Annotated in this window: 103 protein-coding genes (2 of these 103 cut by a window edge); 58 read left to right on the plus strand and 45 right to left on the minus strand. The window is 72.8% G+C overall.

All coding sequences use genetic code 11. The features are described from left to right. The 3 genes in view from ACZ6EG_RS13045 to ACZ6EG_RS13055 are tightly spaced (at most 55 nt apart) and all read left to right on the plus strand, a layout consistent with a single transcriptional unit that may run on beyond the window. Positions 1–130, plus strand: partial view of a heavy metal translocating P-type ATPase gene (locus tag ACZ6EG_RS13045; RefSeq protein WP_391968381.1) — the final stretch only. 1,796 nt of this gene lie to the left of the window's left edge; 130 of the gene's 1,926 nt are visible here — the last part of the coding sequence; its start codon lies beyond the left edge, outside the window; the stop codon is at positions 128–130. Between the two features lie 55 nt (positions 131–185). Next, positions 186–1,721: an AlkA N-terminal domain-containing protein gene (locus ACZ6EG_RS13050; protein ID WP_391968380.1), complete on the plus strand. Its 1,536-nt coding sequence runs from the start codon at positions 186–188 to the stop codon at positions 1,719–1,721. A gap of 27 nt (positions 1,722–1,748) precedes the next feature. Next, the gene (locus tag ACZ6EG_RS13055; protein WP_391968379.1) at positions 1,749–2,231 is read left to right on the plus strand and encodes a methylated-DNA--[protein]-cysteine S-methyltransferase; all 483 of its coding nucleotides are present in this window, start codon (positions 1,749–1,751) and stop codon (positions 2,229–2,231) included. A 31-nt stretch (positions 2,232–2,262) separates the two neighbouring features. Here the strand turns inward: ACZ6EG_RS13055 and ACZ6EG_RS13060 are convergent, their stop codons facing one another. Together ACZ6EG_RS13060 and ACZ6EG_RS13065 are read right to left on the minus strand one after the other, a co-directional pair. Beyond that, positions 2,263–3,012, minus strand: a complete 750-nt coding sequence (locus ACZ6EG_RS13060) for an SIR2 family NAD-dependent protein deacylase (RefSeq protein WP_469604163.1) — start codon at positions 3,010–3,012, stop codon at positions 2,263–2,265. A gap of 40 nt (positions 3,013–3,052) precedes the next feature. Continuing rightward, positions 3,053–3,547 (minus strand): NUDIX domain-containing protein, encoded by a 495-nt coding sequence (locus ACZ6EG_RS13065; RefSeq protein ID WP_469604166.1) that lies wholly within the window; start codon positions 3,545–3,547, stop codon positions 3,053–3,055. Positions 3,548–3,725: 178 nt separating this feature from the next. Here ACZ6EG_RS13065 and ACZ6EG_RS13070 point away from each other — a divergent pair, with 178 nt between their 5' ends. Next, complete coding sequence (locus ACZ6EG_RS13070) at positions 3,726–4,850, plus strand: glycerate kinase (RefSeq protein WP_469604341.1); 1,125 nt, start codon at positions 3,726–3,728, stop codon at positions 4,848–4,850. Positions 4,851–4,965: 115 nt separating this feature from the next. On the opposite strand, the gene pssA is transcribed toward ACZ6EG_RS13070, so the two are convergent. The 9 genes from pssA to ACZ6EG_RS13115 form a co-directional block, all read right to left on the minus strand. Further along, entirely contained in the window at positions 4,966–5,781 is an 816-nt protein-coding gene (gene pssA / locus ACZ6EG_RS13075; protein WP_356607565.1) for a CDP-diacylglycerol--serine O-phosphatidyltransferase, read from the minus strand. Positions 5,782–5,803: 22 nt separating this feature from the next. Next, positions 5,804–6,460, minus strand: coding sequence for a phosphatidylserine decarboxylase (locus tag ACZ6EG_RS13080; protein ID WP_053139373.1), 657 nt, complete (start codon positions 6,458–6,460; stop codon positions 5,804–5,806). A 170-nt stretch (positions 6,461–6,630) separates the two neighbouring features. Beyond that, a complete protein-coding gene (locus ACZ6EG_RS13085; RefSeq protein ID WP_356607026.1) occupies positions 6,631–7,836 on the minus strand; it encodes an acyl-CoA dehydrogenase family protein in 1,206 nt (401 codons plus the stop codon). Continuing rightward, on the minus strand, positions 7,837–8,349 hold the full coding sequence (locus ACZ6EG_RS13090; RefSeq protein ID WP_356607024.1) for a MaoC family dehydratase: 513 nt from the start codon (positions 8,347–8,349) through the stop codon (positions 7,837–7,839). A 5-nt stretch (positions 8,350–8,354) separates the two neighbouring features. Next, positions 8,355–9,317 (minus strand): HpcH/HpaI aldolase/citrate lyase family protein, encoded by a 963-nt coding sequence (locus ACZ6EG_RS13095; protein WP_469604170.1) that lies wholly within the window; start codon positions 9,315–9,317, stop codon positions 8,355–8,357. Next, complete coding sequence (locus ACZ6EG_RS13100) at positions 9,314–11,341, minus strand: protein meaA (protein WP_366766334.1); 2,028 nt, start codon at positions 11,339–11,341, stop codon at positions 9,314–9,316. The genes ACZ6EG_RS13095 and ACZ6EG_RS13100 overlap by 4 nt, the downstream gene beginning before the upstream one ends. Positions 11,342–11,351: 10 nt before the next feature. Beyond that, positions 11,352–12,689 (minus strand): crotonyl-CoA carboxylase/reductase, encoded by a 1,338-nt coding sequence (gene ccrA, locus ACZ6EG_RS13105; RefSeq protein WP_383639624.1) that lies wholly within the window; start codon positions 12,687–12,689, stop codon positions 11,352–11,354. A 336-nt stretch (positions 12,690–13,025) separates the two neighbouring features. Beyond that, positions 13,026–13,838: a TetR family transcriptional regulator gene (locus ACZ6EG_RS13110; protein ID WP_391968376.1), complete on the minus strand. Its 813-nt coding sequence runs from the start codon at positions 13,836–13,838 to the stop codon at positions 13,026–13,028. A gap of 136 nt (positions 13,839–13,974) precedes the next feature. Continuing rightward, a complete protein-coding gene (locus tag ACZ6EG_RS13115) occupies positions 13,975–15,780 on the minus strand; it encodes a 3-hydroxyacyl-CoA dehydrogenase family protein (protein WP_391968375.1) in 1,806 nt (601 codons plus the stop codon). A 381-nt stretch (positions 15,781–16,161) separates the two neighbouring features. Here ACZ6EG_RS13115 and ACZ6EG_RS13120 point away from each other — a divergent pair, with 381 nt between their 5' ends. Continuing rightward, positions 16,162–16,755: an adenylosuccinate lyase gene (locus ACZ6EG_RS13120; RefSeq protein ID WP_391968374.1), complete on the plus strand. Its 594-nt coding sequence runs from the start codon at positions 16,162–16,164 to the stop codon at positions 16,753–16,755. Positions 16,756–16,801: 46 nt separating this feature from the next. Here the strand turns inward: ACZ6EG_RS13120 and ACZ6EG_RS13125 are convergent, their stop codons facing one another. The 4 genes from ACZ6EG_RS13125 to ACZ6EG_RS13140 form a co-directional block, all read right to left on the minus strand. After that, complete coding sequence (locus ACZ6EG_RS13125) at positions 16,802–17,305, minus strand: GNAT family N-acetyltransferase (protein WP_469604344.1); 504 nt, start codon at positions 17,303–17,305, stop codon at positions 16,802–16,804. Positions 17,306–17,325: 20 nt separating this feature from the next. Beyond that, positions 17,326–17,724, minus strand: coding sequence for a RidA family protein (locus ACZ6EG_RS13130; RefSeq protein ID WP_469604176.1), 399 nt, complete (start codon positions 17,722–17,724; stop codon positions 17,326–17,328). Positions 17,725–17,771: 47 nt separating this feature from the next. Continuing rightward, positions 17,772–19,349, minus strand: coding sequence for an alpha/beta hydrolase (locus ACZ6EG_RS13135; RefSeq protein WP_391968372.1), 1,578 nt, complete (start codon positions 19,347–19,349; stop codon positions 17,772–17,774). A gap of 174 nt (positions 19,350–19,523) precedes the next feature. Next, positions 19,524–20,594 (minus strand): Rv2578c family radical SAM protein, encoded by a 1,071-nt coding sequence (locus tag ACZ6EG_RS13140; protein ID WP_391968371.1) that lies wholly within the window; start codon positions 20,592–20,594, stop codon positions 19,524–19,526. 159 nt (positions 20,595–20,753) lie between these two features. Here ACZ6EG_RS13140 and ACZ6EG_RS13145 point away from each other — a divergent pair, with 159 nt between their 5' ends. The 9 genes from ACZ6EG_RS13145 (at position 20,754) to ACZ6EG_RS13185 (ending at position 30,865) form a co-directional block, all read left to right on the plus strand. Next, positions 20,754–21,197, plus strand: a complete 444-nt coding sequence (locus tag ACZ6EG_RS13145; protein ID WP_391968370.1) for an SRPBCC family protein — start codon at positions 20,754–20,756, stop codon at positions 21,195–21,197. A gap of 150 nt (positions 21,198–21,347) precedes the next feature. Further along, a complete protein-coding gene (locus ACZ6EG_RS13150; RefSeq protein WP_391968369.1) occupies positions 21,348–23,747 on the plus strand; it encodes an MFS transporter in 2,400 nt (799 codons plus the stop codon). A gap of 211 nt (positions 23,748–23,958) precedes the next feature. Beyond that, positions 23,959–24,687 carry a class I SAM-dependent methyltransferase gene (locus ACZ6EG_RS13155; RefSeq protein WP_469604182.1) on the plus strand — a complete coding sequence of 243 codons (729 nt, stop codon included), beginning with the start codon at positions 23,959–23,961 and terminating at the stop codon, positions 24,685–24,687. A 177-nt stretch (positions 24,688–24,864) separates the two neighbouring features. Beyond that, entirely contained in the window at positions 24,865–25,137 is a 273-nt protein-coding gene (locus ACZ6EG_RS13160; protein ID WP_391968367.1) for a hypothetical protein, read from the plus strand. 34 nt (positions 25,138–25,171) lie between these two features. Beyond that, positions 25,172–26,005, plus strand: a complete 834-nt coding sequence (locus ACZ6EG_RS13165) for a M55 family metallopeptidase (protein ID WP_469604185.1) — start codon at positions 25,172–25,174, stop codon at positions 26,003–26,005. Beyond that, the gene (locus tag ACZ6EG_RS13170) at positions 25,998–27,320 is read left to right on the plus strand and encodes a M20/M25/M40 family metallo-hydrolase (protein WP_391968366.1); all 1,323 of its coding nucleotides are present in this window, start codon (positions 25,998–26,000) and stop codon (positions 27,318–27,320) included. Before ACZ6EG_RS13165 ends, ACZ6EG_RS13170 begins: the two co-directional genes overlap by 8 nt. A gap of 61 nt (positions 27,321–27,381) precedes the next feature. Beyond that, complete coding sequence (locus ACZ6EG_RS13175; RefSeq protein WP_469604188.1) at positions 27,382–29,337, plus strand: S9 family peptidase; 1,956 nt, start codon at positions 27,382–27,384, stop codon at positions 29,335–29,337. Next, positions 29,334–30,257 carry a S66 peptidase family protein gene (locus tag ACZ6EG_RS13180; protein WP_391968364.1) on the plus strand — a complete coding sequence of 308 codons (924 nt, stop codon included), beginning with the start codon at positions 29,334–29,336 and terminating at the stop codon, positions 30,255–30,257. The genes ACZ6EG_RS13175 and ACZ6EG_RS13180 overlap by 4 nt, the downstream gene beginning before the upstream one ends. A gap of 41 nt (positions 30,258–30,298) precedes the next feature. After that, positions 30,299–30,865: a GNAT family N-acetyltransferase gene (locus ACZ6EG_RS13185; RefSeq protein ID WP_391968363.1), complete on the plus strand. Its 567-nt coding sequence runs from the start codon at positions 30,299–30,301 to the stop codon at positions 30,863–30,865. On the opposite strand, the gene ACZ6EG_RS13190 is transcribed toward ACZ6EG_RS13185, so the two are convergent. After that, positions 30,837–31,184, minus strand: a complete 348-nt coding sequence (locus ACZ6EG_RS13190) for a DUF6204 family protein (protein WP_391968362.1) — start codon at positions 31,182–31,184, stop codon at positions 30,837–30,839. The two genes, ACZ6EG_RS13185 and ACZ6EG_RS13190, sit on opposite strands and share 29 nt — an antisense overlap. Before the next feature lie 162 nt (positions 31,185–31,346). Between ACZ6EG_RS13190 and ACZ6EG_RS13195 the strand changes: the two genes are divergently transcribed. After that, entirely contained in the window at positions 31,347–33,326 is a 1,980-nt protein-coding gene (locus ACZ6EG_RS13195) for a DUF5107 domain-containing protein (protein ID WP_469604193.1), read from the plus strand. A 17-nt stretch (positions 33,327–33,343) separates the two neighbouring features. Here ACZ6EG_RS13195 and ACZ6EG_RS13200 read toward each other — a convergent pair whose 3' ends face one another. After that, positions 33,344–33,691, minus strand: a complete 348-nt coding sequence (locus ACZ6EG_RS13200; RefSeq protein WP_053139583.1) for a VOC family protein — start codon at positions 33,689–33,691, stop codon at positions 33,344–33,346. 81 nt (positions 33,692–33,772) lie between these two features. On the opposite strand from ACZ6EG_RS13200, the gene ACZ6EG_RS13205 reads away from it, so the two are divergent. After that, on the plus strand, positions 33,773–34,201 hold the full coding sequence (locus ACZ6EG_RS13205) for a phage holin family protein (RefSeq protein ID WP_469604196.1): 429 nt from the start codon (positions 33,773–33,775) through the stop codon (positions 34,199–34,201). 69 nt (positions 34,202–34,270) lie between these two features. Here the strand turns inward: ACZ6EG_RS13205 and ACZ6EG_RS13210 are convergent, their stop codons facing one another. Then, positions 34,271–35,233 carry an LLM class F420-dependent oxidoreductase gene (locus tag ACZ6EG_RS13210; RefSeq protein WP_391968359.1) on the minus strand — a complete coding sequence of 321 codons (963 nt, stop codon included), beginning with the start codon at positions 35,231–35,233 and terminating at the stop codon, positions 34,271–34,273. Positions 35,234–35,393: 160 nt separating this feature from the next. Here ACZ6EG_RS13210 and ACZ6EG_RS13215 point away from each other — a divergent pair, with 160 nt between their 5' ends. From ACZ6EG_RS13215 to ACZ6EG_RS13275, 13 genes are all read left to right on the plus strand, one after another. Next, positions 35,394–37,019 (plus strand): NAD(P)/FAD-dependent oxidoreductase, encoded by a 1,626-nt coding sequence (locus ACZ6EG_RS13215; protein ID WP_391968358.1) that lies wholly within the window; start codon positions 35,394–35,396, stop codon positions 37,017–37,019. Beyond that, on the plus strand, positions 37,016–38,863 hold the full coding sequence (locus tag ACZ6EG_RS13220) for a transketolase (protein ID WP_469604201.1): 1,848 nt from the start codon (positions 37,016–37,018) through the stop codon (positions 38,861–38,863). The genes ACZ6EG_RS13215 and ACZ6EG_RS13220 overlap by 4 nt, the downstream gene beginning before the upstream one ends. Continuing rightward, a complete protein-coding gene (ligD, locus tag ACZ6EG_RS13225; RefSeq protein WP_469604204.1) occupies positions 38,860–39,801 on the plus strand; it encodes a non-homologous end-joining DNA ligase in 942 nt (313 codons plus the stop codon). The genes ACZ6EG_RS13220 and ligD overlap by 4 nt, the downstream gene beginning before the upstream one ends. 106 nt (positions 39,802–39,907) lie before the next feature. Then, positions 39,908–40,309 carry a gas vesicle protein GvpO gene (locus ACZ6EG_RS13230; protein WP_391968355.1) on the plus strand — a complete coding sequence of 134 codons (402 nt, stop codon included), beginning with the start codon at positions 39,908–39,910 and terminating at the stop codon, positions 40,307–40,309. 49 nt (positions 40,310–40,358) lie between these two features. Continuing rightward, positions 40,359–40,796, plus strand: a complete 438-nt coding sequence (locus tag ACZ6EG_RS13235; protein ID WP_356606971.1) for a gas vesicle structural protein GvpA — start codon at positions 40,359–40,361, stop codon at positions 40,794–40,796. Then, positions 40,793–41,566: a GvpL/GvpF family gas vesicle protein gene (locus tag ACZ6EG_RS13240; protein WP_391968354.1), complete on the plus strand. Its 774-nt coding sequence runs from the start codon at positions 40,793–40,795 to the stop codon at positions 41,564–41,566. Before ACZ6EG_RS13235 ends, ACZ6EG_RS13240 begins: the two co-directional genes overlap by 4 nt. A gap of 4 nt (positions 41,567–41,570) precedes the next feature. After that, complete coding sequence (locus tag ACZ6EG_RS13245; protein WP_391968353.1) at positions 41,571–41,834, plus strand: gas vesicle protein GvpG; 264 nt, start codon at positions 41,571–41,573, stop codon at positions 41,832–41,834. Further along, on the plus strand, positions 41,831–42,541 hold the full coding sequence (locus tag ACZ6EG_RS13250; RefSeq protein WP_391968352.1) for a DNA primase: 711 nt from the start codon (positions 41,831–41,833) through the stop codon (positions 42,539–42,541). The genes ACZ6EG_RS13245 and ACZ6EG_RS13250 overlap by 4 nt, the downstream gene beginning before the upstream one ends. Beyond that, complete coding sequence (locus tag ACZ6EG_RS13255; protein WP_469604209.1) at positions 42,538–43,728, plus strand: SRPBCC family protein; 1,191 nt, start codon at positions 42,538–42,540, stop codon at positions 43,726–43,728. The genes ACZ6EG_RS13250 and ACZ6EG_RS13255 overlap by 4 nt, the downstream gene beginning before the upstream one ends. Further along, positions 43,725–44,051 carry a gas vesicle protein gene (locus tag ACZ6EG_RS13260; RefSeq protein WP_053139604.1) on the plus strand — a complete coding sequence of 109 codons (327 nt, stop codon included), beginning with the start codon at positions 43,725–43,727 and terminating at the stop codon, positions 44,049–44,051. Before ACZ6EG_RS13255 ends, ACZ6EG_RS13260 begins: the two co-directional genes overlap by 4 nt. Continuing rightward, positions 44,048–44,827 carry a GvpL/GvpF family gas vesicle protein gene (locus ACZ6EG_RS13265; protein ID WP_391968350.1) on the plus strand — a complete coding sequence of 260 codons (780 nt, stop codon included), beginning with the start codon at positions 44,048–44,050 and terminating at the stop codon, positions 44,825–44,827. Before ACZ6EG_RS13260 ends, ACZ6EG_RS13265 begins: the two co-directional genes overlap by 4 nt. Next, positions 44,824–45,006 (plus strand): gas vesicle protein, encoded by a 183-nt coding sequence (locus ACZ6EG_RS13270; RefSeq protein ID WP_003972471.1) that lies wholly within the window; start codon positions 44,824–44,826, stop codon positions 45,004–45,006. The genes ACZ6EG_RS13265 and ACZ6EG_RS13270 overlap by 4 nt, the downstream gene beginning before the upstream one ends. 1 nt (position 45,007) lies before the next feature. Beyond that, entirely contained in the window at positions 45,008–45,301 is a 294-nt protein-coding gene (locus tag ACZ6EG_RS13275; RefSeq protein ID WP_356606958.1) for a gas vesicle protein K, read from the plus strand. A 123-nt stretch (positions 45,302–45,424) separates the two neighbouring features. Here ACZ6EG_RS13275 and ACZ6EG_RS13280 read toward each other — a convergent pair whose 3' ends face one another. Together ACZ6EG_RS13280 and ACZ6EG_RS13285 are read right to left on the minus strand one after the other, a co-directional pair. Then, the gene (locus tag ACZ6EG_RS13280; RefSeq protein WP_391968349.1) at positions 45,425–46,240 is read right to left on the minus strand and encodes a methyltransferase domain-containing protein; all 816 of its coding nucleotides are present in this window, start codon (positions 46,238–46,240) and stop codon (positions 45,425–45,427) included. Positions 46,241–46,351: 111 nt separating this feature from the next. Then, positions 46,352–47,857: a phosphatase PAP2 family protein gene (locus tag ACZ6EG_RS13285; RefSeq protein WP_469604214.1), complete on the minus strand. Its 1,506-nt coding sequence runs from the start codon at positions 47,855–47,857 to the stop codon at positions 46,352–46,354. 124 nt (positions 47,858–47,981) lie between these two features. Between ACZ6EG_RS13285 and ACZ6EG_RS13290 the strand changes: the two genes are divergently transcribed. Then, on the plus strand, positions 47,982–49,601 hold the full coding sequence (locus ACZ6EG_RS13290) for an ABC-F family ATP-binding cassette domain-containing protein (protein WP_356612418.1): 1,620 nt from the start codon (positions 47,982–47,984) through the stop codon (positions 49,599–49,601). Between the two features lie 15 nt (positions 49,602–49,616). On the opposite strand, the gene ACZ6EG_RS13295 is transcribed toward ACZ6EG_RS13290, so the two are convergent. After that, positions 49,617–50,738 carry a baeRF2 domain-containing protein gene (locus tag ACZ6EG_RS13295; protein ID WP_391968347.1) on the minus strand — a complete coding sequence of 374 codons (1,122 nt, stop codon included), beginning with the start codon at positions 50,736–50,738 and terminating at the stop codon, positions 49,617–49,619. Between the two features lie 62 nt (positions 50,739–50,800). Here ACZ6EG_RS13295 and ACZ6EG_RS13300 point away from each other — a divergent pair, with 62 nt between their 5' ends. Next, positions 50,801–51,079, plus strand: coding sequence for a DUF6158 family protein (locus ACZ6EG_RS13300; RefSeq protein WP_391968346.1), 279 nt, complete (start codon positions 50,801–50,803; stop codon positions 51,077–51,079). Positions 51,080–51,128: 49 nt separating this feature from the next. On the opposite strand, the gene ACZ6EG_RS13305 is transcribed toward ACZ6EG_RS13300, so the two are convergent. The 3 genes from ACZ6EG_RS13305 to ACZ6EG_RS13315 all read right to left on the minus strand — a co-directional run bounded on the left by ACZ6EG_RS13305 (position 51,129) and on the right by ACZ6EG_RS13315 (position 52,664). Continuing rightward, a complete protein-coding gene (locus ACZ6EG_RS13305) occupies positions 51,129–51,671 on the minus strand; it encodes a type 1 glutamine amidotransferase domain-containing protein (RefSeq protein ID WP_469604219.1) in 543 nt (180 codons plus the stop codon). 131 nt (positions 51,672–51,802) lie between these two features. After that, positions 51,803–52,234, minus strand: a complete 432-nt coding sequence (locus ACZ6EG_RS13310) for a CBS domain-containing protein (RefSeq protein ID WP_469604222.1) — start codon at positions 52,232–52,234, stop codon at positions 51,803–51,805. Positions 52,235–52,256: 22 nt separating this feature from the next. Next, on the minus strand, positions 52,257–52,664 hold the full coding sequence (locus ACZ6EG_RS13315; protein WP_384692426.1) for a DUF2795 domain-containing protein: 408 nt from the start codon (positions 52,662–52,664) through the stop codon (positions 52,257–52,259). A 210-nt stretch (positions 52,665–52,874) separates the two neighbouring features. Between ACZ6EG_RS13315 and ACZ6EG_RS13320 the strand changes: the two genes are divergently transcribed. From ACZ6EG_RS13320 to ACZ6EG_RS13335, 4 genes are all read left to right on the plus strand, one after another. Next, positions 52,875–53,021: a hypothetical protein gene (locus ACZ6EG_RS13320; protein ID WP_391968344.1), complete on the plus strand. Its 147-nt coding sequence runs from the start codon at positions 52,875–52,877 to the stop codon at positions 53,019–53,021. 67 nt (positions 53,022–53,088) lie between these two features. Then, entirely contained in the window at positions 53,089–55,479 is a 2,391-nt protein-coding gene (locus tag ACZ6EG_RS13325; protein ID WP_469604227.1) for an ATP-binding cassette domain-containing protein, read from the plus strand. A 62-nt stretch (positions 55,480–55,541) separates the two neighbouring features. Continuing rightward, positions 55,542–55,970, plus strand: a complete 429-nt coding sequence (locus ACZ6EG_RS13330) for a helix-turn-helix transcriptional regulator (RefSeq protein WP_356612404.1) — start codon at positions 55,542–55,544, stop codon at positions 55,968–55,970. 5 nt (positions 55,971–55,975) lie between these two features. Then, positions 55,976–56,392: a VOC family protein gene (locus ACZ6EG_RS13335; RefSeq protein WP_391968342.1), complete on the plus strand. Its 417-nt coding sequence runs from the start codon at positions 55,976–55,978 to the stop codon at positions 56,390–56,392. Between the two features lie 15 nt (positions 56,393–56,407). On the opposite strand, the gene ACZ6EG_RS13340 is transcribed toward ACZ6EG_RS13335, so the two are convergent. Continuing rightward, on the minus strand, positions 56,408–58,201 hold the full coding sequence (locus ACZ6EG_RS13340; protein WP_469604232.1) for a thiamine pyrophosphate-requiring protein: 1,794 nt from the start codon (positions 58,199–58,201) through the stop codon (positions 56,408–56,410). A 357-nt stretch (positions 58,202–58,558) separates the two neighbouring features. Between ACZ6EG_RS13340 and ACZ6EG_RS13345 the strand changes: the two genes are divergently transcribed. From ACZ6EG_RS13345 to ACZ6EG_RS13360, 4 genes are all read left to right on the plus strand, one after another. Beyond that, entirely contained in the window at positions 58,559–59,353 is a 795-nt protein-coding gene (locus ACZ6EG_RS13345; protein ID WP_469604235.1) for an RNA polymerase sigma factor SigF, read from the plus strand. A gap of 241 nt (positions 59,354–59,594) precedes the next feature. Next, entirely contained in the window at positions 59,595–60,599 is a 1,005-nt protein-coding gene (locus ACZ6EG_RS13350) for a hypothetical protein (protein ID WP_469604237.1), read from the plus strand. 188 nt (positions 60,600–60,787) lie between these two features. After that, positions 60,788–62,113 carry an aminotransferase class I/II-fold pyridoxal phosphate-dependent enzyme gene (locus ACZ6EG_RS13355; RefSeq protein WP_391968338.1) on the plus strand — a complete coding sequence of 442 codons (1,326 nt, stop codon included), beginning with the start codon at positions 60,788–60,790 and terminating at the stop codon, positions 62,111–62,113. After that, positions 62,110–63,171 (plus strand): MBL fold metallo-hydrolase, encoded by a 1,062-nt coding sequence (locus tag ACZ6EG_RS13360; protein WP_391968337.1) that lies wholly within the window; start codon positions 62,110–62,112, stop codon positions 63,169–63,171. Before ACZ6EG_RS13355 ends, ACZ6EG_RS13360 begins: the two co-directional genes overlap by 4 nt. 34 nt (positions 63,172–63,205) lie before the next feature. On the opposite strand, the gene ACZ6EG_RS13365 is transcribed toward ACZ6EG_RS13360, so the two are convergent. Continuing rightward, positions 63,206–63,829, minus strand: coding sequence for a DedA family protein (locus ACZ6EG_RS13365; protein WP_356612394.1), 624 nt, complete (start codon positions 63,827–63,829; stop codon positions 63,206–63,208). Continuing rightward, positions 63,826–64,599, minus strand: coding sequence for an MBL fold metallo-hydrolase (locus tag ACZ6EG_RS13370; RefSeq protein WP_391968336.1), 774 nt, complete (start codon positions 64,597–64,599; stop codon positions 63,826–63,828). The genes ACZ6EG_RS13365 and ACZ6EG_RS13370 overlap by 4 nt, the downstream gene beginning before the upstream one ends. Positions 64,600–64,682: 83 nt before the next feature. Here ACZ6EG_RS13370 and ACZ6EG_RS13375 point away from each other — a divergent pair, with 83 nt between their 5' ends. The 4 genes from ACZ6EG_RS13375 (at position 64,683) to ACZ6EG_RS13390 (ending at position 69,354) form a co-directional block, all read left to right on the plus strand. Then, positions 64,683–65,084 (plus strand): hypothetical protein, encoded by a 402-nt coding sequence (locus ACZ6EG_RS13375; RefSeq protein WP_391968335.1) that lies wholly within the window; start codon positions 64,683–64,685, stop codon positions 65,082–65,084. 114 nt (positions 65,085–65,198) lie between these two features. After that, positions 65,199–67,334: a phage holin family protein gene (locus tag ACZ6EG_RS13380; RefSeq protein ID WP_469604244.1), complete on the plus strand. Its 2,136-nt coding sequence runs from the start codon at positions 65,199–65,201 to the stop codon at positions 67,332–67,334. 84 nt (positions 67,335–67,418) lie between these two features. After that, positions 67,419–68,837 (plus strand): amino acid permease, encoded by a 1,419-nt coding sequence (locus tag ACZ6EG_RS13385; RefSeq protein WP_391968333.1) that lies wholly within the window; start codon positions 67,419–67,421, stop codon positions 68,835–68,837. Positions 68,838–68,928: 91 nt separating this feature from the next. After that, complete coding sequence (locus ACZ6EG_RS13390; protein WP_356612386.1) at positions 68,929–69,354, plus strand: OsmC family protein; 426 nt, start codon at positions 68,929–68,931, stop codon at positions 69,352–69,354. Between the two features lie 3 nt (positions 69,355–69,357). Here ACZ6EG_RS13390 and narI read toward each other — a convergent pair whose 3' ends face one another. The 6 genes from narI to ACZ6EG_RS13420 all read right to left on the minus strand — a co-directional run bounded on the left by narI (position 69,358) and on the right by ACZ6EG_RS13420 (position 77,713). Beyond that, positions 69,358–70,080, minus strand: coding sequence for a respiratory nitrate reductase subunit gamma (narI, locus tag ACZ6EG_RS13395; protein ID WP_391968332.1), 723 nt, complete (start codon positions 70,078–70,080; stop codon positions 69,358–69,360). Further along, on the minus strand, positions 70,077–70,571 hold the full coding sequence (gene narJ / locus ACZ6EG_RS13400) for a nitrate reductase molybdenum cofactor assembly chaperone (protein WP_391968331.1): 495 nt from the start codon (positions 70,569–70,571) through the stop codon (positions 70,077–70,079). The genes narI and narJ overlap by 4 nt, the downstream gene beginning before the upstream one ends. A 4-nt stretch (positions 70,572–70,575) precedes the next feature. Continuing rightward, positions 70,576–72,171 (minus strand): nitrate reductase subunit beta, encoded by a 1,596-nt coding sequence (narH, locus tag ACZ6EG_RS13405; RefSeq protein WP_469604250.1) that lies wholly within the window; start codon positions 72,169–72,171, stop codon positions 70,576–70,578. After that, positions 72,171–75,866, minus strand: coding sequence for a nitrate reductase subunit alpha (locus ACZ6EG_RS13410; protein WP_391968329.1), 3,696 nt, complete (start codon positions 75,864–75,866; stop codon positions 72,171–72,173). Before ACZ6EG_RS13410 ends, narH begins: the two co-directional genes overlap by 1 nt. A 114-nt stretch (positions 75,867–75,980) precedes the next feature. After that, positions 75,981–76,796: an SAM-dependent methyltransferase gene (locus ACZ6EG_RS13415; protein ID WP_391968328.1), complete on the minus strand. Its 816-nt coding sequence runs from the start codon at positions 76,794–76,796 to the stop codon at positions 75,981–75,983. A gap of 53 nt (positions 76,797–76,849) precedes the next feature. After that, positions 76,850–77,713 carry a helix-turn-helix domain-containing protein gene (locus ACZ6EG_RS13420; protein ID WP_356612378.1) on the minus strand — a complete coding sequence of 288 codons (864 nt, stop codon included), beginning with the start codon at positions 77,711–77,713 and terminating at the stop codon, positions 76,850–76,852. A gap of 218 nt (positions 77,714–77,931) precedes the next feature. On the opposite strand from ACZ6EG_RS13420, the gene ACZ6EG_RS13425 reads away from it, so the two are divergent. After that, entirely contained in the window at positions 77,932–78,357 is a 426-nt protein-coding gene (locus ACZ6EG_RS13425) for a hypothetical protein (RefSeq protein ID WP_469604256.1), read from the plus strand. Here the strand turns inward: ACZ6EG_RS13425 and ACZ6EG_RS13430 are convergent. Further along, entirely contained in the window at positions 78,339–79,154 is an 816-nt protein-coding gene (locus tag ACZ6EG_RS13430) for a helix-turn-helix domain-containing protein (protein ID WP_361009901.1), read from the minus strand. The two genes, ACZ6EG_RS13425 and ACZ6EG_RS13430, sit on opposite strands and share 19 nt — an antisense overlap. 123 nt (positions 79,155–79,277) lie before the next feature. On the opposite strand from ACZ6EG_RS13430, the gene ACZ6EG_RS13435 reads away from it, so the two are divergent. The 3 genes from ACZ6EG_RS13435 to ACZ6EG_RS13445 are packed head-to-tail and all read left to right on the plus strand — an operon-like array spanning position 79,278 to position 82,280. Continuing rightward, entirely contained in the window at positions 79,278–79,583 is a 306-nt protein-coding gene (locus tag ACZ6EG_RS13435; protein ID WP_469604260.1) for a 4a-hydroxytetrahydrobiopterin dehydratase, read from the plus strand. Positions 79,584–79,588: 5 nt separating this feature from the next. Then, complete coding sequence (locus ACZ6EG_RS13440) at positions 79,589–80,368, plus strand: class I SAM-dependent methyltransferase (protein WP_391968325.1); 780 nt, start codon at positions 79,589–79,591, stop codon at positions 80,366–80,368. 37 nt (positions 80,369–80,405) lie between these two features. Continuing rightward, a complete protein-coding gene (locus tag ACZ6EG_RS13445) occupies positions 80,406–82,280 on the plus strand; it encodes a rhamnogalacturonan lyase (protein WP_391968324.1) in 1,875 nt (624 codons plus the stop codon). 197 nt (positions 82,281–82,477) lie between these two features. On the opposite strand, the gene ACZ6EG_RS13450 is transcribed toward ACZ6EG_RS13445, so the two are convergent. Beyond that, on the minus strand, positions 82,478–85,123 hold the full coding sequence (locus ACZ6EG_RS13450) for a cellulose binding domain-containing protein (RefSeq protein ID WP_469604264.1): 2,646 nt from the start codon (positions 85,121–85,123) through the stop codon (positions 82,478–82,480). Between the two features lie 219 nt (positions 85,124–85,342). After that, on the minus strand, positions 85,343–88,264 hold the full coding sequence (locus tag ACZ6EG_RS13455; RefSeq protein ID WP_469604267.1) for a glycoside hydrolase family 48 protein: 2,922 nt from the start codon (positions 88,262–88,264) through the stop codon (positions 85,343–85,345). 512 nt (positions 88,265–88,776) lie between these two features. Between ACZ6EG_RS13455 and ACZ6EG_RS13460 the strand changes: the two genes are divergently transcribed. Continuing rightward, positions 88,777–90,504, plus strand: a complete 1,728-nt coding sequence (locus ACZ6EG_RS13460; RefSeq protein ID WP_391968321.1) for a glycoside hydrolase family 6 protein — start codon at positions 88,777–88,779, stop codon at positions 90,502–90,504. 148 nt (positions 90,505–90,652) lie between these two features. Next, complete coding sequence (locus tag ACZ6EG_RS13465) at positions 90,653–91,576, plus strand: class I SAM-dependent methyltransferase (RefSeq protein ID WP_469604271.1); 924 nt, start codon at positions 90,653–90,655, stop codon at positions 91,574–91,576. 46 nt (positions 91,577–91,622) lie between these two features. Here the strand turns inward: ACZ6EG_RS13465 and ACZ6EG_RS13470 are convergent, their stop codons facing one another. The 3 genes from ACZ6EG_RS13470 to ACZ6EG_RS13480 form a co-directional block, all read right to left on the minus strand. Further along, positions 91,623–92,459 carry an aldo/keto reductase gene (locus ACZ6EG_RS13470; RefSeq protein ID WP_469604274.1) on the minus strand — a complete coding sequence of 279 codons (837 nt, stop codon included), beginning with the start codon at positions 92,457–92,459 and terminating at the stop codon, positions 91,623–91,625. Positions 92,460–92,543: 84 nt separating this feature from the next. Next, complete coding sequence (locus ACZ6EG_RS13475) at positions 92,544–94,370, minus strand: AMP-dependent synthetase/ligase (RefSeq protein ID WP_391968318.1); 1,827 nt, start codon at positions 94,368–94,370, stop codon at positions 92,544–92,546. 285 nt (positions 94,371–94,655) lie between these two features. Beyond that, positions 94,656–95,537 (minus strand): LysR substrate-binding domain-containing protein, encoded by an 882-nt coding sequence (locus ACZ6EG_RS13480; protein WP_391968317.1) that lies wholly within the window; start codon positions 95,535–95,537, stop codon positions 94,656–94,658. A 142-nt stretch (positions 95,538–95,679) separates the two neighbouring features. Here ACZ6EG_RS13480 and ACZ6EG_RS13485 point away from each other — a divergent pair, with 142 nt between their 5' ends. Further along, positions 95,680–96,705, plus strand: coding sequence for a bile acid:sodium symporter family protein (locus tag ACZ6EG_RS13485; protein WP_391968316.1), 1,026 nt, complete (start codon positions 95,680–95,682; stop codon positions 96,703–96,705). A gap of 15 nt (positions 96,706–96,720) precedes the next feature. Here ACZ6EG_RS13485 and ACZ6EG_RS13490 read toward each other — a convergent pair whose 3' ends face one another. From ACZ6EG_RS13490 to ACZ6EG_RS13515, 6 genes are all read right to left on the minus strand, one after another. After that, on the minus strand, positions 96,721–98,598 hold the full coding sequence (locus tag ACZ6EG_RS13490; RefSeq protein ID WP_469604279.1) for an exo-alpha-sialidase: 1,878 nt from the start codon (positions 98,596–98,598) through the stop codon (positions 96,721–96,723). Positions 98,599–98,813: 215 nt separating this feature from the next. Then, positions 98,814–99,662 carry a formate dehydrogenase accessory sulfurtransferase FdhD gene (gene fdhD, locus ACZ6EG_RS13495; RefSeq protein WP_391968314.1) on the minus strand — a complete coding sequence of 283 codons (849 nt, stop codon included), beginning with the start codon at positions 99,660–99,662 and terminating at the stop codon, positions 98,814–98,816. 18 nt (positions 99,663–99,680) lie between these two features. Then, positions 99,681–100,541, minus strand: a complete 861-nt coding sequence (locus tag ACZ6EG_RS13500; RefSeq protein ID WP_469604283.1) for a 2Fe-2S iron-sulfur cluster-binding protein — start codon at positions 100,539–100,541, stop codon at positions 99,681–99,683. Beyond that, positions 100,538–102,469: an NAD(P)H-dependent oxidoreductase subunit E gene (locus tag ACZ6EG_RS13505; RefSeq protein WP_469604286.1), complete on the minus strand. Its 1,932-nt coding sequence runs from the start codon at positions 102,467–102,469 to the stop codon at positions 100,538–100,540. Before ACZ6EG_RS13505 ends, ACZ6EG_RS13500 begins: the two co-directional genes overlap by 4 nt. Then, complete coding sequence (locus ACZ6EG_RS13510) at positions 102,450–104,408, minus strand: molybdopterin oxidoreductase family protein (protein ID WP_469604289.1); 1,959 nt, start codon at positions 104,406–104,408, stop codon at positions 102,450–102,452. Before ACZ6EG_RS13510 ends, ACZ6EG_RS13505 begins: the two co-directional genes overlap by 20 nt. Beyond that, positions 104,405–105,376 carry a 2-dehydropantoate 2-reductase gene (locus ACZ6EG_RS13515; RefSeq protein ID WP_391968310.1) on the minus strand — a complete coding sequence of 324 codons (972 nt, stop codon included), beginning with the start codon at positions 105,374–105,376 and terminating at the stop codon, positions 104,405–104,407. The genes ACZ6EG_RS13510 and ACZ6EG_RS13515 overlap by 4 nt, the downstream gene beginning before the upstream one ends. Positions 105,377–105,542: 166 nt before the next feature. Between ACZ6EG_RS13515 and ACZ6EG_RS13520 the strand changes: the two genes are divergently transcribed. From ACZ6EG_RS13520 to ACZ6EG_RS13555, 8 genes are all read left to right on the plus strand, one after another. Then, positions 105,543–106,880, plus strand: coding sequence for an OFA family MFS transporter (locus ACZ6EG_RS13520; protein WP_469604293.1), 1,338 nt, complete (start codon positions 105,543–105,545; stop codon positions 106,878–106,880). Next, a complete protein-coding gene (locus ACZ6EG_RS13525) occupies positions 106,849–106,992 on the plus strand; it encodes an MFS transporter small subunit (RefSeq protein ID WP_391968308.1) in 144 nt (47 codons plus the stop codon). The genes ACZ6EG_RS13520 and ACZ6EG_RS13525 overlap by 32 nt, the downstream gene beginning before the upstream one ends. 139 nt (positions 106,993–107,131) lie before the next feature. Then, entirely contained in the window at positions 107,132–108,079 is a 948-nt protein-coding gene (locus ACZ6EG_RS13530; protein ID WP_391968307.1) for a beta-ketoacyl-ACP synthase III, read from the plus strand. 125 nt (positions 108,080–108,204) lie between these two features. Continuing rightward, positions 108,205–108,882: a GntR family transcriptional regulator gene (locus ACZ6EG_RS13535; protein ID WP_391968306.1), complete on the plus strand. Its 678-nt coding sequence runs from the start codon at positions 108,205–108,207 to the stop codon at positions 108,880–108,882. Positions 108,883–109,135: 253 nt separating this feature from the next. Continuing rightward, entirely contained in the window at positions 109,136–110,317 is a 1,182-nt protein-coding gene (locus ACZ6EG_RS13540) for an ROK family transcriptional regulator (protein WP_356612333.1), read from the plus strand. Between the two features lie 250 nt (positions 110,318–110,567). Beyond that, the gene (locus ACZ6EG_RS13545) at positions 110,568–112,085 is read left to right on the plus strand and encodes a sugar ABC transporter ATP-binding protein (RefSeq protein ID WP_469604299.1); all 1,518 of its coding nucleotides are present in this window, start codon (positions 110,568–110,570) and stop codon (positions 112,083–112,085) included. Beyond that, the gene (locus ACZ6EG_RS13550; protein ID WP_361009955.1) at positions 112,082–113,101 is read left to right on the plus strand and encodes an ABC transporter permease; all 1,020 of its coding nucleotides are present in this window, start codon (positions 112,082–112,084) and stop codon (positions 113,099–113,101) included. Before ACZ6EG_RS13545 ends, ACZ6EG_RS13550 begins: the two co-directional genes overlap by 4 nt. A 17-nt stretch (positions 113,102–113,118) precedes the next feature. Then, positions 113,119–113,122: the 5' portion of a substrate-binding domain-containing protein gene (locus tag ACZ6EG_RS13555; protein WP_391968304.1), read on the plus strand. 1,040 nt of this gene lie beyond the right edge of the window; only the first 4 of its 1,044 coding nucleotides appear in the window; its start codon is at positions 113,119–113,121; its stop codon lies beyond the right edge, outside the window.

The raw sequence follows: 113,122 nt of genomic DNA on the forward strand, positions 1-113,122 counted from the left end.
CCTGATCGGGCATCTCCCGCTGCCCCTGGGCGTCGCCGGACACGAGGGCTCGACCGTGCTGGTCGGTCTCAACGGGCTGCGGCTGCTGCGCGAGTCGGCGTGGCGATCCGGACCGGCCCAGGAAGCGTGACGTCCGTGTCGGATTCCCGCCAGCCCGCACGGGGCCGGCGGGCCATCCTGGACGCATGCAGACGGGAATGCACACCGACACCGAGCGCTGCGTGCGCGCCGTACGGTCGAAGGACGCACGGTTCGACGGCTGGTTCTTCACGGCCGTCCTGACGACCCGCATCTACTGCCGGCCCAGCTGCCCGGTGGTGCCGCCCAAGCCCGAGAACATGGTCTTCCACCCGAGCGCGGCGGCCTGCCAGCAGGCCGGGTTCCGGGCGTGCAAGCGCTGCCGCCCGGACACCAGCCCCGGCTCCCCGGAGTGGAACCTGCGCGCCGACCTCACCGCCCGCGCGATGCGGCTGATCGCCGACGGCGTCGTGGACCGCGAGGGCGTTCCCGGTCTCGCCGCGCGGCTCGGCTACAGCACCCGGCAGGTCGAACGCCAGCTCCTGGCCGAGCTGGGCGCCGGACCGCTCGCGCTGGCCCGCGCCCAGCGCGCCCAGACCGCCCGGCTGCTCATCGAGACGACCCCGCTGCCGATGGCGGACGTCGCCTTCGCGGCCGGCTTCTCCTCCGTCCGCACCTTCAACGACACGGTCCGCGAGGTCTTCGCGCTCTCCCCGAGCGAGCTGCGCAGCCGCGTCCCGAAGAACCGCCCGGCCCCCGCCGCCCAGGCCACCGCCACCGCCCCCGGCACCCTCTCCCTGCGCCTCCCGTTCCGCACCCCGTTCCACCCCGACAACCTCTTCGGGCACCTCGCCGCCACCGCCGTACCCGGCGTGGAGGAGTGGCTCCCCCACAGCCTTGAGGGCGTGGGAGGTACCCCCATCGGCGCCTACCGCCGCACCCTGCGCCTCCCGTACGGTCACGGCATCGTCGCGCTCGCCCCCCGCCCCGACCACATCGCCTGCCGCCTCACCCTCGGCGACCTGCGCGACCTGACCGTCGCGATCAGCCGCTGCCGCCGCCTGCTCGACCTGGACGCCGACCCCGTGGCCGTCGACGACCAGCTGCGCGCGGACCCGCTGCTCGCACCGCTCGTCGACAAGGCGCCCGGCCGGCGCGTGCCGCGCACGGTCGACGAGGCGGAGTTCGCCGTGCGGGCCGTGCTCGGCCAGCAGGTCTCCACCGCCGCCGCCCGCACCCACGCCGCCCGCCTGGTCACGGCACACGGCGACCCGGTCGACGATCCCGAGGGCGGCCTGACCCACCTCTTCCCGTCACCGGAGGCACTGGCGGAGGTGGACCCGCAGACCCTGGCGATGCCCAGCACCCGCCGCACGACGCTGACCACCCTCGTCTCCCGACTGGCCGACGGCTCACTCCGCCTCGGCGTCGAGACCGACTGGGCCGAGACCCGGGCCCGGCTCCTCGCCCTGCCCGGCTTCGGCCCCTGGACGGCCGACGTCATCGCCATGCGCGCCCTCGGCGACCCCGACGCCTTCCTCCCCACCGACCTCGGCGTCCGCCGCGCCGCGGGGGAGCTGGGCCTGCCCTCCACACCGGCGGCGCTCACCGCCCGCGCGGCGGCCTGGCGACCCTGGCGGGCGTACGCCGTCCAGTACCTGTGGGCGACCGACAGCCACCCGATCAACTTCCTGCCCGTGTGACCGTGTGAACCCCCTGCGAGGAGTCCCGTGAAACAGCACACCGTGATCGACAGCCCTTACGGCGCGCTCACCCTCGTCGCCGAGGACGGCACCCTGTGCGGCCTCTACATGACCGACCAGCGCCACCGCCCGCCCGAGGAGAGCTTCGGTGCGCCCGGCGACGGACCGTTCGCCGAGGCGGAGGAGCAGTTGACGGCGTACTTCGCCGGCGAGCTGACGGACTTCACCCTCGACCTGAGGCTGAACGGCACCCCGTTCCAGCGCACGGTCTGGGACCAGCTCCGCCGCATCCCCTACGGCGAGACCCGCACCTACGGCGAACTCGCCGCCGCCCTCGGCAACGCGGCCGCCTCCCGCGCCGTGGGCCTCGCCAACGGCCGCAACCCCATCGGCATCATCGTCCCCTGCCACCGCGTCATCGGCGCGAGCGGCGGTCTCACCGGCTACGGCGGCGGCCTGGAGCGCAAGCAGCGCCTGCTCGACTTCGAACGGGGCGCCGCGCTGTTCTAGCGGCCCCAAAACGGCTGCCGCGTCCCCGCCCTCACCCACCCGCTCCGTCGCTCCCGGACACCAGCCCGCGCAGCAGCTCGGGCAGGGCGGTCCCGATCGGTTCCCGGACGACCTCGTCGGCGAGGTCGTCGTACGGGGTCGGTTCGGCGTTGACGATGACCAGGCGGGCGCCGTGGTCGGCGGCCACGCCGGCCAGTCCGGCGGCGGGCTGCACCTGGAGGCTGCTGCCGACCGCGATGAACACCTGGCACGCCTTGCTGATGGCGGCCGCCTCGCCGAGCACCACCGGGTCGAGCCGCTCGCCGAACATCACGGTCGCCGGTTTCAGGATGCCGCCGCACTCCCGGCACGGCGGGTCGTCCTCACCGGCGTCGACCCGGGCGAGCGCGTCGTCCATCGGCCCTCGGGCGTGGCAGGCGGTGCACACGCAGCTGCGTGCGCTGCCGTGCAGTTCGAGGACCTTGCGGGCGGGGACCCCGGCCAGCTGGTGCAGGCCGTCCACGTTCTGCGTGATCACCCGGACCGGCACCCCGGAGCGCTCCAGCTCCGCCACCGCGCGGTGCGCGGCGTTCGGCTCGGCCCCCAGCGCCCCGGTCTCCCGGCGCATCCGCCAGGAGCGCCGCCTGATCTCCGGGTCGCCCATGTAGTACTCGTACGTGACGAGCTTCTCGGCCTCCGGATCGCGCCGCCACAGCCCGTTCGGCCCGCGGTAGTCGGGGATGCCGGAGTCCGTCGAGACACCGGCACCGCTCAGCAGGGCGACGAGGGGCTTGCTGGTCATGCGGTCGAGGGTAGGACGCGGGGGTGCGGGCGGCGAACGGTTATCGGTCGACGCGGACGCCGTTCTCCAGCTCGGCCGTCCCGGAGCCGTCCGCGAGGACGTCCAGCGCGGCCAGGACCCGGCCGTGCAGGGGCCCGAGCAGGTACTCGCCCAGTTCCTCGCGGGCTACCAGCCGCCAGGACAGCAGTTCCTCCTCCTGCAACCGGATCGCCTTGAGGTCGTCCTCGGTCAGGACCCCGCCGTCGTAGAGGTAGGCGACGATCGGCGGGCGGCCCGTCCCGCGCACCCAGTCCACCGCGAGCAGCCGGCCGAGCCGGACGTCCAGCCCGATCTCCTCGACGGTCTCCCGCCACGCGCCCTGCCGCGGCGCCTCCCCGTCCTCCGACTCGATCGTGCCGCCGGGCAGCACCCATCCCTCACGGTAGTTGGGCTCGACGAGCAGCACCTGGCCCTCGGCGTCGCGGAAGAGGGCGGCGGCGCCGGCCAGGACGCGGGGCAGCCCGGCGATGTAGGCGGCGTAGTCAGCAGTGGTCATCCCGAAAGCGTAGCGAGCCGCCGGCCCCCTCCCGGCCGGTCCAGGGTGCGGGCAGGGCATGACGGCGTGGCCATCCTCCGGTTATGGTCGCAGCGGCGCGACTGCCTTGACGTGCGCAAGGCTCGGAGAGCAAGGGGAGAGCAAGGTGGCTGACGCTGCAGGAGACGGGGCCCGCCGGGTGCTCGTCGCCGCGGACAAGTTCAAGGGCTCGCTGACGGCCGTGGAGGTCGCCGAGCGGGTGACGGCCGGACTGCGCCGTGTCGTGCCGGACCTCGAGGTCGAGGCGCTGCCCGTGGCCGACGGCGGCGACGGCACCGTGGCCGCCGCGGTCGCGGCCGGGTTCGAGCGCCGGGAGGTACGGGTCGCCGGGCCCCTCGGTGACGAGGTGACGGCCGCGTTCGCGCTGCGCGGTGACACCGCGGTCGTGGAGATGGCCGAGGCCAGTGGCCTCCAGCGGCTTCCGGAGGATGTCCTCGCGCCCCTTACGGCGTCCACGTTCGGCTCCGGCGAGCTGCTGCGGGTCGCGCTGGACGCGGGGGCGCGGACGATCGTGTTCGGCGTCGGCGGCAGCGCGACCACCGACGGCGGCGCCGGCATGCTGGCGGCGCTGGGCGCGCGGTTCACGGACCGGGACGGGGCGCCGGTCGCGCCGGGCGGGGGCGGCCTCGCCGACCTTGCCTCGGCCGACCTGTCGGACCTGGACCCGCGGCTGGCCGACGTCGAGCTGGTGCTCGCGAGCGACGTCGACAACCCGCTGACCGGGTCGAAGGGCGCCCCCGCGGTCTACGGCCCGCAGAAGGGCGCCTCACCCGAGGACGTCGAGGCCCTGGACGCGGCCCTCGCGCACTTCGCGAAGGTGCTGGAGCAGACGGAGACCGTGGGCGCGCGGGCCGCCGAGTACGCCGCCTCACCGGGTGCCGGCGCGGCCGGCGGGATCGGCTTCGGCGCGATGCTGCTCGGGGCGCGGTTCCGGCCCGGCATCGAGGTGATGCTGGACGTGCTCGGCTTCGCGCCGGCGCTGGAGCGGGCCGACCTGGTGATCACGGGCGAGGGCTCGCTGGACGAGCAGACCCTGCACGGCAAGGCCCCGGCCGGCGTCGCCGCGGCGGCGCGGGCCGCGAACAAGGAGGTCGTCGCGGTGTGCGGGCGCCTCGCGCTGGCACCCGAGGTACTGGGGCGGGCCGGCATCCGGCGGGCCTACCCGCTGACGGACGTCGAGCCGGACGTGCGGAAGTGCATCGCCGAGGCGGGGCCGATCCTGGAACGGGTGGCCGAGGGCATCGCCCGGGACTTCCTGAGCTGAGTCCGCCTCCGCCGTCTCCGCCGTCCCGGCCCCGGCCCACACCGCGCCGGGTACACACAGACGGAAGGGCCCCTGACCCACCCGGGTCAGGGGCCCTTCCGCGTCAGCGCTGCCGCTACGGCTGTGCCGCGCGCGCCTCCCGCCGGTTGTCACGGAAGTTGTTCACCCTGCGGGCCGTGGCGAAGAGCGGGATCACCGCGCCCATCACCAGCTGCAGCGCACACCCCGTCTGGAGGAGCAGCTGCCCGCTCGGCGCGTCGAAGGCCCATGCGGCCAGCAGCCCCATCGACAGCACGATCCACGACAGCATCGCCACCGCCAGCCGTCCCCGCGGCTTCGGGTACTCGACCCGGCTCACCATCAGCCAGGCGGTACCGATGATCGCGAGCAGCGTTGCCACGAAGGGCAGCTCCAGCAGCACGATCGACACCACCGTCAGCGCCCCGAACGGCGACGGCATGCCCTGGAAGGTGCCGTCCTTCACGGTGACGCAGGAGAACCGGGCGAGTCTCAGCACCACGGCCAGCAGCACCACGATCGCCCCCACCGCCGCCACGCGCTGGTAGGCGTCGTCCGCGACCATGCCGTAGACGAGGACGAAGTACGCCGGGGCCAGCCCGAAGCTGATCAGGTCGGAGAGGTTGTCCAGCTCGGCGCCCATCGGGGAGCTGCGCAGCTTGCGCGCCACCAGGCCGTCGAACAGGTCGAAGATCGCCGCGCACAGCATCAGGATGACCGCCGTGGCCGCGCTGTGCCGGGCCATGCCCGACTCGTCGCTGCCCATGAGGTGCGGGATCAGGATGCCGGTGGTGGTGAAGTACACCGCCATGAAGCCGCACGTGGCGTTGCCGAGGGTGAGGGTGTCCGCTATCGACAGGCGGAGCGAGAGGGGCATCTCCTCCTCGTCGTCCGCCTCGTCGGCCTCGGGCACCCAGCCGGCCTGGGTCTGCGGATCAACCACGGTCAATGCGAGTCACCCCAGCCACCGTCTTCTGCCCCACCTCGACCGCGACCTCCACGCCCTCCGGCAGGTACAGGTCGACGCGGGAGCCGAAGCGGATCAGGCCGACCCGGTCACCCTGCTCGACCTTGGTGCCCTGCGGCACGTACGGGACGATGCGACGGGCCACCGCGCCGGCGATCTGGATCATCTCGATGTCGCCGAGCTCGGTGTCGAAGTGCCACACGACGCGCTCGTTGTTCTCGCTCTCCTTGTTGAAAGCGGGAACGAAGCCGCCCGGCACGTGCTCGACGGACGTCACCGTGCCCGACAGGGGCGCGCGGTTGACGTGGACGTTGAGCGGGCTCATGAAGATCGCGACGCGGGTGCGGCCGTCCTTCCACGGCATGATGCTCTGCACCACACCGTCGGCGGGCGAGATGACCCGGCCCTGGGTGATCTCGCGCTCGGGGTCGCGGAAGAACCACAGCATCCCCGCCGCGAGCGCGGTGGCGGGGACGGCGACGGCCTTGGCGGCGCCGGAACGGCGGGCGCGCAGGAGGCTGACGGCTGCGGTGGCGACGGTCGGCAGAAGCCACGGCGATGCTCCGCGCGCGAGGCGTACGCCGGCCAGGCTGTCGCGAGATGCAGAGGTTTGGCTGTGGGGCATGGATGACCTTCGTAGCGGATGATGCCGCACACTGACGGGGGACGGCGGCTTTCCGGCGATCGTAGCGGCTTCCCGCCGCAACTGGGTAAGCCAGGAAGCCGAGTCGGCGGCCGAACGGTGCCTACGGGGTGTGACCTTCTTCTCCAAGAAAACACCCCGTATCCGGACATCTAACCCTGGAATCGATACTCTTCGAGCAGTCGGCGGCCGATGATCATTTTCTGGATCTCGGCGGTGCCTTCACCGATGAGGAGCATCGGGGCCTCGCGGTAGAGGCGCTCGATCTCGTACTCCTTGGAGAAGCCGTACCCGCCGTGGATCCGGAAGGCGTCCTCGACGACCTCCTTGCAGTATTCGGAGGCGAGGTACTTGGCCATCCCCGCTTCCAGGTCGTTTCGTTCGCCCGAATCCTTTTTGCGTGCAGCGTTCACCATCATCGCATGCGCCGCCTCCACCTTGGTAGCCATCTCCGCGAGCTTGAACTGAATGGCCTGGTGCTGGGCGATCTGCTTGCCGAAAGTGTGACGCTGCTGGGCGTACCGGACGCCGAGTTCGAAGGCACGCTGAGCGACGCCGCAACCACGTGCCGCCACATTGACGCGACCCACTTCGACGCCGTCCATCATTTGGTAAAAACCTCGTCCGGTGACCCCGCCGAGCACCCGATCGGCGGGAACGCGCAGGCCGTCCATGATGAGCTCGGTGGTGTCGACCCCCTTGTAGCCCATCTTGTCGATCTTGCCGGGAATGGTCAGCCCCGGCCGCACCTCGCCGAAACCGGGCTCCTTCTCCACCAGGAAGGTCGTCATCGACTTGTGCGGCGCCGTGCCGTCGGGGTGACCCTCGTCACTTTTCACCAGAACGGCCACCAGGGACGACGTTCCGCCGTTCGTGAGCCACATCTTCTGGCCGTTCAGGACGTACTCCTCGCCGTCCTTCACCGCCTTGGAGGAGATCGCCGACACGTCGGAGCCCAGCGCCGGCTCCGACATCGAGAAGGCGCCTCGGATGTCGCCCGCGGCCATGCGCGGCAGGAAGTGGTCCTTCTGCTCCCGCGTGCCGTGCTGCTTGAGCATGTACGCCACGATGAAGTGCGTGTTGATGATGCCGGAGACCGACATCCAGCCGCGGGCGATCTCCTCCACGCACAGCGCGTAGGTGAGCAGCGACTCGCCCAGGCCCCCGTACTCCTCCGGGATCATCAGGCCGAACAGGCCCAGCTCCTTGAGCCCGTCCACGATGTCCTGCGGGTACTCGTCGCGGTGCTCCAGCTCGGTGGCGACCGGGATGATCTCCTTGTCCACGAAGTCGCGGACGGTGGAGAGGATCTCCCGCTGGATGTCCGTGAGGCCGTGGGTCTGGGCGAGGCGGCTCATCTACTTCCCCTGTTCCTTCAGCTCGGGCCGGCCGGGCTGCTCGCCGCCGCGCTCCTTGATGTACGTCTCGGTGGGCACCATCACCTTGCGGCGGAAGACGCAGACGAGCGTGCCGTCCTGCTTGTAGCCCTTGGTCTCCACGTGCACGATGCCGCGGTCGTTCTTCGACTTCGACGGCCACTTGTCCAGCACGGTCGTCTCGCCGTAGATCGTGTCGCCGTGGAAGGTCGGCGCCACGTGCCTGAGCGACTCGATCTCCAGGTTGGCGATGGCCTTGCCGGAGACGTCCGGGACGGACATGCCGAGCAGGAGCGAGTACACGTAGTTGCCGACCACCACGTTCTTGCCGAAGTCCGTCGTGCTCTCGGCGTAGTTGCTGTCCATGTGGAGCGGGTGGTGGTTCATGGTGAGCAGGCAGAACAGGTGGTCGTCGTACTCCGTGACCGTCTTGCCCGGCCAGTGCTTGTAGGTCGCCCCGACCTCGAACTCCTCGTAGGTGCGTCCGAACTGCATGGCTGTCAGGCCTCCGGGATCTCGAACGTGCTGGTGCGCGTCATGCCGGCGGCGCGGCCCTTGCCGGAGACGACCAGGGCCATCTTGCGGCTGGCCTCGTCGATCATCTCGTCGCCGAGCATCGCGGAGCCCTTCTTGCCGCCCGCCTCGGACGTGTAGTAGTCGTACGCGTCCAGGATCAGCTCGGCGTGGTCGTAGTCCTCCTGGGAGGGCGAGAAGATCTCGTTGGACGCCTCGACCTGGCCGGGGTGCAGCACCCACTTGCCGTCGAAGCCGAGGGCGGCGGCACGCCGGGCGACCTCGCGGTAGCCGTCGACATTGCGGATCTGGAGGTAGGGGCCGTCGATGGCCTGGAGGTTGTTGGCGCGGGCGGCCATCAGGATCTTCATCAGGATGTAGTGGTAGGCGTCGGCCGGGTAGCCGGGCGGCTGCTCGCCGACGACCAGCGACTTCATGTTGATGGACGCCATGAAGTCGGCCGGGCCGAAGATGATGGTCTCCACCCGGGGGGAGACCTGGGCGATCTCGTTGACGTTGTTCAGGCCCTGCGCGTTCTCGATCTGCGCCTCGATGCCGATCCGGCCGACCTCGAAGCCCATCGTCTTCTCGATCTGGGTGAGCAGCAGGTCGAGGGCCACCACCTGCTGCGCGTCCTGGACCTTCGGCAGCATGATGCAGTCCAGGTTCGGGCCCGCGCCCTCCACCACCGTCACGACGTCGCGGTACGTCCACTCGGTCGTCCAGTCGTTGACGCGCACGACGCGGGTCTTGCCGGTCCAGTCGCCCTCGTTGAGGAACTTGACGATGGTGTGCCGCGCCTCCGGCTTGGCGAGCGGCGCGCAGGCGTCCTCCAGATCGAGGAAGACCTGGTCGGCGGGGAGACCCTGGGCCTTCTCCAGGAAGCGGGGGTTGCTTCCCGGTACCGCCAGACACGAACGGCGGGGGCGAAGGCGGTTCACGGTCGTCATGCGGGGACCTCCAGGGGGTCGAGCTTGTTCGCTGTGCGGATCTCGTCGACGATGCGGCCGATGATTCCGGTGATGTCGAAGTCCTTCGGGGTGAAGACCGCGGCCACTCCCGCGGCCCGCAGCTGTTCGGCGTCACCGTTCGGGATGATGCCACCGGCGATCACCGGTATATCTGTGGCACCCGCCACATGCAGCCGTTCCAGCACGTCCGGCACCAGTTGCGCGTGCGAACCGGAGAGGATCGACAGGCCCACCGCGTGCACGTCCTCGGCGAGGGCCGCGTCCACGATCTGCTCCGGAGTGAGCCGGATGCCCTGGTAGACCACCTCGAACCCGGCGTCGCGGGCGCGCACGGCGATCTGCTCGGCACCGTTGGAGTGGCCGTCCAGGCCCGGCTTGCCGACCAGGAAGCGCAGCTTGCCCACGCCGAGGTCCTTGGCCGTCAGTTCCACCTTCCGGCGCACCAGGGACAGCGCCGACCCCTCCTCGGCGGGCAGGGCGACCGGCGCCGACGACACGCCGGTCGGTGCGCGGAACTCGCCGAACACCTCGCGCAGGGCCCCGGCCCACTCGCCGGTCGTGACGCCGGCGCGGGCGCACTCCAGGGTGGCCTCCATGAGGTTGGCGGTGCCCTTGGCGGCCTCCTTCAGCCTCTCCAGCGCCTTGCAGGGGCGCGGGTGGTTGAAGGGCGGCTGGTAGCGGGTGTCCCGCCAGTGCTGGAGCGAGGCGATGACACGGGCCTCCACCGCCGGGTCGACGGTCTGGATCGCGGTGTCCAGGTCGGCGGTCAGCGGGTTGGGCTCGGTGCCCTCGAAGGCGTTGACACCGATGATCTTCTCCTCGCCCGACTCGATCCGGGCCCGGCGCTCGGCGTGCGAGGAGACCAGCTGGGACTTGAGGTAGCCGGACTCGACGGCGGCCATCGCGCCGCCCATCTCCTGGATGCGCTCGATCTCGGCGAGCGACTCCCGGACCAGCTCGTCCACCTTCGCCTCGACCACCTTCGAGCCCTCGAAGAGGTCGCCGTACTCCAGCAGGTCGCTCTCGTAGGCCAGCACCTGCTGGATGCGCAGGGACCACTGCTGGTCCCAGGGGCGGGGCAGGCCCAGCGCCTCGTTCCAGGCGGGCAGCTGGACGGCTCGGGCGCGGGCGTCCTTGGAGAGGGTGACCGCCAGCATCTCCAGCACGATCCGCTGGACGTTGTTCTCCGGCTGGGCCTCGGTCAGACCGAGGGAGTTGACCTGGACGCCGTAGCGGAAGCGGCGGTGCTTGGGGTCCTCGATGCCGTAGCGCTCGCGGGTGACGCGGTCCCAGATGCGGCCGAAGGCACGCATCTTGCACATCTCCTCGACGAACCGGACGCCCGCGTTCACGAAGAACGAGATGCGGCCGACGACGTCGCCCATGCGTTCCTCGGGCACCTGGCCGCTGTCGCGCACGGCGTCCAGCACGGCGATCGCGGTGGACATCGCGTACGCGATCTCCTGCACCGGCGTGGCGCCCGCCTCCTGCAGGTGGTAGCTGCAGATGTTGATCGGGTTCCACTTCGGGATGTGGGAGACCGTGTACGCGATCATGTCCGTCGTCAGGCGCAGGGACGGCCCCGGCGGGAAGACGTGCGTCCCGCGGGACAGGTACTCCTTGACGATGTCGTTCTGGGTGGTGCCCTGGAGCTTGGTGATGTCGACACCCTGCTCCTCGGCGACGACCTGGTAGAGCGCCAGCAGCCACATGGCCGTGGCGTTGATGGTCATCGAGGTGTTCATCTGGTCCAGGGGGATGTCCTGGAACAGCCGGCGCATGTCACCGAGGTGCGCGACCGGCACCCCGACCCGGCCCACCTCGCCGCGGGCGAGGACGTGGTCGGAGTCGTAGCCGGTCTGGGTCGGCAGGTCGAAGGCGACCGACAGACCCGTCTGCCCCTTGGCGAGGTTGCGCCGGTACAGCTCGTTGGACGCCTCGGCCGTGGAGTGGCCGGCGTAGGTCCGCATCAGCCACGGCCGGTCCTTCTGACGCTCACTCATGTCACGCTCCTCAGATGTTCCGGAAGCGGTTGATGGCGTCCAGGTGCTCGGCGCGCATCTCCTCGTCGCGCACGCCCAGGCCCTCCTCGGGGGCGAGGCAGAGCACGCCGACCTTGCCCTGGTGGGCGTTGCGGTGGACGTCGTGGGCGGCCTGGCCGGTCTCCTCCAGGGAGTACACCTTGGAGAGCGTGGGGTGGATCTTGCCCTTGGCGATCAGGCGGTTGGCCTCCCAGGCCTCGCGGTAGTTGGCGAAGTGGGAGCCGATGATGCGCTTCAGCGACATCCACAGGTAGCGGTTGTCGTACTCGTGCATGTAGCCCGAGGTCGAGGCGCACGTGGTGATGGTGCCGCCCTTGCGGGTGACGAAGACACTCGCGCCGAAGGTCTCGCGGCCCGGGTGCTCGAAGACGATGTCGATGTCCTCGCCGCCGGTGAGTTCGCGGATGCGCTTGCCGAAGCGCTTCCACTCCTTCGGGTCCTGGGTCTGCTCGTCCTTCCAGAACCGGTAGCCCTCGGCGTTGCGGTCGATGATCGCGTCGGCGCCCATGGAGCGGCAGATCTCCGCCTTCTGCGGCGAGGAGACGACGCAGATCGGGTTGGCCCCGCCGGCCAGCGCGAACTGGGTGGCGTAGGAGCCGAGGCCGCCGCTGGCGCCCCAGATGAGCACGTTGTCGCCCTGCTTCATGCCGGCGCCGTTGCGGGAGACCAGCTGGCGGTAGGCGGTGGAGTTGACCAGGCCCGGGGCCGCGGCCTCCTCCCAGCTGAGGTGGCCCGGCTTGGGCATCAGCTGGTTGGACTTGACCAGGGCGATCTCCGCGAGGCCGCCGAAGTTGGTCTCGAAGCCCCAGATGCGCTGCTCGGGGTCGAGCATCGTGTCGTTGTGGCCGTCGGACGACTCCAGCTCGACGGAGAGGCAGTGCGCGACGACCTCGTCGCCGGGCTGCCAGGCGTTGACGCCGGGACCGGTGCGCAGCACGACGCCGGCCAGGTCGGAGCCGATGATGTGGTACGGCAGGTCGTGGCGCTTGGCCAGCTCGTTGGTGCGGCCGTAGCGCTCCAGGAAGCCGAACGTCGACAGCGGCTCGAAGATCGAGGTCCACACCGAGTTGTAGTTGACCGAGGAGGCCATGACGGCCACCAGGGCCTCGCCGGGGCCCAGCTCGGGCAGCGGCACCTCGTCCAGGTGGATCGACTTGCGCGGGTCCTTGTCGCGGGTCTCGAGGCCCGCGAACATCTCGGTCTCGTCCTTGTGCACGGTGATCGCGCGGTACGACTCGGGGAGCGGCAGTGCGGCGATGTCGGCCCGGGTGGAGTCGGGCGACTGGATCGCGTCCAGGATGTCCTTCACGGTGTTGCCTCCGGCGGTGAGCGCCCTGAGGGAGGGGCGCTGAGGGTGACGTCGGTGCTGATGAGGGTGGGTGAGGGTGCCTGTGACGCAGGCGTTCGGACGCGCAGGGGATGAGGTGCGGGGACAGCCCGAACACCTTCAACGTATGACACCGCGTGTCACCCCGCAAGGCACTGAGTGCCAGAAAATGTTCTCAGATGAATTCTTTACCCGACAGATGAGCGATGATCGATCGAAGGGGGGTTCCGGGGCCGCTGAAAAGGGGCACTGACATGCAAAAACGGCCACCCGGGGGGTGGCCGTCGTCACAGCGGGAAAGCGGGTCGGTGCGTGGTGTCAGTGCTCCTTGAGGGCCTGCTCGATGGTGCGCATGACCTCGTGCAGCGGTGCGTCGGTGCGCGCGACCGTCACCAGCACCTCGCCCTGCACGGCGGCCGAGGAGGAGGCCGGCCGCGCGGCGGCGGTGGAGCGCCCGGCGCCGATGCCCGTGCCGAACGTCCGGCGCACGATCGCGAAGGCGTGGTCGAGCTGGGCCTCCACGTCCCCCTGCCCGCCCGCCCGGAGCCAGCGCCGCAGCACGTGGTTGTGGGCGGTGACCACGGCGGACGCGGCGACCTCCGCCAGCAGCGGGTCGTCGTTGGCGTCGTCGTCGTGCGCGTGCTCGTCGAAGTGGCCCAGCAGGTAGCGGGTGAAGAGGCGCTCGTAGCGGGCCACGGACGCGATCTCCGCCTCCCGCAGGGTGGGCACCTCGCGGGTCAGCTTGTAGCGGGCGACCGAGATCTCCGGCCGGGCCGCGTACATCTTCATGACCTCTTTGATGCCGCGGCACACCGTGTCGAGCGGGTGCTCGTGCGCGGGTGCCGCGTTGAGCACGGCCTCGGCACGGACCAGGGTGTCGTCGTGGTCCGGGAAGATCGCCTCTTCCTTGGAGCGGAAGTGCCGGAAGAAGGTGCGGCGGGCGACCCCGGCCTGCGCCGCGATCTCGTCGACGGTGGTCGCCTCGTACCCCTTGGTCGCGAACAGCTCCATCGCGGCCGCCGCCAGCTCCCGGCGCATTTTCAGCCGCTGGGCGGCGGCTCGGCTGCCGGCCGCGCTCTCCGGAGCGTCGGGCGTGGCTGGTGTACGTGTGGACCTGGCGGGCTGGGACATGACCCGAACGTACTGCATGTGCACGCAATCATGCGCGTGACCGGGGATTCCCCCGCCCGCGGGGGGCGGGGGAGACCCGGCGGGATCGAGCAGCCCGCCCCAGTCCTCCTCGGACCGGAACCAGTCGCCCGGCCGCTCAGCGGCGGGCATACTCGCGGAAACCGCGGCCCGTCTTGCGGCCGAGGCAGCCCGCGGCCACCAGGTGCTCCAGGAGGGGCGCCGGAGCCAGTCCCGGGTCGCGGAACTCGCGGTGCAGGACCTTCTCGATGGCCAGCGAGACGTCCAGCCCGACCACGTCGAGCAGTTCGAAGGGCCCCATCGGGTAGCCGCCGCCCAGCTTCATCGCCGCGTCGATGTCGTCCAGCGTGGCGTAGTGCTCCTGGACCATCTTCACGGCGTTGTTCAGGTACGGGAAGAGCAGCGCGTTGACGATGAAACCGGCCCGGTCGCCGCAGTCCACGGCGTGCTTGCGGATCTTCGCGCAGACCTCCCGGACGGTGGCGTGCACGTCGTCGGCCGTCAGCACCGTGCGGACCACCTCGACCAGCTTCATGGCCGGCGCCGGGTTGAAGAAGTGCATGCCGATCACGTCCTGCGGGCGCGAGGTGGCGCGGGCGCAGGCGACGACGGGCAGCGAGGAGGTGGTGGTGGCGAGCACCGCGCCCGGCTTGCAGACCTTGTCCAGCGTGGCGAACAGCTGCCGCTTGACCTCCAGGTCCTCCGCGACCGCCTCGACGGCGAGGTCGACGTCGGCGAAGTCGTCGTAGGTGCCGGTCGGTGTGATCCGCTCCAGTGTCCGCGCGGCCGCCTCCGCGGTGAGCCGGCCCTTGTCGACACCGCGGGCCAGGGACTTGCCGATCCGGGCCTTGGCCGTCTGCGCCTTCTCCGCGCTGCGGGCGGCGAGCACGACCTCGTACCCGGCCTTGGCGAACACCTCGGCGATGCCGGACGCCATGGTGCCGGAACCGGCGACGCCCACCGAGCGCACGGGACGGCCCGGGACCGGGGTGTCACCCGCCTTCGGGGTCAGGGCGTCGGGGACGACGACCGCGCTGCCCGGCGCCTCGTAGGTGTAGAAGCCGCGCCCGGCCTTGCGGCCCGTCAGGCCGGCCTCGCTGAGCTGGCGGAGGATCGGGGCGGGGGCGTGCAGACGGTCGTGGGAGGCGGTGTACATGGCCTCCAGGACCGTGCGCGCGGTGTCCACTCCGATCAGGTCCAGCAGTGCCAGCGGCCCCATGGGCAGTCCGCAGCCGAGTCGCATCGCGGCGTCGATGTCCTCGCGGGAGGCGTAGTTCGCCTCGTACATCGCCGCGGCCTGGTTCAGGTAGCCGAACAGCAGGCCGTCGGCGACGAACCCGGGCCGGTCGCCGACCGCGACGGGCTCCTTGCCGAGATCCAGGGCGAGGTCGGTGACCGCCGCCACGGCGCCCGGGGAGGTCAGCACGGAGGAGACGACCTCCACCAGCTTCATCGCCGGTGCCGGGTTGAAGAAGTGCAGGCCGAGCACCCGCTCCGGGCGGGACGACTCGGCGGCCAGCCGCGTGACGGACAGGGCGTTGGTTCCGGTCGCCAGGATCGTCTCGGGGCGCACGATCCCGTCCAGCTCCCGGAAGACCTGCTGTTTGATCTCGTACGACTCCGGCACCACCTCGATCACCAGGTCGGCGTCGGCGGCCTCCCGCAGGTCGGTCGAGGTGCGCACGCGGGCGAGGGCCTCGGCGCGCTCCTGCTCGGTGAGGCGTCCGCGCTCGACGGAGCGGGCGGTGGAGGACTCCAGGGCGGCGACGGCGGTCGCGGCCTGCGCCTCGCTGACGTCGATGCCGACGACGTCGCGGCCGGCCCGGGCCAGGACCTCGGCGATGCCGGTGCCCATGGTGCCGAGGCCGACGACGGCGATGGTCCGGAGCGGGGACAGGGAGGAGTGGGACAGGGGAGTGGCCATCGCGGGACTCCAGGAATGAGGGTGACGACGGGAACGTCCCGGACGCGCCTCGGGCGCGCACCGGGTCCGTGAGGGAAGGAGTGCGGGTGTTGCCGGGCTGACTGGCGCACACGCCCGGTGCCGGCGCGGAGGGCGTGCACACGCCCGCGCGGCGGCGGTGTCCGACCGGCCCTGTCCCGGGGCTCGGTCGCGCTGCGGTACCTAGGTGCCCGGTACCGGACCGACTGCTCTCACCGCGGCTGCGTCACCAAACCGCCGTGAGGAGTACCGCGAGTGGGTAACTCGCTCGTCTGAGATTAACTCGCGGGTAACGAGCGCGCCAGCCCCCGGTGTTCGTGATGTACGTCCCACGGGGCCCGCGGCGCCCCTAACCTCGGTGTCATGGACGAAGAGTTGCGAACGCTCACGGAGCGCTTACGGGCCGAGGCGGACGCGCCGGGGGCCCCGGACGGCCCGGCGGCGTACGACCGGCTGGTGGCGACCGGGGACCCGGACGAGCTGGCCGCGGTGCTCACCGAGCCCGGGCACCAGCTCTGGGCCCGGGAACTGGCCGCGTTCCGGCTGGGCGTTGCCGGGGACCCGCGGGCCTTCGAGGCCCTCGTGCTGCTGCTGAACCACCGCGACCCGCCGCGCTGCGCCGCCGCCGCCCACGCCCTCGCCCGCCTCGGCGACCCCCGCACCGCCCGCGCCGCCGCCGCCCTCGCCACCAACGAACTGCGGGTCGCCTACGCCCTGCACCCGGTGCGGCTGCTGGTGGAACTGCGCGCTCCCGAGGCCGTGCCCGCCCTCATCACCACGTTGCAGCGACGGCTGCGTCCGCACGACCCGTACCGGCGGGTGGCGCTCGCCTGCGTCGAGGGGCTCGGCACGCTCGGCGACCGCCGGGCCGAACCCGTCCTGAAGGAGGCCCTGGCCCACCCGGCGCTGGCGGAGGCGGCGGTGCGGGCGCTGGCGCGGATCCCGGGCCGGCGGTGAGCCGTCGAGGCGCGGCCGCGGGCCGGCGAGGACCGGGGGTGAGCCGTCAGCCGGCCAGTCGCCTCGCGTACCGCACCTCGGGCACCGCGACCCCCGCCACCTCGAACGGCTCCTCGGCACCGTCGGCGGTGAAACCCTCCCGTTCGTAGAAGCGCCGGGCGCGGGCGTTGCCCTCGACCACCCACAGGAGCACGCGCGCGTGCCCGGCGGCCGCGCACCGGCGCACCGTCTCCTGGAGCAGTGCCTGCCCGACACCGGTGCCGAAGCGCCCCACGTCCACGTAGAGCGCGTACAACTCGGCGTCCTCGGTCAGCAGTTCGCCGTCCCGGTACGGGCCGTGGCAGGCCCAGCCGACGACCTCGCCGCCGTCCTCCTCGGCGACCAGGTTCACCACGTCGTCCGGGGCGCGGGTGAAGAGAACGCGGCGCCGCCGGACGTCCCGGGCGACGTCCAGCTCGTCCAGGTACCGCTGCGGCATGAGGCCCCGGTACGCCGTCCGCCAGCCCAGGACACGGATCTCGGACACCCGGTCGCAGTCGGCGAGGGTCATCTCCCGGACGCGCGCCCCGCTCACGGGGCGACGACCGCGAACGCCTCGATCTCCATCAGGAACTCCGGCCGGACCAGGCCCGCGACCCGCACCGCCGAGGCGGCGGGCAACCGGTCGTCGGGCAGGTGCGCGGCGCGGGCCGCGCGGATCGCGGGCATGTACGCCATGTCCGTGACGAAGAAGGTCAGCTTCACCACGTCGTCGAAGGTCGCGCCGGCCGCCGCGAGGCACCTGCGCAGGTTCTCGAAGACCTGGCGGGCCTGGGCCGCGGGGTCGCCCGCGCCGACCACCTCGCCCGCCTCGTCCAGGGCGAGTTGACCGGATACGGCCACGAACCGCCCGGTACCGAGGACGACATGGGTGTACTGGGTGGCGGGCGCGACGCCCTCGGGTGCGGCGATCCTGGTCAGTCGGCTCATGCGTCCATGGTGGACCACGGGTCGGACAGCGCCTTCGACGGGCTGGGCTACCCCCGGAAGCCGAGCAGCCCGTGCAGCGTCGAGCCGCGTGAGGAGAGGGACGCCGCCTTGGACCGCAGCGGCTTCGGCGCGGGCAGTGCCGCGCACACCGCGTCCGCCTCGCCGTCGCCGCGCGGCACGGTGCCGTCGGCGAGGTAGGCGGCCAGGTGCTGGTCCAGACAGGAGTTGCCGCTCAGCGTGATGCCGTGGTTCCCGCCGCCGTCCTCGACCACCAGGCCGGAGCCGCGCAGCAACCGGTGCACGGTGACGCCGCCCTCGTAGGGGGTGGCCGCGTCGCCGGTCGCCTGGAACAGCAGGGCCGGCGGGAGGTCCTGGTTGGTGACGTCCACCGGCCGCCGCGCCTTGGTGGGCCAGAAGGCGCACGGCGCGTTGTACCAGGCGTTGTTCCAGGTCATGAAGGGCGCCTTCGCGTACGCGTCCTCGTTGTCCTCGCGCCACCGGTCCCAGTCGCGGGGCCAGGCGGCGTCGCGGCACTGCACGGAGGTGTAGACGCTGTAGCCGTTCTCGCCGGCGGCGTCCACGGCGCCGAAGTCCTCGTACGCCTCCACCAGCGGGTCGGTGTCCGCGTCGTTCACGTACGCGGCGAACGCCTCCGCCAGGTAGGGCCAGTAGCCGTTGTAGTAGCCGCCGGGGAGGAAGGTGTCCTCCAGTTCCGAGGCGCCGACCTTCCCGCCCGCAGGCTCCTTCGCCAGCGCCGACCGCATGCCGTACCACGCGGCCTCGATCCGCTCCGGGTCGGTGCCCAGCCCGTACGTCCCGTCGTGCTCGGCGATCCAGGCCAGGAAGGCCCGGTGGCGGTCGTCGAAGACGTGGTCCTGGTTGAGGTTGGCGTCGTACCAGACGTCGGTCGGGTCGACGACGGAGTCCAGGACCAGGCGGCGCACGCGGTCCGGGTGGAGCTTCGCGTAGACGGCGCCCAGATAGGTGCCGTACGAGTAGCCGAAGTAGTTGATCCGCTCCGCGCCGAGCGCCCTGCGGATCGCGTCCACGTCCCGCGCCGCGCTGACCGTGTCGACGTACGGCAGCACCTCCGCGTACTGCGCGCCGCAGGCGTCGGCGAATGCCTTCGCGCGCGCGAGGTTGGCCTTCTCGGCGGCGGCGGTGGCGGGCAGGGAGTCGGGGCGCACCGGATCGAAGTGGCCCGGCAGGCAGTTCAGAGCGGGCTCGCTCTTCCCCACGCCCCGCGGGTCGAACCCGATGACGTCGTACTGCGCGGCCACCTCGGGGGGGAGCGAGGACGCCACGAACCCGGCGAGGGTCAGCCCGCTGCCGCCGGGTCCGCCGGGGTTGACCAGCAGGGGTCCCTGGTACGTCGATCCGGTGTGCGGGACGCGGGACAGCGCCAGCGTGATCCGCCTCCCGTCCGGGCGGGCGTGGTCGAGCGGCACCGACAGGGAAGCGCACTGGAGGGTGGGGTAGTCGGCCGTGCCGCACTTCTTCCAGCTGGGCTTGGCGGCCTGCGCGGTGCCCGCCCGGTGCGGCGCGCTCGCCTCGGCGGGCAGCGCCGTGACGGTCCCGGCGGCGATGACGGCGGCGCCGCACAGCACGGCTGCGCGTTGTCTCATGGCGTTCTCCCAGGACTCGCGGGGCGGAGCGGCTGCGGCCCGCGCGGGTCGCGGTCCTCGCCGCATCGTCCCGGCGAGCGCCGGCGCAAGAACGCTTTCTGTCGGGACTTGACCCAATTGGGTCGATGGATGCCCTCGAATGCCCGGGGGAGCGACCGTCAGGGGGAGCGACCGTCAGAGGAGCGACAGCTGGACCGGTTCGGCCGGCGTCGTCCCGGAGGTCCCGGGTCCGGCCGCCGTACCGCCCGCGGCCGGCTCCGGTCGCGCGATCCGACGCGGCGTCCCCCCGCGGGCGGGGCCGATGCCGTACTCCTCGGCCAGGTCGTGCACCTGGCGGGTGATCCGGCGCTGGTACCACTTGGGGGCGTAGGCGCCCTCCGCGTACAGCCGCTCGTAGCGGCGCACCAGGTGCGGGTGGTGCTGACCCAGCCAGCTCATGAACCACTCCCGGGCGCCCGGCCGCAGGTGCAGCACCAGCGGTGTCACGGACGTGGCGCCCGCGGCCGCGACGGCGCGCACGGTCGCGCGCAGCTGGGCCGGCTCGTCGCCCAGGAACGGGATGACCGGCGCCATCAGCACCCCGCACCCGATGCCGTGCCGCGCGAGGGTCCGGACCACCTCCAGGCGGCGCTCCGGCGCGGGCGTCCCCGGTTCCACGGTGCGCCACAGCTCCGTGTCGGTGAAGCCGACCGAGACCGAGATCCCGACGTCGGTCACCCGCGCGGCCCGCGTCAGCAGGTCGAGGTCGCGCAGGATCAGCGTGCCCTTGGTCAGGATCGAGAAGGGGTTCGCCCGCTCGGTGAGGGCCGAGACGATGCCCGGCATCAGCCGGTAGCGGCCCTCGGCGCGCTGGTAGCAGTCGACGTTGGTGCCCATCGCGACGTGCTCGCCCTGCCAGCGGGGCGAGGCCAGCTGGCGGCGGAGCAGCTCGGGCGCGTTCACCTTCACGACGATCTGGGAGTCGAAGCCGAGCCCCGTGTCGAGGTCCAGGTAGCTGTGCGTCTTGCGGGCGAAGCAGTACACGCACGCGTGCGTGCAGCCCCGGTAGGGGTTCACGGTCCACTCGAACGGCATGCGCGAGGCGCCCGGCACCCGGTTGAGGATCGAGCGGGCCCGCACCTCATGGAAGGTGATGCCGCGGAACTCGGGCGTGTCGATCGTGCGGGTGGTCACCGCGTCCGCGCCGAACAGCGCGGGATCGGCGGCCCGGGCGTGGTCGGAGTCCGTGAGGTTCTCCCAGCGCATTGACGCCTCCTCGGTAGCACTCCCCCCACAATAGAACACGTGTTCCCTTGATCGTGCGGACGAGTCGCGCGGGGCCGCTTCACGCCCCCGGATTTGGTGGCCGGGCGGCGGGGTGGTTGGCTTGCCCGGACCCCGAGAACCAGGCCCTGGAGGAACCCGATGGCGCAGGTCGAGGCGACTACGGAGCGGATCGTCGCAGCGGACGCGGAGACGGTGTTCGACACCCTCGCCGACTACAGCGGCACCCGCGCGAAGCTGCTGCCCGAGCAGTTCAGCGAGTACGAGGTCCGCGAGGGCGGCGACGGCGAGGGCACCCTCGTCCACTGGAAGCTCCAGGCCACCAGCAAGCGCGTGCGTGACTGCCTGCTGGAGGTCACCGAGCCGACCGACGGCGAACTCGTCGAGAAGGACCGCAACTCCTCCATGGTCACCACCTGGCGGGTCACCCCGGCCGGCGAGGGGAAGTCCCGGGTGGTCGTCGTCACCACCTGGCAGGGCGCCGGCGGTGTCGGCGGCTTCTTCGAGAAGACCTTCGCGCCCAAGGGCCTCGCGCGGATCTACGACGCCCTGCTCGTCAAGCTCGCGGCCGAGGTCGAGAAGTAGTCAAAGCGCAAGCCGGGGGCGGCCGTTGGCCGCCTCACCGGTTCGAGTGATCTCCGCCCGAAACCACCGCACTTCCGTAACTCGTCGCACTTGTTCGCAGTTGCCGCATCAGGCGGCAATTGTGAGCAGGTGTGACGAGGGGAGCGGAACATGGGCGGGATCACTCTGGTGCAGGACGAACCGGTCGCCGCGCCCCCGACACCCCCCGATCCCCCCGCACCGGGGCCCGAGCCGGGAGCGGGGCTGAGCCCGCGCCGGGTGCGGCTCGTGTTCGTCGGACTGATGCTGGCGCTGCTGCTCGCCGCGCTGGAGCAGATGATCGTCGCCACCGCGCTGCCGAAGATCGTCGGCGAGCTGCACGGCCTGGACAAGATGTCCTGGGCGATCACCGCCTACCTGCTCACCTCCACCGTCGGCCTGCCGATCTACGGCAAGCTCGGTGACCTCTTCGGACGCAAGGGCGTCTTCCAGTTCGCCATCCTGGTGTTCGTCGTCGGCTCGGCGCTCGCCGGACGGGCGCAGACCATGGACCAGCTGATCGCCTTCCGCGCCGTGCAGGGTGTCGGTGCGGGCGGCCTGATGATCGGCGTCCAGGCGATCATCGCGGACATCGTGCCGCCCCGCGAACGCGGCCGGTTCATGGGCCTGATCGGTGCCGCCTTCGGGCTCGCCTCGGTCGCCGGTCCGCTGCTGGGCGGTTACTTCACCGACCACCTCTCCTGGCGCTGGTGCTTCTACGTCAACATCCCCTTCGGCCTGGTCACCATGGCCGTCGTGGCCGTGGTCCTGAAACTGCCCAAGCCGCAGGCCAAGCCGCGCCTGGACATCCTCGGGGCGCTGCTGCTCGCCGCCGCCTCCACCTGTCTGGTGCTGCTCACCAGCTGGGGAGGGACCGAGTACGCGTGGGGATCGAGGGTCATCCTGGGCCTCGCGGCCGGAGCGGTCGCCACCACGGTCCTCTTCCTGGTCGCCGAACACTTCGCGCCCGAACCGCTGATCCCGCTGCGGCTCTTCCGGGACTCCGTCTTCAACATCACCGGCCTGGTGGGCCTCGTCATCGGCGTCGCCCTGTTCGGCGCCGCCAGCTACCTGCCGACCTTCCTGCAGATGGTCGACGGCGCCACCGCCACCGAGTCGGGCCTGCTGATGCTGCCGATGATGGGCGGCATCGTCGGTGCCTCGATCATCTCCGGGCAGCTGATCAGCCGTACCGGGCACTACCGGTCCCACCCGATCCTCGGCAGCGCGCTGTCCGTCGTCGGCATGTGGCTGCTGTCCCGGCTCGACGCCGACACGCCCCGGCTGCACTACAGCATCTGGATGGCCGTCCTCGGCGCCGGTATCGGCATGGTGATGCCGGTCCTCGTCCTCGCCGTGCAGAACTCCGTGCGCCCCGCCGACCTGGGCACCGCCACCAGCGCCAACAACTACTTCCGGCAGATCGGCGGCAGCGTCGGCGCGGCGATCTTCGGCACGCTCTTCGCCGACCGGCTCACCGACGCCCTCGCCGACCGGGTCCCCGCCGAGGCGGGCGCCGCCCTGCCCGACGCCGAGGCCATCACCCCCCAGCTCGTCCACTCCCTGCCCCCGGCGCTGCGCGACGCCTACATCGGGGCGTACGCCGACGCCATGCCGCGGATCTTTCTCTACCTGGTGCCGGTGCTCGTCCTCGGGCTGCTCATCGCCCTCTTCCTCAAGGAGAAACCACTGGTGTCCCACAACGCCCCCGTCACCGACCCGGGGACCGCTCCGCCCGTCGCCCCCGTGCCGTCGGCCCGGTCCCCCCACGCCGCCGGCATCCCGGTCTGCGGCACGGTGCAGCATCCCGACGGCACCGTCGTGCCCCGCGCGGCGCTCACCCTCATCGACGTCGGCGGCCGGCAGATCGGCCGGGGCGCCAGCGGCGAGGACGGACGGTACGCGCTGGCCACCCCCGGCCCGGGGGCATACGTCCTGATCGCCGCGGCCGGCGGCCACCAGCCGCAGGCGGTCTCCGTGACCGTCGGCGAGCGCCCGGTGGACCTGGACGTCGTCCTGGGCGGCGCCGGGCGGCTCGCCGGCAGTGTGCTCACCGCCGACGGCAGCCCCGTGCGCGACGCGATCGTCACCCTCACCAACGTCCACGGAGAGGTGGTCGCCACCACCCGCAGCGGCCGGGAGGGCGGTTACGTCATCACCGAGCTGGTGGCCGGCGAGTACACCCTCGCCGCCAGCGCCCCCGCCTTCCGCCCGGCCGCCCTGCCGGTCAGCGTCCAGGCAGCCCGGGAGACCCGCCAGGACGTCGAGCTGGCGGGCGGCGCCGTGCTGCGCGGCACCGTGCGCGCCAGTGCCGGACGGGCCGTGGAGGACGCCCGCGTGACGCTGCTCGACGCGGCGGGCAACGTGGTGGACACGCTGACCACCGGACCCGACGGCACCTTCCGGTTCGTCGACCTGTCCTCCGGCGAGTACACCGTCATCGCCGCCGGCTACCCGCCCGTCGCCACCGTCCTCCAGGTGGCCGGCGGCGGCCGGACGGAACGCGACCTCCAGCTCGGGCACGAGGACTGAGCCCTTGGCACCGGCGCGCGCGTGCGCGCCGGTGCGTCCGCCCTGCCCCCACGGCCCTCGTCGAACCCGCCGCGGCCCGCTGGGGCGCGCGCCGTTCGCACGTCCGGTGAAGGAATGCGCCGGGCGCTTGTGGCGGTGCACCGGGCGCGGTACACCGTACGGGTCCGTCGCCTCCGACGGGCTGTACGTCGTCGCACCTGGGGAGACGGGCATGAGCGTGACGAGCCGGTACCGGGACGCCTGGGAGAGCTTCTGGAACGAGGCGCCCGAGGGACAGGGAGCGGTGTTCTGGGACGCGGAGCCGATGCTGACCTCCGGCCGCCACCTGGCCCACTTCGAGCCGCACCTGGTCGACCCCGCACTGCCGTTGATCGACCTCGGCTGCGGCAACGGCACCCAGACGCGCTTCTTCGCCGACCGCTTCCCGCACGTCGTCGGCGCCGACCTGAGCGCCGCGGCCCTCGACCACGCCCGCCGCTTCGACCCCGCCGGCCGGGCCGCCTACCGGCAGCTGGACGCCGCCGACAAGGCCGAGGCGCAGACGCTGCACGCGGAGCTGGGCGACGCCAACGTCTATGTGCGGGGCGTCCTGCACCAGTGCGAGCCCGATGACCGGCAGCCGTTGGCCGAGGCCCTCGCCGTACTCCTCGGTACCCGCGGACGCGCCTTCCTGGTGGAGCCCGCCCAGGCCGCCCGGACGGTCCTCGCGGCGCTGGCCCAGGACCCCGAGGGCCCGCCGGCCAAACTGGCCCCCGTCCTGCGGCACGGGCTGACCCCCGGCGCCGTCCCCGACGAGGCGGTGCCGCAGCACCTGCGCGCGGCCGGACTGACCGTCCTGGCCACTGGCGAACTCCCGCTGTACACCACGGAGTACACACCGGACGGCACCAGGATCGAGCTGCCGTCGACGTGGGTGGTGGCGGGCCCGGGCACGGGGTGACGTGGCCTGCCCGGCGACGACGCACGAGACGGTGCCGCCCGACGCGTGGCCGCTGGGCCGGGGGGGGGCGGACACGGGACGGTTCGTCCGGCGGTGCCGGCACGACGACGGGGACGCGACCGGCGCGGCCGGCTTCCGGCTGCCCGCGCTGTCCCGTTCCCGGAACCGGCCCCCGCCGTGGCGCGGCGCTACGGCCAAGACGTCGTCCGGGGGCTGGTGACGGCCGCCGCGCGGGCGTGGGAGCCGCCGTGGGCCACCTTCGCCGACTCCCTGCGGGAGACGGGCCGCGGCGAGACCGGGCGAGGGCGCCCCGTCGGCTTCCTGACCTGGACGCCGGACCCCCCGGAGCCCGTCCTGGCCGACCTGCCGGAACTCGGTCGCGAGGAGGACGCGGGCGGGTCCCTGCTGACCCGGCCCGACGGGTGGAGGCCGTTTCCCGCTCCTTCGTAGCCGCCTCCCGCTTCGGCGCGTAACGTGACGCCCCATGAAGATCCTCATCAGCGCCGACATGGAGGGCGCCACCGGTGTCACCTGGCCGGCCGACGTGCTGCCGGGGACGCCGCAGTGGGAGCGGTGCCGGTCGATGTTCACCTCGGACGTGAACGCCGCCGTGCTGGGCTTCCTGGACGGCGGCGCCGACGAGGTGCTCGTCAACGAGGCCCACTGGACCATGCGCAACCTGCTCCTGGAGCAGCTCGACGAGCGGACCCAGATGCTCACCGGCCGGCACAAGGCCCTCTCCATGGTGGAGGGCGTGCAGCACGGGGACGTGGACGGCATCGCCTTCATCGGCTACCACGCCGGCGCCGGCATGGAGGGCGTCCTCGCGCACACCTACCTCGCCAACCAGATCACCGGCGTCTGGCTCAACGACGTACGGGCCAGCGAGGGACGGCTCAACGCGCACGTCGTCGCCGAGTACGGGGTGCCGGTGGTCCTGGTCACCGGGGACGACGTGGCCTGCGAGGACGCGCTCGGCTACGCGCCCGGGGCGCTGAAGGTCGCCGTCAAGGACCATGTGTCGCGGTACGCGGCGGTGTGCCGTACGCCGGCCAGGACCGCCGCCGACATCCGGGCGGCGGCGAAGGAGGCGGCGGCCCTCGCGGTGCGCCACGAGCCGGTGAGCGGCGGGCCGTTCACGGTCGCGGTGGAGTTCGACGCCGAGCACCTGGCCGCGGCCTCGACGGTGGTGCCGGGCGTGGCCCGGATCGGGGAGCGGAAGGTGGCGTACACCCACGACACCATGTTCGACGCGATCCGTACGTTCAAGGCGGTCACCACGATCGCCTCCGCCGCCGTGGAGGAGCAGTATGGCTGAGCAGACCCGGCACACCGGCGCCGAGGCACTGGACGAGGTCGTCCGGTTCACCTCCGAGCTGATCCGGATCGACACGACCAACCGGGGCGGCGGCGACTGCCGGGAGCGCCCGGCCGCCGAGTACGCCGCCGCGCGGCTCGCCGAGGCCGGCATCGAGCCCACGCTGCTGGAGCGGACCGAGGGCCGGACGAACGTCGTGGCCCGCATCGAGGGCACCGACCCGTCGGCCGACGCGCTGCTCGTCCACGGCCACCTGGACGTGGTGCCCGCCGAGGCCGCCGACTGGAGCGTGCACCCCTTCTCCGGGGAGGTCCGCGACGGGGTCGTCTGGGGGCGCGGCGCCGTCGACATGAAGAACATGGACGCGATGATCCTGGCCGTCGTCCGCGACTGGGCCCGGCAGGGCGTACGGCCCCGGCGGGACGTCGTCATCGCGTTCACCGCGGACGAGGAGGCCAGCGCCGAGGACGGCTCCGGCTTCCTCGCCGACCGCCACGCCGGGCTGTTCGAGGGCTGCACCGAGGGCGTCAGCGAGTCCGGGGCGTTCACCTTCCACGACGGCGCCGGCCGGCAGTTCTACCCCATTGCCGCAGGTGAGCGCGGGACGGGCTGGCTGAAGCTCACCGCCCGAGGACGGGCCGGCCACGGCTCCAAGGTGAACCGGGAGAACGCGGTCACGCGCCTCGCCGCGGCGGTCACCCGCATCGGCGACCACGAGTGGCCGCTGCGCCTCACCCCGACCGTGCGGGCGGCCCTGACCGAACTAGCCGCCGTCTACGGCATCGAGACCGGCCTCGACGACGTCGACGCCCTGCTGGACAAGCTCGGACCCGCCGCCAAGCTGGTCGAGGCGACCGTCCGCAACAGCAGCAACCCGACCATGCTGGACGCCGGTTACAAGGTCAACGTCATCCCCGGCGAGGCCGTCGCCCAGGTCGACGGGCGCTTCCTGCACGGTCACGAGGACGAGTTCCGCAGCACCCTCGACCGGCTCACCGGACCGGACGTGGACTGGGAGTTCGTCCACCGCGAGGTCGCCCTCCAGGCGCCGGTGGACTCACCCACGTACGCCGGGATGCGCGCCGCCGTCGAGGAGTTCGCCCCGGAGGGGCACGTGGTGCCGTACTGCATGTCGGGCGGCACGGACGCCAAGCAGTTCTCGCGGCTCGGCATCACCGGCTACGGGTTCGCGCCGCTGAAGCTGCCCGAGGGCTTCGACTACCAGGCGCTCTTCCACGGTGTGGACGAACGCGTCCCCGTCGAGGCGCTGCACTTCGGAGTCCGCGTCCTCGACCGGTTCCTGCGCACGGCCTAGGAGCGCGCGCTCCCCGGGCGCACGGCCCGGAAACGAAGCTGGAGGAGAAGTGGGGCAGTCGGTGCAGACACTGGCGTACGGATCGTGGCCCTCGCCCGTCGACGCGGCCCTGGCCGCCGCGCACGACGGGCGGCCCGACGACGTGGGTTTCGTCGGCGACGAGGTGTGGTGGACCGCGCCCCGGCCCGCCGAGGGCGGCCGGCGCACGCTGGTGCGGCGGCGCTTCGACGGTACCGAGGAGTCGGTCCTGCCCGCGCCGTGGAACGTGCGCAGCCGCGTCATCGAGTACGGCGGCCGGCCCTGGGCCGCGCACCCGGGCGATGCCGGGCCGCTGCTGGTCTTCGTGCACTTCGCCGACCAACGCCTGTACGCCTACGAGCCGGGCGGCGGCGAACCCCGCCCCCTGACCCCCGTCTCGACGGTGGGCGGCGGACTGCGCTGGGTCGAACCCGAACTGCGTCCCGAGCGCGGCGAGGTGTGGTGCGTGCTGGAGGAGTTCACCGGCGACGGGCCCACCGACGTGCGCCGGGTCCCGGTGGCGGTGCCGTTGGACGGCTCGGCGGCCGAGGACCGGGGCGCGGTCCGCGAACTCACCGGCGCCCGGCACCGCTTCGTCACCGGCCCCCGCCTCTCGCCCGACGGACGGCGTGCGGCCTGGCTCGCCTGGGACCACCCGCGCATGCCCTGGGACGGCACCGAGCTGATCGTCGCCGAGGTCGGCGACGACGGCCTCCTCCGGGACGGCCGGACCGTCGCCGGTGGCCCCGATGAGTCGATCGCCCAGGCGGACTGGGCACCCGACGGCACGCTGCTGTACGCCTCCGACCGCACCGGCTGGTGGAACCTCTACCGCGACGGGCAGCCGCTGTGCGCCCGAGAGGAGGAGTTCGGCGGCCCGTTGTGGAAGCTCGGACAGCGCTGGTTCACCCCGCTGGACAGCGGTCTCGTCGCCGTCGTGCACGGACGGGGCGCCACCACGCTCGGCATACTCGACCCCGCGACCGGCGAGGTCGTCGACGCGGCCGGCCCCTGGACCGAGTTCGCGGCCACCCTCGCCGCGCACGGTGAACGGATCGTCGCCGTCGGCGCGAGCCCGCGCACCTCCTACGAGGTGGTCGAGCTGGACACCCGTACCGGCCGCGCCCGGGTGATCGGCGCCCCCCACGACGACGCCGTCGACCCGGCCCACTACCCCGAGCCGCGGGCCCGCAGCTTTACCGGACCTGCCGGGCGCGAGATCCACGCCCACCTCTACCCGCCCCACCACCCCGGCTGCCGGGCTGCCGACGGCGAGCTGCCGCCGTACGTGGTGTGGGCGCACGGCGGCCCCACCAGCCGCTCGCCCCTGGTGCTGGACCTGGAGATCGCCTACTTCACCTCGCGCGGCATCGGGGTCGTGGAGGTCAACTACGGCGGTTCCACCGGGCACGGCCGGGAGTACCGCAACCGGCTGCGCGAGCAGTGGGGCGTGGTCGACGTCGAGGACTGCGCCGCCGTCGCCCTCGCCCTCGCCGACGAGGGCACCGCCGACCGGGAGCGGCTCGCCGTGCGGGGCGGCAGCGCGGGCGGCTGGACGGCCGCCGCCTCCCTCGCCACGACCGACGTCTACGCCTGCGGCACGGTCATCTACCCCATCCTCGACCTGACCGGCTGGGGGACGGGGGAGACCCACGACTTCGAGTCGCGGTACCTGGAGAGCCTCATCGGCCCCTACGCCGAGGTCCCGGACCGGTACGCCGAACGGTCCCCCGCCGAGCACGCCGACCGCGTCACCGCGCCGTTCCTGCTGCTCCAGGGGCTGGACGACGTGATCTGCCCGCCCGTGCAGTGCGAGCGCTTCCTCGCCCGGATCGCGGGCCGAGGGGTGCCGCACGCCTACCTCGCCTTCGAGGGCGAGGGACACGGATTCCGCCGGGCGGACACCATGGTGCGCGCCCTGGAGGCCGAGCTGTCCCTCTACGCGCAGGTCTTCGGCCTGACACCGGGGGACGTCCCGACGCTGGAGCTGACCACCTGAGGGAACTGACCCGCCCGGCCCGGCTCGCCCCCGGCGCCCGGGTGGCCGTCGTCGCGCCCAGCGGGCCCGTGCCCGAGGAACGGCTCCAGGCGGGCCTGGACGTACTGCGTGCCTGGGACCTCGACCCGGTCGTGGCCCCGCACGTCCTCGACCGGCACGGCACCTTCGACTACCTCGCGGGCACCGACGCCGACCGGGCCGCCGACCTCCAGGCCGCCTGGTGCGACCCGTCCGTGGACGCGGTGCTGTGCGCCCGCGGCGGCTACGGTGTCCAGCGCATGACCGACCTGCTCGACTGGGCGGCGATGCGCGCGGCCGGGCCCAAGGTGTTCGTCGGCTTCAGCGACATCACCGCCCTGCACGAGGCGTTCGCCGGCCGGCTGGGCCTGGTCACGCTGCACGGGCCGATGGCCGCGGGCGTCGACTTCCTGAAGAACGCCCGGGCGCAGGAGCACCTGAAGGCCACCCTGTTCGCCCCGGAGACCGTGCGCGTCATCGCCTCGGGCGGCACGCCGCTGGTGCCCGGCCGGGCGCGGGGCGTCACCCTCGGCGGCTGCCTGTGCCTGCTCGCCGCCGAACTGGGCACCGCGCACGCCCGTCCCTCCGCCCGCGGCGGGCTGCTGTGCCTGGAGGACGTGGGGGAGGAGACCTACCGGCTGGACCGCTACCTCACCCAGTTGCTGCGCTCCGGCTGGCTCGACGGCGTCGGCGGGGTGCTGCTCGGGTCCTGGCAGGACTGCGAGCCCTACGCGCGGCTGCGGCCGATGCTGGCCGACCGGCTCGGCGGCCTGGGCGTGCCGGTCGTCGAGGACTTCGGCTTCGGCCACTGCGAGGGAGCGCTGACCGTCCCGTTCGGCGTAAGGGCGGAACTCGACACCGACGCCGCGACCCTCACGCTGGACCGGCCGGCCCTGGTCTGACCGGCCCCCCGCGGGGCGGCACGGCGTCGTAGGCTGGCGGGATGCCGCACACCGCACCCCCCCACCTCGCCGAGGGCCCTCGCGTGGGCATACGGCACTTCACCTACGAGGACGGCGCAGAGTTCACCGCCCGGGCGCGGGAGAGCAAGGACCTGCACCACCCGTGGCTCTTCCCGCCGGACACCGCCCAGGCGTACCAGGCCTACGCGTCCCGGCTCATCGAGGACCCGACCAGAGCGGGGTTCCTGGTGTGCGAGAAGGGCACCGGCCCGACCGGCGGCGGCTCCCTCGCGGGATTCGTCAACATCAACAACATCGTCCAGGGCAGCTTCCTCAGCGGCGCGCTCGGCTACGGCGCCTTCGCGCACGCGGCGGGACGCGGGCTGATGCGAGAGGGACTGGACCTCGTCGTGCGGTACGCCTTCGGCCCGATGCGGCTGCACCGGCTGGAGATCAACGTGCAGCCGGGCAACGCGGCCTCGATCGCGCTGGCCCGCGCCTGCGGCTTCCACCTGGAGGGCTTCTCGCCGAGGATGCTCTTCATCGACGGGGCCTGGCGGGACCATCAGCGCTGGGCGGTCACCGCCGAGACCGTGACTTCCGGTTGATCTTCATCGTGTCCAGGTCCGTCACCGTCGACCGCAGGTCCCGGAACCCGTAGCCGAGCCCGCGCAGCGTGCCCTCGGCCCGGTCCTCGGCGATCGCGCCCGCCATCTCCTCGCCGTCCGCCGCGTCCGAGACCACCACATAGCGCATCGAGAAGTGCTTCAGCGGCGCGGGTTCGTACGTCAGGGATCCCTCCTCGGTGAAGCGCATGCTCGCCATGGAGTGGTCCGCGGCCTCGGCGAGCAGCCGGTCACGGGCCTGCTCGGTCAGTCCCTCCCAGGTGCCCCGGACGATCACCCGGTAGGTGTGCTGCTCACTCACGTGCCGCTCCTCGACGTGCCGTTCCCGCGTCACCGCGCCGACCGCCCGACCCTACGCCGCGCCCGGCCCGGCGCCCAGGGAATTAAACGTGAGCGACGTCGCGCCGACGCCCCCTGCGAAGCCCCTGTTCACGGCGGCGCCGAGCGGCTTCCATGGGGAAGCGTGACGACGATCCGACGCGAGGTACTGACCCTGCCCGCCGCGCCGCTGGGACCGGACAACCCCCTGCCGCCGCTGCGCCCCCTGGACGAGGCCCACCGCATCGACGAACGCGACCGGGCGGGCCTGCCCCGCGACATGGCCCGTCAGGTCGACCACGAGCCGCTGCGCAGCCTGCTGCCCCTGCGGGTCCGGGACGGCTACGACCGGCTGCGCCAGGACCGGGAGTTCGACGCCCTCGTCATCGAGAACGACCGGCTGCGGGCCACCGTCCTGCCCGGCCTCGGCGGCCGCGTCGCCTCCCTCCACCACAAGCCGACCGGCCGCGAACTCCTCTACGCCAACCCCGTGTTCCAGCCCGCCAACTTCGCCCTCAACGGCGCCTGGTACTCCGGCGGCATCGAATGGAACATCGGCGCCACCGGACACACCGGCCTCTCCTGCTCGCCCGTGCACGCCGCCCGCGTGCCCGCCCCCGACGGCGGGGAGATGCTGCGCCTGTGGGAGTGGGAGCGGCTGCGCGACCTGCCCTTCCAGGTCGACCTGTGGCTGCCGGAGGGCTCGGAATTCCTGTACGTCGGCGCCCGGATCCGCAACCCGCACGAGCGTCCGGTGGCGACGTACTGGTGGTCCAACATCGCCGTCCCCGAGGACCGGCGCGTCCTCGCCCCGGCCGACGAGGCGTGGCTCTTCGGTTACGAGCGGCGGCTGCGCCGGGTGCCCGTGCCGGTCCACGACGGGGTCGACCGGACGTACCCGCGCAACAGCACCTACCCCGCCGACTGGTTCTACGAGGTGCCACAGGACCGGCGCCGCTGGATCGCCGCGCTCGACGAGGAGGGCCACGGGCTGGTCCAGACCTCGACCGACGTGCTGCGCGGCCGCAAGCTCTTCGTGTGGGGCACGGGGCCCGGGGGACGGCGCTGGCAGGAGTGGCTCACCGAACCCGGCACCGGCGGCTACTGCGAGATCCAGGCCGGACTCGCCCGCACCCAGCTGGAGCACGTCCGGCTGGAGGCGGAGAGCGAGGTGTCCTGGCTGGAGGCGTACGGACCGCTCGACGCGCCCGCCGAGGGCGAGTGGCACGCCGTACTGCGCGGCGCCGAGGACCGCTTGGAGGCGGTCCTGCCGCGCGCCGGCGTCGAGGCGGCGTACGCGGCCTGGCAGCCGTACGCCGACGCCGAGCCCGGCGAGAGCCTCGCCGCCGGGTCGGGCTGGGGCGCCCTCGAAGTGCTGCGCGCGGGCTGGCAGCTGCCCGGCACGCCCTTCGCCGAGAGCACCCTGGGCGAGGAGCAGCGGCCCTGGCTGGAGCTGCTGCGCGCGGGGGCGCTGCCCGAACAGGGACGCCACGAACCACCCGGAGGCACGCTGGTCGCCCGGCCCTGGCGGGACATGCTGGAGACCACGGCCGCCACCCCCGTCGCCGAGTACCACCTCGGCGTCGCCCAGTGGCACGGCGGCGACCGGGCGCAGGCGGTGCGCAGTTGGGAACGCGGCCTGAAGAACGCCGACGCGGGCTGGCCGCTGCTGCGCTGCCTCGCCGTCGCCGACCGGGAGGACGGCCACCACGAGCGGGCCGCCGACCGGTACGCCGCCGCCTTCGACGACCTCTGCGCACAGCCGCGGGACGAGACGGGCACCGGCGGTGACCCGGGGGGTGACGACGACCGGGCGGCCGTCACCACCGCGCTCGGCCGCGAGGCGATCGAGGCCCTGCTCGGCGTCGGACGCACGGCGGACGCCCGCGCGGTGTGGGAGCGGCTGCGTCCCGCGACGCGGGCCCGGGGCCGCTTCCGGCTGATCGAGGCGGCGCTGCTGGTCGCCGAGGGCCGGCCCGAGGAGGCACGGGCCGTCTTCGACGAGGGCTTCGAGGTCGCCGACCTGAGGGAGGGCGACGAGGTCGTCGGCCGCCTGTGGGCGCGGCTCGGCGACGAACCCCTCCCCGCCCGGCACGACTTCCGGATGCGGCCGGACGGGGAGTGACCCGTCCGGCCCGGACCCTACGCCCGCCGGTCCACGTACTCGTAGATCGCCCCGTCCGGATGCCGGGCGATCAGGTTGCGGCCGGCCGGCGTCGGGACCGGCCCCGCGATGACGTCCGCGCCCAGCGAGGTCAGGACGCGGTGGGTCTCCTCGACGTCCGCCACGGCGATCGTGGCGGCCACCTTGCGCAACACCTCGAGCTGGGACTCGGGTCCGCTCATCAGCAGGAAGCAGCCGACCGCGGCGACTTGGACGCCGCCGCGTTCGAAACGAAGGGCCGGGCCGCCGGCCAGACCCTCGTAGAAGGGGATCGCCTTCTCCAGGTCGTCGACGTAGATGCGCAGGGTGGCTCCCAGAATGTCCATGCGGACGAGCCTAGTTGGGGACGCCGGGGCCGTGCCCGCGGTCCGGCCCATGGAAGCCGCCCTCGCGGGTACCCGGACCGCATGGATCACCTGGATCACCTGGACAAGCACCTGGTCGACGAACTGGCGCAGGTGGCACGCGAGACCGTGCGCGACGAGCTGCGCGAACAGACGCGCAAGCAGCGCCGCAAGGCCACGCTGTACGCCGCCTCCGGTGCGGCCGCCCTGTACGCGGGGGCCGCCCTCGCCCTCGCCGTGGGCCTGGTCCTCGCCATCGGCCTGCCGGGCTGGGCCGCCGCGCTGATCACGGCCGCGCTGCTGGGCGTCGCGGCCTACCTGCTGCGGAGCGCGGCCCGGCCGCACGTGTCCCGGGCCCCGGAGCGCGGTCCGGCCGCCGCCGGTGACGCGCCGGGCGGGCTGGGCATGCCGTACCCGCCGAAGCCGCCCGTCGCGCCCGCCGTACCGCGCCAGGACGGCAGCGACCCCGACGCCCCGCACGGCCGACGCTGACCGGCCGCGGCCGGACAGCACGGCGCCCCCCGAGCGAAAGCCCGGGGGGCGCCGTCGTGTGCCGTGCCGTCAGGTGTCCTGCTGGAGCCGCGGCAGCACCTTCGTACGGTAGAAGTCGAAGAAGCCGCGCAGGTCGGGGCCGATCTGGTTGACGTAGACGCGGTCGAAGCCGGCGTCGGCGAACCCCCTCAGCTCCGCGACGTGCTCGTCCACGTCGTCGCCGCAGACCCGGTTGTCCCGGACCATGTCCTCGGTGACCAGGGTCTGCGCCTGCTCGAAGTGGGCGGGCGAGGGCAGCACCTGGCCCAGCTCGCCCGGCAGCAACTCGTTGGCCCACAGCCGGTGCACGGTCCGCACCGCCGCGTCCCGGTCGGTGTCGTAGCAGACCTTGGTGCCGCCGCTGACGAGCTTCCCGCCGCCCCCGCCCTTGCGGTACTGCTCCACCATCGACGCGTCCGGCATCATCGTGATGTACCCGTCGCCCACCCGGGCCGCCAGCTTGGTCGCCGCCGGGCCGAAGCCGGAGATGTCGATCGGGACGGGCTCGTCCGGGACGGTGTACAGACGGGCGTTCTCCACCGTGTAGTGCGTGCCGTGGTGGTTGACCTCCTCGCCGGTGAACAGCCGGCGCATGATCAGAATGGCCTCCTCCAGCATCTCCAGCCGCACGTGTGCGGCGGGCCAGGCGTCTCCGAGGATGTGCTCGTTGAGCGCCTCGCCGGTGCCCACGCCGAGCCGGAAGCGGCCCTCGGACATCACCGCGCTCGTCGCCGCGGCCTGCGCCACGACCGCCGGGTGCATGCGCACGGTCGGGCAGGTCACCGCCGTCTCGACGGGCAGCGACACCGCCTCCGACAGCGCGCCGATCACCGACCACACGAAGGGGCTCTGCCCCTGCTCGCCGTTCCACGGGTGGTAGTGGTCCGAGATCCACAGCGCCTGGAAACCGGCCTGCTCGGCCATGCGCGCCTGTTCGATCAGTTCCGCGGGACCGTACTGCTCGCAGGAGAGGAAATAGCCGTACTCGGGCATGGGGGGCCGCCTCCGGGACATGCGTCGGGTGGGTCCCGGGCCGGGTACCCGGGCGCACGGGGGGAAACCGGGCGCCGCGGCCGCCCCCGGCGACGTTTGGGTGCCCCGGCCGAGGGGACGCGGAAGGCTCACGAGGTACGCGACAGCCCGGAGGCGAACCGTGAGCCGACCCCGCATCGTGATCGTCGGCGCCGGCTTCGCCGGGTACCGGACGGCCCGCACCCTGTCCCGGCTCACCCGGCACCAGGCCGACATCACCCTGCTCAACCCGACCGACTACTTCCTCTACCTGCCGCTGCTGCCGCAGGTCGCCGCCGGGGTCCTGGAACCGCGCCGGGTCACCGTCTCCCTGTCGGGCTCGCTGCCGCGCACACGGCTGGTGCTCGGGGAGGCCGAGGACATCGACCTCGACGCGCACACCGTGCGCTACACCGGCCCCGAGGGCGGCGAGGGGACGCTGTCCTTCGACCGGCTCGTGCTCGCCGCGGGCAGCGTCAACAAACTGCTGCCCATCCCCGGCGTCGCCGAGCACGCCCACGGCTTCCGCGGGCTGCCGGAGGCGCTGTACCTGCGTGACCACGTGACCCGGCAGGTGGAGCTGGCCGCGGCGGCCGAGGACCGCCGGGAGTGCGCCGCGCGGTGCACCTTCGTCGTGGTCGGCGCCGGCTACACCGGCACCGAGGTCGCCGCGCACGGCCAGATGTACACCGACGCGCAGGTGCGCAGACATCCCCTGCGCACCGGCATGCGGCCCCGCTGGATGCTGCTGGACGTGGCGCCGCGGGTGCTGCCCGAGATGGACGAGCGGCTGTCCCGGACCGCCGAGCGGGTGCTGCGGCAGCGCGGCGTCGACGTGCGGATGGGCCTCTCCGTGAAGGAGGCCACGCACGACGGGGTCCTGCTGACCGACGGCACGAGCGTCGACACCCGCACCCTCGTGTGGTGCGTGGGCGTGCGGCCCGACCCCCTGGTGGAGTCGCTCGGGCTGCCCATGGAGCGCGGCCGGCTACTCGTGGACCCCCACCTCCAGGTGCCGGGGCGTCCCGAGCTGTTCGCCTGCGGTGACGTGGCCGCGGTGCCCGACCTCGACCGGCCGGGTCAGTACACGCCGATGACCGCGCAGCACGCCTGGCGGCACGGCAGGGTCTGCGCCCAGAACGTCGCCGCGTCGCTCGGCATCGGCGAGCGGCGCGCCTACCGCCACCGCGACCTGGGGTTCGTGGTGGACCTGGGCGGCGCCAAGGCGGCCGCCAATCCGCTGGGTGTCCCCCTGTCCGGCCCGGCGGCGGGCGCGGTCACCCGCGGCTACCACCTCGCGGCGATGCCGGGCAACCGCGTCCGGGTCGCCGCGGACTGGCTGCTGGACGCCGTGCTGCCCCGCCAGGCCGTCCAGCTGGGCCTCGTGCGCTCCTGGTCCGTGCCCCTGGAATCGGCCTCGCCGGAGGTGGCACGGGTACCGGGACGGACGGAACCACGGAGCGCCGAGCCCGGCGGAGCGGACGGGCGGGCGGGCGCGGCTGCGAGCAATCAGGCCGGTGGTGAGGCGGGCGGGAGCCGGTCGCCCGGTGGGCCGCCGGGGAAGGGCCGGCCGCCCGGCACCGCCCGGGCCTCCGGCGAGCCCGGCAGACCACGGCCCGCCGGCGCCGCGCCCGGCCCGGTGCGGTCCGCCGACATGCCCCCCGACCCCGGACCCGAACCCCCGGCGGACCAGCCGCCCGCCGGACCCGACATCGCCCCCGGCCCCGTCAGGCGAACCGACGGCCGTGCCGTGGAAGGAGACTCATGAACACCGGTGAACTCGTCGACCTCGGACAGCAGTTGCGCGTCGACAGCGTACGGGCGTCCGCTGCCGCGGGCTCCGGCCATCCGACGTCGTCGATGTCCGCCGCGGACCTGGTGGCCGTCCTCCTGGCCCACCATCTCCGCTACGACTTCGCGCGTCCCGCCCATCCCGGCAACGACCGCTTCGTCCTCTCCAAGGGGCACGCCTCGCCCCTCCTCTACTCCGCCTACAAGGCGGCCGGCGCCATCGACGACGAGGAACTGCTCACCTTCCGCAAGCTGGGCAGCCGCCTGGAGGGGCACCCCACGCCGCAGCGGCTGCCGTGGGTCGAGACGGCCACGGGGTCGCTCGGCCAGGGGCTGCCCGTGGGTGTCGGTATCGCGCTCTCCGGCAAGCGGCTGGACCGCACCGATTACCGCGTGTGGGTGCTGTGCGGCGACAGCGAGCTGGCCGAGGGCTCCGTGTGGGAGGCCGCGGAGCACGCCGGGTACGAGCGCCTCGACAACCTCGTCGTGATCGTCGACGTCAACCGCCTCGGCCAGCGCGGACCGACCCGGCACGGCCACGACCTCGACGCGTACGCACGCCGCTTCCGGGCCTTCGACTGGCACACGATCGAGATCGACGGCCACGACGTGGACGCGATCGACCGCGCCTACGGCGAGGCACTCTCCACCGAGGGCCGGCCCACCGCGATCATCGCCCGCACCCTCAAGGGCAAGGGCGTCCAGGCCGTGGAGGACCGCGAGGGCAAGCACGGCAAGCCGCTGCCCGAGGCCGACGAGGCAGTCGCCGAACTCGGCGGCCCGCGCGACCTCACGGTCCGGGTGCAGGAACCGCCCGCCGCCCGGGTGCTGCACTCGGTGGGCACCGGGGAGATCGAACTGCCCCGCTACGACCTGGGCGACGAGGTCGCCACCCGCAACGCCTTCGGAGAGGCGCTCGCCGCGCTCGGCACCGCCCGCGGCGACGTCGTCGCCCTCGACGGCGAGGTCGGCGACTCCACCCGCGCCGAGTACTTCGCCAAGGAACACCCCGAGCGCTACTTCGAGTGCTACATCGCCGAACAGCAGATGGTCGCGACCGCGGTGGGCATGGCGGCCCGCGGCTGGGTACCGTTCGCCACCTCCTTCGCCGCGTTCCTGACCCGCGCCCACGACTTCGTGCGCATGGCCTCGATCAGCGGCTCCGGCATCAACCTGGTCGGCTCCCACGCGGGCGTCGCCATCGGCGAGGACGGGCCCAGCCAGATGGGCCTGGAGGACCTGGCGATGATGCGGGCCGTCCACGGCTCGACCGTGCTGTACCCGTGCGACGCCAACCAGACCGCCCGCCTGGTCGCCGGGATGGCCGGGCTGGAGGGCATCCGCTACCTGCGCACCTCGCGCGGGGGGAGCAAGGTGATCTACGGTCCCGACGAGGAGTTCCCGGTCGGCGGGAGCAAGGTCCTGCGCTCCTCCGACCGCGACCGGCTCACCGTCGTCGCGGCCGGCGTCACCGTGCACGAGGCGCTCGCCGCGGCCGACGTCCTGGAGCAGGACGGCGTCCGGGTGCGCGTGATCGACCTGTACTCCGTCAAGCCCGTCGACCGGGACACGCTGCGCCGGGCCGCCGAGGACACCGGCTGTCTGCTGACCGTGGAGGACCACCGCCAGGAGGGCGGCCTCGGGGACGCGGTCCTCGACGCGTTCTGCGACGGGCGGCCCGTGCCGCGCCTGGTCCGGCTGGCGGTCGGGACGATGCCCGGCTCCGCGAGCCCGGCCGAGGAACTGCACGCCGCCGGGATCGACGCGGAGTCCGTCGCGGCCGCCGTACGGATGCTCGTCGAGCAGGCGATCGTCCCGTGAGCGGTGGCGCCGTACGGACCGTCCGGGCCGGCCGGCACACGGTGGAGGTCCACCGGCCCGACAAGGTGCTGTTCCCCGCGGGCGACGACGGGGACGGCGGACGGGCACAGGAGTACACCAAAGGCGATCTCGTCGACTACTACCGGGCCGCCGCCCCGTTCCTCCTGCCCCACCTGCGGGGCCGGCCGCTGATGCTGGAGCGGCACCCGGACGGCGTCGACGGACCGCGGTTCATGCAGAAGAACACCCCGGCGCACTATCCGGACTGGATCGAACGCGTCGAGGTCGGCAAGGAGGGCGGCACCGTCCGCCACACCGTGTGCGACGACACCGCCACCCTCCTCTACCTGGCCGACCAGGCCGCCCTCACCCTGCACCGCTGGCTCTCCCTGCGCGGGCAGGTCGACCGGCCAGACCGGCTGGTCTTCGACCTCGACCCGGCAGGCGACGACTTCCCGGCGGTCCGGGAGGCCGCCCGGCTGCTGGGCGAACTGCTCGACGAACTGAAGCTGCCCTCGGCCCTCATGACCACCGGTTCCCGGGGACTGCACGCGGTCGTGCCGCTCGACGGCCGCCAGGACTTCGACGACGTACGGGAGTTCGCACGGGACGTCGCCGAGGTACTGGCCGCTGCCCACCCAGACCGGCTCACCACCGCCGCCCGCAAGAAGGACCGCGGCGACCGGCTCTACCTCGACATCCAGCGCAACGCCTACGCGCAGACCGCGGTCGCCCCGCTCACCGTCCGTGCCCGGCCCGGCGCGCCCGTCGCCACGCCCATCTCCTGGGACCAGCTCGACGACCCCGGGCTGCACGCCCGCCGCTGGACCATCGCGGACGCCGTCGACCAGGCCCGCACCCGGCCCTGGGCGGGGATCATGCGCCGCGCCCGGGCGCTCGGTCCCGCCCGACGGCGGCTGAACGCCCTGCGCGGCTGACCGGCCCGGGCCCGCGGACCGCCCGGTTGCGTCGGCGCGTGGCACATGCATGCGCCCGTGGAGGTTTGGCGAACACACTTGCGGCCACACGGGAGGGGAGGTGGCCATGGCGAACACGAACAACACATCCGAATCACAAGACTCGCAACAGAGTTCACAAGAATCACAGAAGACACAGAAGTCAGAGAACTCACGCAACTCACGCAACTCACAGAAATCTCAAGACAAACAGGAATCCCGTAGGCCTCGGCCGATGGAGATCCTGCGCGAGGCGCGTGCCCAGCTCGCCGAGTTGACCGGCATGACCGCCGAGTCGGTGTCGTCCTTCGAGCAGACGGAGGAGGGATGGGCGCTGGAGGTCGAGGTCCTCGAACTCGAGCGCGTCCCCGACACGATGAGCCTGATGGCGAGCTACCAGGTCGAGCTGGACCCCGACGGGCAGCTCACCGGTTACCGGCGCGTCCGGCGCTACGAGCGCGGCCGGGCGGACACGCGCGGCGGCCGCTAGGCCGTCCGACCGGACACACACCCACAGACGAGATGGAGGGATTGCTGGCATGACTGTCGTACCGGCACAACAGACCGGCGGCGGAGGCGGCAGCAGCGGCCTTTACGACGTGCTCGAGCTTGTCCTGGACCGGGGACTCGTCATCGACGCCTTCGTGCGCGTCTCCCTGGTCGGCATCGAGATCCTGAAGATCGACGTCCGTGTCGTCGTCGCCAGCGTCGACACCTACCTGCGCTTCGCCGAGGCGTGCAACCGGCTCGACCTGGAGGCCGGGCCGCGCAAGGACCCGGGCCTGCCCGACCTGGTCGGATCGATCACCGAGTCCGGCGCCAAGGGCAAGTCCAAGGGGGCGCTCTCCGGCGCCGCCGAGACCATATCGGACGCGTTCAAGCAGGCCCGCGACGACAGCGACTCCGAGCGTGAGACCACCTCGCGCCCGCGCGCCCGCAAGTCCGCGCCCTCGCGCCGTAAGGAGGAGCAGGAGTGAGCACGTACGTCTACGGCATCACCGCCGGTTCGCACCCCTCGCTTCCCGAGGGCATCGCCGGAGTCGGTGAGCCGCCGCGCGAGGTGCGGATCCTGAAGGCGGGTGAGCTGGCGGCCATCGTCAGTGACGCGCCCGAGGGCCTGCGCCCCAAGCGCAGGGAACTGCTCGCCCACCAGAACGTGCTCAGCGAGGCGGGCGCGGGCGGCTGCGTGCTGCCCATGCGCTTCGGCAGCGTCGCCCCGGACGACGCCTCGGTCACGGGCGTGCTCGCCGAGCGGGCGGACCACTACACGGAGCGCCTCGCGGCGCTGGACGGCCGGGTCGAGTACAACGTCAAGGCCAACCACGTCGAAGAGGCCGTGCTGCACCACGTGATGGCCGACAACCCGGAGATCCGGGCGCTGGCCGAGTCCAACCGGCAGTCGGGCGGCGGCAGCTACGAGACCAAGATCCAGCTCGGCGAGATGGTCGCCGCGGCGGTCCAGCGCAAGGAGGCCGAGGACGCGGTCGCGGTGGAGCGCGCCCTGGAACCGGTCGCCGACGCCGTGAGCGTGGGTCCCGAGTCCACCGGGTGGCTGGCCAATGTCTCCTACCTGGTGAAGCAGGACGCGGCCGAGGAGTTCCTCGCCGCCGTGGAGCGGGCCCGCAAGGACATGCCGCACCTGGAGGTGCGCGTGAACGGCCCCCTGCCGCCGTACAGCTTCGTCGAGCCCGGCCCGGCCGAGCCCGCGGGCACCGCGGCCGGCGGGATGGATGTCGGAACGGAGTGAGGACGTGGGACTCATCTCGGAGATCCTGCTGCTGCCGCTCGCCCCGGCGCGCGGCGGCGCCTGGGCCATCAGACAGGTGCTGAACGAGGCCGAGCGGATCTACTACGACCCCGCCACGGTCCGCGCCGAACTTGCCCGGCTGGAAGAGCAGCTGGAGGCCGGCGAGATCACCGAGGAGGAGTTCGACCGTCAGGAGGACGGACTTCTGGACCGGCTGGAGATCGCTACGCGCACGAGCGCGGGATTGGGCAACGGGACGGCGCCATGAATCGAGTGGGACTCGGCCTCGCGGTAGGGGCCGGATATCTGCTGGGACGTACGAAGAAGCTGAAACTCGCGGTCGCCGTGGGCACCATGGTGGCGGGCAAGAAGATGAACCTGACCCCGAAGGGCATCGCGGAGCTGGTCTCGACGCAGCTGCAGAACAACCCGCAGTTCAAGGAGATCGGGGACCAGCTGCGCACCGACCTGCGGGGCGTGGGCAAGGCCGCCTCGGGCGCCATGGTCGAGCGGCAGATCGACGCGCTCGCCGACCGTCTGCACGGGCGCACCGCCCAGGTGCGCGACCAGCTCTCCGGCGTGGCGTCCAAGGCGCCGGGCGTCGGCTCCCGCGACTCCGAGGACTCGGAGGACTCGGAGTCGTACGAGGAGTACGACGACGAGCACGACGAGCGCGACGACCACGAGGACGAGTCCCCCGAGGACACCCGCGAGGACGAGCCCGAGTCCGAGGGGCGGGGCCGGGAACGCCGGGAGCCGCGCGGCGAGCGGGCCGCGAAGGCGGCTCCCGACGGGGCACGCAAGGCGGCCAAGAAGGCGCCGGCGAAGAAGACCGCCGCCAAGGCCCCCGCGAAGAAGGCTGCCGCGAAGCGGGCCCAGCCCGCCAAGAAGGCGGTCGGCAAGAAGACCGCCGGAGCCAGGAACTCCGCCCGGGGCGCCGGCCCCCGGCAGACGAAGGGCGGTGGTGAGCGATGACCGACACCCTCGGTTCCGCGGCTTCCACCGCGGGCAAGGCGGCGAAGAAGAACCCGATCGCCGACGTGGCCCAGAGCGAGGCGGCCGACCGGCTCAAGGCGGAGGTGCAGGAGTACCTCGCCGCCCAGGTCACGCGGTTGCTGACCGGCGTCGGCACCAAGCTCGGCGAGACCACCGGCAAGCTGAACGACATAGCCGAGGGCAACAGCCCCGGGTTCGCCAAGCTCGCCCTCGACGGTGGCCGCAAGCTCGCCGAGGGCAAGCGTCCGATGCGGGCCGCGTTCGAGGTCGGCGCCGGCAAGGTGAAGGACAACGTGGTCGGCGCCTTCAAGAACCTCGCCGGCGGCAGGGGGCGCAAGAAGGGCGGCGGAGGCCAGAAGCCGACCGTCATCATCGAGTACGTCGACGTCGGGGTCCCCCTGCGCACGGCCTACGACCAGTGGACCCAGTACCAGGACTTCAGCACCTTCGCCAAGGGGGTCAAGAGCGCCAACCGCGCCGACGACACCTCGTCCGACTGGCAGCTGAAGGTCTTCTGGTCCAACCGCAGCTGGAAGGCGAAGACCACCGAGCAGGTGCCGGACGACCGGATCTCCTGGACGTCGGAGGGCGCCAAGGGAACCACCAAGGGCGTCGTCAGCTTCCACCAGCTCGCCGACAGCCTCACCCGCGTGATCCTGGTCATCGAGTACTACCCCAAGGGCCTGTTCGAGAAGACCGGCAACATCTGGCGCGCCCAGGGTCGCCGGGCCCGCCTCGACCTGAAGAACTACGTCCGCCACATCACCCTCAAGGGCGAGGCGGACGACGGCTGGCGCGGGGAGATCCGCGACGGCGAGGTCGTCCGCAGTCACGAGGACGCCCTCGCCGAGGAGCAGGAGGAGCAGGAGGGGCAGGAGGGGCAGGCGCACGAGGACGACCGGGAAGACGACGAGCCCGAGGAGGAGTACGAGGGCGAGGAGGAGGAGCCGCACGCCGAGGAGGAGGGCGAGGCGGACGCCGAGTACGAGCAGGAGCCGGAGGAGGAGTCCGCGGGCGAGCCGGAGGAGGAGTACGAGGAGTACGAGGAACCGGAGGGCGAGTACGAGGTGCCCGAGGGCGAGTACGAGGAGGACAAGGAAGCCGGGGAGGACGAGTACGCGTCCCGTGAGGAGCACGAGGACGCCGACAGCGGGAGTCGTCGATGACCACACCCAGCCGACTGCCCGACCCCTATGGCCAGGGACAGAGCGCCAATCTCGCCGACATCCTGGAGAGGGTGCTCGACAAGGGAGTCGTCATAGCCGGCGACATCCGGATCAACCTGCTCGACATAGAGCTGCTCACGATCAAGCTGCGGCTCATCGTCGCGTCCGTGGACAAGGCCAAGGAAATGGGCATCGACTGGTGGGAGAGCGACCCCGCCCTCTCCTCGCGCGCCCGGCGCGACGAACTCACCCGGGAGAACGCCGAACTGCGCGAACGCCTGCGCGAGCTGGACCCGGGCCGTGTACCGAGGGAGGCACCGTGACCGGACTGCGGTACGTGTACGCCGTCTGCCGCCCCTTCGGCGCGGCACTGCAGAGCCAGCTGACGGGGGTGGCGGGCGATCCGCCCCGCCTGCTGCCCCACGGCGACCTCGTCGCCGTCGTGAGCCACGTCCCCGAGGCCGACTTCTCCGAGGAGGCGCTCCGCGCCCACCTGGAGGACCTGGACTGGCTCTCCGGGACCGCCCGTGCCCATCAGCAGGTCATCGACGCGCTCACCGCCGTCACCACCCCGCTGCCGCTCCGGCTGGCCACCGTCTTCCGGGACGACAGCGGCGTGCGCGTGATGATGGAGGAGCGGGCGGAGACCTTCTCGAACCGTCTGGACCGGCTCGAAGGGCGCGTGGAATGGGGCGTCAAGGTCTACGTCGAGCCGGATCAGGAGCGGGCCTCGGGACCGGCACAAGCCGCCCCGAAGCCCGCCTCGGGCCGGGACTACCTCCGGCAGCGACGCATGCAGACGCGCGCGAACGAGGACCTGTGGACCAGGGCCGAGGGCTTCGCGACGCGGCTGCACGAGACGCTCTCCGACCGGGCCGACGACGCGAGGCTGCACGCCCCGCAGAACCCGAACCTCTCCGGTGCCGCCGGACGCAACGTCCTCAACGCCGCGTATCTGGTGCGGCGCGACGTCTCCGAGGAGTTCGTGGAGACGGTGGACCGGACGAAGGACGACGTCCCCGGCCTGCGCGTGGAACTCACGGGGCCGTGGGCCGCCTACTCCTTCGCCGGCGAGGAGAGCCCGGGGGAGGAGTCGTGACCGTCGTCGAACGCCGTGAGATAGCCCTGGTGGACCTGCTCGACCGGCTGCTCGCCGGCGGCGTGGTCATCACCGGTGACGTCACCCTGCGCATCGCCGACGTCGACCTGGTCCGCATCGACCTCAACGCGCTGATCAGCTCGGTCAACCGCAACGTCCCCTCACCGTTCGGGGACTGACGTGAGCGATCATCCCGAGCCCCGCAAGCGCCTCGACCTGGAACCCGACACGGTCGAGCGCGACCTGATCAAGCTGGTGCTGACCGTGGTCGAGCTGCTGCGCCAGCTCATGGAGCGCCAGGCGCTGCGCCGGGTCGACGAGGGCGACCTCAGCGAGGAGCAGGAGGAGCGGATCGGACTCACCCTGATGCTCCTCGACGACCGCATGACCGAACTGCGCGACCGCTACGGCCTGCGGCCCGAGGACCTGAACCTGGACCTCGGGCCGCTGGGACCGCTGCTGCCCCGGGAGTGATCCGGCCGAGCGGCCGCCCCGCCGACGCGCGGGCCCGGGATTCCCGGCCCCGCGCGTCGGCGTGCGACGCGGAGATCGCGCTCGGGACGCGCCGGTGCCGGACCGTACAGGCGCCGGAGATGCTCAGGCGCGGCAGAGGATCTCTCCGTGCAGCACGCCGAACCAGCCTTCCGGCCGCTCTCCCCATTCCCGCCAGGCCGCCGAGACGGCGCGCAGCCGTTCCGCCGTCGCATGGCCGCCCTCGACGGCGCACCCGGCGTACGTCGACTCCAGGGTGCGCTCCGCCCACAGGCCGCTCCACCACTCGCGTTCGGCGGGGGTGGAGAAGGTCCAGGTGGAGGAGGTCGCGGTGATGTCGGTGAAGCCCGCTTCGAGGGCCCAGGCCTTCAGCCGGCGTCCGGCGTCCGGCTCACCGCCGTTGGCGCGGGCCACCCGGCGGTACAGGGACAGCCAGTCGTCCATGCCCGGCGAGGCCGGGTACCACGTCATGGCCCCGTAGTCCGAGTCGCGGACGGCGACGATCCCGCCCGGCCGCACGACCCGCCTCATCTCCCGCAGTGCCCGCACCGGGTCGCCCACGTGTTGGAGCACCTGGTGGGCGTGGACCACGCAGAAGGTGTCGTCGGGGTGGTCCAGCGCGTGCACGTCGGCCACCGCGAAGTCGGTGTTGGCCGCCCCGCGCCCGGCGGCCGTCGCGCGGGCCCTCTCCACGATCTCCGGCGCCCGGTCCACGCCGGTGACGTGGCCGTCCGGGACCAGGGCGGCGAGGTCCGCGGTGATGGTGCCCGGACCGCAGCCGACGTCCAGGATCCGCATGTGGGGTTCGAGCGAGCCGAGCAGGTGGGCGGCGGAGTTGGCGGCGGTGCGCCAGGTGTGCGAACGGAGCACGGACTCGTGGTGCCCGTGCGTGTAGACGGCGGTCTCCCGAGGCTTCGGCATGGTGGTCTCCCGGCTCTCCCGACGGTGCCGACACCGTACGCCCCTCGGCCGGATGGTGAGATACGCGTACCATCATGTGGACTGATGGTACGTCAGTAGGCCGGGAGAGGGTCAGGAGAGGAATCCGGTGCCGGGCAGCGGCCGGTACACGGTGAGCGCCTCGGGCAGCTTCTCCAGCGTCAGGTCGCCCTCCGTCTCCGTCAGCTCACCGTCGAACGCCATCAGCGTGCCGGGCGCGACGCCGGACAGGCGCAGCCGGCCCACCTGCACCGCGGCGTGCGCGGGGGACCGGGTCAGCGGTCCCGCCAGGGCCGCGGACACCAGCCGCAGCGCCGGCCGGCGGCCACCGTGCACCACCCGCACGTCCAGCTGCCCGTCCGCCAGGTCGAGCCGGCGGCCCGAGGCGATGCCCCGGCGGTGGTACGTGCCGTTGCCCGCGAACAGCATCCACAGCGGACGCCTGCGGCCCCGCACCTCGGCCTCCAGGGGGTGCCGGTCGGCCCGCAGCACCCGTACGGCCGCGAGCACACCGGCCGGCCAGCCGCCGATCCGGGACGACCAGCGCTCCCGCTCCCGCACCAGTTCCGGGTAGACGCCGAGGCTGAAGGTGTTCAGGAAGACGCCGCGTTGCCCGCCGGAGGCGAACCGGCCCACGTCCACCCGCACGCCCTCGCCCCGCTCCAGCGCCCGGCAGAGGTCCTTGACGTCCTCGACGCCGAGGTCGTAGGCGAAGTGGTTCAGCGTGCCCCCGGGCAGCACCGCCAGCGGCAGCCCGTGGCGGAGCGCGATCTCGGCGCCCGCGTTCACCGTGCCGTCGCCGCCGCACACACCCAGCACCCGGGCACGGCCCGCCGCCTTCTCCAGCTCCTCCCGGACGTCCTGCGGCTCGCACTCGACGACCTCGGCCTCGGGCAGCGCGTCGCACAGCGCCCGCACCCGGTCCGAGGTGCCCGAGCCGATGTTGGCCACCATCACCAGCCCCTCGCCCCCGGACAGCGCCGGCACCTCGGCGCGCGGCCGGGCCGGCGGCGTCAGCTGCGCCCGGGTGGGCACCATGCCCCGCACGGCGAACGCGGCCCCCACCCCGAGGGCCGCGCCGGCCACGACGTCGCTCGGGAAGTGGACGCCGGTGTAGACGCGGGAGAGGACGACCGCCGCCGCCACCGGGGCCACCGCGGCCCCCCACGCGGGGGACTCCAGCGCGACCCCGGTCGCGAACGCGGCGGCCGACGCGGCGTGCCCGGACGGGAAGGACGTCGTGATCGGCTGCCGCTTCAGCTGCCGGACCAGCGGCACCGGGTCGAGGGCGGGCCGGGCCCGGCGGACCGAGCGCTTGCCGAGGGTGTTGATCGTCAGCGAGGCCAGGCTCAGCGAGGCGAGGCCCCGGGCGGCGGCGCGACGGGCCCTCGGCGTGCGGGACGCGGCCAGGGCGGCGGCCGCCGCGAACCACAGCACACCGTGGTTGGCGCTGCGGCTCAACCGGGGCAGCAGGGGATCGGCACCGGGCCAGGTACGGGCGGCCACGGCCTCGAACGCACGCTGGTCCAGGCGCAGGAAACCGTTGCGGACCGGGTGCGGGCCGGGCGTGAGGGCGGTGAGGTCTACGTCGGGACTCATGCCTCCCGCCTACCCTGCGGGCGGCGCTTCCTGCGGGTGGCGCGCCCCACGTGCCCGGGCCCGCGTCCGCGGCGGGCCAAATGGGTTTGCCCCGGGAGCGGTGCGAGCCGCAGAATCCGGTCCCATGGGCCATCTCGAAGCCGCACACCTGGAGTACTACCTCCCCGACGGGAGGGCGCTGCTCGGCGACGCGTCGTTCCGGGTGGGGGAGGGGGCCGTCGTGGCCCTCGTCGGACCCAACGGAGCGGGCAAGACCACCCTGCTGCGCATGCTGGCGGGCGAGCTGAAGCCGCACGGCGGGACCGTCACGGTCGGCGGCGGGCTCGGGGTGATGCGGCAGTTCGTGGGCTCCGTGCGGGACGAGACGACCGTGCGCGACCTGCTGGTGTCGGTGGCGCCGCCCCGGATCCGCGAGGCCGCGCGCGCCGTCGACGCGGCCGAGCACGGCATCATGACGGTCGACGACGAGGCCGCCCAGATGCGCTACGCGCAGGCGCTCGCCGACTGGGCCGAGGCACAGGGGTACGAGGCGGAGACCCTCTGGGACATCTGCACCACCGCCGCCCTGGGCGTGCCCTACGAGCGCGCCCAGTGGCGGCAGGTGAGCACGCTCTCCGGCGGTGAGCAGAAGCGGCTGGTGCTGGAGGCCCTGCTGCGCGGCAATGACGAGGTACTGCTCCTCGACGAGCCGGACAACTACCTCGACGTGCCCGGCAAGCGCTGGCTGGAGGAGCGGCTCGCCGAGACCCGCAAGACGGTGCTGTTCGTCTCCCACGACCGGGAGCTGCTCGCCCGCGCCGCCGAGAAGATCATCTCCCTCGAACCGGGCCCCGCGGGCGCCGACGCCTGGGTGCACGGCGGGGGCTTCGCCACCTTCCACGAGGCGCGGCGCGAGCGCTTCGCCCGCTTCGAGGAACTGCGCCGCCGCTGGGACGAGAAGCACGCACAGCTCAAGAAGCTGGTCCTGAACCTCCGTCAGGCGGCCGCGGTGAGCCACGAGATGGCCTCCCGCTACGCCGCCGCCCAGACCCGGCTGCGCAAGTTCGAGGAGGCCGGCCCGCCGCCCGAGCCGCCGCGCGAGCAGGACATCAGGATGCGCCTGAAGGGCGGCCGCACCGGCGTACGCGCCGTCACCTGCGAGCAGCTGGAACTCACCGGCCTGATGAAACCCTTCGACCTGGAGGTCTTCTACGGCGAACGGGTCGCCGTCCTCGGTTCCAACGGTTCGGGCAAGTCGCACTTCCTGCGGCTGCTCGCCGGTGCCGAGGTGGCGCACACCGGGAACTGGAAGCTCGGCGCGCGCGTGGTGCCCGGTCACTTCGCGCAGACCCACGCCCACCCGGAACTGCTCGGCCGCCCCCTCCTGGACATCCTGTGGACCGAGCACTCACAGGACCGGGGCGCGGCCATGTCCCGGCTGCGCCGCTACGAGCTGACCCAGCAGGCCGAGCAGCCCTTCGACCGGCTCTCCGGCGGCCAGCAGGCCCGCTTCCAGATCCTGCTGCTGGAACTCCAGGGCGTCACCGCCCTCCTGCTCGACGAGCCGACCGACAACCTCGACCTGGAATCGGCCGAAGCCCTCCAGGAAGGCCTGGAGGGCTTCGAGGGCACGGTCCTCGCCGTCACCCACGACCGCTGGTTCGCCCGCTCCTTCGACCGGTACCTGGTCTTCGGCAGCGACGGCCGGGTCCGCGAGACGGCGGAGCCGGTCTGGGACGAACGGCGCGTGGAGCGGGCCCGCTGACACCCGCCCGGGCGGTCACTTCCAGCGCAGCAGCGCCCCGAGACCGCCCACCGGGGCCTTGTCCGCCGCCTCGGACGGGAGGGCCGGTGCCACCGAGATCGCCGGGGCACCGGTCATCACCGCCGAGCGCAGCAGGGCGTCGTCCGCGCGGGCCGACCAGGAGGTCTGCTCGCCGAGCGTCTTCAGCTCCGTACGGCGCACCGCGAGCTGGTCGGCGTCCTCGCCCACCCACACCTCGCGGTGGGTGTCCGGGCCGTCGGGGATGATCAGCAGCTCGTCGATGCGGTGCTCCCGGGCCGCCTCCACCAGTGCGGGCACGCCCTCCGCCGCACCGGCCCGGCCCTCGCCGTCCGGTGTGCGGGCGGCCAGGAAACGCTCCAGGTCCTCCCGTGCGCGCGAGCGGACGTGGTCGACGCGCAGCCCCTCCACCTCGTCGTCCAGCAGCCTGCTCCCGGCGCCGCGGGCGGCCTCGGCGATCCGGTCCCGCAGCCGCTGGGGCATCCGCTGGTGCACGGACCGCCGCTCCCGGTCGTCGCCCACCAGGATCATCAGGTCGGCGCCCGTCTCCTCCTGGCAGACGGCGAGCGCGTCCGCGATCTCCGCCGCGTTGTGCTCCCAGGTGTTCTCCACCCGCAGCTGGAAGTGGCGCTCGGACCAGTCGGCGCTGCTCGTGCGGTGCACCGGCCACTTCCGGCCGGTCACGCCGCCCGCGTCCGAGCTGCCGAGCGCACTGCGCAGCTCGAAGTCGGCACCCTTGCGGTCGATGTACGCCACCACGCACACCGGGTCCTCGCCGGCCAGGTCCAGCAGCGGCGCCACGTGCGGCAGCGGCGCCCAGTCGGCGGTGGTCCCGCCGTACGGGGGCCGGGCCAGCGGCGGATCCAGGACCACCCGGCCGCCGCACGCGAACAGGGCCCGCCCGTGCGGATCGGTGGCGTGGCGCAGCCCGTCCACGGCCTCCCGCACCGCCTCGCAGGTCGCCTCGTCCGCGCCCTGGGCCGCCAGCTCCCGGGCCACCGCGGCGGCCGTCAGCTCCCGCTCGTGGGCGGTGTCCTCCGCGTGCCGGGACAGGTCGACGTACACGGAGGCCCAGGGCCCCTGATGCTCGTAGAGGGGGTGCAGAAACGAGAGATCCATGGGGCTGCCCTCCCGGGTGCCGCTCGGGGGTGGTAGTGCTCGGGGGCGGGTACCCGGACCGCATGAACGAACACGACACGCGTGAGGCCACCGCGACCGGTGTGAACCCGGGCCGCCTGGACGACCAGCAGCTCATGAAGGAACTGGAGACCATCCACCGCACACGCCACGACACCCTGCTGTACGGGTCGAACGACGCGCTGCGGGCCCACAACGACCGCATGGCCCAGCTGGAGGGCGAGTGGCTGCGCCGCAACCCCCGGCGTCCCGTGGCCGCGGGCCGCACCCGCGAGGGCGCCCGCGAACGCGGCTGCGGGGAGGCCACCACGCCCGGCGTCTGAGCGCCGGCCCGGTGGCCTCCCCGCGGCCCGGGCGGACCCGGTCCGTCCGTCAGCCGTCCGTCTTGGCGAACTCCGCGAGGAACGTCTCGCAGAACGCCTTGAGGTCGTCCGGCTTGCGGCTGGTGATCAGCACGTTGTCGCCGTGGTCGCAGACCTTCACCTGTTCGTCGACCCAGGTGGCGCCCGCGTTGGTGAGGTCGGTCCGCAGACTCGGCCAGGAGGTCAGCACCCGGCCGCGCACGACGTCCGCCTCGACGAGCGTCCAGGGCGCGTGGCAGATGGCGGCCACCGGCCGGCCCTGCCGGAAGAAGTCCCTGACGAACGCCACGGCCTTCTCGTCCATCCGCAGGAAGTCCGGGTTGGCCACCCCGCCGGGCAGGACCAGCCCGCCGAAGGAGTCGGCGGACGTGTCGCCCACCACCTCGTCCACCGGGAACGTGTCCGCCTTGTCGAGGTGATGGAAGCCCTGGACCTCACCGGACTGCGTGGAGACGAGTACGGGCTCGTGACCCGCGTCCTTCGCCGCCTGCCACGGCTCGGTCAGCTCGACCTGTTCCACGCCCTCGGGCGCGGTCAGAAATGCGATACGCATGGGGATGGGATTCCTTTCCGGGTGCTCCGGCCGGTGTCGCCGCCCGCAGCACCTGTGTCGTTCGGCCGTGTGTGTGGTCCGGCCGTGTGTCCACGGGTGTCCGTCGGGCCCCGTGGTCGTCCTGCACGCCCTCAGCCGCCGGACCGCTCGTCCGGTGCCGCCCGGCTGATGTCGGCCAGGGCCGAGGCGGGAGCCCGGGCCTCGGCGAGATCGCCGAGGGTGACCGTGCCCACCGGCAGCCCGTTCTCCACGACCGGCAGCCGGCGCACGGCGTGCTCGCGCATCAGCGCCAACGCGTCCGCCGCCTTCTCGCCGGGGGAGACCGTCAGCGGATCGCGGGTGCACACCGTCCGGACGGCGACCGCCATCGGGTCGAGGCCCTCCGCCACCGCCCGGACCGTGATGTCGCGGTCGGTGAGGACGCCCACGACGTCCTGTCCGTCCGCGACCACCACATGGCCGATGTTCTGCGTGCGCATGAGCTGCGCCGCCTCGACGAGGGAGGAGTCCGGGCGGACGGCGGCCACACCCGGGGTCATGACGTCCTTCACGTACTCGGCCATCCGAGGTTCGCCCCTCCCGGCGTTAGGCACCCCGGGTGCCGGTGGACCCGGATCCGCCGTCGTCGGTCAGGGCCATCGCCAGTTCCTGCACGTTGTCGTAGCGCGCCTTGTGCGGCAACCGTTCCAGACCCTCGACGAGGGCGTCCGGCGCATGGCCGCGGCGCAGGGCCCGGCTCAGTTCCCGAGGGCCCGCGGGGAAGGTGCCCCGGGTCAGGTTCCGGGCCAGTTCGAGCCGCAGGGCCTCCAGGTACGTCGGTCCGCGGCCCGGTGTCACCGGCCCGTACATGACGTCCGGGTCGTCCTCGGCAGCCGGTTCCGGGTCGTTCCACTCCTCGGTGCGGGTGGAGTGCCCGGACCTGAGCAGACCCTGGAGTTCGTGCTTCATCTCGTCGTCGCGGTGGACGCTCATCCGGTCGCTGCCTCGCTGCATGTCTCCCTCCAGATCCTTCGGGGTGCCGACCGCGTACCCGGACACCGCGGGCCGACACGGATTCGTCCGGACGGGTCGGGTCCGATCCGTCCCGGCCTCCCGCCGACACGGTGCGTGCCTGCTCGTACACCCCGGGTTTGCCCGGCGGGGCGTGGGAACCCGGCCCGCGCACCACCCCCCACGCCCACCCCTTCTCGGGAAGGACGGACCATGGCGGTGCTGCTCGCTGTCTTCATCCCGGTCCTCATGCTCGGCGTGGTCCTGGGCCTGGGCCGTTACGAGGAACTGCTGCTCCCGGGCACCGCCCCGCCGCCCCCGGACGCCGAGCCGGCCGTGGCCGGGCCGGCCGATCAGTAATCGAGAAGCGGGAGCCACCGCGCCCCGTCTAGCGTGTCACTGCCGACCCGCCGACGGAGGAGACCCGATGAGCAGCGCCAGAAGAACGGACACGCGGCAGACCGCACCGCATGTCGCGGACAGCCACGACCTGATCCGCGTGCACGGCGCCCGAGAGAACAACCTCAAGGACGTCAGCATCGAGATCCCCAAACGGCGGCTGACGGTCTTCACGGGCGTCTCCGGCTCGGGCAAGAGCTCCCTGGTGTTCAACACGATCGCCGCCGAGTCGCAGCGGCTGATCAACGAGACCTACAGCGCCTTCGTACAGGGCTTCATGCCGACCCTGGCCCGGCCCGAGGTCGACGTCCTCGACGGCCTCACGACCGCGATCATCGTGGACCAGCAGCGGATGGGCGCCGACCCCCGTTCCACGGTCGGCACCGCCACCGACGTCAACGCGATGCTGCGCATCCTCTTCAGCCGGCTCGGCGACCCGCACATCGGCCCGCCCAGCGCCTACTCCTTCAACACCGCCTCCGTCCGGGCGAGCGGCGCGATCACCGTCGAACGGGGCAACAAGAAGGCGACCAAGGCCACCTACGAGCGCACCGGCGGCATGTGCACGCACTGCGAGGGCCGCGGCACGGTCTCCGACATCGACCTCAGCCAGCTCTACGACGACTCCAAGTCGCTGGCCGAGGGCGCCTTCACCATCCCCGGCTGGAAGTCCGAGAGCCAGTGGACCGTCCAGGTCTACGCCCAGTCCGGCTTCGTCGACCCCGACAAGCCGATCCGCGAGTACTCCGAGCAGGAACTGCGGGACTTCCTCCACGGCGAGCCGGTCAAGGTCAAGGTCAACGGCGTCAACCTCACCTACGAGGGCCTGATCCCGAAGATCCAGAAGTCGTTCCTGTCCAAGGACAAGGAGGCGATGCAACCGCACGTCCGGGCGTTCGTCGAGCGGGCCGTCACCTTCACGACCTGCCCCGAGTGCGACGGCACCCGGCTCAGCGAGGGTGCCCGGTCGTCGCGGATCGGGAAGATCTCCATCGCCGACGCCTGCGCGATGGAGATCCGCGACCTGGCCGAATGGGTCCGCGGACTCGACGAGCCGTCGGTGGCGCCGCTGCTCACCGCGCTGCGCGACACCCTCGACTCCTTCGTGGAGATCGGCCTCGGCTACCTCTCGCTGGAGCGGCCGGCCGGCACGCTGTCGGGCGGAGAGGCCCAGCGCGTCAAGATGATCCGCCACCTGGGGTCCTCGCTCACCGACACCACGTACGTCTTCGACGAGCCCACCATCGGCCTGCACCCGCATGACATCCAGCGGATGAACGACCTGCTCCTGCGGCTGCGGGACAAGGGCAACACGGTCCTCGTCGTCGAGCACAAGCCGGAGGCCATCGCGATCGCCGACCACGTCGTCGACCTCGGCCCCGGCGCCGGCACCGCGGGCGGCACCGTCTGCTTCGAGGGCACCGTCGAGGAGCTGCGGGCCGCCGGCACCGTCACCGGCCGCCACCTCGACGACCGGTCCTCCCTCAAGGAGACCGTCCGCGAGCCCACCGGCGCCCTGGAGATCCGCGACGCCACGCGGCACAACCTCCAGGGCGTCGACGTCGACGTCCCGCTCGGCGTGCTCTGCGTGGTCACCGGTGTGGCGGGCTCCGGCAAGAGCTCCCTGATCCACGGCTCGATCCCGGCCGGCGCGGACGTCGTGTCGGTCGACCAGAGCCCCATCAAGGGCTCGCGGCGCAGCAACCCGGCGACGTACACCGGACTGCTCGAACCGATCCGCAAGGCCTTCGCCAAGGCCAACGGGGTCAAGCCGGCCCTCTTCAGCGCCAACTCCGAGGGCGCCTGCCCCACCTGCAACGGCGCCGGCGTCATCTACACCGACCTGGCGATGATGGCCGGCGTCTCCACCCCCTGCGAGGACTGCGAGGGCAAGCGGTTCCAGCCCGCGGTGCTGGAGTACCGGTTCGGCGGCCGGGACATCAGCGAGGTGCTGGCGATGTCGGTGGACCAGGCGGAGGAGTTCTTCGGCACCGGCGAGGCCCGCACCCCGGCCGCGCACAGGATCCTCGAGCGGCTCGCCGACGTCGGGCTCGGCTACCTCACCCTCGGCCAGCCGCTCACCACACTCTCCGGCGGCGAGCGGCAGCGGCTGAAGCTCGCCACGCACATGGGCGACAAGGGCGGTGTCTACGTCCTGGACGAACCCACCACCGGACTGCACCTCGCCGACGTCGAACAACTCCTCGGACTGCTCGACCGGCTCGTCGACTCGGGCAAGTCCGTCATCGTCATCGAGCACCACCAGGCGGTCATGGCCCACGCCGACTGGATCATCGACCTCGGCCCCGGCGCCGGCCACGACGGCGGCCGGATCGTCTTCGAGGGCACCCCCGCCGACCTCGTCGCCGACCGCTCCACCCTCACCGGCGAGCACCTCGCGGCCTACGTCGGCGCCTGACGCCCGACCCGACCCACAGCGCCGGGCCCGTGAGGCCCGGCGCCCTGTGGGATCGTGGTGGGGTGACGACGCTGGAAGACCTGGCCAGGCTGCGCCGGGCCCGTGACCTGATGGACCGCGAGTACGCGAAGCCGCTCGACGTGCCGGCCCTGGCGCGCGTGGCCCTCATGTCGGCGGGCCACTTCTCCCGCAGCTTCCGCGCCGCCTACGGCGAGACGCCCTACAGCTACCTGATGACCCGCCGCATCGAGCGGGCCAAGGCGCTGCTGCGGCGCGGCGACCTGAGCGTGACCGAGGTCTGCTTCGAGGTCGGCTGTACCTCGCTCGGGTCGTTCAGCTCCCGGTTCACCGAACTGGTCGGCGAGAGCCCGAGCGCCTACCGGGCCCGCGACCACTCCGACGGCGCCGCCGTCCCCGCCTGCGTAGCCAAGATCTACTCGCGACCGGTCAGGAACGGAGAAGCGAGGCCCGCCGGGCCGCCCGTAGCGTGAAGCGCATGGACATCAACCTCTCGCAGTGCTTCATCGCCGTCGACGACCACGACAAGGCGCTCGCCTTCTACCGGGACGTGCTCGGACTGGAGGTGCGCAACGACGTCGGGTTCGAGGGGATGCGCTGGGTGACCGTCGGCTCGCCGGCTCAGCCCGACGTGGACATCGTCCTCGAACCCCCGCTCGCCGACCCCAACGCCTCGGCCGCCGACAAGGAGGCCGTGGCCGAACTGCTCGCCAAGGGCATGCTGCGCGGCGTCATCTTCACCACCGAAGACGTCGACGCGACCTTCGAACGCATCCGGGCCGCGGGCGCCGAGGTGCTCCAGGAGCCCGTGGACCAGCCCTACGGCGTCCGCGACTGCGCCTTCCGTGACCCGGCCGGCAACATGCTCCGCTTCAGCCGGCCGCGCGAGCGGTGACCGCCCCCGGCGCGGTCACTCCCGCCCCGCGCTCGGCAGGAACTCCTGCACCTTCGCCTTGAACCCCTGCTTGACCATCGACCCCCGGTCCGCGTCGCCCTTGAGGATCGCGGCGGCCGTCGACTCCATCTGCTCCCAGGTGGCGTGCGGCGGCACCGGGGGCACGGCCGGATCGGTGAGGAACTCCAGCACCGCCGGCCCGTCCGCCGCCAGCCCCGCCCGCCAGGCCGCCTCCACGTCCTCCGGCTTCTCCACGCGGATGCCGGTCAGCCCCAGCGAGCGGGCGAAGTCGGCGTAGCGCACGTCCGGGAGCGCCTGCGAGGGCAGGAAGGACGGCGCGCCCCCCATGGCCCGCATCTCCCAGGTGACCTGGTTGAGGTCCCGGTTGTTCCAGACGGCCACGACCAGCCGCGGGTCCGACCACAGGTCGCGGTACTTGGCCGCCGTGATCAGCTCCGCCAGCCCGTTCATCTGCATCGCCCCGTCCCCGACCAGGGCGATCACCGGCCGGTCCGGGTGGGCGAACTTCGCGCCGATCGCGTACGGCACCCCGCAGCCCATGGTGGCCAGCGTGCCGGAGAGCGAACCGCGCATGCCGGGCCGCATCGTCAGGTGCCGGGCGTACCAGTTCGCCGTGGAGCCCGAGTCGCAGGTGACGATCGCGTCGTCGGGCAGCAGCGGGTCGAGGGCGGCGGCCACGTACTCCGGGTTGACCGGGTCCGCCTCCAGACCCGCCCGGCGCTGCATGACGTCGCGCCACCGCGTCACGTTGTCGCACACCGTGTCGTACCACTCGCGGCCCCGACCGCCCTCGATCAGCGGGATCAGCCGCTCCAGCGTGGCCTTCGCGTCGCCGACCAGGTTCACCTCGTTCGGGTAGCGCATCCCGATCATGTGCGGGTCGATGTCGATCTGCACGCCCCGCGCCTCGCCGTACTCCGGCAGGAACTGCGAGTACGGGAAGGAGGACCCGATGGTCAGCAGGGTGTCGCAGTCCCGCATCAGCTCGTACGAGGGGCGCGTGCCGAGCAGGCCGATCGACCCGGTGACGTAGGGCAGTTCGTCGCTGAGGACGTCCTTGCCGAGCAGCGCCTTGGCCACTCCGGCGCCCAGCATCTCGGCGAGCCGCTCCACCTGCTCCCGCGCCCCGGCCGCGCCCTGGCCGACGAGGATCGCCACCTTGTCACCGGCGTTGAGCACCTCCGCCGCCCGCCGCACCGACTCGTCGTCGGGGACCGCCGTCCAGGAGCCGCGGTCCAGGCTGGAGGGCACCATCTTGAACTCGTGCGTGGGCGGCGAGTAGTCCAGCTCCTGCACGTCGCCGGGGATGATGACGGCCGTCGGACAGCGGCGCGCGTACGCCGTGCGGATCGCCCGGTCCAGCACGTTCGGCAACTGCTCCGGGACCGTCACCGTCTCCACGAACTCCGAGGCGACGTCCTTGAACAGCGTGTGCAGGTCCACCTCCTGCTGGTAGGAGCCGCCCATCGCGGTCCGGTGGGTCTGACCGACGATCGCCAGCACCGGGACGTGGTCGAGCTTGGCGTCGTACAGCCCGTTGAGCAGGTGGATCGCACCCGGCCCCGAGGTCGCGGCGCACACCCCCAGCCGGCCGCTGAACTTGGCGTAGCCGACCGCCTGGAAGGCGGACATCTCCTCGTGCCGGGACTGCACGAACCGCGGCTGGTTCTCGGCGCGGCCCCAGGCGGCCAGCAGCCCGTTGATCCCGTCGCCCGGGTAGCCGAAGACCTGCTCGACACCCCACTCGCGCAGGCGATGCAGGACGTGGTCGGACACCTTGGTGCTCATGTAGCGGACCTCCCGGACCGGTGGGGGACGGACGACGGCACCCGTCCGGGTGTCCCCGGAGGACGCCGGAAAACACCGGGTGGTTTGGCAGGTGGCCCGGGGGCAGGCGCAGGGGCAGTGCTTCGGACAGGAGGCACGTCCGTGGGAGCGGCGCCCCGTCGCCCCGGACGGCCGTCCGGATGCAGGACGCCCTCCCGCGGTGACCGCCCGACCCCAGGGTCACGCCGTCGGACCGGTGCCGTCCGACCCGGGCGCGGAGGGTTCCACGAGCCCCCGGTCCCGCACACCGGCGCCTTCGACCGGGCACCCGCCCGGCGCGACGACCGGACCCCGCGCTCCGAGGGAGTTGCGACGCACATGCCGATCCACGCCAGCGTGAAGCACCCGCACGACGACGCCCCCGACACCGCCGACGCCTTCCGCCGGCTCGCCGCCCTTCCCGACGGCCCGGAACGCGACACGGTCCGCGAGCGGATAGTCCAGGCCTGGCTGCCCATGGTCGAACGGCTCGCCGGGCGCTTCCGCAGCCGCGGCGAGAGCTACGAGGACCTGCGCCAGGTAGCATCCCTCGGCCTGGTCAAGGCCGTCGACCGGTACGACCCCGAGCGCGGCAACGCCTTCGAGAGCTACGCCGTGCCGACGATCACCGGTGAGATCAAGCGCCACTTCCGCGACCACATGTGGACCCTGCACGTGCCGCGCCGGGTCCAGGACCTGCGCAACCGCGTGCGCTTCGCCGACCAGGACCTCTCCCGGACCGTCTCGGGCCGCCGGCCCACCGTCACCGAGATCGCCGAGCACGCCGACCTGAGCGAGGAGGACGTCCGGGTGGGGCTGGAGGCGCTGGAGAGCTTCACCGCCCTGTCACTGGACGCGGAGCTGCCCGGCAGCGAGGACGGCTACTCGCTCGGCGACGCGCTCGGCGGCCCCGACCCGGCCCTCGACACGGTCGTCGACCGCGAGGCCGTCAAGGAACGCCTGGCCGCCCTGCCCGAGCGGGAACGCGCCATCCTCTCCATGCGCTTCTTCGACGACATGACCCAGAGCCGCATCGCCGAGGAACTCGGCATCTCCCAGATGCACGTCTCCCGGCTGATCAGCCGCTGCTGCAACCGGGTACGGGAGCAGGTCCTGCGCGACCAGACGGCCTGAGTCGACGGGAGCGGGGTGGCCGAACGGGCCGGTGGGCCGAGGTCCGCAGCCGGGCCGCGGGGACCGGGCGCGGAAACCTGAGCGGCGGCCGGGAGCGCGAAACACGGCGTTCACCCGCTCGGGCCCCTCGTTCCCGCGAACGGCGCACGGCGGCGCGCGCGGTGGCGCCGGGCGGGCTGTGATGGCCGCAGGGGCGCGAGCGCCGTGTCCCCGCAGCCGTCGCTCGAAGGAGCCCGCCCCCATGCGCCGCACCGCCCGCGCCCTGTCCGCCGCCGTCCTGGCCGGTGCCGCCCTCGGCGTCTTCACCGGGCCCGTTTCGGCCGAACCCGGTGCGCCCCTTCCGCCCGCCGAACCCGGTGCTCCCTCCCCGCCCGCCGCACCCGGCGTGCCCGCGCCCCCCGACGCGCCCTCCGCACCCGGCGACCCCGCCGCGCCGTCCGCGCCTGACGCGTCCGGCGCTCGCTCCCTGCCCTCGGCGGCCTCCGGCGGACCGGTCGCCGAGGTCAGTCCGGCCCAAGCCGTCCCGGGTGGCACCGTCACCGTCTCCGTCTCCTGCGCTCCCACCGGCGCGCCCGCGCCCGCGACCCTGGACGCCACCTCACCGGCCTTCGACGAGGGCACCGTCGCCCTGCGCAAGGTCGCGGGCACCGCGGGGACGACGTCAGGGGCCGCCTACCGCGGCACCGCGCGCATAACCGCCGTGAAGGACACCGAGGTCACCGAGGACACCGAGGACACCGAGGTCACCGAGGGAGTCCCGGACGCCCCCGACGCCCCGCTCATTCCGGACGCCCCCGAGGACACCGCGGACACCGCGGACACCGAGGACGCGTGGTCCGTCGACGGAGCCTGCCCGGAGGGGTCCGGCGGCGAGGGCGGCGAGCCCTGGAGCGCGACGATGACCGTGCCGGAGCCGGGGGAGGAGGGCGCCGCCGTCGTACCGCCGTGCCCCGAGCCCGCCCCGCGCGGCGACGTCCCGGCCCACGGCCAGGCTCCCGCGCACGGCGCCTCCTGCGCCCCCGAGCCGCCCTGTCCGAAGCCCGCCGTGCCGCACGGCGGGGCCTCCGCGCAGCAGGAGCCCTGCGTCGGTCCGTCGGCCGAGCACGGTGTACGGGCCGGCACGGGCGGCACCTTCACCGACTCGGTGCCCGCCCTGGCCGCCGGCGGCGTCCTGATCGCGGGCGCGGGCGCCGCGGCCGCGCACCGGCTGCGACTCCGGCTGCGCGGGGACCTGGAACGGCACTGACCCCGGGCCGCACCGACCCGCCTCGCCCCGGTCCGCCGGGGATCGACGCCACCGGAACCACGGTCATGGCACCGCCTCCCGATGGGTACGTTCAGCAACGACCGACGAAGACCGATCAAGACCTGGGAAGAAGGGCACCCGGCCGGGCGGCGACAGGACACGGCACGACGGACTGCGCGGAGGCACGCATGCGGCGCACGGACCCCCGGGGGCGGGACGGCGGAGAGGGCCGCACCCCCGCACGGCAGGACCCCCGGAGCCACGCCCCCGCGCGCCGCGTACCGGAAGGACACGGTCCCGTCCGCTACGGTCCGCACCTCCCCGGTGACGGCCTGCCGGTGCTGCCCGAGCTGTCCGCCGTGCTCGCCACCGCGGCCGGCCGGGGCGGCGAGGAACCGGCCGGCGGGGCCCCCGCCCTCCTGTCCGCCGCGAGCGGCTACTGGGACCGCCGCGGCCTGCCCACCGACCCCGGCCACGTGGCCGCCGCCCCGGGGGCCAACGCCCTGCTGCTCGCGCTGACCGCCGTGCTCGGCGGTGACGTCCTGGTGCCGCGCCCCTGCGCGGCCTGGTGGGCACCGTACGCACGGCTCCTGGGCCGACCCGTCTTCCACGTCCCGACCCCGGCCGAGTCAGGCGGCGTCCCCGATCCGTACGCCCTGCTGGAGACCGTACGGCGGGTCCGCGCCGAAGGCGGTGACCCGCGTCTGCTCGTGCTGTCCGTCGCCGACGACCCCACCGGCACCGTCGCGCCGCCCGAATTGCTGCACGAGACCGTCGAGGCCGCCGCCGCCGAGGGGCTGCACCTGGTCAGCGACGAGACCTGGCGCGACACCCTGCACGACCCGCACGCCACCGTGCTGCTCAGCCCCGCCGAGATGCTGCCCGAACGGGTCACCGTCGTCACCGACCTGGCCGGCGCGCTGCTGCCGCCGGGCTGGCCGGCCGCGGTCGCCCGTTTCCCCGAGTCCGCCGCCGGAGACGGCCTGCACGCCCGCGTGCTGGACGTGCTCACCGCGCTCGGCGCCCGCGTCGCCGCGCCCGTCGCCGCCGCCGCCGGGTACGCCCTCGCCGAACCCGAGCCGGTCACCGCCCGCCGGTCGGCCGCCGTGCGCCTGCACGCGCGCCTGGCCGCCACCGTGCACACCGCGGTCGTCACCGCGGGCGCCACCGCACGGCCCCCGCAGGCCGGCCGCCACCTGTACGCCGACCTCGGCTCGTTGCGCGACGCCCTCGCCGCCCGGGGTGTCGGCGACGCCCAGGAACTGGAGGACTTCCTCACCGCCCGCCTCGGCATGCCCGCGCCGGGCGGCCACCGCTTCGGCGACGACCTCCAGGCCCTGCGCGTCCGGCTCTCCACCGGTCCTCTGGCCGACGGTGGTACTGATGAGCAGCGCACAGAACGCCCCACCGTCCCCGACCCGTTGGAACTGCCACACGTGCAACGCGCCCTGATCGGTCTGAAGTCGGTCTTCGACGATCTCCGCGACGCTCAGCGATGGGAGCCTCCTCGATGACGCAGCAGCCCCGGTCGACCACGAGCACCTCCACGTCCGTCAAGGACTCCGGCGCGCCGCCGGCCACGCCCGCCTCGCCGCCCTCGGACCCCCCGCTCGCGGAACCGCGGCCGCTGGCCGAGCACCGGGTGTGGCCGCGGACCTTCCACGATCGGCTGACCACGCCGCTGCCCGGTCTGAAGGCCTTCGCGAGATTCGCCCGCGAGGGCGCGGTGAGACCCGGCCCCGAAGGGCTCGCCGACATCCCCCGGCTGCCGTACGCACCCGGCCGGCCGCCCCGCGTCGACGCCGGTACCGTCGCCGTCACCTGGGCGGGGCACGCGAGCTGGGTGGTGAACATCGGCGGTCTCACCGTGCTCACCGACCCGGTCTGGTCCCGCCGCATCCTCGGCACCCCGGCCCGGGTCACTCCGGTGGGCGTTCCCTGGAGCGCCCTGCCCCGCGTGGACGCCGTCGTCATCAGCCACAACCACTACGACCACCTGGACGCCCCGACGCTGCGCCGGCTGCCCCGGGACACACCGGTCTTCGTGCCGGCCGGGCTCGGCCGCTGGTTCCACCGCCGCCGCTTCACCCGCGTCACCGAGCTGGACTGGTGGGAGGCGGCCGAACTGGACGGCGTGCGCTTCGACTTCGTACCGGCCCACCACTGGTCCAAGCGCAGCCTCATCGACACCTGCCGCACGCTGTGGGGCGGCTGGGTCCTCACCGGCCCCGACGGCCGGCGCGTGTACTTCGCCGGCGACACCGGGTACGGCCACTGGTTCGCCCGCATCGGCCGCCGCTACCCCGGGATCGACCTCGCGCTGCTCCCCATCGGCGCCTACGACCCCCGCTGGTGGCTCAGCGACGTGCACTGCGACCCGGAGGAGGCGGTGCGGGCCGCCCAGGACGTCGGCGCCCGGCGGATGGCCCCCATGCACTGGGGCACCTTCGTCCTGTCCGCCGAGCCGGTGCTGGAGCCGCTGACCCGGGTCCGTGCCGCCTGGCAGCGCGCGGGCCTGCCCCGGGAGCACCTCTGGGACCTGCCGGTCGGCGGCTCCCGCGTGCTGGGGTGACCGCGAGCGGGGGAGCGCGCGCACCGGGCTGTGCCTACGCCTTCGCCGGCCCCCGCAGCCGCCGCCACAGGCTCGGCGCCACGCTGAGCAGCACGGTCAGCGCGATCGCGGCGGCCACCCCCTCCCACGGCTGGTCGAACAGCGCGCCGCTCAGAATCCCGATCAGCTGGTACGTCACCGCCCAGGCCAGACAGGCGGGCAGGTTGCCGTGGGCGAACCGGCGCAGCGGCCACTCGGCCAGCAGACAGGCCAGCATCACCGGTATCCGTCCCGCCGGGACCAGCCGGGACAGCACCAGCACCGCCACGTCGTGGTCGGCGAGCTTCTCCTGCGCCTGCTCCAGCCGGTCCTCGGGCGCCCGGGAGCGGATGGCCTCCAGCCAGCGCGAGCCGTTCTTCGAACCGACCCCGCGCCGGCCCAGCCAGTACAGCGCCATGTCCCCGCAGAACGCGGCCAGCGAGGCCGTCACGAACACCATCAGCATCGAGTACGGCAGTGTCTGGTGGGTCGCCACCACGGCCGCCGAACTCACCAGCGCGCCCGTGGGCACCACCGGTACCAGCGCCCCGATCAGCACCAGCAGGAACAGCGACGGATAGCCGAACGCCTGCTGCGTCGGCTCGGTCGGTATGCTCACCGCCGCGTCCAGCCAGCTCACCGCGTGTCCTCCACCCGCACGCTCTCGCCATGCCCCAGCCGGTGCACGGCCACGCCCGGCGCACGCAGCGCCGACAGGCGCACGAACTCGTCGCCCGGCGTGTGGAACTCGTGGGGGCGCACCGCGTTCATCCCGATCGGCCAGTACGTGCCGTAGTGCACCGGCACCGCCGTGCGCGGCGCGAGCCGGGCCAGTGCCTCGGCCGCCCGTCCCGGGTCCAGGTGCTCCGGACCGAGGTTCGGCCCCCAGCCCCCCACCGGCAGCAGGGCCGCGTCGACCGGCCCGACCTCCTTCTCCATGGCGTCGAACAGACCGGTGTCCCCGGCGAAGTACGTCCGGGCCTCGCCCTCGACGACGTAGCCGAGAGCGGGGGAGCGCTGCCGTCCGATCGGCAGCCGCCGCCCGTCGTGCCGGGCCGGCACCACCCGGATCCGCAGGTCGCCGACCGGGACCTCGTCGCCGGGCGCCACCTCCGTCGGTTCCAGGTGCGCGAGCCGGCGCAGCGCCGGCACCGACCGGCGTGCGCCCCGGGGTACGAGCAGGCGCGTGCCCGGGGCGAGCCGCGCCAGCGAGGGCACGTGCAGGTGGTCGGCGTGCAGATGGGACACCAGCGCCACGTCCGCGCGCCAGGCCTCCGGCGGCGGCACCGCGCCCCGACGGCGGCGCAGGTGCGCGAGCCGACGGGCGAACAGGGGGTCGGTGAGTACACGTACGTCCGAGTCCTCGACCGTGCAGGTGGCATGACCCCACCACGTGAGCTCCACCGGCACCTCATTGCCTCCTTCGCGCGACTCCCCGAAGACTACGTCCAGGAGTAGGGTCGGCGGCGAAAACGGGAGGTGAGGGGGACGCCATGGGTCTGGTGCGGGTGACGGCGATCGCGAGTCTGACGCCGCTGGAGCAGTTGGACGACGACCCCTTCCTGGTCGATTCCCGCAGCCAGCACGCCATGTGCGCCCGCTGGGCCGCGGAGCACGGCTACGTCGTCGCCAGGGAGCTGCTGGTGCGCGGCCTGCGGCCGGACCACGACGCGCTGTGGGACGGCGTCCGTCCCGGGCGCGACCTGTTCGTGGCGCCCAGCCGGCGGGTGCTGGAGAGCGCCCTGTCGTCCGTGGAGGAGTTCACCGCGGAGTGCGCGCGGCGCGGGGCCCGCGTCGAGACGGCCGGCCACGCCGAACCGTTCTACGACGCCCGGATGAAGGCGTGCGTCCACCGGAGGCTGTCCATGCCGACGGCCGGGTACGACGGCCGCTGACCCCGCCGGGGGGTGTGAACCGGACCCGGGGGGACAAACGGGCGCTCCGGACCGTTGTGACAGGGTGGGGCAGGCCCGCGCCGAGAACGGGCCCGGACGTGAGGTGTACGGAGCGTGGGTGCAGGGCGTTGGCGCCGGGTCGCCAGTCAGATCGGGCGGAGCGTCGCGGTGTGGGCCGTGTCCACCGTCACCATGCTCGCGCTCGCCGGCATCCTGCCCGACTTCCGGCTCCAGTCGCCCGACGGTGACAGCGCCACCGACATCGCCGTCACCGCCGCGGTCGGGGCCGGCGCCTTCGGCCTGCTGTCCGCCCTGGTGTGGCCGCTGATGGTCCGGATGCTGCTCCTGGTGCCGGCGCTCGTCCTCGGGCTGCTGGTCTTCTTCCTCAACGGCGGGCTGCTGCTCCTGGCGATCGACGTGAACCCGGCGGGGCGCGGCGGCGTCGCCCCCGAGACGGCGGTCGTGGTGGCCGCCGTCATGTCCGCGGTCGCCTCCGCCACCGGCGGGGCCCTCGCCGTGCGCGACGACGACGCCTACCGGCGCCGGCTGTACCGCCTCGCCGACCGCCGCCGCAGATCCGGCCCGCCCTGCCCGTCCGGCCCCGGCACCGTCTTCCTGCAACTGGACGGCGTCGGCCACGACGTCCTGCTGGACGCCGTGGACAGCGGCGCCATGCCCACCGTCGCCCGCTGGCTGGGCCGTGACGGCAGGTCCGCGACCCACCGGCTGGCCGTGTGGCACACCGACTGGTCCAGCCAGACCGGCGCCAGCCAGCTCGGCATCCTGCACGGCAGCAACCACGACGTCCCGGCCTTCCGCTGGTACGAGAAGGACAGCGGCGAGGTCGTGGTCTGCAACCGCCCGACCAGCGCCGCCGAACTGCAGCGCCGGGCCATCGAGCGCACCGGCGACGGCGGGCTGCTCACCTTCGACGGCGCCAGCCGCGGCAACCTGTTCGGCGGCGGCGCCGACGAACAGGCGCTCGTGCTGTCGATCGCGACCCGGCGCCGCAGCCCGGAGACGCGCTCCCGGTCCGGCTACTTCGCCTACTTCGCCGACCCGGCCAACGCCGTGCGCACCGCGCTGTCCTTCGTCGCCGAGGTGGGCCGGGAGATCGGCCAGTCCGTCCGGGCCCGCCTGCACGAGGTCCGCCCCCGGGTCTCGCGCGGCGGCCTCTACCCCTTCGTCCGCGCCTTCGCGACCGTCGTCGAACGGGACGTCGTGGTCGCCGCGGTGATCGGGGACATGCTCGCCGGACGCACCGCCGTCTACGCCGACCTGGTGGCCTACGACGAGGTGGCGCACCACTCCGGGCCGCGCGGCCGGGACGCCGCGAAGGTCCTCCAGCGCCTCGACCGGTCCCTCGCCCTGATCGAGACGGTCACCGAGCACGCCCCTCGCAAATACCGCGTCGTCCTCCTGTCCGACCACGGCCAGAGCCCCGGCGAGACCTTCCGCACCCGCTACGGCCTCACCCTCGGCGACCTGGTGCGGGCCGGTTGCGGACTGCCCGTGCCGCGCCGGGCCCAGCGCACCCGCAGCGGCGCCGAGGCGCGCAACACGGTACGGGCCGCCCTGCACCGGCCCGTCGAAGAGGGTGCCGAGCAGCGGCGACCCGCCGACACCCCCACCGGCCGCCGCTCGGAACCGATCGTGCTGGCCTCGGGGAACCTGGGGCTGGTCTCCTTCCCGGACGTGCCGCACCGGATGACCCGGGAGGAGATCGACGCCCGCCACCCGGCGCTGCTGCCGACCCTCGCCAACCACCCCGGCATCGGCTTCCTGCTGGTCCGCAGCGAGCGGCACGGAGGGGTGGTGCTCGGCGCCCGCGGCGCGGAGATCCCCCTGGACCGGCTCGACGAGGACCCCGGCCCGCTCGCCGTGTTCGGGCCCGGCGCGGCCGACGCCGTCCGCCGCACGCACTCCTTCCCGCACACGGCCGACATCATGGTCAACTCCTTCCACGACCCGGCCGACGGCGAGGTCCTCGCCTTCGAGGAGCAGATCGGCTCCCACGGCGGACTCGGCGGCGCCCAGTCGCGGGCCTTCCTGCTGTCGCCGACCGTGTTGTCCGCGCCGGTCGCCGAAGGCGCGGAGATCGTCGGCGCCGAACAGGTCCACCGGATCCTGCGCCGCTGGCTGCGGGAGTCGAACGGCCCGCAGGTGCCCGTGGACGATTCACCGTCGAGAGCCGTCGACAGCGCACCTTTTCCCGTCGTGGGCGGGGTCGTGCAGGACAAAAGCGCCTGATTTGGAGGCGCGGCGGACGGTGCCCGACCATGGGCGCCGTCCCGGCGATCCCGGGCACCAGTTCCAAGGAAGGCGCCCCACCCCATGCACGTCACCGGGACCGTCCCCCCACCGGCTCCGGACCCGCGGGTCACCCCCGCGGCCTCCGACCCCGCTCCCGGCAACGGCAGGCACGCCCGCCGCTTCGGGCTCCCCGTCGCCACCGCCCTGGTCATGGGCAACATCATCGGCGGCGGCATCTTCCTGCTCCCGGCCTCCGTCGCGCCCTTCGGCACCATCAGCCTGCTCGCCTTCGGCGTCCTGACCGTCGGCGCCATCGCGCTCGCCCTGGTCTTCGGCCGCCTCGCCGCCCGCGACCCGCGCACCGGCGGTCCCTACGTCTACGCCCGCGAGGCATTCGGCGACTTCGCCGGCTTCCTCGCGGCCTGGGCGTACTGGATCACCACCTGGGTGTCCAACGCGGCGCTGGCCGTCGCCGCCGTGGGCTACCTCGACGTGCTCGTCCCGGTGAACGACCACCGCTGGACCGCCTGTCTGGCCGCGCTCGTCGTCCAGTGGCTGCCGGCGCTGGCCAACTTCGCCGGCACCCGCTACGTGGGTGCCGTCCAGCTGGTGGCCACCGTGCTGAAGTTCGCGCCGCTGCTGCTGGTCGCGGTCGGCGGACTGTTCTTCTTCGACGCGGACAACCTCGGCCCGTTCAACGCGAGCGGCGGCAGCGGCATCGGAGCGGTCTCCGCCGCCGCCGCGATCCTGCTCTTCTCCTACCTCGGGGTGGAGTCCGCCGCCGTCAGCGCGGGCGAGGTCAAGAACCCCCGCCGCACGGTGGGCCGGGCCACCGTCATCGGCACCGCGGGCGCCGCCCTCGTCTACCTGCTGGGCACCCTCGCGGTCTTCGGCACGGTCTCCCACGACCGCCTGGTGACCTCCACCGCCCCCTTCTCGGACGCCGTGAACGCCATGTTCGGCGGTGCCTGGGGCGGCTGGGCCGTGGCGCTCGCCGCCCTGGTGTCGATGACCGGCTGCCTCAACGGCTGGACGCTGCTCAGCGCCCAGACCCCGTACGCCGCCGCGAAGGACGGGCTCTTCCCCGCCGCGTTCGCCCGCAGGCGGCGCGGAGTGCCGACGGTCGGCGTCGGCGTCACCGTCGTCCTCGCCTCGCTGCTCACCGTGTACAACTACACGTCCGGTTCGGCCAAGGTCTTCGAGATCCTCGTCCTGGTCACCACCTTCACGGCGACCGTGCCCTACCTGCTGGCCACCGCCGCCCAGCTCTTCCACCTGCTCTCCGGACAGGGCGAGAAGGTCGACCGGGCCCGCCTCGTCCGGGACGGCGTGATCGCGTCCGTCGCGGCGGCCTTCTCGCTGTGGCTGGTCGCGGGCGCCGGCTACGCGGCGGTCTACCAGGGGGTGCTCTTCCTCTTCGCCGGCGTGCTGGTCTACGCGGTGATGGCGGCCCGCAGGCGGCGCACGGAGGCAGCGCGGACACCCGGGTGTTCCTCGTGAGCCGAGCCGGAGTGTGATCGGATGGGGGTGGGGGCCCGGGCACGGGCTCCCACCGCCCCCGTACAGCAAGAGAATTCGAGAGGACTCCGCCGTGGCAACCACGCGCTCCGCACACACCGTCTGGGAAGGCAACCTGCTCGAGGGCAACGGTGTCGTCACCTTCGACTCGTCCGGCATCGGCGAGCAGCAGGTGTCGTGGCCCTCGCGCGCCGAGCAGGCCAACGGGAAGACCAGCCCGGAAGAGCTGATCGCCGCCGCCCACTCCAGCTGCTTCTCCATGGCGCTCTCGCACGGCCTGGCCGGTGCCGGCACCCCGCCCACCAAGCTCACCACCTCCGCCGACGTCACCTTCCAGCCCGGCGAGGGCATCACGGGCATCCACCTCACCGTGGAGGGCACCGTCCCGGGCCTCGACAACGACGCGTTCGTCGCCGCCGCCGAGGACGCCAAGAAGAACTGCCCGGTCAGCCAGGCCCTGACCGGCACCACCATCACCCTCACGGCGAAGCTGGCCTAGCGGTCAGGAGCCCGCGCGCTCCCAGCCCCGCCGGTCCGGGCGCGGCCCCAGCTGCCTGGGGTCGCGCGACCGGTACACCACGTACGGGCGGGTCAGGTACTGCACGGGCGCGCTGAACATGTGCACCAGGCGGGTGTAGGGCACCAGGGCGATCAGCACCATCCCGATCACCGCGTGCACGTGGTAGAGCACCGGCACGCCCTCCATCAGCTCCACCTTCGGGTTCAGGACGAACAGGCTGCGGGACCAGGGGGCGATGGTGCCGCGGTAGTCGTAGCCGTCGCCCGAGGTGTCCGAGAGCTTGGCGATCATGCCGAGGACGATGGCGCCGACCAGGAAGACGTACATGAACTTGTCGTTGGCCGTGGTGGCGCGGAAGACGGGTGCCTTGGTGCGGCGCCGGTAGACCAGCATGCCGATCCCGGCCACCGTCAGCACCCCGGCCAGGGTGCCGCCGTACAGCGAGAACAGGTGGTAGGCGTGCTCGCTGACGCCGACCGCCTCCGTCCACGACGCCGGGACGAACAGCCCGATCAGATGGCCGACCAGCACGAACAGGATGCCGTAGTGGAACACCGGCGAGGCGATGTTGAGGAGCTTCGACTCGTAGACCTGGGAGGAGCGGGTCGTCCAGCCGAACCGGTCGTAGCGGTGCCGCCAGACCAGGCCCGCGATCAGCAGGGCGAAGGCGGCGTAGGGCAGCACGCCCCACAGGAAGACGTTCATCGGCGTGCTCCGGTCGAGGCGGGCGGCAGGGTGGCGCACACGGCGTCCAGGACGCACGCGTAGGGCGTACCGAACGCGGTGAGCCGGGAGCGGAGCTGGTCCAGGGCGTCGCGGTGCTCGGTGAGCATGCCGATGTCCCCGGTGCGGGAGACGAACTCCAGCACCGCCGGGAGGAAGTCCGGGAGTTCCTCGCCGGTGAACTCCAGTCCGTGGGCGCGGTACAGCTCCTTGAAGCGGACCAGGGACATGCCGCGGTTGCGGGTGTCGCCGTCCGTCCACCAGCTCAGGTAGAGACTGTGCCGGTTCTTGAAGTCGAAGACCTCCACGTAGTGCGCCTGGAGTTCGCCCTGCGGGGTCACGGCCGCGTGGTCGGTGAAGGGGCGCAGCGGGGGCGCCGCCTCACGCAGCAGCGGCAGCCGGGCGCGGAAGTCGTCGTCGGGATAGGTCAGGCAGAGCGCCGCCGCCTGGTACAGCACCTCGAACCCGGGCATCGGATCACACCTCCCTCTCGTCGTCCGCGGTCTGCCGCCGGCGCAGGACGTGGAAGTTCTCCACCGGCACCAGCGGCAGCCGCCTGCGCCCCGAGTCCTGGCCGAACGGGCCGTCGCCGCCCATGCCGGGGCCGCCGTCGGTGTCCAGACTGCACGTGTCCGGCAGGGCGGACGCCTCCAGCCGGTGCGCGTCCCCCACGGCGGCCGTCGGGATCACGTACCGCTCCTCGTACTTGGCGATGGCCAGCAGCCGGTACATGTCCTGGATCTCCTGGGCGCTCATGCCGACGCCGCCGGCGACGGCCGGGTCCGGGGTCTCGCCGAGGTTGATCGCCCGCATGTGGGCGCGCATCGCCGCCAGCTTCTCCAGCGACGCCCGCACCGGGCCGGTGTCGCCCGCCGTGAACACCTCGGCCAGGTACTCCAGCGGGATGCGCAGGGTGTCGATCGCGCCGAAGAGGTTGTCCGCGTCCTCGCCGTCGTGCCCGGTCTCGGTCAGCGCGTCCACCACCGGTGACAGCGGCGGGATGTACCAGACCATCGGCATGGTGCGGTACTCCGGGTGCAGCGGCAGCGCCACCCGGTACCTGCTCACCAGCGCGTGCACGGGGGAGCGCCGGGCCGCCTCGATCCAGTCGAAGGGGATGCCCGCCCCCTCCGCCGCCCGCCGCACCGCCGGGTCCTCCGGGTCAAGGAAGACGCCCAACTGGGCCTCGTACAACTGCCTCTCGTCCGGCGTCTCGGCGGCCTCGGTCACCTTGTCCGCGTCGTAGAGCACGACCCCCAGGTACCTGAGCCGTCCCACGCAGGTCTCCGAGCAGACCGTCGGCTGGCCCACCTCGATGCGCGGGTAGCAGAAGGTGCACTTCTCGGCCTTGCCGGTGCGGTGGTTGAAGTACACCTTCTTGTACGGGCATCCGGTCACGCACATCCGCCAGCCCCGGCAGCGGTCCTGGTCGACCAGCACGATGCCGTCCTCGGAGCGCTTGTACATCGCCCCGGACGGGCAGGACGCCACGCACGACGGGTTGAGGCAGTGCTCGCAGATGCGCGGCAGGTAGAACATGAAGGTCTCTTCGTAGGCGAACCGCACCTTCTCCGAGGCCTGCTGCCGGGTGCGCTCCACCATCGGGTCCAGGTCGCCGTAGGCGGGTGCGCCGCCCAGGTTGTCGTCCCAGTTCGAGGACCAGTCGATCTTCATCGGCTTGCCGTCGAGCTGGGAGACGGGCCGCGCGACCGGGTAGTCGGAGCCGAGCGGGGCGTCGGTGAGGTTCTTGTAGTCGTACGTCCAGGGTTCGTAGTAGTCCTTGATCTCCGGGAGCTTCGGGTTGGAGAAGATCCCGGAGAGCTTCTTCAGCCGCCCGCCCGCCTTCAGCCTCAGCGCGCCCCGCCGGTTCAGCTCCCAACCGCCCCGCCACTTCTCCTGGTCCTCGTAGCGGCGGGGGTAGCCCTGTCCGGGGCGGGTCTCGACGTTGTTGAACCAGACGTACTCCATGCCCCGGCGGTTGGTCCACGCCTGCTTGCAGGTGACCGAGCAGGTGTGGCAGCCGATGCACTTGTCGAGGTTCATGACCATGGCGACCTGGGCCATCGGGCGCATCAGTACTCGACCTCCTGACTGCGGCGGCGGATCACGGTCACCTCGTCGCGCTGGTTGCCCGTCGGGCCGAGGTAGTTGAACGCCCAGGACAACTGGGCGTAACCGCCGATGAGATGGGACGGTTTGAGGATCAGCCGGGTGAGCGAGTTGTGGATGCCGCCCCGTTTGCCGGTCGTCTCGGCCAGCGGGACGTTGACCGTGCGTTCCTGGGCGTGGTGCATGTACACCGTGCCGGGCGGCATGCGGTGCGAGACGATCGCCCGGGCCACGACCACGCCGTTGCGGTTGACCGCCTCGATCCAGTCGTCGTCGGCGACCCCGATCGCCTCCGCGTCCCGCGTCGACATCCAGATGGTCTGGCCGCCGCGGGACAGCGCCAGCATGAACAGGTTGTCCTGGTACTCGGAGTGGATGGACCACTTGTTGTGCGGGGTCAGGTAGCGGACCGTCACCTCCCGGTGCCCGTCCGGGCCCAGCTGGGGTTCGCCGAAGAGCCTGCTCATGTCCAGCGGCGGACGGTAGACCGGCAGCGCCTCGCCCAGCTCGTGCATCCAGTCGTGGTCCAGGAAGAAGTGCTGCCGCCCGGTGAGGGTGTGCCAGGGCTTGAGGTGCTCGGTGTTGAGCGTGAACGCCGTGTAGCGGCGCCCGCCGGCCTCGCTGCCCGACCACTCAGGCGACGTGATCACCGGCACGGGCGCCGCCTGTGTGTCCGCGTACGTGATCCGCTTGCCCTCGTGCTCGGCGGCGAGGTGGGCCATCTCCTGCCCGGTCCTCGCCTCCAGCGTGCGGAAGCCCTGGACGGCCAGGCGCCCGTTGGTCGTGCCGGACAGGGCCAGGATGGTGTTGGCGGCCTTCACCGCCGTGTCCAGCGCCGGGCGCCCGTCGGCCGGGCCGCCGCGCACCGCGCCGTTGAGGTCCCGCAGCCGGCCGACCTCCTCGTCCGGCTTCAGGGTGATGCCCTTGGCCGGCAGGCCCTTGCCCTCCACCAGCGGGCCCAGCGCCGCGAACTTCGCGCCGATCGCCGTGTAGTCCCGCTCCACGACGACGAGGTTCGGCAGGGTCTTCCCGGGCTCGGGGTCGCACTCCCCGCGCCGCCAGTCCCGCACGACCCCGCCCGGCTGGGCGATCTCACCCGGGGTGTCGTGCTGGAGCGGGGCCGCCACCAGGTCCTTGCGCACGCCGAGGTGGCCGACGGCCAGCTCGCTCAGCTTCTCGGCGAGCGCCTTGAAGGTGTCGAAGTCGGTCCGCGTCTGCCACGGCGGGTCCACGGCCGGGGAGAAGGCGTGCACGTAGGGGTGCATGTCCGTGCTGGACAGGTCGTGCTTCTCGTACCAGGTGGCGGCGGGCAGCACCACGTCGGACAGGAGGGTGGAGGAGGTGTGCCGGAAGTCCAGCGAGAGCAGCAGGTCGAGCTTCCCCTCGGGCGCCTCCTCGTGCCACGTCACGTCCCGGGGGCGCTCGCCGGGCGCGGCCTCCTCGGCGCGCAGCGAGGAGTGGGTGCCCAGCAGGTGCTTGGTGAAGTACTCGGCGCCCTTCGCCGAGGAACCGAGCAGGTTGGCCCGCCACAGGGTCAGGATGCGGGGCCAGTTCTCCGGCGCGTCCGGGTCCTCGCAGGCGAACTTCAGGGTGCCCGCGCGCAGTTCGGCCACCGCGTTCGCCACCGGGTCGCCGAAGGTCTCGCCCAGCTCCAGCGGGCTGCGGTCGAAGGTCGGGTACGAGGGCATCCAGCCGGTGCGCGCCGACAGCGCGAGGCAGTCCGCGCCCGTCATCCCCGTCAGCCGCCCCTCGCCCAGCGGCGAGGCCAGGACGTCGGCGCCGAAGCGGTCGTAGCGCCACTGGTCGGTGTTGAGGTACCAGTACGCGGTGCCGATCATCTGGCGCGGCGGGCGCGACCAGTCCGAGGCCGCGGCCAGCGTCGCCCAGCCGGTCGCCGGGCGGCACTTCTCCTGGCCCACGTAGTGCGCCCAGCCGCCGCCGTTGCGGCCCTGGCAGCCGGTGAGCTGGAGCAGGGCCAGGAAGGCCCGGTAGATCGTCTCCGAGTGGAACCAGTGGTTGGTCCCGGCCCCCATGAGGATCATGCAGCGCCCCTTCGAGCGCTCGGCGGTCCGCGCGAACTCCCGGGCGATACGCACGCAGGCCGCCGCGGGCACCGAGGTGTGCGTCTCCTGCCAGGCCGGGGTGCCGGGCGCCGCCGCGTCCTCGTACGACGCCGCCCAGTCGCCCGGCACTCCCGGGCGCGCCACACCGTACTGGGCCAGCAGCAGGTCGAAGACGGTCGTCACCAGGGGTCCGGTCGCCCCGCCCAGCCGCGTCGCCGGCACCCCCCGCCTCAGTACGTCCCCGCGGCCCTGCGCGTGCGGGCCGCCCTCGGTGTCGAAGCGGGGGAGCAGCACCTCGACGCCCGACGCCATCTCGTGGCCGTGCAGACTCAGCCGCGGGCGCACCTCACCCAGGTCGAGGTTCCACCTCCCCCGGTCCGCCTCGTTCCAGCGGAAGCCCAGCGAGCCGTTCGGGACCACCGCACGGCCCGAGGCCTCGTCCAGCACCACCGTCTTCCAGCGGGCGTCCTCGCCCTCCTGCCCCAGGTCGGCCGCGCGCAGGAACTTCGCCGGGACGTAGGCCCCGTCCCGCTCGGTCAGCGTCACCAGGAACGGCAGGTCGGTGAAGCGGCGCACGTAGTCGTCGAAGAAGGGCGTGGTGCGGTCGACGAAGAACTCCTTGAGGACCACGTGCCCCATGCCGAGGGCCAGCGCGGCGTCCGTGCCCGGGTGCGGGTGCAGCCACTGGTCGGCGAACTTGGTGTTGTCGGCGTAGTCGGGCGACACGACGACGACCTTCTGGCCCCGGTAGCGGGCCTCCGCCATCCAGTGCGCGTCCGGCGTGCGTGTCACCGGCACGTTCGAGCCCCACATGATCAGGTACGCCGCGTCCCACCAGTCGCCCGACTCCGGCACGTCCGTCTGGTCGCCGAAGACCTGCGGGGACGCGACGGGAAGGTCGGCGTACCAGTCGTAGAACGACAGCATCGGGGCGCCGATGAGGGAGTGGAAACGGGCCCCCGCCGCGTGCGACACCATCGACATCGCCGGGATGGGGGAGAAGCCCGCGATGCGGTCCGGGCCCTGGCTGCGGATGGTGTGGACGTGGGCCGCGGCGACCATCTCGACGGCCTCGTCCCAGTGCGCCCGGACCAGGCCCCCCTTGCCGCGCGCCCGCTGGTAGCGGCGCCGCCGCTCCGGGTCGCCCTGGATGTCGGCCCAGGCCAGCACCGGGTCCGACAGCCGCGCCTTCGCCTCCCGGTACATCTCCAGCAGCACTCCGCGCACGTACGGGTAGCGCACCCGGGTCGGCGAGTACGTGTACCAGGAGAACGCCGCGCCCCGGGGGCAGCCGCGCGGCTCGTACTCCGGACGGTCCGGGCCGACCGAGGGATAGTCCGTCGCCTGGGTCTCCCAGGTGATGATGCCGTCCTTGACGAACACGTTCCAGCGGCACGAGCCGGTGCAGTTCACGCCGTGCGTGGAGGTGACGACCTTGTCGTGGCTCCAGCGGTCGCGGTAGAACGCGTCCGACTCCCGGCCGCCGACCAGTCCGATGCTGTGCAGGTCGGGGGCGGCCGTCCCGGGCCGGAAGAACCGCCCCGCGCGCAGCAGGGCCGCGGCCGGCTCCGTGGGCGGTGTCCGCGTGTCGGTCACGTGCGCTGCTCCCTCGGTCGCCCGGGTCCTGACGTTCCGAACCTAGGGGCGGGTGCGGGAGCGCACCCGTTCGCGGGGCCCGTACGGGTCAGGGCGGGCCGGCCGGGGTACCGGTCAGGGCTTGCGGGCGACCCCCGCGTACACCGGCACGACACCCTCCGCCTGGGCCGCCACGTCCTGAGGGTCGGGCCGCCATCCGGTGACCGGGATGACACCCGGGCCCAGCAGCTCCAACCCGTCGAAGAAGCGCGAGAACTCGGCCAGCGAACGCGGATGGAACGGCGTGCCGCTGCGCGTGAACAGGGCGGCCGCCCGGCCCACCGCCTCGGGGTTCAGATCCGGCGTGACCTGGGACAGGACCAGGTGGCTGCCGGGTGCCAGGGCGTCGACGTACCGCCGCAGCAGGCCGTGGACGTCGTCGCCGTCGGCCGTGTCGCCGAGGTAGTGCGTCAGGGCCACCAGCGACAGCGCGACGGGCCGGCCCAGGTCCAGTGACCGGCCCGCCAGCCCCAGGATCGTGTCCGGGTCCCGGACGTCCGCGTGGACGTAGTCGGTGGAGCCCTCCGCCGACCCGTGCAACAGCGCCTCGGCGTGCCGCAGGACGATCGGGTCGTTGTCGGCGTAGACCACCCGCGCCTCGGGGGCCACGGCCTGCGCCACCTGGTGCAGGTTCGGCTCCGTGGGGATGCCGGTGCCGATGTCCAGGAACTGGCGGATGCCGGCCTCGGCCAGCGTACGGACGGCCCGGTGCATGAACCGGCGGTTGGCGCGGGCCCCGCGGACCGCGGTGTCGTCCGCGGCGAGGATCTTGCGGGCCAGCTCCTCGTCCACCGGGTAGTTGTCCTTGCCGCCCAGCCACCAGTCGTAGACCCGGGCCGGATGCGGGCGGCTGGTGTCGAGGGGGCCGGGGGCGGCGTCGGAACCGGTCATGCGGTGTCGTCTCCTCGGGGGCCCGGGACGGGGAGCGGGTCGGTGGCGCGGGGTCAGTGGTTCTCTCGGTACGCGCGCAGGATCTTCTCGGTGCGCTGGGTCGAGGCGGCGCGCGCCGTCATGTGGTCCAGGACCTCCAGGTGCGCGGAGACCTCCGTGCGGGAGTCCAGGTACAGGGCGCCCGTCAGGTACTCGGTGAACACCATGTCGGGCAGCTCCGGCTCGGCGAACCGGAACAGCGTGAACGGCGCGTACGTCCCGGGGTGCGGGCCGTCCTCGAACTCGGCGACCTGGAGCGTCACCCGGTCCCGGACGGAGAAGTCCAGCAACTTGTCCAACTGCTCGCGCATCACCCGGCCGTCGGTGCTCACCGGGCGTCGCAGCACCGTCTCGTCCATCACCACCCACAGGTGGGGCGGGTCCGCGCGCTCCAGCAGCCGCTGCCGCTCCATGCGCAGGGACACGTGCCGTTCGACCGCGTCCGCTCCCGAGGTGCCGATCGTGCCCGCCTCCAGGACCGCGCGTGCGTACTCCTCGGTCTGCAGCAGCCCGGGCACGAAGTGCGGCTCGTAGGACCGCACGATCCGCGCGGCGCCCTCCAGGCTCACGTACATGCTGAACCAGTCCGGCAGCACGTCGTGGTAGCGCTGCCACCAGCCGGGCCGGTTCGCCTCCTCGGCCAGGGCGACGAACGCCGACACCTCGTCCGCGGGCACTCCGAACGCCGTCAGCAGTATCTGGACGTACGGTATTTTCAGCGCCACCTCGGCCGTCTCCATGCGCCGAACGGTCGCCGGTGCCACCCGGAGCACCTTGGCGGCCTCCTCGCGCTTCAGGCCCGCCGTCTCCCGCAGTTCCTGCAACCGCCTGCCCAGGACCACCTGGCCCACCGTGGGTGCGGCCCGCCGCTCACTCACGCCACGCCTCCCCAACGCGCCCAAGTCACACCGCAGTCTGTCATGCACCCCCGCCCGCCTCACAAGGGGAGGCCGTGGACCGACGTCATTACCCGGCGGGTAATCGACCGGACGCGGCCCGGACGGGATCGTTGGCTCCACCGGGTTCCGGGCCGGCGCACTCCGGCCCGGAACCCGGCTTCCCCAGCCTTGTCCGACCCGACGGAGGGTGACTCGCCATGTCCACGAACCAGGTCGCCGTACTCGCCCGCACCCACGAGCCGCAGCTGGTGCTGCGCCGCTTCCTGGCGCTGGACGCGGCCGTGACCGGCGCGAACGCCGTCGCCTACCTCACGCTCTCCGGACCCCTGGGCCGCTTCCTCGGTGCCGGTTCCGGGCTGCTGCTCGGACTCGGCGCGTTCCTGGCCGTGTACGCCGGGTGCGTGGCCCTGCTGGCCGCCCGCCCCGCGCCGCCGGCCCTCGGGGTGCGGGCCGTCGTGGAGGCCAATCTCGCCTGGGCGGCGCTCAGTCTCGCCGCCCTCGCCCTCTGGCTCACGCCCACCACGGCGGGTGCGGTGTGGACGGTGCTCCAGGCCCTCACCGTCGCCGTCTTCGGGCTGCTCCAGCACCTCGCGCTGAGGCAGCGTCAGGCCAGCAGCGTGTGAAGGTACTTGACCGTCGCCGGATCGGCCGGGAGCAGCGTCTCGATGGCCAGCTCGGCGACCGTCACGTCCATCGGGGTGTTGAAGGTGGAGATGGACGAGATGAACGACAGGGTGCGGCCCTCGTGCTCGATCTGCATCGGCAGCGCGAAGTACGGCACCGGTTCGGCCGGTTCCGCTCCCGGCGCGGTGTCCGGCACCGGATACGCCGCCACCTCCTCGTACAGCTCCCGCAGCTGCGGTGAGCGGTGCAGGGCGATCTCCCGCCGCATCTGCTCCAGCAGGTGCCCGCGCCACTCGCGCAGGTTGCGGATGCGCGGTGCCAGGCCCTCGGGGTGCAGGGTCAGCCGCATGGCGTTGAGCGGCGGTTCGAGCAGGTGCTCCGGGAGGCCCTCCATCAGCATCGTGATGCCCCGGTTGGCGGCCAGCACCCGGTAGGTCGCGTCGACGACCAGCGCCGGATACGGCTCGTAGCCCCGGATCAGCCGCTCCATTCCCTCGCGCAGGGCGTCCAGCGCCGGGTCGTCCAGGGGCGTCTCCGGGTAGTGCGGGGCGTAACCGGCGGCCAGCAGCAGGGCGTTGCGCTCCCGCACCGGGACGTCCAGGTGTTCCGCGAGGCGCAGCACCATCTCCTCGCTCGGCCGCGAGCGGCCCGTCTCCACGAAGCTGATGTGCCGGGCGGAGGAGTCGGCGCGCAGCGCCAGTTCGAGCTGGCTGACCCGCCGCCGCTCCCGCCAGGAACGCAGCATCGGGCCCACGCCCTGGGCGGTGGGCGCGGCGGTGGACGGGAGTGCGGTCATACGCCGAACGGTAGTCGACGCCGCATCGCGCCGGGGCCCGTCGGCGCCGGTGGCCAGGGCCCGGGCGGCCGTGCTGTGGCAGGCTGGCGGGGTAGTGGCAGACCCATCCGAGGAGCGCAGCCCATGCCCCGCGTACCACTGTCGCAGCAGGAGATCGAGGAACGGCTGGCAGAACTGCCGGGCTGGTCGCTCGACGACGGACGGCTCACCCGCTCCTACCGGCTCGGCTCGCACTTCGCGGCGACCGCGATGGTCGTCCACGTCGCCCAGGTGCAGGAGGAGCTCGACCACCACTCCGACCTGACCCTCGGCTACGACACGGTCTCCCTGGCCGTGCACACCCACAGCGCGGGCGGAGCCGTCACCGAGAAGGACGTACAGCTCGCCCGCAGGGTGGAGGACCTGGCCGCCGGCCATGGGGCACACTGACGGACGTGCTCGACTACGACAAGGAAGCGGAACGGTACGACGCCTCCCGCGGTGGCGAGCCCCGGGCCGCGGCCGCCGCCGAGGCCGTCCTGACGCTGGTACCGCCGCGGGCGCGCAGCCTGCTCGACGTCGCCTGCGGCACCGGCATCGTCACCCGGCGCCTCGCCGCCGGACGGGACGGCATACGGGTGACCGGCGCCGACCTCGCCCCCGCCATGGCCCGCTACGCCGCCGCCCGGCTGCCCGGCGCCGTCGTCCTGGCCGACAGCCGCCGACTGCCCTTCAGGAGCGGGGAGTTCGACGCCGTCAGCAGCGTCTGGCTGCTGCACCTGGTCGGCGGTGCCGACGAGGTACGGGCCGTCGTCGGCGAATGCGCCCGGGTCCTGCGGCCCGGCGGGGTGTACGTGACGACGGTCGACAAGGGCGCCTCGCACAACGTGGGCAGCGACATCGACGCCGTGCTCGCCTCCCGCCCGCCGAGCACCGCCCACGACTGTGCCGGGCAGGTCGAGTCCCACGCCCGCGCGTACGGCCTGGTACCGGCGGGCTCCACCCGCTTCGCGGGCCACGGTCAGGGGCGCAGCCCCCGCCGTACCATCGCCGACCTGCGACGCGGCTGGTTCGTCACGCTGCCGCCGGGCGACCCGCGCGCGGAGCACTTCGCCGCCCGGCTCGCGGACCTTCCCGACCAGGACCGGCCCCGGCCCGACCCCGTCTTCACCCTGAGAGCCTTCGCGAAACCGGGGGCACGGGGCGGCAACCCCGCCGCACCGGGTGGCGACTGAGAGGCGGAACTCATCCGTCCTCCAGGAGGTTCGTCCCGTGAGGCACCCCCACAAGATCCGTAGACGTCCGTCGGCCCTGGCCGCCGGGCTCGCCGCCGCAGGGCTCCTCGGCGCCGGCCTGGCGACTCTCCCCACCGACACCGCCGAGGCCGCCACGGCCCGGCAGGTCGAGGCCCTCGACCGGGGCGTGGTCAGCGTCCACACCGGTGACGGGAACCTGGTCGGCTGGCGCTGGCTCGGCACCGACCCGGACAACGTCGCCTTCAACGTCTACCGGGCCGGCACGAAGGTCAACTCCGTGCCGGTCACCGGCACCACCACCTTCTTCCACGCCGGCGCGCCCTCCCACGCCGACTACACCGTCCGCGCCGTGGTCAACGGCACGGAGCAGGGCGACTCGGTCCACGCGGTCCAGTTCCGGGCCGGCTACAAGGACGTGCCCATCAGCCCGCCCGCCGGCGGCACCACCCCCGATGGCGTCTCCTACACCTACGAGGCCAACGACGCCTCCGTCGGCGACCTCGACGGAGACGGCGCGCTCGACCTCGTCCTCAAGTGGCAGCCGACCAACGCCAAGGACAACTCCCAGTCCGGCTACACCGGCAACACGATCGTCGACGGCGTCAAACTCGACGGCACCCGGCTGTGGCGCGTCGACCTGGGCCGCAACATCCGCTCCGGCGCCCACTACACGCAGTTCCAGGTGTACGACTACGACGGCGACGGCAGGGCCGAGGTCGCCATGAAGACGGCCGACGGCACGAGGGACGGCACCGGGGCGGTCATCGGCAGTTCCTCCGCCGACCACCGCAACTCCTCCGGCTACATCCTGTCCGGCCCCGAGTACCTGACCATGTTCGACGGCCTGACCGGCAGGGCCATGGGCACCGTCGACTACGTCCCCGCCCGGGGCACCGTCTCCTCCTGGGGCGACTCCTACGGCAACCGCGTCGACCGCTTCCTGGCCGGCACGGCCTACCTCGACGGCTCCCGCCCCTCCCTGATCATGGCGCGCGGGTACTACACGCGCTCGGTCATCGCCGCCTGGGACTGGCGGGACGGCCGCTTCACCCGCCGCTGGACCTTCGACACCAACTCCTCCACCAACGCCGGCAAGGGCTACGACGGCCAGGGCAACCACCAGTTGTCCGTCGCCGACGTCGACGGCGACGGCAAGGACGAGATCGTGTACGGGGCCATGGCCGTCGACGACAACGGCAACGGCCTGTGGACCACGAGGAACGGCCACGGCGACGCCATGCACGTCGGCGACCTCGACCCGTCGCGTGCGGGCCTGGAGGAGTTCAAGGTCGACGAGGACAGCTCGAAGCCCTCCTCCTGGATGGCGGACGCGCGCACCGGCCAGATCCTCTGGTCCACCGGCACGAGCGGCGACAACGGCCGCGGCGTCGCCGCCGACATCTGGTCCGGCAGCGCGGGCGCCGAGTCCTGGTCCTCGGCCGAGAGCGGCATCCGCAACCCGAAGGGCACGGTGGTGCACAGCCGCAAGCCCTCCAGCGCCAACTTCCTGTCCTGGTGGGACGGAGACCCCGTCCGCGAACTCCTCGACGGCACCCGCGTCGACAAGTACGGCACGTCCGGCGACACCCGCCTCCTCACCGGCTCCGGCGTCGCGTCCAACAACGGCACGAAGGCCACCCCGGTCCTGGCCGGCGACATCCTCGGCGACTGGCGCGAGGAGGTCGTCTGGCGGACCAGCAACAACACGGCCCTGCGCATCTACTCCACCCCGCACGACACGGACCGCAGGATCACGACCCTCCTCCACGACCCCCAGTACCGCACGGCCCTGGCCTGGCAGAACACCGCCTACAACCAGCCTCCGCACCCGAGCTTCTTCATCGGCAACGGGATGCCGACGGCTCCCAGGCCCAGCGTGGTCACGCCCTGAGCCGAAGCGGCCCCGTCCGGTCACGCGGACGGGGCCCGCCGCTGCCCGGGTGCATCCGCCGGCCGGGGGCCGGGGGAAGGGGGACGAGGGCTCGTCCCCGGGACCCTCGCCGCCCCCGGTGCCCCGGCGGAATCACCACCGGGGGCGGCCTCCGCCGGAGGCGGCCGCCGGCCGAGCGGTGATCCTCACGGGACCGGTCAGGTGACGACCGAGCACCTCCCGCCCGCCGTCTCGAAGACGGACGGCACCGCGTTGGTCCCCGACCAGCTGCCCGTGAAACCGAAGCTCACCGAGGCGCCGGGCGCCACGTTGCGGTTCCAGTCGACGTTCCTCGCCGTCACCGAGGTGCCCGAGCGGGTGGGGTCGGCGTTCCACATCTGGGTCACCTGCTGGCCGTTCGCGAAGGGCCACTTCAGGGACCAGCCGTTCCACGGGCCGGTGCCCGTGTTGGTGAGCCGGACGTCCGCCTGGAAGCCGCCGGACCACTGGTTGGTGATCCTGTACGTCACCGCACAGGCGCCCGTCGGGTCGGGGCCCGGCCCCGGATCGGTCCCGGACGTGTCGCCGTAGACGACGCCCCGGCCGTTGGTCGCCACGTACACCCGTCCGTACACCCGCGGGTCGCCGGTGATCGCGGCGCCGGTCCAGCCCCACTGGTGGGCGTCGTCGTTGACCCGGGTCCAGGTAGCGCCCTGGTCGGTGGAGCGGAAGATGCCGCGGACACCGCCGATCTTCGCACTGGTGAAGAGGGTCTGGTAGGAGGCACCGGGTGCCGCCTTGCCGAAGCCGACGGTGTCGGCCGCCTCGACGTCCGGCAGTTTGGCGAAGGTCGCGCCGCCGTCCGTCGAGTGCCACAGGCCGTACGGTCCGTCCGGCGCGCCCCCGGCCAGCCAGACGTCGCCCGCGCGGCCCGGCAGGGCCTTGAAGCGGACGCTGTCACCGGCGGGCAGGCCGGTCGCCGCCGACGCGGTGAAGGTCGCTCCGCCGTCCTTGCTGACGTAGAACTTCCCGGACTTGAAGCCGTAGAAGGTCTTCGGGTCCACCCGGTCGGACTCGACGACCGCGCCCGCCGGGATGCCGCTGGACGCCTGCCAGGAAGTGCCGAAGCCCGTCGTGTGGTGCACTCCGGCGCCCGCCGGGCTCCACACGAAGCGCCCGCCGTCCGCGCCCGCCGCGACCGTGCCGCCGCCGCTCACCCCCGACGGATCGGTGCCGCCGAACCAGGTGGCGCCGTTGTCCGTGGAGAACGCGATGTGCGGGCCGGAGTCCAGGTTGCCGGACCGCACCACGACGTCGGGCTTCGCCTCCGCGAAGTCCAGGCTCGTGGAGGAGGTGAAGTTCGGGGAGGTGAACATCATCGGCGGTACCTCGGTCAGGCTCGTGTGCCGGAAGCCCCCGACGTCACCCAGCGCGCTGAGCAGCGGGGCGCCGGACGGGGGAGAGATCAGGTCGTTGACCGCCGTCTCCTCCAGGCCGCGCACCATCGGTTCGATGGCGAACTTGCCGCCCGAGTCCCACTGCGTGAGGTTCTCCGTGCCGTAGATCGTCGCTCCCGTCCCGTACATCATCCGGTCCGGGTCGAACGGGTCGATCTCCAGAGCCTCCGTCATCCAGCCCAGCTTCGGCGTCTGCTCGGGCGGTGTCGGGTTCGCGCCCCAGGTCAGCCACGGGGACGAGGAGACGTCCATCGTGTACCGGTTCTCCCGGTCCGGGTACGAGGTGTAGTTCCAGGCCTGCGTCCAGGTCGCGCCGCTGTCCCTGGAGCGGAAGATCTGCGTGTCCGGCCACCAGGAGCTGTACGCCGTCGCCATCACCGTGCCCGGGTTCTGCCGGTCGACGGTCAGGCCGCTGAAGCCGTAGAAGGTGTCGGCCTCCGCGACCGGACTGATGTCCGTCCAGGTGCCGGTCGCCGTCGCGTACCGGTACAGCCGGCCCTTGCCGCCGTCGTACGGGCCGCCCGTGTCGCTGTACGCCAGGTAGAGGTAGCCGTTCTCCGCGTCCAGCACGCCCTTGTGGGCCAGGTACCCGGTGGGCTGCCCGGCGACGCGCTGCCAGGTCGCGCCGGCGTCCGTCGAGCGGTAGACGGCGTTCTCCTTGTCGGCGACCCCGACGTAGACCGTCTTCGTCGGCGCGCCGGCGGAGCCCGTGGACTCGTCGAAGGTCACCCAGACGATGCCCTGGTTGTCGGAGGCGTAGCCGCTCGCGTCGGACGGGTCCTGCGCGTAGTTGCCGGGGTTCGGGAAGGCCGTCACCTCGGCCCAGGTCACCCCCGCGTCCGTCGACCGCCACAGGCCGTTGCCGCTGGGCGCGCCCAGGTACAGCACGTCGTTGTCGTGCGGGTCGACGGCCAGTCGTTCGCCCATGCCGCGCCCCGGCATGTTGCCGCCCAGTTTGAAGGGCAGGTCGGCCTTCTCCCAGCTCGCGCCGCGGTCGGCGGAGCGCAGCACGGCGCCGTTGCCCGGGTCCCAGTCGTTGGTGTACGTGCCCACCGCCGCGTACACCCGGTCCGGGTCGACGGCGTCGGAGGCGACGCTGACCACGCCCGTGTGACCCCAGTCGTCCCAGCCGACGTGGTCGAGCAGCGGCGTCCACGTCTTCGACGCCTCCTGCCAGCGGTAGGCGCCGCCGATGTCCGTACGGGCGTAGGCGAGGTCCTTCTCGGTGCGGCTGAAGACGATGCCGGGGACGAAGCCGCCGCCGTCGATGCGGGCGTTCTTCCAGGTGTAGGTGTCGGCGGCGACGGCCGCCCGCGGCGCCTCGGCGGCCAGCGCGGCGGGCGGACCGCCGGTGAGGAGGCCGGCCCCCAGGGCCAGCAGCAGGGTGAGGATCCGGGTTCTTCGCACGGTGGGGAACCGTCCTTCCGTCAGGAGCAGAACACATGCGAGGGCCGGGCGGCCTCGGCGTGGACGAGGGCCGCCCGGCAGTGTGGTCCCGTCGTCCGGTGACGGGACCGGGCACACGGAGCTGTCAAGCGCACCGAAGGGGCGCGGGGGACTGCGCGACCGGCCACGCACGGCCCGCAGCCGAGAACCTCCCGCGCCCCGCGGAGCGCCCGGCGGGGACTATTCGAGCAGCTCCGCGTACGAACCCATGGCGAGGGCTATGTCCGCCTGGGCCCAGAACCGGTGGTACGTGAAGGTGGGCGCGGCACCGCCCGCGAGATAGCTCTCGATCTTCGACCAGGCCGGGTCGTCCTGGTAGAAGGAGCGGATCGAGGAGAAGGTCGACGACGCGTCGATCCTGTCGCCGTTCGGCATGGTCCCGGTCCAGCCGCTGGGGACGTGCACCGGGTCGTCGAAGCGGTTGTAGTCGGCGCGGGTCTCCGGGACGGCGATGCCGAGCGCGTCCTGGTTGTTCTCCCACATGCCGTCGAGAAGCGCCTTGGCGGTCGCGGCCGCCTCCGTGTCGCCCGAGCGGTCGGCGTAGTACGTCAGGGTCTTGGCGTAAGCCGCCGCCACGCCCACGTCGTTGGTGTAGTCCGCGACGGTGACGTGCAGGTCGCCGTTGTCACCCGGCGAGGAGGCGTTCCAGGTGTCCGGCTTGCCCGACCACTTCAGCGTCGAGGGCATCAGGAAGCTGCCGTCCGGGTTGACCGTCGTCTCCGACAGCGCCCAGTCGACCCACTTGTCCAGGACCTCCTTGGCCCGCGCGTCGCCGCTCTGCTGGTAGTACTCGGCGACCCGCTCCATGGACCACGCCTGGAAGCCGAACCACTGGTTGGACGGCGGGTCGTGGTACACCGGCTTCTCGTCGTAGTACATGCCGTAGAACGTCGGCGTGCCGGCCGGCGGGGTCGCGTAGCGGCCCGCCCAGCTGTTGGTCGCGCCGCCCGCGATGGCCCCCTCGTCGGACTGGAGCCAGCGGTAGAACTCCACCTGGCGGTCGAGCGACTTGGCCCAGTCCGCGGCGCCCGTGGCCGACTTGGGCTTCAGGTCGTCGTAGGTGCTCAGCGCGTACGCGGCCAGCGGGTTCTGGTAGCCGCCGTGGGTGTGGCTGGAGCCGATGCGCCAGGCCCAGCCCGCCGAGGTGTCCACCGCGCCGCCCCAGGCGTAGTACCAGGACAGCAGGTAGTGCGAGGAGTCCTTGCCGGTGCCCGCCGGGCAGCTCGCCGGCCCCACGCAGTTGCCGACCTTCTTGAAGTACTTGTCGAACATGGCGTAGCGCAGGTAGTCGCCCATCTTGGCGGCCTTGTCGAGGGTGCCGGCGATCTCGTCGCCCTTGCCCTGCTCCTCGGCCCACTTGTCCGCCCAGTACGCGGCCTGCACGGCCCGCGCGTCGGCGTCCGGGGCGTTGGTGAACTTCCACTGCTTGGCGTAGGAGGCGTCACCCGTGAACAGGTCCAGGTAGCCGTTCCGGCCGCCGTACTTGAAGGCGTCGCAGGTCGGCTGCGGCACCGTCTCCCACACCGACTCCTGCGCGCCGCGCTGGAAGGTGTTGATGTACGACGGTCCGGTGTCCGACGGGCCCGCCTCGCACTTGCCGGGCGAGTTGCCGTAGCCGTAGGTGTTGTCCACGTCCTGGAGCCAGTGCATGCCGTAGACGTCGTCCGTGCCGTACGCCGACCGCAGCTCGCCGGCGATGGGGTCCGGGCCGACGGAGACCGTGCCGTCCAGCTTGGCCGGGTACTCCTCGGGCGTGTCCAGCTCGGGGGCGTACGTCGCCGGTTTCGAGGCGTTGTAGGACGAGTTGGTCGGCTGGTCGGCGTGGGTGGGGATCATGTACGTCTCCATGATCTCCCAGGCGTTGTTGAACCTCTCCCAGTCGCCGGTCACCTTGCCGTACATGGCCTGGAGCCACAGCAGGTAGCTGTACGCCTCCGACGTGGTCTCGTGGCCGTGGTCGGGCGCCTCGACGATCAGCGTCTCGACCGAGTGGTACGGGATGCCCTCCGGCGAGAAGTAGCCGTTCGCCGGGTCGGTGATCTTCCCGTACAGCTCCAGGAACCGGGCGTCGTAGTCCTTCGCCGCGGCCAGCTGGGTGACGGTGACCGCGGCCTTGCCGTGACCGGGTGCCGTCGACTCGAAGACCGCCGAGCCGTTGCCGGAGGCGTCGGCCGCGACGGTCACCTTCTGGGCGGTGTTCCAGTTCGCCGGGGTGAAGGTGAGACTCGACCCACCGGTGACGGTCAGGCCGGTGTTGCCGCTCGCGCGAGCCGTCGTCACGGTGACGTTCGCGGCCGGCTGCTTGGACAGCTTGACCTCGTAGGTCCCCGACTCCCCCTGCTGGACACCCAGTTGCGCCGGTGTGGCCACCACGGTCGGTCCCGAGGCGACCGTGATGCCGACCGGCGTCGAGTCCCCGGAGGCCCCCGTGCTGTCGTAGGCCTTCGCCACCAGAGAATGGCTGCCCACGGTCAAGCCGGAGGCGGAGTACGTGTACGGCGAGCTGGTGTCGGTGCCCAGCAGCCGCGTGTCGTCGTAGAACTCCACCTTGCTGATCGTGGCACCGTCGGCGGCGGCCGCCGTGGCCGCCAGCGGGACCGCCTCGCCCTGCGAGTAGACCGCGCCGGGCTCCGGGCTGGTCAGTACGGTGATCGGCGGCTGGTGCGCGCCGGCGCAGGTGGTGCCGTTGACCGCGAAGCTCGTCGGTGCGGCATTGGTGCCGCTGTAGGTGAACTGGCCGCCGGCGGTGACGGCGGAACCGGCCGCGACCCGGGCGTTGTACGAGGCGTTCTTCACGGTGACGGTCTGGCCCGACTGGGACCAGGTGCCGTTCCACCCGTTCGTCAGCTTCTGGTTGCCCGCGTAGGCGTACGTCAGGGTCCAGCCGTCGATGGCGTCGGAGCCCCGGTTGGTGAGCGTCAGCTCAGCGGTGAAGCCGGAGCCCCAGTCGTTGGTCCGGTAGTCCACGCTGCACTGAAGTGCCGCCGCCTGGGCCGGAGTCGAACCGGTGCCCAGCAGCGTGAGGGGTAACGCGAGGGCCGCCAGCGCGGCCGTCCACAGGCGCCGCGCGGTGCGGCGTCCGGGTCTCTGTCCGGGATACATGGTGCTGGTTCCTCCTTGCGCCTCGGGGAGTGGGGGAGGAGCGACAAGCCTTGAACCAGTGGGAGCGCTCCCATAGTGATGAGGGCACCGGAAGCGGTCAAGATGTGTGAACAGTCGAAATGATTCGACAGTCGACGGCGGGAGAAAGTTGGTCACTCCTCTGTTCTTTGCCGTCACTTGGCGCTACCTTCGCTGAACCAGTGGGAGCGGTTCCATCAGTCGACGCGTTGGTCACGGCGCGCCTGAACTGCGAGGAGTCGCTCATGCGCCACCCCCCGCTCCACCTTCCGCGTTCAGGACTTATAGCCGCAGCCGCGGCCCGTCCCACGCGTCACCGGCCGGCTCGCCGGCCCGTACCGGCCCCGGGCGGTTCCACCGTGCCCGCGGACCGTTCCTGATCCTCCCCGAACCCGGCGGCACCCCCATGCCGTCCGGCAGCGGGCCGCGCCCGTGACGGCGCGCGGTCCCGGACGACAGCACCCGCAGCCCCACGAAAGAAGGATTGCGCACTCATGACCCGTAGCAGAACCGCGATGCTCGCTGCCCTGACGCTGGTCGCCGGGGCGTCCGGCACGGCTCTCGCCGCCCACTCCGCGAGCGCCGGCGCGGCAGCCGTCCCCTGTACCGTCGACTACAAGGTGCAGAACGACTGGGGCAGCGGCTTCACCGCTGCCGTGACCGTCACCAACAACGGTGCGGCCACCTCCAGTTGGTCGCTCGGATGGACCTACGCCGGCAGCCAGAAGGTCACCAACAGCTGGAACGCGAAGGTCAGCCAGAGCGGTGCCGCCGTCACGGCGGCCAACGAGTCCTACAACGGCACCCTCTCCACCGGGGGTTCGGCGAGCTTCGGCTTCCAGGGCACCTACAGCGGCAGCAACGCCGTCCCGGCCACCTTCAAGCTCAACGGCGTGACCTGCAACGTCGACGACGGCGGTTCGACCGACCCGGACCCGACCGACCCGCCGGACCCCGGTGGCCCGTCCGACCGGGTGAACAACCCCTACGACGGTGCCAAGGTCTACGTGAACCCGGAGTGGTCCGAGAAGGCCGCCGCCGAGCCCGGCGGCTCCCGCATCGCGAACCAGCCCACCGGTGTGTGGCTCGACCGGATCGCCGCGATCAACGGCGTGAACGGCGGCATGGGGCTGCGCGACCATCTCGACGAGGCGCTGACGCAGAAGGGCTCCGGCGAACTCGCCGTGCAGCTCGTCATCTACAACCTGCCCGGCCGCGACTGCGCGGCCCTCGCCTCCAACGGCGAGCTGGGCCCGACGGAGATCGACAAGTACAAGACGCAGTACATCGACCCGATCGCCGCGATCCTGGCCGACCCGAAGTACGCGGGGCTCAGGATCGTCACCACGATCGAGATCGACTCGCTGCCCAACCTGGTGACCAACGTCAGCGGACGGCCGACCGCCACGCCGAACTGCGACGTGATGAAGGCCAACGGCAACTACCAGAAGGGCGTCGGCTACGCCCTGAACAAGCTCGGCGACATCGACAACGTCTACAACTACATCGACGCCGGCCACCACGGCTGGCTCGGGTGGGACAGCAACTTCGGTCCCTCCGCCGACATGTTCAAGACCGCCGCCACCACCGAGGGGGCGACCGTCGGCGACGTGCACGGCTTCATCGTCAACACCGCCAACTACAGCGCCCTGAAGGAGGAGAACTTCAAGATCACGGACTCGGTGAACGGAACCTCCGTGCGCCAGTCCAAGTGGGTCGACTGGAACCAGTACACCGACGAGCTGTCCTACGCCCAGGCCATGCGCGCCAAGCTGGTCTCACTCGGCTTCGACCAGAACCTCGGCATGCTGATCGACACCTCCCGCAACGGCTGGGGCGGCACCGCCCGGCCCACCGGACCGGGTGCGACGACCAACGTGGACACCTACGTCAACGGCGGGCGCTACGACCGCCGCATCCACCTCGGCAACTGGTGCAACCAGGCCGGAGCCGGCCTCGGTGAACGCCCGCAGGCCTCTCCCGCCGCCGGGATCGACGCGTACGTCTGGATGAAGCCCCCGGGCGAGTCCGACGGCGCGAGCAAGGAGATCCCGAACGACGAGGGCAAGGGCTTCGACCGGATGTGCGACCCCACCTACGAGGGCAACGCGCGCAACGGCAACAGCATGTCGGGCGCCCTGGGCGACGCCCCGGTGTCCGGCCACTGGTTCTCCGCGCAGTTCCAGGAGCTGATGAAGAACGCGTACCCGCCCCTGTCCTGAGCGGACTCCGGCGTAGCTGACGCCACCCGGGTCCGGCCCTCCCCGGCCGGGCCCCGGTGGTGCGCTTTTGCGATTGCGGCAAGGGAACTTGCCTCCCCGTGGTGCTCCGTCGCACGCTGGCGGCAACGCGAACGGGAGGCCGACCACCATGGCGCACGACCACGACCACGACCACGACCACCACCAGCACGACCACTCCGGACACGCACACGGTCACGCCCACGACCACACGGACATCGACTGGGCCGCGATGGCCCCGCTCCTGGAGGCCCAGGCGGAGCTGTACACGCCGCTGTACCGGCAGGCCATGGCCTGGCTGGCGCGGATGGTGACCGAGCCCGGCCTGGTCGTCGACGTCGGCAGCGGACCCGGCGTCGTCGCCTGTCTGTTCGCCGACGCCTTCCCCGGCGCCCGCGTGGTCGCCGCCGACGGCGCCGCACCGCTGCTCGAGCGGGCCCGCGACCGCGCCGCCCGGCTCGGCGTCGCCGACCGCTTCGGCACCCTCGCCGGCGACCTGCCCGGTGCCCTGGGCGAGCTGGAGTACCCGGCGGACCTGATCTGGGCGAGCCAGAGCCTGCACCACCTCGGCGACCAGCGGGCGGCCCTCGCCGCGCTCGCCGGGCACCTGGCGCCCGGCGGCACGCTGGCGGTCCTGGAGGGCGGACTCCCGGCCCGCTTCCTGCCCCGCGACCTCGGCATCGGGCGTCCCGGACTCCAGGCCCGGATGCACGCGGTGGAGGAGGACTTCTTCGCCGAGATGCGCGCCGACCTGCCCGGCAGCGTGGCCGAGACCGAGGACTGGGCCGCCCTGCTGACCGCGGCGGGCCTCAAGCACACCGGCACCCGCAGCTTCCTGCTGGACCTGCCCGCACCCCTCACCGACGAGGCCCGCGCGTACGTCGTCACCTCCCTGACCCGGCTGCGGGACCGGATCGCGGACGGCCTCGACGCCGCCGACCGGGCCACGCTCGACCGGCTGCTCGACCCCGCGGACGAGGCGGGCGTGCACCGCAGGCCGGACGTGTTCGTCCTGCTGGCGCACACGGTCCACACGGCGGTGCGCCCGGCCTGACGCGGAGGGGCCCGGCCGTCACCGGCCGGGCCCCCCGCGTGGGCGGTCATTCCGCGTTGAACTCCGCGGGGTCGAGGCCCAGCCGCCGGTCCTCGTTCAGCGCGCTGATCGCCGCGAGGTCCTCGTTGTCCAGGGAGAAGTCGAACACGTCGATGTTCTCCACGATCCGCGACGGCGTCACGGACTTAGGGATCACCACGTTGCCGGTCTGGAGGTGCCAGCGCAGCACGACCTGGGCCGGGGTGCGGCCGTGCTTCTGGGCGATCGCGACGATCGCCGGGATCTCGAGGATGCCCTTGCCGGAGCCGAGGGGCGACCAGGCCTCGGTGGCGATGCCGTGCTCCGCGTGGAACGCGCGCAGGGCCTGCTGCTGGAGGTGGGGGTGCAGCTCGATCTGGTTGACGGCCGGAACGACCGACGTCTCGCCGATCAGCCGCTCCAGGTGCTCCGGCAGGAAGTTCGACACGCCGATGGCCCGGACCCGGCCGTCGGCGTGCAGCTTTTCGAACGCCTTGTAGGTGTCGACGTACCGCTCCTTGGCGGGCATGGGCCAGTGGATCAGGTACAGGTCCACGTACTCCAGGCCCAGCTTCTCCAGCGAGGTGTCGAAGGCGCGGAGGGTGGAGTCGTACCCCTGGTCGCTGTTCCAGAGCTTGGTGGTGACGAAGAGATCCTCGCGGGCCACACCAGAGGCGGCGATGGCCTTGCCGGTGCCCTCTTCGTTGCCGTAGATCGCCGCTGTGTCGATGCTGCGGTACCCGGCCTCCAGCGCCTGGGCGACGGCCGTCTCGGCCTCGTCGTCCGGCACCTGCCAGACGCCGAAGCCCAGCTGGGGCATCTCGACGCCATTGTTCAGGGTGATCGGGGGGACCTTGCTGCTCACGAGCTCTTGATCCTTCGGTTGTGGTCAGGTGGTACGTCATATCGTCAACGATCACGGGCCGTGATGCATTCCTGACCGGCGAACTCAAGCCGTGTACAGCGCCTCGACCTCCACGCCGTAGGCCTTCTCGATGGCCTTGCGCTTCAGCTTCAGCGAGGGCGTCAGCAGGCCGTGCTCCTCGGTGAACGGCTGGGCCAGGATGCGGAAGGTGCGGATGGACTCGGCCTGCGACACCAGCGTGTTGGCGGCCACGACCGCGCGCCGCACCTCCGCCTCCAGGTCGGCGTCGTGCACCAGCTCGGCCGCGGCCATCCGGGGCTTGTTGCGCATCGCCAGCCAGTGGTCGACCGCCTCGGTGTCCAGGGTGATGAGGGCGGCGACGTAGGGGCGGTCGTTGCCGACGACGATGCACTGGTTGACCAGCGGATGGTCCCGCACCCGCTCCTCCAGCAGACCGGGGGAGACGCTCTTGCCGCCGGAGGTCACCAGGATCTCCTTCTTGCGGCCGGTGATGGTGAGGTAGCCGTCCTCGTCCAGCGCGCCCAGGTCGCCGGTGGCGAGCCAGCCGTCGCGCAGGGTCTCGTCGGTGGCCTTGGGGTTGTTGAGGTAGCCCTGGAAGACGTTGCCGCCGTTCAGCCAGATCTCGCCGTCGTCCGCGAGGTGCACGGTGACGCCCGGGACGGGCCGGCCCACCGTGCCGTAGCGGGTGCGCTCGGGCGGGTTGGCGGTGGCCGCCGCCGTGGACTCGGTCAGGCCGTAGCCCTCGTAGATCTGCACGCCGGCGCCCGCGAAGAACAGGCCGAGCCGCCGGTCCATCGCCGAGCCCCCCGACATGGCGTTGCGGATGCGTCCGCCCATCGCGGCCCGCACCTTGGCGTAGACGAGCTTGTCGAAGAGCTGGTGCTGCATGCGCAGGCCCGCCGACGGGCCGGGACCGATGCCCCAGGCCCTCGCCTCGACGGCCTCCGCGTACTTCACGGCCACCTCGACGGCCTTCTCGAAGGCGCCCGCCCTCCCCTCCTTCTCCGCCTTGCGCCGCGCCGCGTTGAACACCTTCTCGAAGATGTACGGCACGGCCAGGATGAAGGTCGGCTTGAAGGCGGCCAGGTCGGGCAGGAGGACGGCGGCGTTCAGCTGCGGCTGGTGGCCGAAGCGGACCCGGCCGCGGATCGCCGCGACCTCCACCATCCGGCCGAAGACGTGGGCCAGGGGCAGGAAGAGCAGGGTCGCCGCCTCGTCGCCCTTCTTCGAGTGGAACACCGGCTCCCAGCGCTCGATGACCGTGTCCGCCTCGTACATGAAGTTGCCGTGCGTGAGGACGCAGCCCTTGGGGCGGCCCGTGGTGCCCGAGGTGTAGATGACGGTGGCGACCGTGTCGGGCGTGACCGCCTCGCGGTGCCGGTGCACCACCTCGTCGTCGAGGTGGGCCCCCGCGTCGTACAGCTCCTGGACGGCGCCGGAGTCCAGCTGCCACAGGCCGCGCAGGTGCGGCAGCCGGTCGATGACGGTGGCGATCGTCATCGCGTGGTCCTCGTGCTCCACGACCGCGGCCGTCACCTCGGCGTCGTACAGCATCCACAGGCACTGATCGGCCGAGGAGGTCGGGTAGACCGGCACCACCTGGGCGCCGATCGTCCACAGGGCGAAGTCGAAGAGGGTCCACTCGTAGCGGGTGCGGGACATGATGGCGACCCGGTCGCCGAAGCGGATGCCCTGGGCGAGCAGCCCCTTGGCGAGGGCCAGCACCTCGTCGCGGAACGCGCCGGCGGTCACGTCCCGCCACTGCCCGGCCTCGTCCTTGCGGCCCAGCGCGATGTGGTGCGGATCGTCCTGCGCATGGCGGAAGACGGCGTCGGCCAGACCGCCCACGGGTGGTGCCGACGTCGAGGGAGGACTGGTGAACTCGCGCAAACCCCGCTCCCCGCTTCTGATGAGCCCCCGCACAGCGCGGTGAAAGCTACCCCACCCGGGACGGGGGCGGGAGGGGCGCCAGAACCGAACAGCGCTCATGTTCGTGCTGGTCAGCGAGAGGAAAAGCACGCACATGGGGAAGGGTCGGACACATTACTGACGGATGAGTAAGTTTCGGTGGCGTAATCTCCACCGAATCTGTACGCCCCGCTTACCGCCGGTACGGGGTCTCCGGGGCCGGTACGGGAAGGCGTCGCCGTTCCCGCGCCGGGATGGTCGGCTCGCCTATGCGAGCCCCGCGCGCCGAGGTCGTTGCAGCCGGTCGCCGCCCGTCAGGATCGCCGCCGCGAGGGCGTCCGCCGCGCCCTGCGCCGAGGGGTGGCGCCGGCCGTGCACGAGCACGAAGTCGACCCGGCCCAGCTCGGGCAGCCCGGCCCGGTCCGGCACCCGCACCAGGCCGGGCGGGACGAGTCCCCGTGAGTGCGCCATCACGCCCAGGCCCGCGCGGGCGGCGGCGATCAGGCCGTTGAGGCTGCCGCTGGTGCACGCGATGCGCCAGGCTCGGCCCTGCCGCTGCAGAGCCTCCAGGGCGAGCGCCCGGGTGATGCCCGGCGGCGGGTAGACGATGAGCGGGACGGGACGGTCCGGGTCGAGACGCAGCCGCTCCGCACCGATCCACACCAGCCGGTCGCGCCAGACCGGCTCGCCCCGGGGGTCCTCGGGCCGCCGCTTGGCCAGCACCAGGTCGAGCTTCCCGGCGGCCAGCTGCTCGTGCAGCGTCCCCGACAGCTCCACCGTCAGCTCCAGGTCGACCTCGGGGTGCTCGTGCCGGAAGCCCTCCAGGATCTCCGGCAAGCGGGTCAGCACGAAGTCCTCCGACGCCCCGAACCGCAGCCGGCCGCGCAGCCGGGTGCCGGCGAAGAAGGCGGTCGCCTGCTCGTGCACCTCCAGGATGCGGCGCGCGAACCCCAGCATGGCCTCTCCGTCCTCCGTCAGCTCCACCGAGTGGGTGTCGCGGCTGAACAGCTGCCGGCCGGTGGCGTCCTCCAGCCGCCGCACGTGCTGGCTCACGGTCGACTGGCGCAGCCCGAGCCGCCGGGCGGCCTGCGTGAAGCTCAGCGTCTGGGACACCGTCAGGAAGGTGCGCAGGTGAGAGGGGTCGTACATCACTCCAGCCTATCGGCGATCGTGATGACAGTCAGAGCGGTGTACCGGATTCCCGATCGCTGGGCGGAAGAGCAGGATGGAGCGGGGACCCGTGACCCCTGTCCCGCCCCTCGGGCACCGGCGAACGAGCAAGTGGAGCACCGTGAAACGCCTGCGACGGCCGCGTCGGCCGCCGATCGACCCGTACGTCCTGCTGCTGCTCGGCACGGTGGGCCTCGCGGCGCTGCTGCCGGCCCGGGGCACGGGCGCGGACATGGCCTCCGGCGCATCCACCGCGGCGATCGCGTTCCTGTTCTTCCTCTACGGCGCCCGGCTCTCCACCCGCGAGGCGATGGACGGCGTGCGGCACTGGCGACTCCACGTCACCGTGCTGGCCTGCACCTTCGTCGTCTTCCCGCTGCTCGGACTCGCCTCCCGCGGTCTGGTCCCGGTGCTCCTGACCGACCCCCTCCAGCAGGGCCTGCTCTTCCTCACCCTGGTCCCGTCGACCATCCAGTCGTCGATCGCCTTCACCTCCATCGCCCGCGGCAACGTGCCGGCGGCGATCTGCGCCGGGTCCTTCTCCTCGCTGGTCGGCATCGTCGTCACACCGCTGCTGGCCGCCGCCCTGCTGGGCGGCGGGGGCGGGTTCTCCGCCGACTCGGTGGTGAGGATCGTGCTGCAACTGCTCGTGCCGTTCGTGGCCGGGCAGCTGCTGCGCCGCTGGATCGGGGGCTTCGTGGCCCGGCACAAGAAGGTGCTCGGGCTGGTCGACCGCGGCTCGATCCTGCTGGTCGTCTACACCGCGTTCAGCGCGGGCATGGTCCAGGGCATCTGGCATCGGGTCAGCCCGGTCCGGCTGGCCGGGCTGCTGGTCGTGGAGGCCGTGCTGCTCGCCGTGATGCTGCTGCTGACCTGGTACGGGGCGAAGGCGCTGGGCTTCGGCCGGGCGGACCGGATCGCCGTCCAGTTCGCCGGGTCCAAGAAGTCGCTCGCCGCCGGGCTGCCCATGGCGAGCGTCCTGTTCGGCGCCCAGGCCTCCCTGGCCGTGCTGCCGCTGATGCTCTTCCACCAGATGCAGCTGATGGTGTGCGCGGTCATCGCCAAGCGGCGCTCCCAGGACCCGGAGGCGGTCGCCTCCGACGACGCGACCCCGGCGCCCACCACGGCCGGCAGCGGCAGCCGCTGAGTCGCCGCGCACCCCTCAGCCGGTCGCGTCCACCCGGTCCATGGGCAGGTGCAGCACCGTGTTCCCGAGGGCCGACGGCGGATCGCCATCGGCGATCTCCTCGTCGCTCAGGGCCCGGTCCCACACGCGCACCTCGTCGATCGCGCCGGTGAAACGCGCCCGGCCGTCCACCCGCTCCCCGATGTGCACGCCGAACGGCGAGTTCCGGCTGACCGAGCCCGGCACGTCCGCCGTGGCGCCGACCGCCGTACCGTCGACGAAGAGCGTCAGCCGTCCGCCGCCGCGACGCAGCGCCAGGTGGTGCCAGGCGCCGTCGTCGTACGCGCGGTCGGTGCGGACCCACGCCGAGCGCGGGGCGGCCCCGGCCGCACGGGTGGTGATCAGGCCCTGGACGCGGTCCTCGCCCGGCTCCGCCCGCAGCCACACCTGGGGCTGCGTGGTACCGACCCCGCCCATCCACAGCAGCGGCTGCTCCCCGTCGGCCGCCGTGTACCGGAACCGCAGCGAGGCGGTGAAGTCCCCTTCCCCGAGCGGAAGCCGCTCGTCGAACGGCAGCCGTACGGCGTCGTCGGCGCCGTCGAAGGCGAGCGCGCCGCCCACCGCTCCCTCCGTCACCCGCGCGCCGCCGGCGACGGCCGCCGGGGCGGCGCCCGGAGCGAGGTCGGGAGTGGTCGGGCCGGCGCCCCGGCGCGGCTGGAGCCAGTCCTCGGTGAAACGGGCGAAGCGGATCTCGTCGCGCGCGTCGACGGCTCCCGCCTCGTACAGCAGCCCCACCGTGCCGTCGTCGACGGCCACCATGTCGGAGTAGCCGGACCAGTCCCGGGTGACGACCGTGCCGTGGTCCACGCCCTCCCAGGTCGCGCCGCCGTCGTAGGAGGAGCGGACCGTCATCGTCCGGCGGCGGTCGGGGTCGGCGGGGGCGGACAGCAGCAGCCGGTCGTCCAGGCGGAGCACCGAGCCCTGCACCTGCGGCGTGTACAGGTCGGGCAGGGCCCGGAAGGGCCCGGCGAAGCTGTCGCCGCCGTCGAGGCTGACGGCCTGCGTGCGGTGGCCGAGGTCGGTGCCGTTCTCCTCGCGGCCGCTGACCAGCAGCGAGCCGTCGGCGCGTTCGGCGAGGGCGACCTCGGACGGCTTCTGCCGGAAGGTGCCGTCGGCGGCGACGGGCCAGGTGTCGGTGGCCCCCACCCTCCAGTGCTCGCCGCCGTCGTCGCTGACCACCAGCGCCGCGTGGTGGGCGGTGACCCGCTCCCCGTCCCAGGCCTCGGCGTTGACGCCGACGACGAGCCGCCCCGGGTGGGCGCCGCCGCTGAGCTGGACGCCGTGCACGGGGCCGGTCGCGTACCAGGAGTTCCAGTCGGGCGGCAGGATGCCGGCGCTCAGGTCCCGGGGCGCGGACCAGGTGCGGCCGTCGTCGTCGCTGTACTGGAGGTGGGGCGTGCGGGCGCAGGGCACCGCGCAGCCGGCGGCATCCGTGCGGCCCGCGTTGTACGTCTCGACCAGCAGGACGCGGCCGGTGGCGCGGTCCACCACGGGGGCCGGGTTGCCGTGGGTGTCGCCGCCCCCGTCGTTGACCACCTGGAGCGGGCCCCAGGTGCGTCCGCCGTCGGTGGAGCGCTTGAGGACGATGTCGATGTCGCCGGCGTCCCCGCAGTTCAGGACCCGGCCCTCGGCGAAGGCCAGCAGGGTGTCGTCCGTCGTGCGCACGATCGCCGGGATGCGGAAGCAGGCGTAGCCGCCCGGGTCCCGGCCCGCCTCGAAGAGCACCTGCTGCTCGAACCCGGCCGCCCCGGCCCCGTGTTCGGCGTGGGCGGGGAGCGGGGCGGCGGCCAGGGCGCACAGGGAGGCGAGGGCGAGCAGGGGGGAACGCGGACGCGCGCGGGGAGATGACGGCATGGATCGGTCTGCCCTTCGGGCGGCTGGTCGGGAGCCGGTCGTCAGGGCATCAGTAGAACAGGACGTACCGGGCCATCTCGGTCCCGTGTGATCACGCGCGTGTCGTGCGACGGCACGCCGGCGGGCGCGCGCGGCGCGGTCGAGACGGGGCCCCAGCGGCGCAGGGGGCGCTCCCCGCCGGTCGGGGCCCCGCCGCCGTGCCGCGGGGGAGAGGGTCAGCCCTGGGCGGCCGCGGCCCGCAGGGCGACGCGGTCCTCACCCGCGTACACGTTCATGGAGGTGCCGCGAAGGAAGCCCACCAGGGTCAGCCCCGTCTCGGCGGCCAGGTCCACCGCCAGCGAGGACGGCGCCGACACCGCGGCCAGCACCGGGATGCCCGCCATCACGGCCTTCTGCGCCAGCTCGAAGGAGGCCCTGCCCGACACCAGCAGGACGGACCGGGACAGGGGCAGGTCGCCGTTCTGCAGGGCGCGGCCGACCAGTTTGTCGACGGCGTTGTGCCGACCCACGTCCTCCCGTACGTCCACCAGCTCTCCGTCCTCGGTGAACAGGGCCGCCGCGTGCAGTCCGCCGGTCCGGTCGAAGACCCGCTGGGCGGCGCGCAGCCGGTCGGGCAGGTCGGCCAGCAGCTCCGGTGTGACGCGGACCGGGGGAGTGTCGGCGATCGGCCAGCGGGCCGTCGTGCGCACGGCGTCCAGGCTCGCCTTGCCGCACAGTCCGCACGACGAGGTCGTGTAGACGTTCCGCTCCAGGGTGATGTCGGGGATCCGCACGCCCGCGGCGGTCCGCACGTCGACCACGTTGTACGTGTTGACCCCGTCGGCCGTGGCGCCCGCGCAGTAGACGATGTTCTGGAGGTCCCCCTGCTCGGCGAGCACGCCCTCGCTGACCAGGAACCCGGCGGCCAGCGCGAAGTCGTCGCCCGGGGTGCGCATGGTGATCGCGAGGGGCTTGCCGTTCAGCCGGATCTCCAGTGGTTCCTCGGCGACGAGCGTGTCCGGACGGGCGGAGACCGCCCCGTCCCGGATCCGGATCACCTTGCGTCGTTCCGTGACTCGTCCCATGTCCGTGCCCCTTGCCGGTCAGTCCCGGTTCTGTACGTGCTGGTAGCCGAAGCGGCCCTTGATGCACAGGTTGCCGTGGGTCACCGGGTTGTCGTGCGGCGAGGTGACCTTCACGATCTCATTGTCCTGCACGTGCAGGGTGAGGTTGCAGCCCACTCCGCAGTACGCACACACCGTCGTCGTCTCCGTCTGTCGTGTCTCGTCCCAGGTGCCCGCCGTACGCATGTCGAACTCCGACTTGAACGACAGGGCTCCCGTCGGGCACACCTCGACGCAGTTGCCGCAGTAGACGCACGCCGAGTCGGTCAGCGGCGCGTCCTGCTCGACCGAGATCCGGGCGTCGAAGCCCCGGCCGGCGACGGAGATCGCGAAGCTGTTCTGCCACTGCTCCCCGCAGGCGTCCACGCACTTGTAGCAGAGGATGCACTTGCCGTAGTCGCGGACGTACAGGTCGTTGTCGATCCTGGGTTGCTCGTCGACGCGGGCCGCGGCCGGGCCGAAGCGGTCCGGCTCGGCCCCGTACTCCTTGATCCACTCGGCCGCCCGGGGGGTCGTGGACAGGTCGACCGAGGAGGCGAGGAGTTCGAGGACGATCCTGCGGCTGTGGCGGGCCCGCTCGGTGTCCGTCCGCACCACCATGCCGGGCTCCGCGCGGCGCGAGCAGGCGGGGGCGAGGGTCCGGGCTCCCTCGACCTCGACCACACAGACCCGGCAGGCGTTCTTGGGGGTGAGCGTGTCGCCCTCGCACAGGGTCGGGACGTCCTTCCCGGCGGCCCGGCAGGCCTCCAGGACCGTCGCCCCCTCGGGGACCCTGGCCTCCTGCCCGTCCAGGCTGAACTCCACCAGCCGGCGCGGCACTCCGAGCGGTATCGCGGTCATTCGTACGCCCCCAGACGGTCGATGGCGGATTCCACGGCGTTCCACGCGGTCTGCCCCAGACCGCAGATCGAGGCGTCCCGCATCGCCCGGCCGACCTCCCGCAGCAGTGCGACGTCTCCGGCCGCGGCGGCGCCCGTGCGCTCCGCGATGCGGCGCAGCGCCTCCTCCTGGCGCACGGTCCCGACCCGGCAGGGCACGCACTGCCCGCACGACTCGTCGCGGAAGAACTCCGCGATGCGCAGCAGGACGCGGGGGAGCGGAACCGTGTCGTCGAAGGCCATCACCACTCCGGAGCCGAGGGTCGTGCCCGCCCGGCGGGTGTCCTCGAAGGTGAGCGGGAGGTCGAGTTCGTCGGGGCGCACGAAGCCGCCGGCGGCACCGCCGAGCAGGACCGACCTGAGGCCGTCCCGGACACCGGCGAGCGCGAGCAGTTCGCCGAGGGTCGCCCCGAACGGCAGCTCGTAGACGCCGGGGCGGGCCACACTGCCCGACACGCAGAACAGCTTCGGGCCGGTGGAGGCCGGGGTGCCGATCGCCGCGTACGCCCGGGCGCCCAGGGTGAGGATCGGCAGGACGTTCACCAGTGTCTCGACGTTGTTCGCCACCGTGGGCTTGCCGAACAGGCCCTTCTCCACCGGGAACGGAGGCTTGGAGCGCGGCTCGCCCCGGTAGCCCTCGATGGAGTTGAACAGGGCCGTCTCCTCACCGCAGATGTAGGCACCCGCACCCCGCCGGATCTCGATGTCGAAGGCGTAGCCCCGGCCGAGGACGTCGTCGCCGAGCAGACCGCGGGCGCGGGCCTGCGTGACGGCATGGGTGAGGCGGGCCAGGGCGCGCGGGTACTCGCCGCGCAGGTAGAGGTGGCCCTGGTGCGCGCCGGTCGCGTAGGCCGCGATCGTCATCGCCTCGACCAGCGCGTACGGGTCGCCCTCCATGAGCACGCGGTCCTTGAAGGTGCCCGGCTCGGACTCGTCGGCGTTGCAGACCAGGTGGTGGGGGTGGTCGGGCTGGGCGGCCGTCGCCTGCCACTTGCGGCCGGTGGGGAACGCGGCGCCGCCGCGGCCGAGCAGACCGGAGTCGGTGACCTCCCGGATCACGCCGGCCGGGCCCAGCTCGAAGGCGCGGCGCAGGGCCGCGTAGCCGCCGCGGGCGCGGTAGTCGTCGAGGGAGGCGGGGTCGGTGGTGCCGACGCGCCGGAGGAGGACGAGGGCGGGGTCGCCGGCCTGGGGGACGGCGAGGGCGGGGGCGGGTTCGGGGGGCGCGGTCTCGGGAGCGGTGGCCGCGTCGACGGCGGCCTCGGGGGTCGCTGGGGCGGCGACGGCGGTGGCGTGGCGCCTGGCACGCCACCGCCTCCCCTTCCCGGCCCCGGGGGCCGCGCCCCCGGTCCCCCCTTCCCCCTGGGCGGCCTCCTCGCCCGACGCCGGGTGGGCTGCCTCGCCCGCGCGCACGACCAGAGCCGCGGGTGCTCGCTCGCACAGGCCCAGGCACGGGGAGCGTTCGACCTGGACGCCGCTCGCCGGGCCCAGCCGCGCCTCGACCGCCGTGCACAGCCCGGCCGCCCCCGCCGCCGTGCACGCCAGATCGGTGCAGAGGTGGAGGACCGTGGCGGGGCGGGGGCGGACGGAGAACATGGCGTAGAAGGTGGCGACGCCGTACGCCTCCGCAGGGGGGACCGTCAGGCGTCGGCACACGTAGTGCAGGGCGCCCTCGCTGATCCAGCCGACCCGGTCGTTGACCGCGTGCAGGGCCGGCAGCAGCAGGTCGCGGCGGTCCCGGGCCGCGCGTCCGCCGCGCGCCCACCTGAGGTCGGCGGCGGCCGCCCCGTCGCGGGCGGCGCCCTCCCAGGAGGACGCGGGCGGGCCGAGCAGGGCGTCGACGGCCTCGCGCTCCTCGTCCGTGGGCTTGCTGTCACCGAAGCGCAGGTCCACCGGTGCTCACCTTCTCGATCCGGATCGCCGAGGCCTTGAACTCCGCCGTCCCGGCGATCGGGCAGTTGGCCTCGATGGTCAGCTGGTTGGTGTCGACCTCGTCGGGAAAGTGGAAGCTCATGAAGGCGAGCCCGGGTCGCAGGGCGGTGTCGACCCAGACGGGCGCGACCAGCGACCCGCGGCGGGAGGACACCCGTACCTCCTCGCCGACCGCGACCCCGTAGTGCTCGGCGTCCTCGGGGCACAGTTCGAGCCACTCGCCGCGTCGCAGCGGCGACGGGTAACCACCGCTCTGCACGCCCGTGTTGTAGGAGTCGAGCCGTCGGCCCGTGGTCAGCCGGATCGGGTACTCCTCGTCGGTGAGGTCCACCGGGGGGTCGTGTTGGACCAGGCCGAAGGACGCGCGCGGACCACGCCGTGCCGGGTCCTCGGCCCACAGCCGGCCGTGCAGGTAGGTGGGCTCCAGCCGCTCGCCGCTCGGGCACGGCCACTGGATGCCCTGGTGCTCCTCCAGGCGCGCGTACGTCATCCCGTGGTGGTCCGGCGACAGGGAGCGCAGTTCGTTCCAGACGGCCTCGGCGTCGGCGTACTTCCAGTCGTGGCCGAGGCGGGTCGCGAGGTCGCAGAGGATGTCGATGTCCTCCCGGGCCTCGCCGGGCGGCGACACGGCCCTGCGGACGCGCTGGACGCGCCGCTCGCTGTTGGTGGTGGTGCCCTCGGTCTCCGCCCAGCCGGCGGTCGCCGGGAGGACCACGTCGGCCAGTTCGGCGGTCTTCGTCAGGAAGATGTCCTGCACGACGAGGAAGTCCAGGGCCCGCAGCCGGCGCACGGCCTGTTCGCTGTCCGCCTCGGACTGGGCCGGGTTCTCGCCGATGCAGTAGACGGCCCGCAGCGTGCCGTCGTCCATGGCCTCGAACATCTCCGTCAGGGTGAGGCCGTGCCGCGGCTGGATGACCGTGTCCCAGGCCGACTCGAACTTCGCCCGCACCTCCGGGTCGAGCACGTCCTGGAAGCCGGGCAGCCGGTTGGGGATCGCGCCCATGTCGCCGCCGCCCTGCACGTTGTTCTGGCCGCGCAGGGGCTGCAAGCCGGAGCCGTAGCGGCCGACGTGGCCGGTGAGCAGGGAGAGGTTGATCAGCGCCCGGACGTTGTCGGTGCCGTTGTGGTGCTCGGTGATGCCGAGGGTCCAGCAGAGCTGGGCGCGTTCGGCGCGGGCGTAGGCGTGCGCCAGGTCGCGGACGGCCGCCGCCGGGACGCCGGTCACCTTCTCCGCGAGGGAGAGGGTCCACGGCTCGACCAGCGCCTTGTACTCCTCGTAGCCCGTGGTCGCCCGGGCCACGAAGGCCTCGTTGACGAGCCCCGCGTGGATGATCTCGCGGCCCACCGCGTGCGCCAGCGGGATGTCGGTGCCGACGTTCGGGCCGAGCCAGCTCTCCGCCCACTCGGCGGTGGAGGTGCGGCGGGGGTCGACGGCGTACATGCGGGCACCGGCCCGGATGCCCTTGAGGACGTGCTGGAAGAAGATGGGGTGCGCGAAGCGGGCGTTGGAGCCCCACATCACGATCACGTCGCTGTGCTCGATCTCCTCGTACGAGGAGGTGCCGCCGCCGGAGCCGAAGGCGGCGGACAGGCCGGCCACGCTCGGCGCGTGGCAGGTGCGGTTGCAGGAGTCGACATTGTGGGTGCCCATGACGACCCGGGCGAACTTCTGCGCCACGTAGTTCATCTCGTTGGTCGCCCGGGCGCAGGAGAACATGCCGAACGCGTCGCGCCCGGCCGCCAGGCCCCGGGCGGTCCGGTCCAGGGCCTCGTCCCAGCTGGCCCGGCGGAACGGCTCGTCGCGGGAGTCCCGGACCAGGGGGTGGGTGAGGCGGGTGTAGGTCTTCGGGTCGCGGGCGCGCCGCCTTCGGTCGCTCCGGTCCGGGTCACGGTGGCTCATGCGGCGCTCCTCAGCGCGAGCAGGTCCGACAGGGCGTGCACGGTGCGCAGGGTGGGCACCGGGACCCCGGTGATCTCCGCCAGCTCCACGACGGCCGCGAGCAGGACGTCTAGTTCCAGCGGCTTGCCGCGCTCCAGGTCCTGGAGCGTGGAGGTGCGGTGGTCGCCGACCTTCTCGGCGCCCGCGAGGCGGCGTTCGACGGAGACGCCGACCTCGCAGCCGAGGGCCTCGGCGACCGCCAGCGTCTCGGTCATCATGGTCTCGATGACCTGGCGGGTGCCGCCGTGCAGGCACATCTGCCGCATGGTGGCGCGGGCCAGGGCGCTGATCGGGTTGAAGGAGATGTTGCCCAGCAGCTTCAGCCAGATGTCGTTGCGCAGGTCCGGCTCGACCGGGCACTTGAGGCCGCCCGCCCGCATCGCCTCGCCGAGCGCGAGGCACCGGGCGGAGACGCTCCGGTCGGGTTCGCCGAGGGAGAACCGGGTGCCTTCCACGTGCCGGACGACGCCCGGCCGTTCGAGTTCGGTGGCCGCGTAGACGACGCAGCCGACGGCCCGTTCGGGCGCGAGCACCGCACTGACCGCGCCGGCCGGGTCCACGCTGTCGAGGCGGCGTCCGTCGTACGGGCCGCCGTGCCGGTGGAAGTACCACCAGGGGATGCCGTTCTGGGCGGCCACGACCGCCGTGGTGTCGTGCAGCAGCGGCTCGATCAGCGGCCCGCACGCCGCGTACGAGTGGGCCTTCAGGCCCAGGAACACGTAGTCCACGGGGCCGACCTCGGCAGGGTCGTCCGTGGCGTGGGGACGCGCGGTGAAGTCCCCGCGCGGGCTGCGCACCCGTACGCCGTACTGCCGCATGGCCGCCAGGTGCGGTCCACGGGCTATGAGATGCACGTCGGTGCCCGCACGGTGGAGCGCGGCGCCGACGTAGGCGCCGATCGCTCCGGCGCCGAGAACTGCGACCTTCATGCGAGGGAGCTCCGTTCGGTCGAGGGATACCGAGGAACTGCCGACCATGTCGACGAAATATTGTCTACAGTATGGAAGTTCACCCAGCAAGGCTTTGTGCAAGGACGGTGGTTGTCCGCTCAACTGTCTTCTCAACAGCCCCACCTCTCCCTACGGTTGGGGACTCATGAGTCCCCCCGTCGCACCCCCGGGCTGGAGCCGCTGGCTCGTTCCCCCCGCCGCCCTCTCGGTCCACCTCTCCATCGGCCAGGCGTACGCCTGGTCCGTGTTCAAACCGCCGCTGGAGTCCGCGCTCGGCCTCAGCGGCACGCAGAGCGCGCTCCCCTTCCAGCTCGGCATCGTCATGCTCGGGCTGTCGGCCGCGTTCGGCGGCACGCTCGTGGAGCGCCACGGGCCGCGCTGGGCGATGACCGTCGCCCTGGTCTGCTTCTCCTCGGGCTTCCTGCTCTCCGCGCTCGGCGCGGCGGTCGAGCAGTACTGGCTGATCGTCCTCGGCTACGGCTTCGTCGGCGGGATCGGCCTCGGCATCGGCTACATCTCGCCCGTCTCCACGCTGATCAAGTGGTTCCCGGACCGGCCCGGCATGGCCACCGGCATCGCCATCATGGGCTTCGGCGGCGGCGCGCTCATCGCCTCGCCCTGGTCGGCGCAGATGCTGGAGTCCTTCGGCAGCGACAGCTCGGGGATCGCCCTCGCCTTCCTCGTGCACGGGCTGACGTACGCCGTCTTCATGCTGCTGGGCGTGCTGCTGGTGCGGGTGCCGCGCCCGAAGGAGGGCGCCGGCGGGCCGGCCGCGCTCTCCGGCGTCCAGGTCTCGGCGCGCGGGGCCATGCGTACCCCCCAGTTCTGGCTGCTGTGGATCGTGCTCTGCATGAACGTCACGGCCGGCATCGGCATCCTGGAGAAGGCCGCGCCGATGATCACCGACTTCTTCGCCGACACCTCCACCCCGGTGTCGGCGACCGCCGCCGCCGGGTTCGTGGCCCTGTTGTCGGCGGCCAACATGGCGGGCCGGATCGGCTGGTCCTCGACCTCCGACCTGATCGGCCGCAAGAACATCTACCGCGTCTACCTCGGCGTCGGCGCCCTGATGTACACGCTGATCGCGCTGTTCGGCGACTCCTCGAAGCCACTGTTCGTCCTGTGCGCGCTGGTCGTCCTGTCCTTCTACGGCGGCGGTTTCGCCACGATCCCCGCCTACCTGAAGGACCTCTTCGGCACCTACCAGGTCGGCGCCATCCACGGGCGGCTGCTCACCGCGTGGTCCACGGCCGGCGTCCTCGGACCGCTGATCGTGAACTGGATCGCCGACCGGCAGGAGGAGGCCGGGCGGCACGGCGCGTCGCTGTACGGGACGTCCTTCGTCATCATGATCGGGCTGCTGGTCGTCGGCTTCGTCGCCAACGAACTCGTCCGACCCGTCCACCCCCGCCACCACGTCAGCGTCGACCCCGCACCGAAGGAGGCCGCCGATGTCCGGCGACAGCAGCCAGAGTCCGCCTGACCTGCCCGACCGGCGGCCGCTGATCGCCTTCACCTGGCTCTGGGTGGGCGCGCCGCTCGCCTACGGGCTGTACGAACTCGTCCGGAAGGCGACCCAGCTGTTCACCGGGTGACGCCCCTCGGGGGACCCGGGGTGCTGACCGAAGCCGACAAGGCGGGCGTACGTTTCCTGTCGTATCACCTGCCGTCGTACCCGTCGGTCACTGATCACACTGGTGGATCCCGTACCCGAGGCAGCGAGGACTCCACCACATGCACGGCTCCCGCATCACCGCCGTCGGCCATTACCAGCCCGCCCGGATTCTCACCAACGAGGAACTGGCGGGCATGGTCGACACCAGCGACGAGTGGATCAGGAGCAGGGTCGGCATTCACTCCCGCCGGATCGCCGGGCCCGAGGAGCCGGTCGACGAGCTGGCGGGCCACGCCGCGGCCAAGGCGCTGGCGGCGGCCGGGCTGACGCCCGCCGACGTGGACATGGTCGTGGTCGCCACCTCCACCGCGATCGACCGTTCCCCGAACACCGCCGCCCGCGTCGCGGCCCGCCTCGGCATCCCCGGGCCCGCCGCGCTGGACGTCAACGTCGTGTGCGCCGGCTTCACCCACGCCCTGGCCACCGCCGACCACGCCGTCCGGGCCGGTTCGGCGAGCCGGGTCCTGGTCATCGGCGCGGACAAGATGTCCGAGGTGGCCGACTGGAGCGACCGCACCACCTGCGTGCTCGTCGGCGACGGGGCGGGGGCCGCCGTCGTGGAGGCCTCGGCGCCCGGCGCGGAGCCCGGGATCGGCCCCGTGCTGTGGGGGTCCGTGCCGGAGATGGGCAACGCGGTCCGCATCGAGGGCACGCCCCCGAGGTTCGCGCAGGAGGGGCAGAGCGTCTACCGCTGGGCGACCACACGGCTGCCCGGCTTCGCACGCCAGGCCTGTGAGCGTTCCGGCCTGGAGCCGGCCGACCTCGCCGCGGTCGTCCTGCACCAGGCGAACCTACGCATCATCGAACCCCTCGCCGCGAAGATCGGCGCCGTCAACGCGGTCGTCGCCCGCGATGTCGTCGAGTCCGGCAACACCTCGGCGGCGAGCATCCCCCTCGCGCTCTCCAAGCTGGTGGAGCGCGGTGAGATCAGCACCGGCGACCCGGTCCTGCTCTTCGGCTTCGGCGGGAACCTCTCCTACGCCGGTCAGGTCGTCCGCTGCCCGTGAACGGCGCCGCGGCCCTGGTGTGACATGGACTACTCCCGGCCCCGACGGCCCGGTGCGCCGTAGACTGTAGACGAAAGACAATCGATACTCGGCGTACCGGGCTTGCCGTCTTCGAGGGGGGACCGATGTTGTCCGCAGGACTGCCGCAGGGCGCGGTGCCCAAGCTCGAACGGCCCGGCCCGCTCCGCGACCGTGTCTACGAGGCGCTGCTCGAACTCATCACCACCCGGGCCCTCCAGCCCGGCCAGCACCTCGTCGAGAGCGAACTCGCCGGTCACCTCGGGGTGTCGAGGCAGCCCGTGCGCGAGGCCCTCCAGCGGCTCAACACGGAGGGCTGGGTCGATCTGCGCCCCGCCCAGGGAGCCTTCGTGCACGAGCCGACGGAGGAGGAGGCCGACCAGCTCCTGACGGTCCGTACGCTGCTGGAGGCCGAGGCGGCCCGGCTCGCCGCCGCCAACGCCGGCAGCGGGGGCGTGGCCGCGCTGGAGGACCTGTGCGCGGAGGGGGAGCGGGCCGTCGCCGCCGACGACGTGGACGCCGCCGTCGCCTCCAACGCCCGTTTCCACGCGAAGATCATGGAGCTGGCCGGCAACGCCGTCCTCGCCGAACTCGCCGCGCAGGTCGACCGCCGGGTCCGCTGGTACTACACGCCCATCGCCCGGCAGCGCGGCCGGCAGTCCTGGATCGAGCACCGGCAGCTGATCGCCGCCGTCGCCGACCGGGACGAGCAGACCGCGACCCGGCTGATGCGCGAGCACACCGAGCACACCCGGCGCTCGTACCACGCGCGCGGCGAATCGTGAGGTAAGACTCCCAGGTCACAGACCGCACGGAGGCCGCCCGGAGCATCCGCCGGGCGGCCTTCTCGTGCCCGGGGACGACGAGCGCCCCGCACTTCTTTGTCCACTCAGTGGAGAAAGTTCGCAGCAATTCGTGCGTGACTTCTTCCCACACTCGGCGGCCACTGCTACGTTCCCTCCGAAAGCAAGCCAAGGACGTGGCCGGGAACCGGCACACTCGAAGGCCGATTGAGGCGGGGAGGGGCTCGTGAGACGCATGACGGCACGACCCGCTAACGCCCACCAGGCACGACTGCTCCAGCTGCTGCGCGACGGAGGGCCCAACTCCCGCGCCCAGCTCGGCGACCAGGTGGACCTCTCCCGGTCCAAGCTGGCCGTCGAGGTGGACCGGCTGCTGGAGACGGGCCTGGTGGTGGCCGACGGACTCGCCGCCTCGCGCGGGGGGCGCCGCAGCCACAACATCCGGCTCCATCCCGCACTGCGCTTCCTCGGCGTCGACATCGGCGCGACCTCGGTCGACGTCGCGGTCACCAACGCCGAGCTGGAGATCCTCGGACACATCAACCAGCCCATGGACGTACGCGAGGGGCCGGTCGCGGTCTTCGAGCAAGTACTGGCCATGGCGGCGAAGTTGCGGGCCTCCGGGCTCGCGGAGGGCTTCGACGGCGCCGGCATCGGCGTCCCGGGGCCGGTCCGCTTCCCCGAGGGTGTGCCGGTGGCTCCGCCGATCATGCCGGGCTGGGACGGCTTCCCGGTACGGGAGGCGCTCAGCCAGGAACTCGGCTGCCCGGTCATGGTCGACAACGACGTGAACCTGATGGCCCTGGGAGAGCAGCACGCGGGCGTCGCCCGCACCCAGCACGACTTCCTCGTCGTCAAGATCGGTACCGGCATCGGCTGCGGCATCGTCGTCGGCGGTGACGTCTACCGGGGGACGACGGGCAGTGCGGGCGACATCGGGCACATCCAGGCCGTGCCCGACGGACGCCCGTGCGCCTGCGGCAACCGGGGCTGCCTGGAGGCCCACTTCAGCGGCGCGGCCCTGGCCCGCGACGCCACGGAGGCCGCCCAGCAGGGCCGGTCGGCCGAGCTCGCCAACCGGCTGGAGGCGAGCGGGGGCCTCAGCGCCGCCGACGTCGCCGCCGCCGCGGCCGCGGGCGACGCCACCGCACTCGACCTGATCCGGGAGGGCGGCCGGAGCACCGGCCAGGTCATCGCCGGTCTGGTCAGCTTCTTCAACCCGGGGCTCGTGGTGATCGGCGGCGGGGTGACCGGCCTCGGCCACAACCTGCTCGCCGCCATCCGTACCCAGGTCTACCGCCAGTCGCTGCCGCTGGCGACCGGCAACCTGCCCATCGTCCTCGGGGAGCTGGGCCCCAGCGCCGGCGTCATCGGCGGGGCCCGGCTGATCAGCGACCACCTGTTCTCGCCCGCGTAGGCGCCCCCCTCGTCCGGGCCCCTCGGCCCGGTCCGCGAGCTCCACCAGCACGCGCTCCACCAGCACGCGCTCCACCAGCACGCGCTCCACCAGCACGCGCTCCACCAGCACAGCGCACCACCAGCACAGCGCACCACCCCGCTCTGCTCGCCGCTGCCCGGCTCCACCCTGCCTCGATCCGCCCTGCCCCGACCCACCCAGCCCCGCTCTGCCCTGACACCGGCCCGCACGCCCGCCGAGGGGACCTCACATGGCTCCAGAACCACCGCTGCTCAGCATGTCCGGCATCACCAAGTCCTTCCCCGGAGTCCGGGCCCTGGACGGCGTCGACCTCGACGTCCAGGCCGGCGAGGTGCACTGCCTGCTCGGCCAGAACGGCGCCGGGAAGTCCACCCTGATCAAGGTGCTGGCCGGTGCCCACCAGCCCGACACCGGCACCATCCGCTGGCGCGGCGAGGACGTCACCCTGCGCTCGCCCATCGCGGCCATGCGCCTCGGCATCGCCACCATCTACCAGGAACTCGACCTGGTGGAACACCTGTCGGTCGCCGAGAACGTCCACCTCGGCCATGAACCGACCGCCGCCGGTTTCGTCGTACGGGCCCGGGCGGCCCGGGCGTCGACGGCCCAGCTCCTCGAGCGACTCGGGCATCCGGAGGTCGATCCCGGGCGACTGGTCGGCGAACTGTCCGCGGCGCAGCAGCAGATCGTGTCCATGGCCCGCGCGCTCTCGCACGACGTACGGCTGATCGTGATGGACGAGCCGTCCGCCGCCCTCGACCCGGACGAGGTGGACAACCTCTTCCGCATCGTCACCGACCTCACCGCCGACGGCGTCGCCGTCGTCTATATCTCGCACCGCCTGGAGGAGATCCGCCGCATCGGCGACCGGGTCACCGTCCTCAAGGACGGCCGGGCCGTCGCCGGCGGCCTGCCCGCCAAGGAGACGCCCACCCGCGAGGTGGTGGCGCTGATGACCGGACGCAACGTGGAGTACGTCTTTCCGGAGCGGCCCGCCGCCCCGGCGGTGGGGGAACCGGTGCTCAGCGTGCGGGGACTGTCCAGGGAGGGCGAGTTCGCGCCCCTCGACCTGGAGGTCCGCCCCGGTGAGATCGTCGGCCTCGCCGGACTCGTCGGCTCGGGCCGCTCCGAGATCCTGGAGACGGTCTACGGAGCCCGCAAGGCGAGCACCGGACAGGTCCTCGTCGACGGCCGTCCGCTCAGGCCGGGCAGCGTCCGCGCCGCGGTGCGCGCCGGGCTCGGGCTCGCCCCCGAGGAACGCAAGGCGCAGGCCCTGCTGATGCTGGAGTCCGTCACCCGCAACGTGTCGGTCTCCGCCATGTCCCGCTTCTCGCGCGGCGGCTGGATCGACCGCGGGGCCGAACTCGGCGCGGCCCGCGCGGCCACCCGGGAGCTGTCCCTGCGGCCCGACAACCCGTCGGCGCCCGTGCGCACCCTCTCCGGCGGCAACCAGCAGAAGGCGGTCCTCGCCCGCTGGCTGCTGCGCGGCTGCCGGGTCCTGCTGCTCGACGAACCCACCCGCGGCGTCGACGTCGGCGCGCGCGCCGAGCTGTACGCGGTCGTCCGCCGACTCGCCGACGAGGGCCTCGCCGTCCTGCTGGTCTCCAGCGAGGTGCCCGAGGTACTGGGCCTCGCCGACCGCGTGCTGGTGCTGCGCGAGGGCCATGTCGTGCACGAGGCCCCCGCCCGTGAACTCGACGAACACCGCGTACTCGACCTCGTGATGGAAGGAAGCCCGGCGTCATGACCCAGCACGTGTCCCCGCCCCGGGACGGCACCGGCAAGGCGGCTCCGGTGGACAACCCGCCCGCCTGGCGAGTCCAGTTGGGCCGCGCCGACGTCCGCACCCTCACCCTGCTCGGGGTGCTCGCCGCACTGGTCCTCATCGGCGGCATCACCCAGCCCGACTCGTTCCTGGACACCCGCAACCTCCAGCTGGTGCTCACCCAGGCGTCCGTGATCGGCGTCGTCACCGTCGGCATGACCTTCGTCATCGTCTCCGGCGGCATCGACCTCTCCGTCGGCGCCATCGTCGCCCTCGCCTCGGTCTGGGCGACCACCGTCGCCACCCAGGAGTACGGCTTCGTCGGCATCCTCTTCACGGCGGTCGTCGTCGGCGTGGGCTGCGGACTGGTCAACGGGGTGCTCATCGCCTTCGGCCAGATGGTCCCCTTCATCGCCACCCTCGCCATGCTGGCCTCGGCACGCGGCCTCGCGCTCCAGATCACCGACGGACGCACCCAGGTCGTCACCGTCCCGAGCGTCCTGGACCTGGGCGAACGCGACTCCTACGTGCTCGGCATCCCGCCCCTGGTGCTGGTGTTCGCCGCCGTCACCGTGATCGGCTGGCTGGTGCTCAACCGCACCACCTTTGGCCGCCGCACCGTCGCCGTCGGCGGCAACGCGGAGGCCGCCCGGCTCGCCGGCATCGATGTCCGCCGCCAGCGGCTCTACCTCTACCTGCTGTCCGGGCTGTGCTGCGGCATCGCCGCCTTCCTGCTGATCGTCCTGGCCGGATCCGGCCAGAACACCAACGGCAACCTCTACGAACTCGACGCCATCGCCGCCGCGATCATCGGCGGGACGCTGCTGACCGGCGGGCGGGGCCACATCCTCGGCTCCGTGCTCGGCGTCCTGATCTTCACCACCATCACCAACATCTTCGCCCTGAACAACCTGCAGACCGACGTGCAGCAGATCGCCAAGGGCGCGATCATCGTCGCCGCCGTGCTGGTCCAGCGCCGTACCGCAAGCACGCACTGAGGAAAGGGTCCACCGTCATGA

Source organism: Streptomyces sp. NPDC041968 (assembly GCF_055589025.1).

Excerpts from the sequence above, each read along its gene's own strand:
- ACZ6EG_RS13345 (WP_469604235.1), top strand. The coding sequence starts at position 58,559 with ATGCCGATCCACGCCAGCGTGAAGCACCCGCACGACGACGCCCCCGAC.
- ACZ6EG_RS13150 (WP_391968369.1), top strand. The coding sequence starts at position 21,348 with ATGGGCGGGATCACTCTGGTGCAGGACGAACCGGTCGCCGCGCCCCCG.
- ACZ6EG_RS13135 (WP_391968372.1), bottom strand. The coding sequence starts at position 19,349 with ATGAGACAACGCGCAGCCGTGCTGTGCGGCGCCGCCGTCATCGCCGCC.
- ACZ6EG_RS13465 (WP_469604271.1), top strand. The coding sequence starts at position 90,653 with ATGGCGCACGACCACGACCACGACCACGACCACCACCAGCACGACCAC.
- ACZ6EG_RS13210 (WP_391968359.1), bottom strand. The coding sequence starts at position 35,233 with ATGCCCGAGTACGGCTATTTCCTCTCCTGCGAGCAGTACGGTCCCGCG.
- ACZ6EG_RS13260 (WP_053139604.1), top strand. The coding sequence starts at position 43,725 with ATGACCACACCCAGCCGACTGCCCGACCCCTATGGCCAGGGACAGAGC.
- ACZ6EG_RS13530 (WP_391968307.1), top strand. The coding sequence starts at position 107,132 with ATGCACGGCTCCCGCATCACCGCCGTCGGCCATTACCAGCCCGCCCGG.
- ACZ6EG_RS13340 (WP_469604232.1), bottom strand. The coding sequence starts at position 58,201 with ATGAGCACCAAGGTGTCCGACCACGTCCTGCATCGCCTGCGCGAGTGG.
- ACZ6EG_RS13425 (WP_469604256.1), top strand. The coding sequence starts at position 77,932 with ATGTCCACGAACCAGGTCGCCGTACTCGCCCGCACCCACGAGCCGCAG.
- ACZ6EG_RS13235 (WP_356606971.1), top strand. The coding sequence starts at position 40,359 with ATGACTGTCGTACCGGCACAACAGACCGGCGGCGGAGGCGGCAGCAGC.
- ACZ6EG_RS13285 (WP_469604214.1), bottom strand. The coding sequence starts at position 47,857 with ATGAGTCCCGACGTAGACCTCACCGCCCTCACGCCCGGCCCGCACCCG.
- ACZ6EG_RS13300 (WP_391968346.1), top strand. The coding sequence starts at position 50,801 with ATGAACGAACACGACACGCGTGAGGCCACCGCGACCGGTGTGAACCCG.
- narI (WP_391968332.1), bottom strand. The coding sequence starts at position 70,080 with ATGAACGTCTTCCTGTGGGGCGTGCTGCCCTACGCCGCCTTCGCCCTG.
- ACZ6EG_RS13435 (WP_469604260.1), top strand. The coding sequence starts at position 79,278 with ATGCCCCGCGTACCACTGTCGCAGCAGGAGATCGAGGAACGGCTGGCA.
- ACZ6EG_RS13230 (WP_391968355.1), top strand. The coding sequence starts at position 39,908 with ATGGCGAACACGAACAACACATCCGAATCACAAGACTCGCAACAGAGT.
- ACZ6EG_RS13550 (WP_361009955.1), top strand. The coding sequence starts at position 112,082 with ATGACCCAGCACGTGTCCCCGCCCCGGGACGGCACCGGCAAGGCGGCT.
- ACZ6EG_RS13360 (WP_391968337.1), top strand. The coding sequence starts at position 62,110 with ATGACGCAGCAGCCCCGGTCGACCACGAGCACCTCCACGTCCGTCAAG.
- ACZ6EG_RS13100 (WP_366766334.1), bottom strand. The coding sequence starts at position 11,341 with ATGAGTGAGCGTCAGAAGGACCGGCCGTGGCTGATGCGGACCTACGCC.
- ACZ6EG_RS13460 (WP_391968321.1), top strand. The coding sequence starts at position 88,777 with ATGACCCGTAGCAGAACCGCGATGCTCGCTGCCCTGACGCTGGTCGCC.
- ACZ6EG_RS13080 (WP_053139373.1), bottom strand. The coding sequence starts at position 6,460 with ATGCCCCACAGCCAAACCTCTGCATCTCGCGACAGCCTGGCCGGCGTA.
- ACZ6EG_RS13385 (WP_391968333.1), top strand. The coding sequence starts at position 67,419 with ATGCACGTCACCGGGACCGTCCCCCCACCGGCTCCGGACCCGCGGGTC.
- narJ (WP_391968331.1), bottom strand. The coding sequence starts at position 70,571 with ATGCCCGGGTTCGAGGTGCTGTACCAGGCGGCGGCGCTCTGCCTGACC.
- fdhD (WP_391968314.1), bottom strand. The coding sequence starts at position 99,662 with ATGGGACGAGTCACGGAACGACGCAAGGTGATCCGGATCCGGGACGGG.
- ACZ6EG_RS13095 (WP_469604170.1), bottom strand. The coding sequence starts at position 9,317 with ATGACGACCGTGAACCGCCTTCGCCCCCGCCGTTCGTGTCTGGCGGTA.
- ACZ6EG_RS13200 (WP_053139583.1), bottom strand. The coding sequence starts at position 33,691 with ATGGACATTCTGGGAGCCACCCTGCGCATCTACGTCGACGACCTGGAG.
- ACZ6EG_RS13515 (WP_391968310.1), bottom strand. The coding sequence starts at position 105,376 with ATGAAGGTCGCAGTTCTCGGCGCCGGAGCGATCGGCGCCTACGTCGGC.
- ACZ6EG_RS13120 (WP_391968374.1), top strand. The coding sequence starts at position 16,162 with ATGGACGAAGAGTTGCGAACGCTCACGGAGCGCTTACGGGCCGAGGCG.
- ACZ6EG_RS13170 (WP_391968366.1), top strand. The coding sequence starts at position 25,998 with ATGGCTGAGCAGACCCGGCACACCGGCGCCGAGGCACTGGACGAGGTC.
- ACZ6EG_RS13315 (WP_384692426.1), bottom strand. The coding sequence starts at position 52,664 with ATGCAGCGAGGCAGCGACCGGATGAGCGTCCACCGCGACGACGAGATG.
- ACZ6EG_RS13125 (WP_469604344.1), bottom strand. The coding sequence starts at position 17,305 with ATGACCCTCGCCGACTGCGACCGGGTGTCCGAGATCCGTGTCCTGGGC.
- ACZ6EG_RS13255 (WP_469604209.1), top strand. The coding sequence starts at position 42,538 with ATGACCGACACCCTCGGTTCCGCGGCTTCCACCGCGGGCAAGGCGGCG.
- ACZ6EG_RS13220 (WP_469604201.1), top strand. The coding sequence starts at position 37,016 with ATGAACACCGGTGAACTCGTCGACCTCGGACAGCAGTTGCGCGTCGAC.
- ACZ6EG_RS13375 (WP_391968335.1), top strand. The coding sequence starts at position 64,683 with ATGGGTCTGGTGCGGGTGACGGCGATCGCGAGTCTGACGCCGCTGGAG.
- ACZ6EG_RS13050 (WP_391968380.1), top strand. The coding sequence starts at position 186 with ATGCAGACGGGAATGCACACCGACACCGAGCGCTGCGTGCGCGCCGTA.
- narH (WP_469604250.1), bottom strand. The coding sequence starts at position 72,171 with ATGCGCCCGATGGCCCAGGTCGCCATGGTCATGAACCTCGACAAGTGC.
- ACZ6EG_RS13085 (WP_356607026.1), bottom strand. The coding sequence starts at position 7,836 with ATGAGCCGCCTCGCCCAGACCCACGGCCTCACGGACATCCAGCGGGAG.
- ACZ6EG_RS13480 (WP_391968317.1), bottom strand. The coding sequence starts at position 95,537 with ATGTACGACCCCTCTCACCTGCGCACCTTCCTGACGGTGTCCCAGACG.
- ACZ6EG_RS13130 (WP_469604176.1), bottom strand. The coding sequence starts at position 17,724 with ATGAGCCGACTGACCAGGATCGCCGCACCCGAGGGCGTCGCGCCCGCC.
- ACZ6EG_RS13155 (WP_469604182.1), top strand. The coding sequence starts at position 23,959 with ATGAGCGTGACGAGCCGGTACCGGGACGCCTGGGAGAGCTTCTGGAAC.
- ACZ6EG_RS13310 (WP_469604222.1), bottom strand. The coding sequence starts at position 52,234 with ATGGCCGAGTACGTGAAGGACGTCATGACCCCGGGTGTGGCCGCCGTC.
- ACZ6EG_RS13185 (WP_391968363.1), top strand. The coding sequence starts at position 30,299 with ATGCCGCACACCGCACCCCCCCACCTCGCCGAGGGCCCTCGCGTGGGC.
- ACZ6EG_RS13490 (WP_469604279.1), bottom strand. The coding sequence starts at position 98,598 with ATGCCGTCATCTCCCCGCGCGCGTCCGCGTTCCCCCCTGCTCGCCCTC.
- ACZ6EG_RS13110 (WP_391968376.1), bottom strand. The coding sequence starts at position 13,838 with ATGTCCCAGCCCGCCAGGTCCACACGTACACCAGCCACGCCCGACGCT.
- ACZ6EG_RS13320 (WP_391968344.1), top strand. The coding sequence starts at position 52,875 with ATGGCGGTGCTGCTCGCTGTCTTCATCCCGGTCCTCATGCTCGGCGTG.
- ACZ6EG_RS13500 (WP_469604283.1), bottom strand. The coding sequence starts at position 100,541 with ATGACCGCGATACCGCTCGGAGTGCCGCGCCGGCTGGTGGAGTTCAGC.
- ACZ6EG_RS13430 (WP_361009901.1), bottom strand. The coding sequence starts at position 79,154 with ATGACCGCACTCCCGTCCACCGCCGCGCCCACCGCCCAGGGCGTGGGC.
- ACZ6EG_RS13140 (WP_391968371.1), bottom strand. The coding sequence starts at position 20,594 with ATGCGCTGGGAGAACCTCACGGACTCCGACCACGCCCGGGCCGCCGAT.
- ACZ6EG_RS13540 (WP_356612333.1), top strand. The coding sequence starts at position 109,136 with ATGACGGCACGACCCGCTAACGCCCACCAGGCACGACTGCTCCAGCTG.
- ACZ6EG_RS13455 (WP_469604267.1), bottom strand. The coding sequence starts at position 88,264 with ATGTATCCCGGACAGAGACCCGGACGCCGCACCGCGCGGCGCCTGTGG.
- ACZ6EG_RS13090 (WP_356607024.1), bottom strand. The coding sequence starts at position 8,349 with ATGCAGTTCGGACGCACCTACGAGGAGTTCGAGGTCGGGGCGACCTAC.
- ACZ6EG_RS13520 (WP_469604293.1), top strand. The coding sequence starts at position 105,543 with ATGAGTCCCCCCGTCGCACCCCCGGGCTGGAGCCGCTGGCTCGTTCCC.
- ACZ6EG_RS13525 (WP_391968308.1), top strand. The coding sequence starts at position 106,849 with ATGTCCGGCGACAGCAGCCAGAGTCCGCCTGACCTGCCCGACCGGCGG.
- ACZ6EG_RS13165 (WP_469604185.1), top strand. The coding sequence starts at position 25,172 with ATGAAGATCCTCATCAGCGCCGACATGGAGGGCGCCACCGGTGTCACC.
- ACZ6EG_RS13535 (WP_391968306.1), top strand. The coding sequence starts at position 108,205 with ATGTTGTCCGCAGGACTGCCGCAGGGCGCGGTGCCCAAGCTCGAACGG.
- ACZ6EG_RS13205 (WP_469604196.1), top strand. The coding sequence starts at position 33,773 with ATGGATCACCTGGATCACCTGGACAAGCACCTGGTCGACGAACTGGCG.
- ACZ6EG_RS13060 (WP_469604163.1), bottom strand. The coding sequence starts at position 3,012 with ATGACCAGCAAGCCCCTCGTCGCCCTGCTGAGCGGTGCCGGTGTCTCG.
- ACZ6EG_RS13510 (WP_469604289.1), bottom strand. The coding sequence starts at position 104,408 with ATGAGCCACCGTGACCCGGACCGGAGCGACCGAAGGCGGCGCGCCCGC.
- ACZ6EG_RS13350 (WP_469604237.1), top strand. The coding sequence starts at position 59,595 with ATGCGCCGCACCGCCCGCGCCCTGTCCGCCGCCGTCCTGGCCGGTGCC.
- ACZ6EG_RS13280 (WP_391968349.1), bottom strand. The coding sequence starts at position 46,240 with ATGCCGAAGCCTCGGGAGACCGCCGTCTACACGCACGGGCACCACGAG.
- ACZ6EG_RS13290 (WP_356612418.1), top strand. The coding sequence starts at position 47,982 with ATGGGCCATCTCGAAGCCGCACACCTGGAGTACTACCTCCCCGACGGG.
- ACZ6EG_RS13545 (WP_469604299.1), top strand. The coding sequence starts at position 110,568 with ATGGCTCCAGAACCACCGCTGCTCAGCATGTCCGGCATCACCAAGTCC.
- ACZ6EG_RS13145 (WP_391968370.1), top strand. The coding sequence starts at position 20,754 with ATGGCGCAGGTCGAGGCGACTACGGAGCGGATCGTCGCAGCGGACGCG.
- ACZ6EG_RS13295 (WP_391968347.1), bottom strand. The coding sequence starts at position 50,738 with ATGGATCTCTCGTTTCTGCACCCCCTCTACGAGCATCAGGGGCCCTGG.
- ACZ6EG_RS13305 (WP_469604219.1), bottom strand. The coding sequence starts at position 51,671 with ATGCGTATCGCATTTCTGACCGCGCCCGAGGGCGTGGAACAGGTCGAG.
- ACZ6EG_RS13250 (WP_391968352.1), top strand. The coding sequence starts at position 41,831 with ATGAATCGAGTGGGACTCGGCCTCGCGGTAGGGGCCGGATATCTGCTG.
- ACZ6EG_RS13355 (WP_391968338.1), top strand. The coding sequence starts at position 60,788 with ATGCGGCGCACGGACCCCCGGGGGCGGGACGGCGGAGAGGGCCGCACC.
- ACZ6EG_RS13415 (WP_391968328.1), bottom strand. The coding sequence starts at position 76,796 with ATGACCGGTTCCGACGCCGCCCCCGGCCCCCTCGACACCAGCCGCCCG.
- ACZ6EG_RS13115 (WP_391968375.1), bottom strand. The coding sequence starts at position 15,780 with ATGGCCACTCCCCTGTCCCACTCCTCCCTGTCCCCGCTCCGGACCATC.
- ACZ6EG_RS13335 (WP_391968342.1), top strand. The coding sequence starts at position 55,976 with ATGGACATCAACCTCTCGCAGTGCTTCATCGCCGTCGACGACCACGAC.
- ACZ6EG_RS13325 (WP_469604227.1), top strand. The coding sequence starts at position 53,089 with ATGAGCAGCGCCAGAAGAACGGACACGCGGCAGACCGCACCGCATGTC.
- ACZ6EG_RS13065 (WP_469604166.1), bottom strand. The coding sequence starts at position 3,547 with ATGACCACTGCTGACTACGCCGCCTACATCGCCGGGCTGCCCCGCGTC.